This window comes from Burkholderia cepacia, assembly GCF_029962485.1.
Classification (GTDB): domain Bacteria; phylum Pseudomonadota; class Gammaproteobacteria; order Burkholderiales; family Burkholderiaceae; genus Burkholderia.
Genome location: NZ_CP073638.1, coordinates 1,025,162 through 1,140,504 on the forward strand (window position 1 = coordinate 1,025,162; position 115,343 = coordinate 1,140,504).

Annotated in this window: 95 protein-coding genes and 2 pseudogenes (1 of these 97 cut by a window edge); 49 read left to right on the forward strand and 48 right to left on the reverse strand. The window is 67.5% G+C overall.

Annotation, left to right across the window (positions count from 1 at the left end; translation table 11 throughout):
* Positions 1 to 440, forward strand: the 3' portion of a protein-coding gene (locus KEC55_RS21015; RefSeq protein ID WP_282510359.1) for an ANTAR domain-containing response regulator. 172 nt of this gene lie to the left of the window's left edge; 440 of the gene's 612 nt are visible here — the last part of the coding sequence; the start codon falls outside the window, past its left edge; it ends in the stop codon at positions 438 to 440.
* A gap of 112 nt (positions 441 to 552) precedes the next feature.
* Here the strand turns inward: KEC55_RS21015 and ggt are convergent, their stop codons facing one another.
* Positions 553 to 2,274, reverse strand: coding sequence for a gamma-glutamyltransferase (gene ggt, locus KEC55_RS21020; RefSeq protein ID WP_282510361.1), 1,722 nt, complete (start codon positions 2,272 to 2,274; stop codon positions 553 to 555).
* 428 nt (positions 2,275 to 2,702) lie between these two features.
* Here ggt and KEC55_RS21025 point away from each other — a divergent pair, with 428 nt between their 5' ends.
* From KEC55_RS21025 to KEC55_RS21035, 3 genes are all read left to right on the forward strand, one after another.
* A complete protein-coding gene (locus KEC55_RS21025; protein ID WP_282510363.1) occupies positions 2,703 to 3,227 on the forward strand; it encodes a metal-dependent hydrolase in 525 nt (174 codons plus the stop codon).
* A gap of 202 nt (positions 3,228 to 3,429) precedes the next feature.
* On the forward strand, positions 3,430 to 7,968 hold the full coding sequence (locus KEC55_RS21030) for a DEAD/DEAH box helicase (protein ID WP_282510365.1): 4,539 nt from the start codon (positions 3,430 to 3,432) through the stop codon (positions 7,966 to 7,968).
* 139 nt (positions 7,969 to 8,107) lie between these two features.
* Entirely contained in the window at positions 8,108 to 9,382 is a 1,275-nt protein-coding gene (locus KEC55_RS21035; RefSeq protein ID WP_282510367.1) for an APC family permease, read from the forward strand.
* Between the two features lie 100 nt (positions 9,383 to 9,482).
* On the opposite strand, the gene KEC55_RS21040 is transcribed toward KEC55_RS21035, so the two are convergent.
* From KEC55_RS21040 to KEC55_RS21055, 4 genes are all read right to left on the reverse strand, one after another.
* Positions 9,483 to 9,779 carry an XRE family transcriptional regulator gene (locus KEC55_RS21040; RefSeq protein ID WP_174948783.1) on the reverse strand — a complete coding sequence of 99 codons (297 nt, stop codon included), beginning with the start codon at positions 9,777 to 9,779 and terminating at the stop codon, positions 9,483 to 9,485.
* 72 nt (positions 9,780 to 9,851) lie between these two features.
* The gene (locus tag KEC55_RS21045; RefSeq protein WP_282510374.1) at positions 9,852 to 10,211 is read right to left on the reverse strand and encodes a type II toxin-antitoxin system RelE/ParE family toxin; all 360 of its coding nucleotides are present in this window, start codon (positions 10,209 to 10,211) and stop codon (positions 9,852 to 9,854) included.
* A gap of 125 nt (positions 10,212 to 10,336) precedes the next feature.
* Positions 10,337 to 11,323 (reverse strand): pca operon transcription factor PcaQ, encoded by a 987-nt coding sequence (pcaQ, locus tag KEC55_RS21050; protein ID WP_282510377.1) that lies wholly within the window; start codon positions 11,321 to 11,323, stop codon positions 10,337 to 10,339.
* A 77-nt stretch (positions 11,324 to 11,400) separates the two neighbouring features.
* Entirely contained in the window at positions 11,401 to 12,138 is a 738-nt protein-coding gene (locus tag KEC55_RS21055) for a helix-turn-helix domain-containing protein (protein ID WP_282510379.1), read from the reverse strand.
* A gap of 120 nt (positions 12,139 to 12,258) precedes the next feature.
* On the opposite strand from KEC55_RS21055, the gene KEC55_RS21060 reads away from it, so the two are divergent.
* The 3 genes from KEC55_RS21060 to pcaG all read left to right on the forward strand — a co-directional run bounded on the left by KEC55_RS21060 (position 12,259) and on the right by pcaG (position 14,407).
* Entirely contained in the window at positions 12,259 to 12,825 is a 567-nt protein-coding gene (locus KEC55_RS21060) for a YiiX/YebB-like N1pC/P60 family cysteine hydrolase (RefSeq protein ID WP_282510381.1), read from the forward strand.
* Positions 12,826 to 13,102: 277 nt separating this feature from the next.
* On the forward strand, positions 13,103 to 13,810 hold the full coding sequence (pcaH, locus tag KEC55_RS21065) for a protocatechuate 3,4-dioxygenase subunit beta (protein ID WP_282510383.1): 708 nt from the start codon (positions 13,103 to 13,105) through the stop codon (positions 13,808 to 13,810).
* Positions 13,811 to 13,813: 3 nt separating this feature from the next.
* Positions 13,814 to 14,407, forward strand: coding sequence for a protocatechuate 3,4-dioxygenase subunit alpha (gene pcaG / locus KEC55_RS21070; RefSeq protein WP_282510385.1), 594 nt, complete (start codon positions 13,814 to 13,816; stop codon positions 14,405 to 14,407).
* Positions 14,408 to 14,835: 428 nt separating this feature from the next.
* Here pcaG and KEC55_RS21075 read toward each other — a convergent pair whose 3' ends face one another.
* Entirely contained in the window at positions 14,836 to 15,615 is a 780-nt protein-coding gene (locus KEC55_RS21075) for an AraC family transcriptional regulator (RefSeq protein ID WP_282510387.1), read from the reverse strand.
* Between the two features lie 142 nt (positions 15,616 to 15,757).
* Between KEC55_RS21075 and KEC55_RS21080 the strand changes: the two genes are divergently transcribed.
* Positions 15,758 to 16,537 (forward strand): alpha/beta fold hydrolase, encoded by a 780-nt coding sequence (locus KEC55_RS21080; RefSeq protein ID WP_282511373.1) that lies wholly within the window; start codon positions 15,758 to 15,760, stop codon positions 16,535 to 16,537.
* A 35-nt stretch (positions 16,538 to 16,572) separates the two neighbouring features.
* Here KEC55_RS21080 and KEC55_RS21085 read toward each other — a convergent pair whose 3' ends face one another.
* The 8 genes from KEC55_RS21085 to KEC55_RS21120 form a co-directional block, all read right to left on the reverse strand.
* On the reverse strand, positions 16,573 to 17,400 hold the full coding sequence (locus KEC55_RS21085; protein ID WP_282510389.1) for a M55 family metallopeptidase: 828 nt from the start codon (positions 17,398 to 17,400) through the stop codon (positions 16,573 to 16,575).
* Positions 17,397 to 18,479, reverse strand: a complete 1,083-nt coding sequence (locus KEC55_RS21090; RefSeq protein WP_282510391.1) for a P1 family peptidase — start codon at positions 18,477 to 18,479, stop codon at positions 17,397 to 17,399. Before KEC55_RS21090 ends, KEC55_RS21085 begins: the two co-directional genes overlap by 4 nt.
* Positions 18,479 to 19,372, reverse strand: a complete 894-nt coding sequence (gsiD, locus tag KEC55_RS21095) for a glutathione ABC transporter permease GsiD (protein ID WP_282510393.1) — start codon at positions 19,370 to 19,372, stop codon at positions 18,479 to 18,481. The genes KEC55_RS21090 and gsiD overlap by 1 nt, the downstream gene beginning before the upstream one ends.
* Before the next feature lie 7 nt (positions 19,373 to 19,379).
* Positions 19,380 to 20,300, reverse strand: a complete 921-nt coding sequence (gene gsiC / locus KEC55_RS21100) for a glutathione ABC transporter permease GsiC (RefSeq protein WP_282510395.1) — start codon at positions 20,298 to 20,300, stop codon at positions 19,380 to 19,382.
* Positions 20,301 to 20,367: 67 nt separating this feature from the next.
* Positions 20,368 to 21,930, reverse strand: coding sequence for a glutathione ABC transporter substrate-binding protein GsiB (gene gsiB / locus KEC55_RS21105; RefSeq protein ID WP_282510397.1), 1,563 nt, complete (start codon positions 21,928 to 21,930; stop codon positions 20,368 to 20,370).
* Positions 21,931 to 22,059: 129 nt separating this feature from the next.
* Positions 22,060 to 23,967: a dipeptide ABC transporter ATP-binding protein gene (locus KEC55_RS21110; RefSeq protein WP_282510399.1), complete on the reverse strand. Its 1,908-nt coding sequence runs from the start codon at positions 23,965 to 23,967 to the stop codon at positions 22,060 to 22,062.
* A gap of 27 nt (positions 23,968 to 23,994) precedes the next feature.
* Entirely contained in the window at positions 23,995 to 24,981 is a 987-nt protein-coding gene (locus KEC55_RS21115) for an isoaspartyl peptidase/L-asparaginase family protein (RefSeq protein ID WP_282510401.1), read from the reverse strand.
* A complete protein-coding gene (locus tag KEC55_RS21120; RefSeq protein ID WP_282510403.1) occupies positions 24,978 to 25,922 on the reverse strand; it encodes a MurR/RpiR family transcriptional regulator in 945 nt (314 codons plus the stop codon). Before KEC55_RS21120 ends, KEC55_RS21115 begins: the two co-directional genes overlap by 4 nt.
* A gap of 468 nt (positions 25,923 to 26,390) precedes the next feature.
* Between KEC55_RS21120 and KEC55_RS21125 the strand changes: the two genes are divergently transcribed.
* The 5 genes from KEC55_RS21125 (at position 26,391) to KEC55_RS21145 (ending at position 34,105) form a co-directional block, all read left to right on the forward strand.
* Positions 26,391 to 27,662, forward strand: a complete 1,272-nt coding sequence (locus KEC55_RS21125) for an MFS transporter (RefSeq protein ID WP_176045163.1) — start codon at positions 26,391 to 26,393, stop codon at positions 27,660 to 27,662.
* A gap of 27 nt (positions 27,663 to 27,689) precedes the next feature.
* Positions 27,690 to 30,110, forward strand: coding sequence for a glycoside hydrolase family 31 protein (locus KEC55_RS21130; protein WP_282510404.1), 2,421 nt, complete (start codon positions 27,690 to 27,692; stop codon positions 30,108 to 30,110).
* A gap of 107 nt (positions 30,111 to 30,217) precedes the next feature.
* A complete protein-coding gene (locus tag KEC55_RS21135) occupies positions 30,218 to 31,405 on the forward strand; it encodes a porin (RefSeq protein ID WP_282510405.1) in 1,188 nt (395 codons plus the stop codon).
* Between the two features lie 308 nt (positions 31,406 to 31,713).
* Positions 31,714 to 33,735: a BCCT family transporter gene (locus KEC55_RS21140; protein ID WP_282510406.1), complete on the forward strand. Its 2,022-nt coding sequence runs from the start codon at positions 31,714 to 31,716 to the stop codon at positions 33,733 to 33,735.
* A 58-nt stretch (positions 33,736 to 33,793) separates the two neighbouring features.
* Complete coding sequence (locus KEC55_RS21145) at positions 33,794 to 34,105, forward strand: hypothetical protein (RefSeq protein WP_282510408.1); 312 nt, start codon at positions 33,794 to 33,796, stop codon at positions 34,103 to 34,105.
* A 112-nt stretch (positions 34,106 to 34,217) separates the two neighbouring features.
* On the opposite strand, the gene KEC55_RS21150 is transcribed toward KEC55_RS21145, so the two are convergent.
* Entirely contained in the window at positions 34,218 to 35,066 is an 849-nt protein-coding gene (locus tag KEC55_RS21150; RefSeq protein ID WP_282510410.1) for a class I SAM-dependent methyltransferase, read from the reverse strand.
* A gap of 187 nt (positions 35,067 to 35,253) precedes the next feature.
* On the opposite strand from KEC55_RS21150, the gene KEC55_RS21155 reads away from it, so the two are divergent.
* The 3 genes from KEC55_RS21155 (at position 35,254) to KEC55_RS21165 (ending at position 38,490) form a co-directional block, all read left to right on the forward strand.
* Complete coding sequence (locus KEC55_RS21155) at positions 35,254 to 36,717, forward strand: metallophosphoesterase family protein (protein WP_282510411.1); 1,464 nt, start codon at positions 35,254 to 35,256, stop codon at positions 36,715 to 36,717.
* Positions 36,714 to 38,117 (forward strand): cytochrome-c peroxidase, encoded by a 1,404-nt coding sequence (locus KEC55_RS21160; RefSeq protein ID WP_282510413.1) that lies wholly within the window; start codon positions 36,714 to 36,716, stop codon positions 38,115 to 38,117. The genes KEC55_RS21155 and KEC55_RS21160 overlap by 4 nt, the downstream gene beginning before the upstream one ends.
* Before the next feature lie 97 nt (positions 38,118 to 38,214).
* Complete coding sequence (locus tag KEC55_RS21165; RefSeq protein WP_034191604.1) at positions 38,215 to 38,490, forward strand: hypothetical protein; 276 nt, start codon at positions 38,215 to 38,217, stop codon at positions 38,488 to 38,490.
* Between the two features lie 84 nt (positions 38,491 to 38,574).
* Here the strand turns inward: KEC55_RS21165 and KEC55_RS21170 are convergent.
* From KEC55_RS21170 to gtdA, 9 genes and pseudogenes are all read right to left on the reverse strand, one after another.
* Positions 38,575 to 38,976: pseudogene (locus KEC55_RS21170) on the reverse strand (PLP-dependent aminotransferase family protein); the annotation flags it as partial.
* 142 nt (positions 38,977 to 39,118) lie between these two features.
* Complete coding sequence (locus KEC55_RS21175; RefSeq protein ID WP_282510419.1) at positions 39,119 to 39,541, reverse strand: DUF6691 family protein; 423 nt, start codon at positions 39,539 to 39,541, stop codon at positions 39,119 to 39,121.
* A gap of 1 nt (position 39,542) precedes the next feature.
* Positions 39,543 to 39,977, reverse strand: coding sequence for a YeeE/YedE family protein (locus tag KEC55_RS21180; RefSeq protein WP_282510421.1), 435 nt, complete (start codon positions 39,975 to 39,977; stop codon positions 39,543 to 39,545).
* The gene (locus KEC55_RS21185; RefSeq protein ID WP_282510423.1) at positions 39,967 to 40,317 is read right to left on the reverse strand and encodes an ArsR/SmtB family transcription factor; all 351 of its coding nucleotides are present in this window, start codon (positions 40,315 to 40,317) and stop codon (positions 39,967 to 39,969) included. The genes KEC55_RS21180 and KEC55_RS21185 overlap by 11 nt, the downstream gene beginning before the upstream one ends.
* A 97-nt stretch (positions 40,318 to 40,414) precedes the next feature.
* Positions 40,415 to 41,776: an MFS transporter gene (locus tag KEC55_RS21190; RefSeq protein ID WP_282510425.1), complete on the reverse strand. Its 1,362-nt coding sequence runs from the start codon at positions 41,774 to 41,776 to the stop codon at positions 40,415 to 40,417.
* 81 nt (positions 41,777 to 41,857) lie between these two features.
* Positions 41,858 to 43,066 (reverse strand): 3-hydroxybenzoate 6-monooxygenase, encoded by a 1,209-nt coding sequence (locus tag KEC55_RS21195; RefSeq protein WP_282510427.1) that lies wholly within the window; start codon positions 43,064 to 43,066, stop codon positions 41,858 to 41,860.
* A 19-nt stretch (positions 43,067 to 43,085) separates the two neighbouring features.
* Positions 43,086 to 43,727: a maleylacetoacetate isomerase gene (gene maiA, locus KEC55_RS21200; protein ID WP_282510429.1), complete on the reverse strand. Its 642-nt coding sequence runs from the start codon at positions 43,725 to 43,727 to the stop codon at positions 43,086 to 43,088.
* Between the two features lie 25 nt (positions 43,728 to 43,752).
* Positions 43,753 to 44,451: a fumarylacetoacetate hydrolase family protein gene (locus tag KEC55_RS21205; protein ID WP_282510431.1), complete on the reverse strand. Its 699-nt coding sequence runs from the start codon at positions 44,449 to 44,451 to the stop codon at positions 43,753 to 43,755.
* Positions 44,452 to 44,532: 81 nt separating this feature from the next.
* Entirely contained in the window at positions 44,533 to 45,576 is a 1,044-nt protein-coding gene (gtdA, locus tag KEC55_RS21210) for a gentisate 1,2-dioxygenase (protein WP_282510433.1), read from the reverse strand.
* A 168-nt stretch (positions 45,577 to 45,744) separates the two neighbouring features.
* On the opposite strand from gtdA, the gene KEC55_RS21215 reads away from it, so the two are divergent.
* Positions 45,745 to 46,689: a LysR substrate-binding domain-containing protein gene (locus KEC55_RS21215; RefSeq protein ID WP_282510435.1), complete on the forward strand. Its 945-nt coding sequence runs from the start codon at positions 45,745 to 45,747 to the stop codon at positions 46,687 to 46,689.
* A 74-nt stretch (positions 46,690 to 46,763) separates the two neighbouring features.
* Here KEC55_RS21215 and KEC55_RS21220 read toward each other — a convergent pair whose 3' ends face one another.
* The 4 genes from KEC55_RS21220 to KEC55_RS21235 are packed head-to-tail and all read right to left on the reverse strand — an operon-like array spanning position 46,764 to position 50,315.
* Positions 46,764 to 48,032 carry an NAD(P)/FAD-dependent oxidoreductase gene (locus KEC55_RS21220; protein ID WP_282510437.1) on the reverse strand — a complete coding sequence of 423 codons (1,269 nt, stop codon included), beginning with the start codon at positions 48,030 to 48,032 and terminating at the stop codon, positions 46,764 to 46,766.
* Positions 48,029 to 48,262 (reverse strand): 2Fe-2S iron-sulfur cluster-binding protein, encoded by a 234-nt coding sequence (locus tag KEC55_RS21225; protein ID WP_040139619.1) that lies wholly within the window; start codon positions 48,260 to 48,262, stop codon positions 48,029 to 48,031. The genes KEC55_RS21220 and KEC55_RS21225 overlap by 4 nt, the downstream gene beginning before the upstream one ends.
* Positions 48,259 to 49,386 (reverse strand): NAD(P)/FAD-dependent oxidoreductase, encoded by a 1,128-nt coding sequence (locus KEC55_RS21230; protein WP_282510442.1) that lies wholly within the window; start codon positions 49,384 to 49,386, stop codon positions 48,259 to 48,261. The genes KEC55_RS21225 and KEC55_RS21230 overlap by 4 nt, the downstream gene beginning before the upstream one ends.
* Complete coding sequence (locus tag KEC55_RS21235; RefSeq protein ID WP_282511375.1) at positions 49,383 to 50,315, reverse strand: 4-hydroxyproline epimerase; 933 nt, start codon at positions 50,313 to 50,315, stop codon at positions 49,383 to 49,385. Before KEC55_RS21235 ends, KEC55_RS21230 begins: the two co-directional genes overlap by 4 nt.
* Before the next feature lie 251 nt (positions 50,316 to 50,566).
* On the opposite strand from KEC55_RS21235, the gene KEC55_RS21240 reads away from it, so the two are divergent.
* The 5 genes from KEC55_RS21240 to ilvD all read left to right on the forward strand — a co-directional run bounded on the left by KEC55_RS21240 (position 50,567) and on the right by ilvD (position 58,165).
* Complete coding sequence (locus KEC55_RS21240) at positions 50,567 to 51,487, forward strand: dihydrodipicolinate synthase family protein (RefSeq protein ID WP_282510444.1); 921 nt, start codon at positions 50,567 to 50,569, stop codon at positions 51,485 to 51,487.
* Between the two features lie 227 nt (positions 51,488 to 51,714).
* Positions 51,715 to 53,340 (forward strand): APC family permease, encoded by a 1,626-nt coding sequence (locus KEC55_RS21245; RefSeq protein ID WP_176045141.1) that lies wholly within the window; start codon positions 51,715 to 51,717, stop codon positions 53,338 to 53,340.
* Between the two features lie 77 nt (positions 53,341 to 53,417).
* Positions 53,418 to 55,010 carry an aldehyde dehydrogenase (NADP(+)) gene (locus tag KEC55_RS21250; protein ID WP_282510447.1) on the forward strand — a complete coding sequence of 531 codons (1,593 nt, stop codon included), beginning with the start codon at positions 53,418 to 53,420 and terminating at the stop codon, positions 55,008 to 55,010.
* Positions 55,003 to 56,025 (forward strand): Ldh family oxidoreductase, encoded by a 1,023-nt coding sequence (locus KEC55_RS21255; protein ID WP_282510449.1) that lies wholly within the window; start codon positions 55,003 to 55,005, stop codon positions 56,023 to 56,025. Before KEC55_RS21250 ends, KEC55_RS21255 begins: the two co-directional genes overlap by 8 nt.
* A gap of 280 nt (positions 56,026 to 56,305) precedes the next feature.
* On the forward strand, positions 56,306 to 58,165 hold the full coding sequence (gene ilvD / locus KEC55_RS21260; RefSeq protein WP_282510451.1) for a dihydroxy-acid dehydratase: 1,860 nt from the start codon (positions 56,306 to 56,308) through the stop codon (positions 58,163 to 58,165).
* 126 nt (positions 58,166 to 58,291) lie between these two features.
* On the opposite strand, the gene KEC55_RS21265 is transcribed toward ilvD, so the two are convergent.
* Positions 58,292 to 59,107: an SH3 domain-containing protein gene (locus KEC55_RS21265; protein WP_282510453.1), complete on the reverse strand. Its 816-nt coding sequence runs from the start codon at positions 59,105 to 59,107 to the stop codon at positions 58,292 to 58,294.
* A gap of 43 nt (positions 59,108 to 59,150) precedes the next feature.
* Positions 59,151 to 59,573, reverse strand: a complete 423-nt coding sequence (locus KEC55_RS21270; RefSeq protein ID WP_282510455.1) for a hypothetical protein — start codon at positions 59,571 to 59,573, stop codon at positions 59,151 to 59,153.
* A 298-nt stretch (positions 59,574 to 59,871) separates the two neighbouring features.
* Here KEC55_RS21270 and KEC55_RS21275 point away from each other — a divergent pair, with 298 nt between their 5' ends.
* Together KEC55_RS21275 and KEC55_RS21280 are read left to right on the forward strand one after the other, a co-directional pair.
* Positions 59,872 to 61,416 (forward strand): sigma-70 family RNA polymerase sigma factor, encoded by a 1,545-nt coding sequence (locus KEC55_RS21275; RefSeq protein WP_282510460.1) that lies wholly within the window; start codon positions 59,872 to 59,874, stop codon positions 61,414 to 61,416.
* A gap of 180 nt (positions 61,417 to 61,596) precedes the next feature.
* Positions 61,597 to 62,481 (forward strand): helix-hairpin-helix domain-containing protein, encoded by an 885-nt coding sequence (locus tag KEC55_RS21280; protein WP_282510462.1) that lies wholly within the window; start codon positions 61,597 to 61,599, stop codon positions 62,479 to 62,481.
* A 1-nt stretch (position 62,482) separates the two neighbouring features.
* Here the strand turns inward: KEC55_RS21280 and KEC55_RS21285 are convergent, their stop codons facing one another.
* Both KEC55_RS21285 and KEC55_RS21290 read right to left on the reverse strand, forming a co-directional pair.
* Positions 62,483 to 63,301 carry a hypothetical protein gene (locus tag KEC55_RS21285; RefSeq protein ID WP_282510464.1) on the reverse strand — a complete coding sequence of 273 codons (819 nt, stop codon included), beginning with the start codon at positions 63,299 to 63,301 and terminating at the stop codon, positions 62,483 to 62,485.
* 86 nt (positions 63,302 to 63,387) lie between these two features.
* A complete protein-coding gene (locus KEC55_RS21290) occupies positions 63,388 to 63,813 on the reverse strand; it encodes a helix-turn-helix domain-containing protein (protein WP_282510466.1) in 426 nt (141 codons plus the stop codon).
* A gap of 155 nt (positions 63,814 to 63,968) precedes the next feature.
* Between KEC55_RS21290 and KEC55_RS21295 the strand changes: the two genes are divergently transcribed.
* The gene (locus tag KEC55_RS21295) at positions 63,969 to 64,466 is read left to right on the forward strand and encodes a DUF2938 domain-containing protein (protein ID WP_282510467.1); all 498 of its coding nucleotides are present in this window, start codon (positions 63,969 to 63,971) and stop codon (positions 64,464 to 64,466) included.
* A gap of 6 nt (positions 64,467 to 64,472) precedes the next feature.
* On the opposite strand, the gene KEC55_RS21300 is transcribed toward KEC55_RS21295, so the two are convergent.
* A complete protein-coding gene (locus KEC55_RS21300; RefSeq protein ID WP_282510468.1) occupies positions 64,473 to 65,543 on the reverse strand; it encodes a tetratricopeptide repeat protein in 1,071 nt (356 codons plus the stop codon).
* 56 nt (positions 65,544 to 65,599) lie between these two features.
* Positions 65,600 to 66,040 (reverse strand): MarR family winged helix-turn-helix transcriptional regulator, encoded by a 441-nt coding sequence (locus tag KEC55_RS21305; protein ID WP_176045129.1) that lies wholly within the window; start codon positions 66,038 to 66,040, stop codon positions 65,600 to 65,602.
* 135 nt (positions 66,041 to 66,175) lie between these two features.
* On the opposite strand from KEC55_RS21305, the gene KEC55_RS21310 reads away from it, so the two are divergent.
* Entirely contained in the window at positions 66,176 to 67,705 is a 1,530-nt protein-coding gene (locus KEC55_RS21310; protein WP_176045128.1) for a DHA2 family efflux MFS transporter permease subunit, read from the forward strand.
* 37 nt (positions 67,706 to 67,742) lie between these two features.
* On the opposite strand, the gene KEC55_RS21315 is transcribed toward KEC55_RS21310, so the two are convergent.
* Positions 67,743 to 69,257 carry an acetyl-CoA hydrolase/transferase family protein gene (locus KEC55_RS21315; protein WP_282510471.1) on the reverse strand — a complete coding sequence of 505 codons (1,515 nt, stop codon included), beginning with the start codon at positions 69,255 to 69,257 and terminating at the stop codon, positions 67,743 to 67,745.
* A gap of 665 nt (positions 69,258 to 69,922) precedes the next feature.
* On the opposite strand from KEC55_RS21315, the gene KEC55_RS21320 reads away from it, so the two are divergent.
* Genes KEC55_RS21320 through KEC55_RS21350 form a run of 7 tightly spaced genes read left to right on the forward strand, consistent with a single transcriptional unit; the run spans position 69,923 to position 77,134 of the window.
* Positions 69,923 to 70,603 (forward strand): CDP-alcohol phosphatidyltransferase family protein, encoded by a 681-nt coding sequence (locus tag KEC55_RS21320; protein ID WP_176045126.1) that lies wholly within the window; start codon positions 69,923 to 69,925, stop codon positions 70,601 to 70,603.
* Positions 70,600 to 71,409, forward strand: coding sequence for a HalD/BesD family halogenase (locus KEC55_RS21325; protein WP_282510475.1), 810 nt, complete (start codon positions 70,600 to 70,602; stop codon positions 71,407 to 71,409). The genes KEC55_RS21320 and KEC55_RS21325 overlap by 4 nt, the downstream gene beginning before the upstream one ends.
* The gene (locus KEC55_RS21330) at positions 71,406 to 72,407 is read left to right on the forward strand and encodes an HpnL family protein (RefSeq protein WP_282510476.1); all 1,002 of its coding nucleotides are present in this window, start codon (positions 71,406 to 71,408) and stop codon (positions 72,405 to 72,407) included. The genes KEC55_RS21325 and KEC55_RS21330 overlap by 4 nt, the downstream gene beginning before the upstream one ends.
* A 35-nt stretch (positions 72,408 to 72,442) precedes the next feature.
* On the forward strand, positions 72,443 to 73,210 hold the full coding sequence (locus KEC55_RS21335) for an NTP transferase domain-containing protein (RefSeq protein WP_176045124.1): 768 nt from the start codon (positions 72,443 to 72,445) through the stop codon (positions 73,208 to 73,210).
* Positions 73,207 to 74,892 (forward strand): phosphoenolpyruvate mutase, encoded by a 1,686-nt coding sequence (gene aepX / locus KEC55_RS21340; RefSeq protein ID WP_282510479.1) that lies wholly within the window; start codon positions 73,207 to 73,209, stop codon positions 74,890 to 74,892. Before KEC55_RS21335 ends, aepX begins: the two co-directional genes overlap by 4 nt.
* Positions 74,889 to 76,070, forward strand: a complete 1,182-nt coding sequence (gene aepY, locus KEC55_RS21345; protein WP_282510481.1) for a phosphonopyruvate decarboxylase — start codon at positions 74,889 to 74,891, stop codon at positions 76,068 to 76,070. The genes aepX and aepY overlap by 4 nt, the downstream gene beginning before the upstream one ends.
* Positions 76,070 to 77,134 carry a 2-aminoethylphosphonate aminotransferase gene (locus KEC55_RS21350; protein WP_282510483.1) on the forward strand — a complete coding sequence of 355 codons (1,065 nt, stop codon included), beginning with the start codon at positions 76,070 to 76,072 and terminating at the stop codon, positions 77,132 to 77,134. The genes aepY and KEC55_RS21350 overlap by 1 nt, the downstream gene beginning before the upstream one ends.
* A gap of 187 nt (positions 77,135 to 77,321) precedes the next feature.
* On the opposite strand, the gene KEC55_RS21355 is transcribed toward KEC55_RS21350, so the two are convergent.
* The gene (locus KEC55_RS21355) at positions 77,322 to 78,431 is read right to left on the reverse strand and encodes an alpha/beta fold hydrolase (protein WP_282510485.1); all 1,110 of its coding nucleotides are present in this window, start codon (positions 78,429 to 78,431) and stop codon (positions 77,322 to 77,324) included.
* Positions 78,432 to 78,692: 261 nt separating this feature from the next.
* On the opposite strand from KEC55_RS21355, the gene KEC55_RS21360 reads away from it, so the two are divergent.
* Together KEC55_RS21360 and KEC55_RS21365 are read left to right on the forward strand one after the other, a co-directional pair.
* Positions 78,693 to 79,991: an NAD(P)/FAD-dependent oxidoreductase gene (locus KEC55_RS21360; RefSeq protein WP_282510487.1), complete on the forward strand. Its 1,299-nt coding sequence runs from the start codon at positions 78,693 to 78,695 to the stop codon at positions 79,989 to 79,991.
* 340 nt (positions 79,992 to 80,331) lie between these two features.
* Positions 80,332 to 81,150 (forward strand): multidrug ABC transporter ATPase, encoded by an 819-nt coding sequence (locus KEC55_RS21365; protein ID WP_282510489.1) that lies wholly within the window; start codon positions 80,332 to 80,334, stop codon positions 81,148 to 81,150.
* 23 nt (positions 81,151 to 81,173) lie between these two features.
* On the opposite strand, the gene KEC55_RS21370 is transcribed toward KEC55_RS21365, so the two are convergent.
* Positions 81,174 to 82,325 carry an acyltransferase family protein gene (locus tag KEC55_RS21370; protein WP_282510490.1) on the reverse strand — a complete coding sequence of 384 codons (1,152 nt, stop codon included), beginning with the start codon at positions 82,323 to 82,325 and terminating at the stop codon, positions 81,174 to 81,176.
* 317 nt (positions 82,326 to 82,642) lie between these two features.
* On the opposite strand from KEC55_RS21370, the gene pip reads away from it, so the two are divergent.
* Positions 82,643 to 83,575 carry a prolyl aminopeptidase gene (pip, locus tag KEC55_RS21375; RefSeq protein WP_282510492.1) on the forward strand — a complete coding sequence of 311 codons (933 nt, stop codon included), beginning with the start codon at positions 82,643 to 82,645 and terminating at the stop codon, positions 83,573 to 83,575.
* A 61-nt stretch (positions 83,576 to 83,636) separates the two neighbouring features.
* On the opposite strand, the gene KEC55_RS21380 is transcribed toward pip, so the two are convergent.
* From KEC55_RS21380 to KEC55_RS21410, 7 genes are all read right to left on the reverse strand, one after another.
* Positions 83,637 to 83,909 carry a hypothetical protein gene (locus KEC55_RS21380; RefSeq protein WP_282510494.1) on the reverse strand — a complete coding sequence of 91 codons (273 nt, stop codon included), beginning with the start codon at positions 83,907 to 83,909 and terminating at the stop codon, positions 83,637 to 83,639.
* A gap of 178 nt (positions 83,910 to 84,087) precedes the next feature.
* Positions 84,088 to 85,131 (reverse strand): transglutaminase family protein, encoded by a 1,044-nt coding sequence (locus KEC55_RS21385; protein WP_282510496.1) that lies wholly within the window; start codon positions 85,129 to 85,131, stop codon positions 84,088 to 84,090.
* Entirely contained in the window at positions 85,125 to 87,731 is a 2,607-nt protein-coding gene (locus KEC55_RS21390; protein WP_282511377.1) for a circularly permuted type 2 ATP-grasp protein, read from the reverse strand. Before KEC55_RS21390 ends, KEC55_RS21385 begins: the two co-directional genes overlap by 7 nt.
* Before the next feature lie 202 nt (positions 87,732 to 87,933).
* Complete coding sequence (locus tag KEC55_RS21395; protein ID WP_282510498.1) at positions 87,934 to 91,377, reverse strand: DUF2126 domain-containing protein; 3,444 nt, start codon at positions 91,375 to 91,377, stop codon at positions 87,934 to 87,936.
* A 93-nt stretch (positions 91,378 to 91,470) separates the two neighbouring features.
* Positions 91,471 to 92,448 carry a transglutaminase family protein gene (locus tag KEC55_RS21400; protein ID WP_282510500.1) on the reverse strand — a complete coding sequence of 326 codons (978 nt, stop codon included), beginning with the start codon at positions 92,446 to 92,448 and terminating at the stop codon, positions 91,471 to 91,473.
* Positions 92,449 to 92,456: 8 nt separating this feature from the next.
* The gene (locus KEC55_RS21405) at positions 92,457 to 93,398 is read right to left on the reverse strand and encodes an alpha-E domain-containing protein (protein WP_176045112.1); all 942 of its coding nucleotides are present in this window, start codon (positions 93,396 to 93,398) and stop codon (positions 92,457 to 92,459) included.
* A 64-nt stretch (positions 93,399 to 93,462) separates the two neighbouring features.
* On the reverse strand, positions 93,463 to 94,878 hold the full coding sequence (locus KEC55_RS21410; RefSeq protein ID WP_176045111.1) for a circularly permuted type 2 ATP-grasp protein: 1,416 nt from the start codon (positions 94,876 to 94,878) through the stop codon (positions 93,463 to 93,465).
* A gap of 587 nt (positions 94,879 to 95,465) precedes the next feature.
* Between KEC55_RS21410 and KEC55_RS21415 the strand changes: the two genes are divergently transcribed.
* The 9 genes and pseudogenes from KEC55_RS21415 to KEC55_RS21455 all read left to right on the forward strand — a co-directional run bounded on the left by KEC55_RS21415 (position 95,466) and on the right by KEC55_RS21455 (position 108,209).
* Entirely contained in the window at positions 95,466 to 96,461 is a 996-nt protein-coding gene (locus KEC55_RS21415) for a LysR substrate-binding domain-containing protein (RefSeq protein ID WP_282510503.1), read from the forward strand.
* Between the two features lie 646 nt (positions 96,462 to 97,107).
* Positions 97,108 to 97,518 carry a hypothetical protein gene (locus KEC55_RS21420; protein WP_282510504.1) on the forward strand — a complete coding sequence of 137 codons (411 nt, stop codon included), beginning with the start codon at positions 97,108 to 97,110 and terminating at the stop codon, positions 97,516 to 97,518.
* A gap of 63 nt (positions 97,519 to 97,581) precedes the next feature.
* Complete coding sequence (locus KEC55_RS21425; protein WP_282510506.1) at positions 97,582 to 98,367, forward strand: hypothetical protein; 786 nt, start codon at positions 97,582 to 97,584, stop codon at positions 98,365 to 98,367.
* Between the two features lie 104 nt (positions 98,368 to 98,471).
* Positions 98,472 to 101,159: a poly-beta-1,6 N-acetyl-D-glucosamine export porin PgaA gene (pgaA, locus tag KEC55_RS21430; protein ID WP_282510508.1), complete on the forward strand. Its 2,688-nt coding sequence runs from the start codon at positions 98,472 to 98,474 to the stop codon at positions 101,157 to 101,159.
* A gap of 15 nt (positions 101,160 to 101,174) precedes the next feature.
* A complete protein-coding gene (gene pgaB / locus KEC55_RS21435) occupies positions 101,175 to 103,268 on the forward strand; it encodes a poly-beta-1,6-N-acetyl-D-glucosamine N-deacetylase PgaB (RefSeq protein ID WP_282510510.1) in 2,094 nt (697 codons plus the stop codon).
* On the forward strand, positions 103,265 to 104,536 hold the full coding sequence (gene pgaC / locus KEC55_RS21440; protein ID WP_282510512.1) for a poly-beta-1,6-N-acetyl-D-glucosamine synthase: 1,272 nt from the start codon (positions 103,265 to 103,267) through the stop codon (positions 104,534 to 104,536). The genes pgaB and pgaC overlap by 4 nt, the downstream gene beginning before the upstream one ends.
* Positions 104,514 to 105,002 carry a Biofilm PGA synthesis auxiliary protein PgaD gene (locus tag KEC55_RS21445; protein ID WP_282510515.1) on the forward strand — a complete coding sequence of 163 codons (489 nt, stop codon included), beginning with the start codon at positions 104,514 to 104,516 and terminating at the stop codon, positions 105,000 to 105,002. The genes pgaC and KEC55_RS21445 overlap by 23 nt, the downstream gene beginning before the upstream one ends.
* A 117-nt stretch (positions 105,003 to 105,119) precedes the next feature.
* Positions 105,120 to 106,938, forward strand: a pseudogene (glmS, locus tag KEC55_RS21450) (glutamine--fructose-6-phosphate transaminase (isomerizing)).
* Positions 106,935 to 108,209, forward strand: a complete 1,275-nt coding sequence (locus KEC55_RS21455; protein ID WP_282510517.1) for a hypothetical protein — start codon at positions 106,935 to 106,937, stop codon at positions 108,207 to 108,209. The pseudogene glmS and the gene KEC55_RS21455 overlap by 4 nt, the downstream one beginning before the upstream one ends.
* Before the next feature lie 56 nt (positions 108,210 to 108,265).
* On the opposite strand, the gene KEC55_RS21460 is transcribed toward KEC55_RS21455, so the two are convergent.
* Entirely contained in the window at positions 108,266 to 109,111 is an 846-nt protein-coding gene (locus KEC55_RS21460) for a DUF3626 domain-containing protein (RefSeq protein WP_282510520.1), read from the reverse strand.
* Between the two features lie 244 nt (positions 109,112 to 109,355).
* Between KEC55_RS21460 and KEC55_RS21465 the strand changes: the two genes are divergently transcribed.
* On the forward strand, positions 109,356 to 110,192 hold the full coding sequence (locus tag KEC55_RS21465; protein ID WP_282510522.1) for a c-type cytochrome: 837 nt from the start codon (positions 109,356 to 109,358) through the stop codon (positions 110,190 to 110,192).
* Between the two features lie 29 nt (positions 110,193 to 110,221).
* A complete protein-coding gene (locus tag KEC55_RS21470) occupies positions 110,222 to 110,704 on the forward strand; it encodes a GNAT family N-acetyltransferase (RefSeq protein WP_282510524.1) in 483 nt (160 codons plus the stop codon).
* 83 nt (positions 110,705 to 110,787) lie between these two features.
* On the opposite strand, the gene KEC55_RS21475 is transcribed toward KEC55_RS21470, so the two are convergent.
* The 3 genes from KEC55_RS21475 to KEC55_RS21485 are packed head-to-tail and all read right to left on the reverse strand — an operon-like array spanning position 110,788 to position 113,748.
* Positions 110,788 to 112,038 carry a Zn-dependent hydrolase gene (locus KEC55_RS21475; RefSeq protein WP_282510526.1) on the reverse strand — a complete coding sequence of 417 codons (1,251 nt, stop codon included), beginning with the start codon at positions 112,036 to 112,038 and terminating at the stop codon, positions 110,788 to 110,790.
* Complete coding sequence (locus tag KEC55_RS21480; protein WP_282510528.1) at positions 112,031 to 112,555, reverse strand: L-2-amino-thiazoline-4-carboxylic acid hydrolase; 525 nt, start codon at positions 112,553 to 112,555, stop codon at positions 112,031 to 112,033. Before KEC55_RS21480 ends, KEC55_RS21475 begins: the two co-directional genes overlap by 8 nt.
* A 26-nt stretch (positions 112,556 to 112,581) precedes the next feature.
* The gene (locus tag KEC55_RS21485) at positions 112,582 to 113,748 is read right to left on the reverse strand and encodes a branched-chain amino acid ABC transporter substrate-binding protein (protein ID WP_282510530.1); all 1,167 of its coding nucleotides are present in this window, start codon (positions 113,746 to 113,748) and stop codon (positions 112,582 to 112,584) included.
* A 177-nt stretch (positions 113,749 to 113,925) separates the two neighbouring features.
* On the opposite strand from KEC55_RS21485, the gene KEC55_RS21490 reads away from it, so the two are divergent.
* Together KEC55_RS21490 and KEC55_RS21495 are read left to right on the forward strand one after the other, a co-directional pair.
* On the forward strand, positions 113,926 to 114,822 hold the full coding sequence (locus tag KEC55_RS21490) for a LysR substrate-binding domain-containing protein (protein ID WP_027782765.1): 897 nt from the start codon (positions 113,926 to 113,928) through the stop codon (positions 114,820 to 114,822).
* Positions 114,823 to 114,947: 125 nt separating this feature from the next.
* Positions 114,948 to 115,157 carry a CopG family transcriptional regulator gene (locus tag KEC55_RS21495; RefSeq protein WP_282510537.1) on the forward strand — a complete coding sequence of 70 codons (210 nt, stop codon included), beginning with the start codon at positions 114,948 to 114,950 and terminating at the stop codon, positions 115,155 to 115,157.
* The last annotated feature ends 186 nt before the right edge of the window (positions 115,158 to 115,343 follow it).

Sequence of the window (115,343 nt, forward strand, 5' to 3'; positions counted from 1 at the left end):
AGAGCGTCGATCTCGTGATTCTCGCGGTCCGGCCCGACCTGCTGCACCTGTCGATCCCGTGGCTCGAGGACGACGCGCGGCCGCCGCTGATCGCCGTCACGACCTACGAAAGCCCGACGATCCTCGAACTGATGCTTCGCATCGATGCGCAGAGCGCAGTGACGACACCCGTGCGCTCGTTCGGCTTGCTGAGTGCGATGGCGCTCGCGTGCCACCAGAGCCGCCGGCACGACGAGTACCGGCGCCGCATCGCGCAGCTCGAACAGCGCGCGATGTCCGTGCGCACGCTGCAGGAAGCGAAGACGCTGCTGATGCAGCACAACGCGATCAGCGAGGAAGATGCCTACCAGCAAATCCGCTCGCAGGCGATGGAGCGGCGCATCTCGATCAACCAGCTCGCCGAGCAGATCGTGCAGGCGCATGCGCTGCTGAAGCGCTGACGCCGGCTTCATCCGGACGACCGGCTAAAAGAATTCGGCAGCCGGATCGACGCTCCCGGCTGCCGAACGACGTGCGCGCCGCTTTCGCAGGCGCGCACGGCATCGCTTCACGTCAGCGGATGATCCGCGTCACGCCGCGCCCGCGCGGATCGGCCATCGCTTCCGGCGTGTTGCCGTCGATCTTGATGACCTGGATGTCGCCGCTGAAATCCTGCCCCTTCAGCGTGTAGCCGCGCGCCTCGATCTGCTTCGCGAGTTCGCCTTCGATCGGGTGGTACGGCTCCCAGAAGATCGTGTTCGGCGGCAGCAGCTGGTGATGGAAGCGCATCGCGCCGACGGCTTCCTTCAACGGCATCTTGAAGTCGTAGATGTTGTTGATCACCTGGAAGATCGACGTGAAGATGCGCGAGCCGCCCGGTGTGCCGATCACGAGCGACACCTTGCCGTCCTTGGTCATGATCGTCGGCGACATCGACGACAGCGGGCGTTTCTTCGGTTCGATCGCGTTCGCGTCGCTGCCGACCACACCGAACATGTTCGCGACGCCCGGCTTCGCGGAGAAGTCGTCCATCTCGTCGTTCAGCACGATGCCCGTGCCGTCGGCGATCACGCCCGAGCCGAAATAGCCGTTGATCGTGTACGTGTTCGACACCGCGTTGCCCCACTTGTCGACCACCGAGAAATGCGTCGTTTCGGCCTTCTCCGGCATCGTCGTGCCGAGGCCCGGCTGCACGCTCTTCGTGTCGGCAATCTGGGTCGGGCTCACTTCGGCCGCGCGCTTCGCGATGTATGCATCGTCGGTCAGCTGCGCGATCGGCACCTTGTAGAAGTCGGGATCGCCGAGATACTGCGCGCGATCGGCGAACACGCGCTTCTCGATTTCGGCGACGAGGTGGATATATTGCGGCGAGTTGAGCTTCACGCCGTCGAAGTCCGGCTTGAGGTCGGCCTTCATCTTCAACAGTTGCACGAGGCCGATGCCGCCCGAGCTCGGAGGCGGCGCAGTGATCACGTCATAGCCGTTCCACTTCGCCTGCACCGGCTGGCGCCACACCGCGCGGTACTGCGCGAGATCCTCGGTGGTGATCAGTCCGTTGCCGTCGCCCGTCTTCATCGATGCGGCGATCAGCTCGGCCGTCTTGCCCTTGTAGAACCCTTCCGCGCCGTCGTTCGCGATTCGCGTGAGCACGTCGGCGAGATCCGGCTGCTTGAAGTTCGCGCCGGCCTTCAGCCCGGAGAAGTACTTGTCGAAGTTGGTCTTGCCGCCGAACTCCTTCGACGCGTCGACGCCGCGCTGCGCGAGCTGTTCGTCGACGACGAAGCCGTCGCGCGCATAGTGGATCGCCGGCGCGAGCACCTGCTTCCACTTCAGCTTGCCGAAGCGCTTCTGCGCTTCCCACATGCCGGCGACCGTGCCCGGCACGCCGGCCGCGCGCGGGCCGTACAGGCTCATGTCCTTGATGACGTTGCCGTCCTTGTCGAGGTACATGTCCTTCGTCGCGGCGAGCGGCGCGCGCTCGCGATAGTCGATGAAGTACGGCTTGCCATCCTTGTAGATCGTCATGAAGCCGCCACCGCCGATGTTGCCGGCCTCCGGATAGGTGACGGCGAGCGTGAACGCGATCGCGACGGCCGCGTCGATCGCGTTGCCGCCCTCCTTGAAGATCCGCTCCGCGGCATCCGCGCTGTACTTGTCGGCCACCGCCACCGCCGAGCTCGTCAGGACCGCCGGCTGCGGCCCTTTCGCATACGCGGGCGCGTTCGGCAGAAACCCGATGCCGGCCACCGTCGCGAGCACGGCAGCGGATGATTTGAAGCGATTCAGCGTAGTCATTGCATGTCCCCCATGTGGATCTTCTTCAGGCACGAAAAGCACCTGATCCGCTTATAGCCGCTGGCGCAGCGTCGGCCATATGACGGTTTCGTAGTGAATCCGGCAATTCGGCGGGAAAATGCACCGTACACTACGAATCGACCCCGATTGTGTGCGGTTGATCACGCAGCACGCCGGTCACGTATGCGCCGTCGCGTTGCGGCGCCGCGACGGACGTGAATCGGTCGACATGACATGCGGTGCGCGTCATAACCCACCGCACAAAAACCGAAAGTTGCGAACCTCGCGGCATCCCGTGCAGCACGTGCAAAAAAATCTGCAAACGCCCCTCCCGCTGCGCGAGTCGATCTGAGAAGATAGCGCCCCGCTTTCGCACGGCATCGCTGTTTCGTTCACGTGCCGCTTCACGTTTCTTCGTCTCGCTCCCTATGGCATCACACAACGCGCATCATGCGTCCGGCTTCGCGGCCGGCGTCGCCGCCGCCGTCCTCGTCGCACAAACCGGTGCAACCGGCCCGTGGCACATCGGCATGCTCGCCGCGTTCGCGGCGGGCGTCGCGGGCGGCACCGCGCCCGACTGGCTCGAAGTCGCCTGGTGGAGCCGCAAGCGCCGCCTGTGGATCACGCATCGCACCGTCACGCACTGGGGCATCGGCTGGATCGCACTGCTCGCGCTCGGGTGGCACGGGCTCATCCATCATCCGCATCCGCTGTGGGCCGCGCCGCTGTTCGGCTTCGCCTGCGGCGGCGTGATGCACCTGCTGGCCGACTGGCCGAACCCGCTCGGCGTGCCGTGGATCTGGCGGCGCCATTCGCTCAACCTGTGGAACAGCGGGCACTGCGACCTGATCGTCGTGACCGCCGCATGGGGCGGCACACTGTGGCTCGCGCAGTCGCTGTGGTCGCGCGCACCGCTGCTCGAACACTGGCTCGGCTGGCTGCATCGCGTTTAAGTTGCAATTCGTCGCAATTCGGCGCGCTATCGGTACGCCGCATTGCACGCAACTTTCGGTTTGTTGAAAGTGCGGCGCGGGCCCCCATCTGAATCGGGTTCGTCGGCCAGCATGCCCGGCACGCATACGCGACGTCTGGCACACTGACGATTCGCTTCACGCGCGGTTCGTCCGCGCACTCGCACCCCATTTCAACGCTCCGATGGACGTTACCGCTACCCGCCCTGCCGCCAGCGCGCTCGACGTGTTTCACCCGGCCGTCGCCGCGTGGTTCCGTCGCACGTTCGCCGCGCCGACCGGCGCGCAGGCGCTCGCGTGGCCGCACATCAAGGCCGGCCGCTCGACGCTCGTCGCCGCGCCGACCGGCTCCGGCAAGACGCTCACCGCGTTTCTGTGCGCGCTCGACGATCTGGTGCGCGATGCGCTGGCGCACGACGGCACGCTGCCCGACGCGACGCTGGTCGTCTACGTGTCGCCGCTGAAGGCGCTGTCGAACGACATCCACGTGAACCTCGACGCGCCGCTCGCCGGCATCGCCGAATCGCTCGCGCAACTCGGCCTGCCGGTACCGGCAATCCGCACGGCCGTGCGCACCGGCGACACCACACAAGCGGAGCGCGCCGCGCTGCGCAAGCGCGCGCCGCACATCCTCGTCACGACGCCCGAGTCGCTGTACGTGCTGCTGTCGTCCACGTCGGGGCGGCAGATGCTGTCGAACGTGCGCTCGGTCATCGTCGACGAAATCCATGCGCTCGCATCGTCCAAGCGCGGCAGCCATCTCGCGCTGTCGCTCGAACGCCTCGACGCGCTGGCCGGCCACGCATTGCCGCGCATCGGGCTGTCGGCGACGCAAAAGCCGATCGACGCGGTTGCACGCTTCCTGGTCGGCGGCCCGGCCGACGCGCCGCGCGACTGCACGATCGTCGACACCGGCCACACACGCGAGCGCGACCTTGCGCTCGAACTGCCGAACGTGCCGCTCGAACCCGTGATGGCCACCGACGTGTGGGAACAGGTGTACGACCGCATCGCGGGGCTCGCGGCCGCGCATCGCACGACGCTCGTGTTCGTCAATACGCGGCGCACCGCCGAGCGCATGGCGCGCCATCTCGCCGACCGGCTCGGCAAGGAAGCGATCGCCGCGCATCACGGCAGCCTCGCGAAGGAACACCGCTTCGACGCCGAGCAGCGCCTGAAGCGCGGCGAACTGAAGCTGCTCGTCGCCACCGCATCGCTCGAGCTCGGCATCGACATCGGCGATGTCGATCTCGTCTGCCAGGTCGGCTCGCCGCGCGGCATCGCGCCGTTCCTGCAGCGCGTCGGCCGCTCGGGGCACCATGTCGGCGGTGTGCCGAAGGGGCGCCTCTTCCCGCTCTCGCGCGACGAACTCGTCGAATGCGCGGCGCTGCTCGACTGCGTGCAACGCGGCGAGCTCGATGCGCTGCGGATTCCCGAAGCGCCGCTCGACGTGCTCGCACAGCAGATCGTCGCCGAAGTCGCATGCACGGAATGGCAGGAAGACGCGCTCTATGCGCGCTTCACGCACGCGGCGCCGTACGCGCGGCTGACACGCGAACGCTTCGACGAAGTGATGAAGATGCTCGCCGAAGGCTTCACGAGCCGGCGCGGCGTGCGCGGCGCATACCTGCATCGCGACGTGGTCGGCGGCACCGTGCGCGGGCGCCGCAACGCGATGATGACCGCAACCACCTCGGGCGGCACGATCCCCGACATGGCCGACTACGCGGTGCTGCTCGAACCGCAGGGCATCCAGGTCGGCACCGTCAACGAGGATTTCGCGATCGAGAGCCTGGCCGGCGACGTGTTCCAGCTCGGCAATCAGTCATACCGGATCATTCGCGTGGAAACGGGCCGCGTGCGCGTCGAGGATGCGCAAGGCCAGTCGCCGAACATCCCGTTCTGGCTCGGCGAGGCGCCGGGGCGCAGCGACGAGCTGTCGGCGGCGGTCGGCCGGTTGCGCGCGCGGCTCGACGGGCTGTTCGCAGACGGCGACCGGCAGGCTGGTGCTGGTGCTGGTGCTGGTGCTGGTGCTGGTGCTGGTGCTGGTGCTGGTGCTGGTGCTGGTGCTGGTGCTGGTGCTGGTGCCGGTTCCGGCGCCGGCGCCGGCGGACGCAAACGTGCGGGCGGCAAAGCAGAGGCCGAAGCGAATGCCGAAACCGGCGCCGCGCTCGCCCCAGCCGAAAGCCGCCTCGCACCCGCATTGCGCTGGCTCGTCGACGAGCTTCGCCTGTCGCCGGACGCCGCGCGCCAGATCGCCGACTACCTCGCCCGCACGCGCGCCGCGCTCGGTGCGCTGCCGACGCAGGACACGCTCGTGATGGAGCGTTTCTTCGACGAATCGGGCGGCACGCAACTCGTGATCCATTCGCCGTTCGGCAGCCGCATCAATCGCGCATGGGGGCTCGCGCTGCGCAAGCGCTTCTGCCGCAGTTTCAACTTCGAGCTGCAGGCCGCCGCGACCGACGACGCGATCATCCTGTCGCTGTCGCTCGCGCACAGCTTCGCGCTCGACGAAGTGTGGCGCTACCTGCGTTCGGGCAGCGCCGAACACGTGCTGGTCCAGGCGCTGCTCGACGCGCCGATGTTCGGCGTGCGCTGGCGCTGGAACGCGACGACCGCGCTCGCGCTGCCACGCTTCACCGGCGGCAAGCGCACCGCGCCGCAACTGCAGCGGATGAAGAGCGAGGATCTGCTCGCGACCGTGTTCCCCGATCAGGTCGCGTGCCTCGAGAACATCGTCGGCGAACGCGAGATACCGCATCACCCGCTCGTCGACCAGACGCTCGACGACTGCCTGCACGACGCGATGGATACCGACGGCTGGCTCGCGCTGCTGCGCCGGATTGAAAGCGGCGCGATCGAACTCGTCGCGCGCGACCTGCCCGCGCCGTCGCCGCTCGCGGCCGAGATCCTGAACGCGAAACCCTATGCGTTCCTCGACGATGCGCCGCTTGAAGAGCGTCGCACGCAAGCCGTGCAGTCGCGCCGCTGGAGCGACCCCGAATCGGCCGACGATCTCGGTGCGCTCGACGCCGATGCGATCGACGCCGTGCGCGACGAAGCATGGCCGCTCGTGCGCGACGCCGACGAAATGCACGACGCGTTGCTCACGCTCGCCTGCCTCTCCGACAGCGAAGCCCAGGCGCACGCAGGTTGGCCCGAGCAGCTTGCGGAACTCGCGGATCGCCGCCGCGCCACGAAACTCGTCGCGCCGGGCGGCGCCGCGCTGTGGGTGCCGGTCGAACGGCTCATTTGCCTGCGCGCGCTGCATCCCGACGCACGCGTGACACCGGCGCTCAAGGTGCCAGCCGCGTGCGCTCAGCCGTGGGAGGCGGATGCCGCGCTCGTCGACGTGATCCGCGCGCGGCTCACCGGCTTCGGGCCGCTCACGCTCGACGCGGTCGCGACGCCGCTCGGCCTGCCGCCTGCGTCGATCGTGACGGCACTCGCGGCACTGGAGCGCGAAGGCTACGTGATGCGCGGCCGCTTCACACCGGGCGCGACGACCGACGAATGGTGCGAACGCCACCTGCTCGCGCGCATTCATCGCTATACGGTGAAGCGGCTGCGCCGCGAGATCGAACCGGTCGAGCGCGCCGATTTCATGCGGTTCCTGTTCCACTGGCAGCACCTGACACCCGACACGCGCGGCACGGGCCGCGACGCACTCGCGGCCGTGGTCGAACAGCTCGAAGGCTACGAGGCCGCGGCGAGTGCATGGGAAGACGCGCTGCTGCCCGCGCGGCTCACCGACTACATGGCCGGCGGCCTCGACGAGCTGTGCCGCTCGGGCAAGCTGGTCTGGACGCGCATCGGCGCGCCTGCGCGTGCGGCCGGCACGCCCGTGAAAACGACGCCGATCGTGCTGCTGCCACGCCGCCATCTTTCCGCATGGCAAGCGCTGCGCGATCCCGATGCGCAACCGGCGCTTTCCGCGCGCGCCACGCAGGTACGCGATGCGCTCGCCGCGCACGGCGCGATGTTCTTCGATGGGCTACTCGACGACCTGCACATGCTGCCCGTCGAACTCGAGCAGGCGCTTGGCGAACTCGTGTCGGCCGGCCTCGTGAACGCGGACAGCTACGCTGGCCTGCGCGCGCTGCTGAAACCGGTCGTCAAGCGCAGCGCGACCTATGCGCCGCGCACGCGGCGCGGCGGCGCGTTGATCGGCGGGATGGACGACGCGGGCCGCTGGGCGCTCGTGCAGCGCCATGCGCCGCCAGGCGATGCGGCCGCGCCGAAACGCGGCCTGGCCACGACCGATCCCGACGCGCTCGAACACATCGCATGGACGCTGCTGCGCCGCTACGGCGTCGTGTTCTGGCGGCTGCTCGAACGCGAGGCCGACTGGCTGCCAAGCTGGCGTGAGCTCGTGCGCGTGCTGCAACGGCTCGAAGCACGTGGAGAGATTCGCGGCGGACGCTTCGTTGCCGGGCTCGCGGGCGAGCAGTTCGCACTGCCCGAGGCCATCCCGATCCTGCGCGAACTCCGGCGGCAACCGGGTGACGGACAGTATGTGTGCGTGACGGGCGCCGACCCGCTGAACCTCGCCGGCACGCTGCTGCCCGGCGACAAGGTGCCGGCGCTCGCCGGCAATCGCGTGCTGTTCCGTGACGGCGTGCCCGTCGCGTCGCTGGTGTCGGGCACATTCCACTACGCGCCGGAACTGTCGCCCGCCGCGCGCGAGGATGCGCGCCTGCGGCTCGCACGTTACTGCTGACATCGGCTGACACGCGCGGCACGCCGACTACTGATCGCCGGGCCGCGTTGCCGCGATCGTTCGGGTAGCATCGAACGATTGCACGCGCGGGCTCCCGCGCGTCATCCAGACAAAACAAAACTTCCGGAGACTGCCGCTCATGACTTCGCATGCCGACTCGCCCGCCGCTCATCATGCGGGCTCGTTGACGATTTTCCAGGGTGCCGCGTTGTATATCGGCGCGGTGCTCGGCACCGGTGTGATCGCGTTGCCTGCGCTGGCCGCCGAGGTCGCCGGCCCGGCGTCGTTGCTCGCGTGGGCTGCGCTCGTCGTGCTGTCCGGGCCGCTCGCCGCCACCTTCGCCGCACTCGGCGCACGCTATCCCGACTCGGGCGGTGTCTCGACCTACGCACGGCGCGCATTCGGTCCGAAGGCCGCCGCCATCGTCGGCTGGTGCTTTTACTTTGCCGTGCCGGCCGGTGCGCCGGCCGCCGCGATGTTCGGCGGCGCGTACGTCGCGGCCGTCACGGGCGGCGGGCACACGACGGTCATCGTCACGGCCGCCGCGCTGATTGCGACCGTGTCGGCCGCGAACGCATTCGGCGTTACGGTGTCGGGCCGCATGCAGCTCGTGTTGTCGGCGCTGCTCGTCACGCTGCTGCTCGCCGCGGTACTCACGTCAGCACCGCATGCCCGCGCCGAGAATCTGCATCCGTTCGCCCCGCATGGCTGGCTCGCGGTCGGCCAGGCCGCCGCGCTGCTCGTGTGGAGCTTTGCAGGCTGGGAAGCGATCACGCATCTCGCGGCGGAATTCCGTCGGCCTGCGCACGACATGCCGCGTTCGGCCGGTATTGCGGTCGTGGTCGTCGGGTTCCTGTATCTGTCGGTCGCCGCCGCGAGCGTGATGGTGCTCGGGCCGTCGGCCGGCGCGTCCGGTGCCCCGCTCGCCGAACTGATCGCGGGCGGCATCGGCGGCCATGCGCAGGTGCTGGCGGCTGTCGCCGCGCTGCTGCTCACGCTCGGCACGATGAACGCGTATTTCGCGGGCGCGGCCAAGCTCGGCGCGGCGCTCGGGCGCGACGGCGCGCTGCCCGCGTGGCTCGCGCAGGGCAGCCAGGTCGGCGGCGTCCCGCGCCGCAGCCTCGGCGTGATTGCCTTGCTTGCAGCCGTCGCGCTGGCCGCGACGACGCTCTCGGACGTCGGCCCGAAACCGCTCGTGCTCGTGACGTCCGGATGTTTCGTGATGGTGTATGGGCTCGGTGCGGCCGCCGCGCTGAAGTTGCTGCCGCGCGGCGGCATCGCTTACCGCTGCGCGTGGATATCGCTGGTTGCGGTTGCCGGGCTGTTCCTGACGACCGGCTGGTATTTCCTGTGCCCGCTGCTGCTCGCGGGCGGCGCGCTGCTTTATCTGCAGGTGACCGGGCCGCGCAAATGACCCGCGGTGCGCACGCGGGCTGACGCCCGCCCGCCTGAGGTGGCGCGCCGGCGAATCGCCAGCCGGATCGTTGGCCGGATTGCCGCGCGCATCGCGCCTGTCAGGCCGGTACCAGCGCGAAGCTGAGCCGCTTGCCGAGCGCGGCGGCCGCGCTCGCGAGCGTCGCCAGCGTGAGGCTCGTGTCGGTTTCGTCGAGCAGCCGGTTGAGTGCGGCGCGGCTGGTTTTCATCCGCGCGGCCATCGCGGTTTTCGTGATGTGCTGCGCCTTCATTTCCTGCCCGATCTGCCACGCGATCACGCGCTTGATCGCGGTGGCGGTGGCCGCTTCGAGATTGCCGTCCTCTTCGAGGAAGGTATCGAAGTCGCTGCCGATATGCGGGTTGTTCGTGGTCGTCATGTCGTACTCCAATGCATGGCATTGCCGGCTGCCCGGCCGTCGGAGACGGCGGGTTACGGCGCAACCGGGAATTCAAATGGCGTGCGTCAGCGCTTTCAGGCGCGCGACGGTGACGTCGAGTTCGTCCGACGGCGTGGCCCTCGATTGCTTGAAGAAGCCGTGCAGCAAGACCATCGTGTCGCCGACGACCGTGAACAGCACGCGGGCGCTCCGCCCCGGCAGCATCACGCGGATCTCCCACAGATCCTTCGCCATCTTCCGGACCAGCGGCATGCCGAGCGGCCAGCCGAGTTGAACGGTCTTGATCTCTTCGCCGATTACCCTTCGCTCCACTTGCCCGAGCGCCTTGAGCCATTCGCGCACCGGCTCGTTGCCTCGGGCCGTGCAAAAGAACCGCACGCCGAGCGTGACCTGGATCTGCTGTCTCGCCATTGTCTTGTCACCAATCGTACCAAAAACGATACGATATGCCAAGCGCCACGAGAGCGGCTACTAGCCGGATAGCCAATCGGGAAACGGAGAAAGGAACTGAGCCGCTTGCCGCGCGGCCCGGAGGATCAGCGATCGCCGCGAGCCGGTTTGCGCGTGGCGCGTGGCGGCCGGTGCGCACGCTTGTCGCCGAACCGCGACCGTGCGATGTCTCGCACGGCATCGATCAGCGTCCGTGCGACCGGCGTCGGCTGCGCATCGGTGCGCAAAATGAGCCCGACCGGCTCGTCGGTACCCGCTGACGGCAGCGGCAGGCGCGCCAGCGCACCGGCCGACAGATCGTATTCGGCCGCATAGAGCGGCACGAACCAGACCGCATCGTTCTCGAGCGCGAGCGCGCGAGCGACCGATACCGACAGCACCTCGATGAACGAATCCAGCGGCGGCGCGCCGCATGCGCCGAGCAGTTGTTCGGCCGACTGGCGAATCAGCGTGCCGAACGGCGGCAGCACGACCGGATAGCGCGCGAGCTCGGTGGCCGGCGCCGCGCTCGACAGCAACGGATGCCCGGCGCGCACGACCGCGACGAGCGGCTCGTTGTACAACTGCTCGAACGCAAGCCCGATCATCCGCTCCGGCTCCGACAGTCGCCCGATCGCGCATTCGATCGCACCGGACTTCAGCCGCTCCAACAGATCGGCGTTCGCGGCGGTCGCGATCCGCACGACGATGCGCGGCCAGCGCTCGGCCAGCGCCTTCATCAACGCGGGCGCGAGCGATGCCGCGACGGTCGGCAGCATGCCGATTTCCAGCGTCGCGGCTGCAGCGCCGCCTTCGCGCGCCAGCAGCCCGACGCCCTGCCGCAGCGCCAGCACGCACGCGTTCGCATGCGGCATGAACAACTGCGCTTCGCGGGTCGGCTGCGCACCCTGCCGGCCGCGCTCGAACAGCTTCACGCCGAGGATCGCCTCCAGTTCGGCGATCGTCTTCGACACGGCAGGCTGCGTGATCGACAGGCTTTCGGCCGCCTTCTGCACGCCGCCCAACTGCGCGACCGCAAGAAAACACTGCAGGTGCCGGAACTTGACGCGGCCGTCGGCGATACGGTTATTCATAACGGGTGGTTATGCGAATGGCAATGAAATGCCATTTTGCATAACTTTCCTGATAAGCCCAAGTACCAGGTGAAACGTCACGCGTCACGCCGCAGCGCATGGAAACCGATCGGCTCCCAGATCCGCGTCGCGATCAGCAGACCCGTGCCGTGCTTCTGCCCGAGCGGCGCGGACGAGGACTCCGCATGCAGCGCGGCCGCCTTGCTGCGCAGCCGGCGCAACTCCAGTTCGAGCTCCGCGGCGGCGGCCTCCGTCAGCATCCCTTGCGAAAACGTCATCGTCTCGCCCGCGCCGTCGAAGCGGCTGTCGAGGAAATCGCCAAGGGCGTGCGCATGGAAATAACGGCGGATCGGCCCGCCCGGCAGCCAGTCGAAATCGCGCGCGACACGTACGCGAATCCGGTCGCCCGGCAACAGCGCGACGACGTTCATCCGGTCGAGCATCAACAGGTATTTCACACATTCGGCCTTCGTCACGCGATAGGCCGACACGATGTCCTGCACGGTCCAGTAATTGATCGCGCAAACGGCGACGAGCAGCAGCTTCTCGTCCGACACGAGCAGCGCCTCCTGCTGCTCGGTCAGCATGTGCAGCCTCGGCGCCGACGCCGATGCCTCCTGCACGAGCTCGGCCAGCGTATAGCCGAGCAACTGCGCGATCTCCGCAACGCGCTCCAGCGTGAAGCGGCCGCTCGCGAACAGCCGCTTCACGCTCGTCTCGGAGACGTCAAGCGAGCGCGCGACATCGCGGTAGGTCATTCCCTGCGCCTTCAACTGGCGCTTCAGCGTTTCGATGAGTTGGGCGGTTTCGGTCATTTTAGTATCGAAAAATGATGCTCCAGGTCGGATATTAGGCTACCGGCGCGTACAGATGAACACTTTTGGATACTTGTCTGCATAATCCGATCCGTCCTGTCACTCAACGACGGAGCCGAAATGGCCACCCGCACCGAAACCGCCGCTTACGAACCGCAGCACACCGCACCGCGCGATGCACGCGACACGGATCGCACGATGCCGCTCGCCACTGTCCGCACGCTGGCCGCCAGCGCGCATGTCGGCGATCTCGTGTTCATCCGCGATCCGGCCGGCTCGCCGCGCGACGCGGCAGCCACGACGGGCGCATGGGCCAACCGCTTCGGCATCGTGGTCGATACGTCGGGCGACGAACCGGTGATCGCCGAATCCGCTGCGCTGGCATGGACGAAGCTCACGCCGCTATCGCGCTTCGTCGCTCATACCGACGGCGGACGCATCGCGCTGGCACGCCGCATCGCGGCATCGACCGCCAACGAACAGCGCCGGTTGCATGCAACGGCCGAACAGCGGATCGACGCATTGCTCGGCAACCGCTTCAACCTGCGGGTGCGGCGCGGGTTCTGCGCGCAGTACGTGAGCGACGTGATCGGTGCCGACCAGGCGCCGACGCCAGCCGCACTGCTGCGCAGCAGCACGCTTTCGGTCGAATTCGACGGGATCGTGTTCGATCCACGCTGCAAATGACAACGGGCGCGCTCAGGGAGGCCGGATAACAACAAGAACAAAAGACAAAAAATAGCGACGGGCTGGCTGGAGGGCCGTGCACGGGGTCGTCACCGACGACGCGAAGCCCGATCGCTTTCATCCGCCGGACAGGCATCCTGTCCGGCGGATTTTTCATGGGCGCGCCAAATATAACGAACGGTTATGCGTCTCGCGAAAAAAGGTCATTTTGCATAACTTTCCGGATTGGCTAAAGTCCTGCCATCCCCTACGCGAAATACCTATCAGGAGACGCCCGATGGATTCCCCCACGATCCTCACGCCGCGCGACTGGCCGTCGCATCCGGCCTATGTTCACCCCGAGTACCGCTCGTCCGTGAAGCGCGGCCCGACCCGAGCACTGATCCCGCTGAAAGAGAAGCTGCGCGACCAGTACGCGCCCGTCTACGGCGCGGAAGATCTCGGCGCGCTCGACCACGACCTGACGAAGAACGCCGTGAAGAACGGCGAGCCGCTCGGCGAGCGCATGGTCGTCACGGGCCGCGTGCTCGACGAAGGCGGCAAGCCCGTGCGCAACACGCTGGTCGAAGTGTGGCAGGCGAACGCGGCCGGCCGCTACGTGCACAAGATCGACCAGCACGACGCGCCGCTCGACCCGAACTTCCTCGGCGCGGGCCGCTGCCTGACCGACGACGAAGGCCGCTACCGCTTCCTGACGATCAAGCCCGGCGCGTATCCGTGGGGCAACCATCCGAACGCGTGGCGCCCGAATCACATCCACTTCTCGCTGTTCGGCGATTACTTCGGCTCGCGTCTCGTCACGCAGATGTACTTCCCCGGCGACCCGCTGCTCGCGTACGACCCGATCTTCCAGGGCACGCCCGAGGCCGCGCGCGATCGCCTGATCTCGCGCTTCTCGATGGACATTACCGAAGAAGGCTATGCGCTCGGCTACGAATTCGACATCGTGCTGCGCGGCCGCGACGCTACCCCGATGGAGCGCTGAACCATGACGACGCTGAAGCAAACCCCTTCGCAGACGGTCGGCCCGTACTTCGCGTACGGCCTGTGCCCGCAGCAATACGACTACGACCTGAAAAGCCTGTTCACGCCGACGATCGCCGCGGCGCACGCCGAAGGCGAGCACGTGCTGCTGGTCGGCCAGGTGTTCGACGGCGACGGCAATGTGGTCGGCGACGCGGTGCTCGAATTCACGCAGGTGGACGGCGCGGGCCGCTACCCGGCCTCGCGCGACGACATCGCGAAATCCGGCTTCACGGGCTTCGCACGGGTCGGCACAGGCACCGATGCGCAGCAGCGCTTCGTCGTCGAGACGGTGAAGCCCGGCCGCCTCGCCGCCGACGAGGCGCCGCACATCAACGTGACCGTGATGATGCGCGGGATCCTCACCCATGCGTTCACGCGCGTGTACTTCGACGACGAAGCCGCGGCGAACGCGACCGACCCCGTGCTGAATGCGGTACCGGCCGAGCGCCGCGCGACGCTCGTCGCGAAACGCGACGCGCAGCCGGGCCGCCCGGTCGTCTACCGCTTCGACATCCGCATGCAGGGGCCGGACGAAACGGTGTTCTTCGACGTTTGACGCATGCGCCGGCGCACGCCGGCTTCGCACGCAACCGCACGCCGCGTGGCGCGATACCGACAGGCATCGCACCACGCGGCGTTTTTCGTGGGCCGTCGCCATCATTCGATGATGCGTCGCATCGTGGCGAGGTGCGGCGGCGAATGCCTGTTGCCCGAGGCTTCCCGCCCCGATATCGAACGCCCGATTGAAACGCATGCTGCGATCGCACATGAAACGTCGGTCCAGCGGGATATCGTTTGCGTGTTATGCGGCGTATCCTTCGTTATCCGCAACGCTCAAACGGAATTAAATCCGCACCAGAAACAATTACGCATGTAATGCGCGACACCGCCCAGCAGGCTGTGCGCGCATTTTTTCTGACCGAGTGCCTTTAAACGCGTCCGACCGAATTTGGCGGGCGCGTATTTTTTTGCGGCTGCGACCGGCTAGCGCCGGATCTCCAGATACCGGCTCGGCGTGTCGCCCAGGATGCGGCGAAACGCCGACGTGAACGCGCTTGCGCTCGCGTACCCGAGATCGAGCGCAACGCGCGTCACCGGCTGCCCGTCGGTCAGGCGGGCAATCGCCGCGAGCATGCACACCTGCTGGCGCCACGCGGCAAAACTCACGCCCGTCTGCGCGCGGAACTGCCGCGTGAACGTCCGCCGGCTCACGCCTGCATCGGCCGCGACCTGGTCGAGATCGGCCGCGATCGACGGCGACGCGAACAGGTGCCGGCACACCTTCGCCAGCCGTGCATCGGCCGGCAGCGGCGCATGCAGCGACAGGCGCGGCATCGTCGCGATTTCCGCGACCAGCAGATCCATCAGCTTGCCCGCACGGCCGCCGACGTCGTACAGGGCCGGCAGGTCGATCGCATCGTCGATCAGTTGCCGCAGCAGCGGTGACACGCCATACACGCCGCATTGCCCGGGCAGGCCAACCGCCTGCGCGGCGTCGCCGGACACGAACGTATTGAGCATCGTGACCGGCCCGGTCATCGTCATTTCGTGCCGCACGCCGGCCGGCACCCAGCACGCGCGCTGCGGCGGCACCAGCCAGCGCCCGTGCGGCGTCGACACGCTGATCGTGCCGCGCGACGCGAACGCGAATTGCCCGCGCCCGTGCGCGTGCTCCGGAAACGTCGTGCCGGCCGCATAGTCGTTGGCGGTCACGACCACGTTCCGCGGAATGTGTTCGTAGGGATCTAGCAGCGTATTTCTCACGGCCCAAATTCCATCATCAATGACCCGATATCGAAGGCGGGTCGCCCTCGATCGATCTACGATCCGCTCCACCGTTGCGCGACCTCACGGCCGCAAGACCCGTCGGCCTGATCGGCCGGATTGCAACCTCATCGGAGCGGACATGCCGAATACGTTTCATCGCGTGGGGGACGGCCCCCACCCTGTTCTCGTGCTGCATGGCTGGTTCGGCGACGCCCGCGCGTTCGAACCCGTCGAAGCGTGGCTGTCACGCGAGCATTTCAGCTATGTATTCATGGACTACCGCGGTTACGGCCGGATGCGCGACGCACGCGGCGACTACACGATCGACGAGATCGCCGCCGACACGCTCGCGCTCGCCGACGCGCTCGGCTTTCCGACCTTCAGCCTCGTCGGCCATTCAATGGGCGGCATGGCGATCGAGAAGGTCGCCGCCCTCGCGCCCGACCGCGTGCGCGCGCTGGTGCCGATCGCGCCCGTCCCATGCGGCGGCCTGCGGTTCGACGCCGCGCGACGCGCGCTATTCGAGCGCGCCGCCGACCATCCCGCCGATCGCCGGACCATCATCGACCGCAGCACCGGCGGCCGACTGCCGGCCGCCTGGATCGAGTGGAAAGCCGCGTATTCGGCAGCCTGTTCGTCGGCGCAGGCATTCGGCGCGTACTTCCGCGCGTGGGCCGATACGGATTTCAGAGACGAGATCGCCGGTACGCACCCGGTCAAAGTGCTGATCGGCGAACACGATCCCGCGTTCGACGCGGCGTTGATGGCCCGTACCTACCTGCGGCGCTATCCGTTCGCCACCGTCGACGTGCTGCGCAATGCCGGCCACTATCCGATGAACGAGACGCCGCTCGCGCTGGTCGCGGCGATGGAAGCGTTTCTGCTCGCCGTGACAGCGCGCCCTGCCGTTGCGCATTGACCGGTCGCACGCCTGCGACATCGTTGCCGTGCGCATCACCGCAGCATGAACGACATCGCCGACAGGCTGTTCAGCGTGCGCACCACGTGCTCGACCGACGGCCCATCGAAGCGCAGCGTCACCGCATCGACACGCTCGAGCGACGGCAGCACGCAGAACAAGTCGGCCAGCGCGGCCGTCTGCACACGCAGCGTGCAAGCAGCCGGTGCGGGCCGATGAGCACCGGCACGCACGCCGGCCGACAACGCCTGCGCCACCGTATCGCGCGCGGCGGTCGCGATTCGCGCACACGACGCGGCTGGCGTGAGCGTGTCGCCGCTCGATGTGCCGCCGGCCGTCTTGACCGTCTCGAAACGTGCGTCCGGAAACAGCGGCTGCGTTTCCTCGGCGAACACGTCGTCGCCCGTCGCCAGCGCGACGTGCGCGCCATATTCCTGCGCCAGCGCGCCGTACAGCCCGGCTTCGCCGAGCTCGACGCCGTTCAGCCATACCTGCGTGAACGCGAAGCCGTTGATCGTGTGCGCGAGCACGCCGCGCGTCTGCGATTTCGCGTGATAGCCGATCATGAACACGAGATCGGGCTGCTGTTCAAGGCCCGCCATCATCCCGAGCATGCGCGGCTTGCCAAGCACGACACGCGCACGCGCATCGAGCCCGTCGGGCAGCAGGTTGCGAAAGCCGCCGTGCGAATCGTTGACCCATACGGCCTGCGCGCCACCCGCGAACGCACCTTCGATCGCCGCGTTCGCCTCGGCGGTCATCCAGCGGCGAGCCCGTTCGTACTCCGGATTACCTGCGCGCGTCTGCTCTGTGGCAAATACGCCGGCGACACCCTCGATGTCGGTCGAGATCAGGATCTTCATGACTGGGTCGAATGCCCTTCGTTATCTTCGTTGAACAACCGGTCGAGATCGGGCACCGCGTCGCGCAGCGATTGCCGCACGTGCCCGTCGCGCCCGGTGACTGTCACGGCCTGCAGCAACGCGTCGGCGATCGCGTGTTCGACGCTTTCGGCCGCGGCCATGAACAGCGGATCGAGCGCCGCATCGGCCACGAGCGCCGGCAGCGCGATCGTCGATGCATCGTGCGCGATCGTGAAAGCGGTCGAGAACGCAAGCGCGATGTCGCCGCTGCCATGCCCGTAGACGGACCCCGTGCGCGCCAGCCCCGCGCCCGCGCGGCGCGCGAGCCGCGACAACTGCCGCGCGTCGAGCGGTGCATCGGTGGCGAGCAACAGGACGATCGAGCCCTGCTCGGGCGGTGCCGCATGCGCGGCTTCGGCCGCACGCCGCTGCGCGACGATGCGCCCGAGCGGCACGCCGCCGAGCGTCAGCATCGGCAGCCGGCCGAAATTCGCGAGCACGAGCGCGCCGACCGTATAAGAGCGGCCGGCCGCGACGGCGACGCGCGATGCGGAGCCGATCCCGCCCTTCAGGTCGAAACACGACATCCCGCGCCCGGCGCCCACCGCGCCGCGTTCGATGTCGCGCGACGCGATGCGGCACGCTTCGTCGTAATGCGCAGCCGTGACCGCGAACGCCTGGATATCGTTCAGATAACCGTCGTTGCACTCGAATACGAGCGGGTTGACGGTCGACCAGTCGCGGCCGATCTGCGGATTCGCCGCGATCGCCGCGCGGATCTGCGCCTGGGCGACCGCGCCGACGCCGAACGTATTGGTCAGCGCGATCGGCGTATCGAGCGTGCCGAGCTCGTCGACCTGCACGAGCCCGACGCTCTTGCCGAAGCCGTTGATCACGGCAATGCCCGCCGGCACCTTGCTGCGGTACACGTCGCCCGCATGCGGCTTCACGACGGTCACCCCCGTCTGCACGCCGCCGGCATCGAGCGTGCAATGACCGACCGTCACGCCCGGCACGTCGGCGATCGTGCCGCGCGGGCCGGCCGGCAGCGTCGCGGCCCACATCGGAGCAACGCCCATCAGCGGCGCTCCAGCTTCGGATCGAGCGCGTCGCGCAGCCCGTCGCCGAGCAGGTTGAACGCGAGCACGGTCAGGAAGATCGCGAGGCTCGGGAAGATGGCGATGTGCGGCGCCGTCACCATGTCCGCGCGCGCCTCGTTGAGCATCGCGCCCCACTCCGGCGTGGGCGGCTGTGCGCCGAGCCCGAGGAACGACAGGCTCGCGGCCGTGATGATCGACGTGCCGATCCGCATCGTGAAGTACACGACGACCGACGACACGGTGCCCGGCAGGATGTGCCGCATGATGATCGTCCAGTCCGACGCGCCGATGCTGCGCGCGGCCTCGACGTAGGTCATGTGCTTGAGCATCAGCGTGTTGCCGCGCACGAGCCGTGCGAACGCCGGGATGCTGAAGATCGCGACCGCGCAGATCACGTTGATCATCCCGTTGCCGAGGATCGCGACCACGCCGATCGCGAGCAGGATGCCGGGGAATGCGAACAGCACGTCGGCGATGCGCATCGTGATGCGGTCCCACCAGCCTTCGTAGTAGCCGGCGAGCAGCCCGAAGAACGTGCCGATCACCGCGCCGAGCGCGACCGAGAAGAAACCGGCCGCGAGCGAGATGCGCGTGCCGACGACGATCCGGCTGAAGATGTCGCGGCCGAGCGAATCGACGCCGAACCAGTGCACGGCCGACGGCCCCGCGTTCAGCGCGTCGTAGTCGAAATAGTTCTCCGGATCGAACGGCACGATGTGCGGGCCGACGAAGGCCAGCACGACGAGCGCCAGCACGAAGCCGCCCGCGACGAGCGCGACGGTCTGCTTGCGGAACTTGCGCCAGAATTCGCGCCACGGCGTGCGGATCGCGGTCGGTGCGGCCGGCGCCGCGGTCGGGACAGTCGCGTTCATGCGCGCCTCACTTGAACCGGATGGTCGGGTTGATGACCGCGTACAGCACGTCGACGGTCAGGTTGATCAGGATGAATTCGAGCGAGAACAGCAGCACGATCGCCTGGATCACGGGATAGTCGCGCATCGTCACCGCATCGACCAGCAGGCGCCCGAGCCCCGGCCAGTTGAACACGACCTCGACGACGATCGAGCCGCCCAGCAGGAAACCGAACTGCAGCCCCATCATCGTGACGACCGGAATCATCGCGTTGCGCAGGCAATGCTTGAGCACGACCATCGGCTCGTGCACGCCCTTCGCACGCGCGGTGCGCACGAAATCCTCGTTCAGCACCTCGACGAACGATGCGCGCGTGAAGCGCGCCATCACGGCCGCCACCGCCGCGCCGAGCGTCAGCGACGGCAGCACGTAGCTCTTCCACGAGCCGTCCGGCACGACCGGCAGCCAGCCGAGCTTCACCGAGAAGACTTCCATCAGCAGCATGCCGAGCGCGAACGCGGGAAACGAGATGCCCGACACCGCGATCGTCATGCCGAGACGGTCGGGCCAGCGATTGCGCCACACCGCCGATGCGATGCCGATCGCCATGCCGAAGGCCGTCGCCCACACCATGCTGACAAGTGTCAGCAGCAGCGTCGGCATGAAGCGCTCGCCGATTTCGGTCGAAACCGGCCGCTTGCTGCGCGTCGACATGCCGAAATCGCCGTGCGCGATCTTCGTGAAGAAATTCACGAACTGCGCGGGCAGCGGCCGGTCGAGCCCGAGATCGGCACGCACGAGCGCGACCGTCGCATCGTCGGCTTCGGGCCCTGCCGCGAGCCGCGCCGGGTCGCCCGGCAGCAGGTGCACGAACAGGAACACCAGCACCGCGACGATCGCGAGCGTGGGCAGCAGGCCGAACAGGCGTTTGACGAGAAAATTCAGCATGGGGCACCGATCGAATCAGCGTGCCGGCGGCCTGCACCGCCGGCACCGCGAGGCAGGCAAGCCGCCGTCATTTCACCGAGATTTCGTCGAAGTTGAACGAGCCGTCCGGCATCACGTACATGCCGTGCAGTCGCTTGTTGCGCGCATAGACGATCTTCTCCTGCACCAGGAAAATCCACGGCGCATCGGTCCACACCTGCTTCTGCGCGTCGGCGTAAAGCGTGGCCTTCTTCGCGCGATCGGTCGTCTCAAGCGCCTTCGCGAGATCGTCGTCGACAACAGCGCTCTTGTAGTAAGCCGTGTTGTAGAGCTTCGGCGGCGCCGAAGCCGACGCGAGCAGCGGCGTCAGCGCCCAGTTCGCTTCGCCCGTCGATGCCGACCAGCCGCTGTAGTACATCCGCACCGGCGCCGTTGCCGGATCCTGGGCGCTCTCGACCTTCGCGACCCGCTCGCCGGCCTCGAGCGCCTGCACCTTCACCTTCACGCCGACCTGCGCGAGCTGCTGCTGGACGAACTGGATCAGCTTCTGCGCCGTCGAATGGTTGTACGCGGACCAGAGCGTCGATTCGAATCCGTCCGGATAACCGGCTTCCTTCAGCAGCGCACGCGCCTTCGCCGGGTCGTACGGCCAGGGCCCGAGCTTCGTCGCGTATTCGACGCCCATCGGCGCAACCCCGGTCTGCGGTGTCGCGTAACCGGCGAACACGACCTTCGCGAGCGCTTCCTTGTTGACCGCGTAGTTCAGCGCTTCACGCACCTTCGGGTTGTCGAACGGCTTTTGCTGCGTGTTCAGCGAAATGTAGCGCTGGATGATCGACGGCGACTCGATCAGTTCGACCTTCGGGTTGCTCTTGAGGTCGTTCGCCTGCTCGAACGGAATCGTGAACGCGAAATCCGCCTCGCCCGTCTTGATCAGCGCCGCGCGCGTGTTGTTGTCGACCACCGGTTTCCAGTCGATGGTGTCGACCTTCGGATAGCCCTTCTTCCAGTAGCCGGCGAACTTCTTCACCTTCATGTCGTCGGTCTGCTTCCATTCGACGAATTCGAACGGCCCGGTGCCGACCGGATGCAGCGACACGTCACGCCCCCACTTCTTCAGCGCGGCCGGCGAGATCATCACCGCCGACGGGTGCGCGAGCGTATTGATGAACGCCGAGAACGGCTCGCGCAGCGTGAACCGCACCGTGGTCGGGTCGACCACTTCGGTCTTCTCGATCACGCGGAACAGGCCGTAACGTTTCAGCTTGTTCGCGGGATCGGTCACGCGGTCGAAGTTCGCCTTCACTGCCGCCGCGTTGAAATCGGTGCCGTCGTGGAATTTCACGCCCTCGCGCAACTTGACCGTGTACACCTTCGCGTCCGGCGACGCCGTGTAGCTGGTCGCCAGGACGTTGACGAGCTTCATGCTCTTGTCGAAACCGAACAGCCCCTCGTAGAACGACTTGACGACGGCCTGCGACACCGTGTCGTTTGCGTCGTACGGGTCCATCGTCGTGAACGTCGAGTACACGGCGACCACGACGTTCTGCTGCGCGAACGCGGGCACCGCGACCGACAGCGCGAGCGCGCCGGCCCCCGCCGCAAACAGCGCGCGCGGACGGAACATCGGGAACGAATGCGGCTTGTTCATCTTGTTGGGCTCCTGTGGATGATTCGGTAACGCGTGGTGAAAATCGCGGCGTGACTGCCCCCGCTCGGGATAAAGACGCCGTTGCCTGGCGCGTGCGCAGCTGCGGTCCATATGCGCTCCGTCACGCACTCAATACGCGCCGCCGACGCGATGCGTCGCGACGTAATGATCGGGGCCGACCGCGACGAGCGGCGCGACGACCGGTTCGTCGCCGATCGCGCGGATCGGGCTCGGGATTTCGTCCGCGGCGAGCTGGCGCGGCGCATGCCGGCGCGCGGGGTCGGCCACCGGCACCGCGCTCATCAGCTTCCTCGTGTACGGATGCTGCGGCGCCTCGAACACCGCGCGGCGCGGACCGATCTCGACGATCTGGCCGAGATACATCACCGCGACGCGATGGCTGATGCGCTCGACCACGGCCATGTCGTGCGAGATGAACAGGTACGCGACGCCGAGCTCGCGCTGCAGGTCGAGCATCAGGTTGACGATCTGCGCCTGCACCGACACGTCGAGCGCCGACACCGATTCGTCGGCGATCACGACCTTCGGGTTCAGCGCGAGTGCACGCGCAATCGCGATCCGCTGGCGCTGGCCGCCCGAGAATTCATGCGGATAGCGTTGCGCTGCCTCGGGCGGCAAGCCGACCTTGTCGAGCAGCCAGTCGACGCGCGCCTGCGCTTCGCTGCCGCGCGCGACGCCGTGCACGAGCAACGGCTCCATGATCGAGAAGCCGACCGTCAGGCGCGGGTTCAGCGACGCGAACGGATCCTGGAAAATGAACTGGATGTTCCGGCGCAGCGCCTGCAGGTCATGCCCCTTCATTGCGCTGATGTCGCGGCCGTCGAATTCGATCGAGCCGCTCTGCGATTCGACGAGGCGCAGCAGCGAACGGCCGGTGGTCGACTTGCCGCAGCCCGATTCGCCGACGAGCGCAAGCGTCTCGCCCGCGCGCAGCTCGAAGCTCACGCGCTCGACCGCATGCACGTATTGCGACACGCGGCCGAACACGCCGCTTTTCACCGGAAAGCGCGTAACGAGATCGCTTACGCGCAGGATCGGCGGCGCAGCGTGATCGACGGGCGGCTGACCCTCGCCGTGCGCGGCAGAGACGGCGGCCGGAGTCGCGTTCGGCGCATTCGCGTCGTCCACTTTCAGCAGCGGGAATTTCTCGGGCGCGTCGGTGCCTTCCATCGAGCCGAGCCGCGGTACGGCCGCAAGCAGCGCGCGCGTGTAGCGATGCGCGGGCGCCGCGAAGATGCGATCCGACTCGCCCTCCTCGACCTTCTCGCCGCGATACATCACGAGCACGCGGTCGGCCACCTCGGCCACCACGCCCATGTCGTGCGTGATGAAGATCACGCCCATGTTCATTTCGTCCTGCAGCCCGCGTACGAGTTGCAGGATCTGCGCCTGGATCGTCACGTCGAGCGCGGTCGTCGGCTCGTCGGCGATCAGCAGCGCGGGGCGGCACGACAGCGCCATCGCGATCATCACGCGCTGCCGCATCCCGCCCGACAGCTGATGCGGATAGCGCGCGAACACGCGGCGCGTTTCCGGAATCCGCACGAGATCGAGCAGCCGCAGCGCTTCCGCGCGTGCTTCAGCCGCACCCTTCGACTGGTGCAGCGCGATCGCCTCGCTGATCTGGTCGCCGACCGTGAACACCGGGTTCAGCGACGTCATCGGCTCCTGGAAGATCATCGCGATGTCCGCGCCGCGGATACCGCGCATCGTCGCGGCGCTCGCCTGCGCCAGGTCGACGAGTGCGCCGCCGCGGCGCCGGAACGCGATCCGGCCGCCCGTGATCGCGCCGCCGCCATGTTCGACGAGCCGCATCAGCGCGAGCGACGTGACCGACTTGCCGGAGCCCGATTCGCCGACGATCGCGAGCGTCTCGCCGCGGTCGACGTGAAACGACACGTTGCGCACGGCGTCGAACGTCGCGCCTTCGCGGCGAAACGTGACCGACAGATCGTCGACGGCCACCACGCGCTGTTCGGGCAGCACGAGGCCGGATGGGGTTCGGCTCGAAGTCATGCGGGTCTCTCCTCGTGCGATCCGGATTCAGGCCGCATCGTCGCGGTAGATGCCGACGACCGGCGCTTCACCGACGCGTGCGTAGCCGCGGTACATCCCTTCGGTGTTGAACGGCATCGCGACATTGCCGTGCGCATCGACCGCAACGAGCCCGCCGCGGCCGGCGAGGCGCGCCAGCTTGTTCATCACGACATCGTGCGCGGCGTCGGCGAGCGACGCGCCGCGATACGCGATCTGCGCGGCGACGTCGTGCGCGGTCGCAAGGCGGATGAACATCTCGCCGGTGCCCGTCGTCGAGACCGCGCAGGTGGCGTCGTCCGCGTAGCAGCCCGCGCCGATGATCGGCGAATCGCCCACCCGCCCCGGCTGCTTGTTCGTGATGCCGCCCGTCGACGTCGCCGCCGCGATGTGGCCGTGCAGGTCGCACGCGACCGCGCCGACCGTGCCGAGCTTGCGGTCCGGATCGAGCGGCTCGGCCGGCTGCGACTTGCCGAACGCGAACGCCGCCGCATCGTGGTCGAGCATCGTGCCGGCCGCCGCGCGCGCCTTGAGCCACTGCGCATGCCGCGCGTCGGTGTCGAAGTAGCCGGGTTCCGCGAGTTCGAGCCCCTGCGCGGCCGCGAACGCATCGGCGCCCGCGCCGGCGAACAGCACGTGTTCGCTCGCCTCCATCACCCGCCGCGCGGCGAGCACGGGATTGCGCACACGCGTCGCGCAGCAGATCGCGCCGGCGCCGAGCGTCGCGCCGTCCATGACCGCCGCGTCGAGTTCGTGCTTGCCTTCGGCCGTGTAGACAGCGCCGCGCCCGGCGTTGAACAGCGGACAGTCCTCGAGCATCCGCACCGCGACGGTGACGGCGTCGAGCGCGCTGCCGCCATCGGCCAGCACCTGCTGCGCGGCCTGCAGGATCGCGGTCAGTTCGGTGCGGTACCGACGTTCGGTATCGGTATCCATCGCCTCGCGCAGGATCGTGCCTGCGCCGCCGTGAATCGCAACGATCGCGGTTGAAGTCATGATTTTTTCGGGCGTGAGGAAGAAGGGTTGGTGGCCGGCAACGCCGCCTGCGGCTGCACGAGCCACGGCAGCAGGAATTCGGTCATCTCGGCCGCGGACTTCGCGGACCGGTGCGTGCGCAGCGCGACCGCGTCGATCAGCGCCTCGATCATCGTGAGCACGGCGGCTTCCGACGTGGCCGCGAAACGCCGTTCGGCCTTGACGTACAGGTTCAGCGACGCGATCGGCGCCAGCGGCGACTGCGGGCCGTCGGAGATGCCGAGCACGCGCGCGCCGCGCGCCGCCGCCCGGCGGGCCAGCTCGATCGTGTCCTTCACGTAGCACGGAAACGCGAGCGCGATCACGAGATCGCGCGAATCGGCCGTATACAGGCGCCGCGCCGCGTGCGACGGGCCGCCGAGCAGCGCGAGCGACTGCACGTTGTCGTGGCACACCGACAGCCCGTGCTCCATCAGCCCGGTAAGGAACGCGCTCGATCCGGCGCCGAGGATCAGCACGCGCCGCGCGCCGACGATCGCCTCGACCGCGGCCTCGACATCGGCCGCATCCAGTTGCGCGCGCGTGCTCTCGATATTGGCGGCAGCCTGGTCGAATACCGCGTCGATCCAGGCGGCGCCGCGCACGCCGGGCTCCAGTTCCTGCGCGGAGCGCAGCCGCTCGACCGGCCCGAGCGTCGCCTCGAAGCCGCGCACGAGCGCCGCGCGCATCGCCGGATAGCCGTCGAAGCCAAGCGCCTTCGCGAAACGGTTCGCGGTCGCGATCGACGCATTCACGGCCTGCGCGAGTTCGTCGATCCGCATCGTCGCCGCGCGAAACGGATTGGCGAGCACGAATTCGCCCATGCGCCGGTGGATCGGCGACATCAACGGCATCGCCGACGCGATCCGCTCGGCGATCGCGGGTTCGTCGTGACTGGCGTCGTACGGAACGAGAGGCGTCATGCGAAGGGCCGTTGCAAGGATGGTGAAAATCAATTTACACAATCCGCACCCCGGAAAGAAATAAATTTTCATCAGGGTTGTCACGCTCTCTACCGGGTCCGGCCGCCGCGCAATGATCGCTCAGGCCCGCCGCACGGGCCTTTGGCACGCGACCGCCGGCGCTCGCCGCCGATACCCCATCACCCGCCCATCGGGAAAACCCCGAGCAAGTTCGTTCGAATGCAGATTCACGTTGACCGGATTCGAATTCGAACATAGGATGTTCGAAAATGATCAGTCGTCAGATAACGTAGCGATTTAATGACGGCGAAATGTTCGCTCGAACGCCGTGATTTCGATATAAACCGGGAAAACCGGCGCACATCAAGATCGGACATCGTACGAATAAAACGAAACAAGCCATCCCGATGGATGGCCCTCATGGATCGGGCAGGCGCCGCGCGCTGCCCTGCCTGACAGGAGACAGCAGTGAAGACAGTCAAGGCGTTGCGCTGGTGGATCATCGTGCTCGTGTGTCTCGGCACGATCCTCAACTACCTCGCACGGAATTCCCTCGCGGTGCTCGCGCCCGAGCTGAAGCAGGTGTTCTCCATCTCGACGCAGCAGTATTCGTACATCGTCGGCGCGTTCCAGATCGGCTACACGATCATGCAGCCGGTGTGCGGGTTCGTCGTCGACCTGATCGGGCTGCGGCTCGGGTTCGCGCTGTTCGCGATGCTGTGGTCGGTGGTCGGCGTCGCGCATGGCTTCGCGTCGGGCTGGCTGTCGCTCGGCGTCCTGCGCGGTTTTCTCGGGCTGTTCGAAGCCGCCGCGATTCCGTCGGGGATGAAGGCCGTCGCCGAATGGTTTCCCGATCGCGAGAAGTCCGTCGCGGTCGGCTACTTCAACGCGGGCACGTCGCTCGGCGCCGCAATCGCGCCGCCGCTCGTCGTGTTCCTGTCGATGCGGTTCGGCTGGCAGGCCGCGTTCATGGCCACCGGCGCACTCGGGTTCGTGTGGGCCGCGCTCTGGTACACGCAATACCGGTCGCCGGCCGATCATCCGCGCATCACGCCGCAGGAGCGCGCGCTGATCCGCGACGGCCAGGCCACGATGCCGCCCGTGTCGAAGCGCCGCATCCGCGACGTCGTCACCGCGCGGCGCTTCTGGGCCATCGCACTGCCGCGCTTCTTCGCGGAGCCCGCGTGGCAAACCTTCAGCTTCTGGATTCCGCTGTACCTCGCGACCGAGCGCCACATGCCGCTCACGCAGATCGCGATCTTCGCGTGGATGCCGTTTCTGGCGGCCGATGCCGGCGGCATCGCGGGCGGCTACCTGTCGCCGTATCTCGCGAAACGCTACAAGCTGCCGCTGGTGTGGTCGCGCGTCGCCGGCGTCGCGCTCGGCGCGGTGCTGATGCTCGGGCCCGCGATGATCGGCCTCGTGTCGTCGCCGTACACGGCCATCGCGCTGTTCTGCGTCGGCGGCTTCGCGCACCAGATGATCTCCGCGCTCGTCAACACGCTGTCGGCCGACGTGTTCGATCCCGAGGAAGTCGGCACGGCGAGCGGCTTCGCCGGGATGGCCGCGTGGATCGGCGGCCTCGGTTTCTCGCTGCTGGTCGGCGCACTCGCCGACAAGATCGGCTATGCGCCGCTGTTCGCCTGCCTCGGCCTGTTCGACATCATCGGCGTCACGCTGCTCGCGGTGCTGATCCGCGGGCAGTCGAAGCAGGAACGCCTGCTTGCACGGCATGCCTGACAACTGCCCTCACCAGGAATCGCATTCATGACTTCGCTCCTCCATCCGCCCGTGTTCCGCGTTGCCGGCATGCACGCGAACCGCGTGCTGCTCGCGTCCGATGCCGGCGCCACCATCGAGATCTTCGTGCTCGAGGACGACATCGTGCGCGTACGCGTGCTGCCCGACGCGACGGCACGCAACCCGCGCACGTGGACGATCGCGCCGGGTCTCGACGACGTGCCGCTCGACGGGCGCGACCGCCTCGATCTCGACGGCTTCGCGCTGCCCGCCTTTTCGCTCGCCGAAGACGACGACGGCCTGCACATCGAAACCGAGCAGATCCGGCTCGCCGTGCGCTGGCAAGGCGGCCATTGCACGTGGTCGATGCGCGGCGCGGACGGTACGTGGCGCGTCGCGCTCGCCGATCGCTCGACGCAGGCGTACAACTTCGGCTGGTGGGACGACCGCACGTATCACTACGTTGCCCGCGAGCGCGGCGACAAGGTGTTCGGCCTCGGCGAGCGCGCGGGCGAACTCGACCGCACGGGCGCACGCTTCGAGATGCGCAATATCGACGCGATGGGCTACAGCGCGAAACATACCGACCCGTTGTACAAGCACATCCCGTTCTACATCACGTGGTCGCCCGACACGTGCCAGGGCTTCGGGCTGTTCTACGACACGCTGTCGGACTGCGCGTTCGACATGGGCCGCGAACTCGACAACTATCACGGCCCGTATCGCTATTTCGTCGCCGAGCACGGCGATCTCGACTACTACTTCATCGCATCGCCCGACACGCCGCTCGCGGCCGCGCGGCGCTTCACGTGGCTCACCGGGCGCCCCGCGCGCACGCCGAAATGGGGGCTCGGCTATTCGGGCTCGACGATGAGCTATACCGATGCGCCGGACGCGCAGCAGCAGATGAACCGGTTCGTCGAGCAGTGCGACGCGCACGACATCCTGTGCGATTCGTTCCACCTGTCGTCTGGCTATACGTCGATCGGCGCGAAGCGCTACGTGTTCAACTGGAACCGCGACAAGTTCCCCGACGCGAAGGGCTTCGCGCGGCACTACCGCGATCACGGCATCCGCCTGTGCGCGAACATCAAACCGTGCCTGCTGCGCGATCATCCCGCGTTCGACGATGCCGCGCAGCGCGGCCTGCTGATCCGCTCGGCGTCCGGCGAACCCGCGTGGGTGCAGTTCTGGGACGAGGTCGGCGCGTACATCGACTTCACGCAGCCGGACGCGTACCGCTGGTGGCGCGAACAGGTCACGTCGGCGCTGCTCGACTACGGGATCGAGTCGACCTGGAACGACAACAACGAATACGAGATCTGGTCGCCCGACGCAATCGCACACGGCTTCGGCCAGCCGTTCCCGGCGCGCGAGGCGAAGGTGCTGCAGACGATGCTGATGATGCGCGCGTCGCGCGAAGCGCAGCGCGCGCATGCGCCGGCGCAGCGGCCGTTCCTCGTGTCGCGCTCCGGCGGCGCCGGCATGCAGCGCTACGTGCAGACCTGGTCCGGCGACAACTACACGTCGTGGGAAACGCTGCGCTACAACCTGAAGATGGGCCTCGGGCTCGCGCTGTCGGGCGTGTCGAACATCGGCCACGACATCGGCGGCTTCTCCGGCCCCGCGCCGTCGCCCGAGCTGCTGCTGCGCTGGGTGCAGTTCGGCATCTTCATGCCGCGCTTCAGCATCCATTCGTGGAACGACGACGGCACCGTCAACGAGCCGTGGATGTATCCGGAGATCACCGCGCAGATCGCGTCGCTGATCAAGCAGCGCTACCGGCTGCTGCCTTACCTCTATCACCTGCTGTGGCTGTCGACGACGCGCTACGAGCCCGTGCTGCGGCCGACCCTGGCCGATTTCCCCGGCGATGCGCGCTGCTACGACGCATGCGACGACATGATGCTCGGCGACGCGCTACTGGTCGCGCCGGTCGTCGATCCCGGCCAGGCGGCGCGCACGGTCTATCTGCCCGCGGGCGCGCGCTGGATGTGCTGCGCGAGCGCGCAGGCGTTCGACGGCGGCGCAAGCGTGACGCTGCCCGCACCGCTCGACACGCCGGTGATGCTGCTGCGCGAAGGCCGCGTGCTGCCGCTGAACGTCGCGGAACAGCATTTCGGCGCGCGCGCCGACACGCGCGGCTTCCTCGTCGCGCCGCGCATCGAGGACGGCGTCGCGTACGGCGAATGCGTCGAGGACGACGGCGAAACGGAAGCGTGGCGCGACGGCGAATACGGACTGTGGCGCATCGAAACCGGCCGCGAGGCGTCGGGCGTGCTCGGCGTATCGGTCCGCTGGGACGGCCGCCCGGGCCGCCCGGCCGAGCGCGTCGACATCCTGCTGCCCGCATCGCTGCAAGGCGCGGTCGCCGTGCGCGGCGCGCGCATCGAGCAGGACGCGCCGGACGGCGCATGGCGCCGCATCGTCGTCGCGCTCGACCACTGAAGCAAGCCCGATCGGGCGGGCCGTTCGCGCGGCCCGCCGCCCGCCACAGAGGAGGCGCCCCAGCCTCCCGCCCCCGTTGAAAAGATGAAGAGATCTGGAGATCGACAATGAAAGCACCCGTCAACCGTTATGCAATCCTGATTTTATCGGCCGCCTCGCTCGGCTCGACCGCCGCCCACGCGCAGAGCAGCGTGACGCTGTACGGCGTCGTCGACGATTCGATCGCGTACGTGAACAACCAGCAGGGCCACTCGAACATCTACATGCGCGACGGCAACCTGTATGCGTCGAAATTCGGGCTGCGCGGCGACGAGGATCTCGGCGGCGGCACGCACGCGATCTTCGACCTGCAGTCCGGCTTCAACCTGAATACCGGCGCGCAGGCCGCCGCCGGCACGATCTTCAACCGGCAGGCATTCGTCGGCCTGCGCAACGATCACTACGGCACGCTGACGGCCGGCCGCCAGTACACGCCCTACTTCCTGTTCGTCGGCCCGTATGCGTCGAGCAGCTGGCTGACCGGTGCCACTGGCGCGCATCCGGGCGACATCGACGGCCTCGACACGACGATCCGCGTGAACAACTCGGTCACCTATACGTCGCCGACCTTCGCGGGGCTGACCGCGAGCGCGATGTACGCATTCGGCGGCATCGCCGGCGCGACCGGCAAGGGCAACACGTTCAGCGCCGCGCTGCGCTACGCGAACGGGCCGATCGGGATTGCAGCCGGCTACCTGCGGATCAACAGCTCGGGCTCGTCCGCCGGCTTCCTGAACCCGGCCACCGCCTCGTCGGGCAGCTTCGCGGTATCCGTGCTGAACCAGGGCTACCTGAGCGCGAAGGCCGTCGAGCAGGTCGCGGCGGCCGGCAACTACACGCTCGGCGACCTGACGATGGGCGTCAACTACTCGAACGTGAAGTACCTGCCCGGCAACGGCTCCGCGTTCACCGATACGGCCGTGTTCAATACCTACGGCGCGCTCGCCGCGTACCGCTTCACGCCGACGTTCTCGGTGGCCGGCGCGTTCGCGTACACGCTCGCGTCGAAGGCGAACGGCGTCGCAAACGCGGCCCGCTACCAGCAGTACTCGCTGAAGGAGTCGTACAGCCTGTCGAAACGGACGACGCTCTATGCGCTGCAGGCCTACACGCATTCGAGCGGCCAGACGCTCGGCGCGCAAGGCGCCGGCCATATCGTCGACGCGGCACCGATCGTCGGCGATTCGCAGCAGCTCACGCCGTCGACCACGCACGGCCAGTTCGTCGACATGGCCGGTATCGCCGTCACGTTCTGAACCAGCCCGGCAGCGCCTTCGGCGCGCTGCCGCCGCCCCGGACGATGCGCATTCCGCAGGCGCCGTCCGGGCGCCCGGTGCACTTTCGCCGCACCGCTCTCCCCATCCCGTCCGCCTGCCGCGCGAACCGCACGGGTTTGCCCGATCGCCCCGATACCTTACAATTCGTCAGGTTGATCCCTTCTGCATGCCCCTTCTTGCAGTCCTGACACCGCGGTACACTCGACGCACGCCGTATCAGGGTCCGACGCGCGACGCGCGCGCCGGGCGGCGTTGCGCCTCGTTGCGCCTACAACTGGATGCCCGCCATGCCAGATTCCCGTCCCTCGCCCCGCACGACGTTCAAGCCGCAGGTCGTCCTGCCCGCGCTCGCCGTGATCGGCGCGCTGCTCGTCGTGTGCGCGATGCGCCCGAGCGAAGCCGGCGCGCTGTTCTCCGCCGGCCAGCAATGGGTCATCGCACGCTTCGACTGGTTCTACGTGCTCGCCGTTACCGGTTTCCTCGTGTTTCTCGTGCTGATCGCCGCCAGCGACTTCGGCAACATCCGCCTCGGCCCCGACGACGCCGAACCCGAATTCAGCTTCGTATCGTGGACGGCCATGCTGTTCGCGGCCGGCATGGGCATCGGCCTCATGTACTTCGGCGTCGGCGAGCCGATGCAGCATTTCCTGAAGCCGCCGACCGTCGACCCCGGCACGCCCGCCGCCGCGCGCGAAGCGATGCTGATGACCTTCTTCCACTGGGGCTTCCATGCGTGGGCGATCTACGGGCTGATGGGGCTCGTGCTCGCGTACTTCGGCTTTCGCTACAACCTGCCGCTGACACTGCGCTCGGGGCTCTATCCGGTGCTGCGCGAGCGCATCAACGGCTGGATCGGCCACACCGTCGACGCGTTCGCGCTGGTCGGCACGGTCGCCGGCATCGCGACGACGCTCGGCTACGGCGTGATGCAGCTGAGCGCGGGCCTGCATACGGTCGGCGGCTGGGACACCGGCAGCAACGTGTTCCGCATCGGGCTCGTCGCGGCCGTCGTGATCCTCGCGGGCGTATCGGCCGCGACCGGCCTCGACAAGGGCGTGCGCCGGCTGTCCGAGCTGAACCTGCTGCTCGCGTTCCTGCTGCTCGCCTTCGTGGTCATCGCGGGCCCGACGGCGTTCCTGCTGCGCGCACTCGGCGACAACATCGGCCAGTACCTGTCCAGCCTCGTCGACCTGTCGTTCCGCACGTACGCGTACGCGCCGCCGCGCGAGGAAGGCTGGTTCGGCGGCTGGACGATCCTCTACTGGGCGTGGTGGGTATCGTGGTCGCCGTTCGTCGGCATGTTCATCGCGCGCATTTCGCGCGGCCGCACGATCCGACAGTTCGTGATCGGCGTGCTGCTCGTGCCGACCGCGTTCAACCTCGTGTGGATGACCGTGTTCGGCAACAGCGCGATCTGGCTCGATACGCATGGCGCGGCCGGCGCGCTCGCGCAGACGGCCACCAATGTCGATGCACTGCTGTTCCGCTTCTTCGATTTCCTGCCGTTTCCGCAATTGCTGTCGATCGCCGCGATCGTGCTGATCGCCGTGTTCTTCGTGACGTCCGCCGATTCGGGCGCGTTCGTGATCGACCAGATCGCGACGCGCGGCAACGCGCACTCGCCCGTGTGGCAGCGGCTGTTCTGGGCTGCGCTGCTCGGCGTGACGGCCGCGGTGCTGCTCGTCGCCGGCGGGCTCGGCGCGCTGCAGGCGATGACGCTGATCGCCGCGCTGCCGGTCGCGATCATCATGCTCGCGCTGTGCTACGGGCTTTGGCGCGGGCTCGCGGCCGACCGCGCGCACTATTCGCAGGACGTCGCGCCCGCGGCGAGCTTCTGGACCGGCCAGCACTGGCGCCACCGCCTGACGCACATCCTGCGGCAGACGACCGAGGCCGAGGCACGCCAGTTCGTCGCGGAGACCATCGAACCGGCGCTGCGCAAGGTTGCCGACGAGCTGCGCGCGAGCGGCGTCGATGCGCTCGTGCAGCGCGACAGCGACGATGCGACGCGGCTCACCGTGCCGACCGCCGAGCATCGCGACTTCGTGTACGGCGTGCGCGTGACGGCCAAATCCGCGGCTGCGTTCCTCGTGCGCGAGGCGGCCGAGCCCGATGCGGCGCGCGAGCACGTTTACGGGATCGTCACGTTCTTCGAAGACGGCCGGCTCGGCTACGACGTCGAATACCTGCGCGGCGACGAGGTGATCGCCGACGTGCTGCGCCAGTACGAACGCTACGTGTCGCTCGCCGCCGACAAGCGGACGCATCTGCTGAGCCGTGCGCCGGGACATGCGACGGAGGCCGAATGAGCCCGCATGCCGCCTTCACTGCGTCGTGGCAAATTGCCACGCCCGACGGAGCCGTACGATGACCGGGTTCCTGCAAAGCCGCGCCTCCGACGTCATCGCGCTCGGCACGCTCGCCGTGCTCTATCTCGGCGGAGCCGGCATCGCGCTGTGGCGGATCCGCGCCGCGGCGCCGCGCGGCAAGATCTACTGGATCGTGAGCGCGGCGCTGCTCGCCGGCGGCGCCATCGCGATGGGCATCAACCTGTCGCCGATGCCGGACACGGGGGACATGCCGCCCGGGTTTGCGCTCGGCGTCGAGGCCGTCCTGCTCGGCCTCGTATTGGTCGCCGGCGGTTGCGCGTGGCTGATGCTGCGCGCGCGGCGACGCTGACACGCGTACGGCATGCGGCCCGGCCTCGTCCCGCGCGAACGGCAACGCGCGGGGCAAAGTGGCCGCCGCTTCCCTGATCCGCTTCCCTGATCCGCTTCCTTGCCGCAACGGGTTACGCGGACGGTGCTCGCGCCGTCACGAGCCAGCATGCGGCGTCGAAGCGCACGTCCGCGCCGTCGACGTAAGGCTCGAACGCGGTACGCATCGTGTCGACCACGCGCCGCCGCGTCGCCTCGTCCACCTCCAGCAGCGCAAGCCCGACCGGGCCCAGCCGGGTGATGTAGTCGTCCAGTGCGGGCGCGGGCAGCGCGCACGCCAGATCGACCGGCTCGATCGCCATGTCCGCCCAGCCACTGTCCGACAGCACCGACGCGATCCGCTGCCGGTCGCCGAACCCGAACTGCCCCGGCGCGCCGGGTCGCCGTACGGGCAGGTTCGGCAGCAACGGCGCCGCGGCCCGCTCGGCGATCGTCATGAACGGATTGTCTGCCGCGCTGCGCCATGCGACGAACCGCATCTGCGCATTCGGCCACGCCGCATGCCGCAGGTTCGCGAACGCACGAACCGGATCGTCGAAGAACATCACACCGAGGCGCGACACGATCAGGTCGACGCTCGCGGGCTCGAATACGTGCGTCTGCACGTCCGCACGCACGAAGCGGGCGTGAACGCCGCTGCGTTCGGCGCGCGCCTGCGCGGCGTCGATCATCCGGGCCGAGATATCGATGCCCGTGCATTGCGCGTGCGCACCGAGCCGCCGCGCGATCGCAACCGTGACCGCGCCCGTGCCGCAGCCGACATCGAGCACGCTGCGCGCGGACGACGTGGCCGCCGCCTCCACCAGCAACTTCTCCAACGGCTCGAACATCCGGTCGATCGGCGCCTGCGTATCGACCCAGGCGCGCCCCGACGGGCCGTTCCAAAGCGCGGATTGTTCGTCATTGGGCCGCCTGGTTTCCATCGTCGATTCCCTTTCCGGTTCATTGATCGTGCATCGCACTGTGCTGCTTCAAGTCGACTTGAAGTCAAGCCCCTCGGGCTGCGACCTGCCGCCGCCATGTCGACACCCGGGCCGCGTGCGCGCCCCGTTTTTCACATTTCTTACATTCACGCTGCGTATCGTTGACGACTTTCCTACGGTGCCTCCCATGCGACGACTCCTCACGCGCGCCCTGCTCGTGCGCTGCGCCCCCCTTGTTGCCCTCGCCGCGTTGTCCGCGTGTTCGAATCACATCGATACACCGGACGATCCGGCCAGCGCATCGGTCAACGTCCAGGCCGCCTGGGTCGAGATCGGCGATGCGAACCAGGCGATCGCCCGCGTCATCACGAACTACACGCCCGCGTCGGCCAGCGACCCGCTGTGTCCGCAGCTGACCGTCGACGGCAAGCTGTCGCGCATGGCACTGCGCGCGGGCGCCGCGACGCTGGCACAGCGGCCGACCGCCAGCGATCCGGCCGATTCGAAACCGTCGAGCTTCCCGGTCTCCGTCTGCGAAACGACGCTGCCGACGGGTGCGCAGGCCGCAAGCGTCGCAGGCCGCACGCTGCCGCTGCCAAAAGCGCAGCCGCAGCGCATCGCGATCATCGCGGACACCGGCTGCCGCATGAAGAAAGCCGACAATGCGTGGCAGGCATGCAACGACGCGACGGTCTGGCCGCTAGACACGATCGCGGCCAGCGTCGCAAAACTGTCGCCCGATCTCGTGCTGCACATCGGCGACTACCACTATCGCGAGAACGCGTGCCCGCCGGACATCGCCGGCTGCAAGGACAGCCCGTGGGGCTACGGCTGGGATACATGGCAGGCCGACCTGTTCCGCCCGGCTGCGCCGTTGCTCGCGAAGGCCCCATGGGTCGTCGTGCGCGGCAACCACGAGGAATGCGCGCGCGCAGGCCAGGGCTGGTTCCGTTTCCTCGATCCGCGCCCGTATTCGGCGGCACGCTCGTGCGACGATCCGGCCAACGACAACAACGCGAACTATTCGGAACCCTATGCGGTGTCGCTCGGCGGCGGCTCGCAGGTGATCGTGTTCGATACCGCGAAGGTCGGCCGCACCCCGCTCAAGACGACCGACGCGCAATTCGGCATCTACCAGAAGCAGTTCCAGACGGTCGCATCGCTCGCGTCGAAGGCCGGCATGACGACGACGATCTTCACGAACCATCACCCGATCCTCGCGTTCGCGCCGATCGCCGGCAGCACGCCCGCGCCCGGCAACCTCGCACTGCAGTCGGTGATGTCGAGCCTCAACGCACAGGCGTACTACCCGCCGGGCGTGCACGTTGCGCTGCATGGCCACGTACACGACTTCCAGGCGATCAATTTCTCGTCCGGGCACCCGGCGACGATCGTGTCCGGCAACGGCGGCGACAACCTCGACGTCGCGCTGCCCGACCCGTTCCCGGCCGGCCTGACGCCCGCACCGGGCGCGGTGATCGAGCGGCTGTCGCACAACAACAGCTTTGGTTTCCTGATCATGGAGCGCCGCGCAGCGCCCGCGACGGGCTGGGTATTCCATGCGTATTCGGCGGCAGGCAAGCTGCTCGCATCGTGCGACCAGTCGGGCACGACGCTCGCCTGCGACAAGACGGGGTTCATCGCGCCGTGAGTGAGGAAGTCCGATGTGACGGCCGCGTGGTGCGCGGCCGTCGAACGCTGCACACGCTTGCCGTCACCCTGCTCGCCGGCTTGACGCTCACGGCCCACGCCGCGCCGGCCGAAACGGGTCTGCTCCCCGGCGCGCCACCGTCGCGCGTCGTCGACACGATCGGCAACGGCACACCGCAAGTGACGGGCAAGATCGATGCGGCCACCGCACGCTTCGCGCCCGACCCGACGCTCGTCGCGCTCGGTCGCCGGATCTTCTTCGACCCGCGGCTGTCCGAGCCGCGCGGCATGTCGTGCGCGGGATGCCACGATCCGGGCCGAGCCTTCGCGCCGACGTTGTCGGCCGCCGCGCTCGCGGGACCCGGCGTGCCGGAAGGCAGCCGGCCCGGGCGCTTCAGCCGGCGCAACGCGCCGTCACTGCTCTATGTGCGCTACGTGCCGCGCCGCCACTTCTACCAGGACGACGATGCACCCGCACCGTCGCCGTTCGGCGGCCTGTTCAGCGACGGCCGCGCGGATACGCTCGCCGAACAGATTCGCGGGCCGCTGTTCGATCCGGACGAGATGAACAACCGGTCGCCGGCCGCACTGCTGCGCAAGGTCAACGCGACCGAACTCGCGACCGATCTCGCCGCGCGCTTCGGCGCGCCGGTGCGGCGCGATCCGGAGCAACTGGTGCGCGCGCTGGGTTCGGCCGTCGAGGCCTATCTGCAAAGCGACGAGATGGCGCCGTTCACGTCGCGCTTCGACGCGTTCCTGCGTACGCGCAAGCCGCTGGCGCCGGCCGAGATGCGCGGCCTCGCGCTGTTCCGGAACCCGGACAAGGGCAACTGCATGACCTGCCATACGCTGTCGGACACGTCGAGCCGTCCGGAGCGCTCGCTGTTCACCGATTTCGGCTACGACGCGATCGCGGTGCCGCGCAACCGCGCGCTGCCGGCGAACCGCGACCCGCGCCATTTCGACAACGGGCTGTGCGACACCGCACGTCGGCTGCGCTGGCCCGAGCCGACGCAATGGTGCGGCTACCTGCGCACGCCAGGGCTGCGCAACGTCGCGGTCAAGCAGACGTTCATGCACAACGGCGTGTTCACGACGCTGCGCGACGCGGTCGCGTTCTACAACACGCGCTCGACCGATCCCGGCTTCTGGTATCACGGCGCCAACACGTTCGACGACGTGCCGGCCGCCTATCGCGGCAACATCAACGTCAACTCGACGCCGATGAATCGCCGGCCCGGTACGCCGCCCGCGCTGACCGACGCGGAAATCGACGACATCGTCGCGTTCCTCGGCACGCTGACCGACGCGCGCTATACGGGGGTCGCAGCGCCTGCGGCGCCCGCGGCGCCCGTTACCCCCGCTTCCCGGATCACGCGAACCGCCGCGCCGATGCATTGACCCTGGCCGGACGGCCAATCGCACGCGCACTCGCTTGCGGTCGCCGCAAACACTGGTTATATTTACAGTACTGTATTTATGAACAGTGAGGTGCGAGATGGAACATCTGGTCCGTATCGTCAACGAAGCCGATCGCCAAGTGCTGGCGTGGCTTCGCGCCCAGGTCGGCGATGCCCGCGTCGAGCGCGCGGCTCGCCAGCTCGGGCATACGCGCAAGCCCTTCCCGTCCGCCGTGTGCCGGTACCTGGGCATGAGCGCGCCGGCCACGCTGCGCCAGGCCGACCGGCCGCGCGCCGCACGCGATTTCTCGGTCGGCGATCGTTACCTGTCGCTGATCCGCCAGCACCTCGCTACACATTCGGCCAGCCGATGAAATGGCGGCGGGTTGCCACTACGGCGCCTCGGCAAGCCGGAATGCTCGCGTATTCGCCTGTCCGGCCGGCCGCCGCCGCTGCGCTTACGCTGCCGCCGTGGCTTCCCGTACGAGGCGGCCGAGCGTTTCGAATGCCGCTGCGTGCGCCGCATCGAACACGCGCGTGCAGGCCCGCCGGATATAGCCGTCGAAGCGGTCGGAATTCGAGAAGATCGAACCGGGCGCGATTCTGATCCCCTGCGCCAGCGCGGCATCGAACAGCGTCGTGGAGCGCGCGCTATCCGGCAATGCGATCCACAGCCGCATTCCACCCAATGGCTGGTTCATCCGCGTGCCGGCCGGGAAATGTCGCGCGATCGCATCGATCGTCACGTCGCGCTGCACGCACCATTGCTCACGAAACCGATGCAGATGGCGGTCGAACGCACCCGAGCCGACGAATTCGGCCACCACGGCCTGCTACAGCACGGTGTTGTGCCGGCTGTGCTCGAGCATTCCCGATATCGAAACTGGCCAAATCACGACATGCCCCTGGCAGTCACCTCATCATCGCAGCGACTGACGGACGCGTTCGGCTCCAGGCATCCTCGCGACCGCCGCAACCTGCCCGGCAGGCGCGGCCGCCACATCAATGCGCGTTCCGGCGACGCTCGACCCATTCGAAAATCACCATCCCGGCCAGCATCGCGACGACGAACACGATCCCCTTTGCCGATCCGAAGCCGATCGACACGATCGCGGGCCCCGGGCAGAACCCGGCAATCCCCCAACCGATGCCGAACACGGCACTCCCGGCAACCAGGCGCACGGTGATCGCCCGCAGCGCCGGCAACTGCATCGGCAGACCGAGCCACGACCGCGTCCGGCGCTTCGCCCACGCGAACGCGAACACGGCCACCCCCGTCGCGCCCGCCATCACGAACGCGAGCGACGGATCCCAGCGGCCGGCCAGGTCGAGAAAGCCGAGCACCTTCTGCGGATTGGCCATGCCGGACACGATGAGACCGACGCCGAACAGCAGCCCGGCCAGAAACGCGAATCCTGCCTGCATGTCAGCCTCCCAGCACGTGCAACCGCACGAAAACGGTCACGAAGCCCGCGACCATGAAGGTCGCCGTCGCGACCACCGAACGCAGCGCACCGCGCGACATCCCGCACACGCCGTGGCCGCTCGTGCAGCCGCCCGCGTACCGCGTGCCGATCCCGACCAGCAGGCCGGCCGCCAGCAATTCGAGCCAGCTCGCATCGACCCGCGGCGTCAGACCGGTTCCGGCGACGCGCATCACGACCGGCGCGACGATCATCCCGCCGACGAACGCGATGCGCCAGCCGCGCTCGCCCGCACCCGCCGTCAACAGCCCGCCGACGATGCCGCTGATGCCGGCGATCCGGCCGTTGAACGCGACGAGCCACGCAGCCGCGAGCCCGATCAGCACGCCACCGGCCAGCGACAGCCACGGCGTGAAATGAAGCGCATCAAACTGCATCGCGCGTCCCCTTCGCGGCCGGGCCGCAGAACTGTTCGTACAGCACGCCCATCACCGCGATCGCGGCCGGGCTGTCGAGCGAATAGTGGATGTTCTTGCCGTCGCGACGCGTACGGACCAGCGCGTTGTCCCGCAACACGCCGAGCTGCTGCGACAGTGTCGGCTGGCGGATGTCCAGCCGCGTTTCGAGATCGCTGACGCAGCGCTCGCCCTGCGACAGTTCGCACAGCAGCAGCAGCCGGTCGGGATTCGACAACACCTTGAGGAGCGCGCAAGCCGATTCGGCGGCGGCGCGCATCTGATCGGGCTCGGGTAGCCCGGCGGGAAGAGCGTCGTTCATCGGGGCATGACATCAATTAAAGAAACAATATTATATCTATTTGTATATTATTGTTTCCCGCCACGTGTGCACTGACGCCCTTGCCGCCCGCCTTCGCTCAGGCCTGCTCGCCCGCAACCCCGTCGACACCCGACACCCGCGCCGCTTCGGCACGCACCATGCCGAGCACCAGCACCGCGATCGCCGCTATCACGCAGGGCGCCGCCACGACGGCAAACGCGGTCGACAGCGGCACGCCCATCGCCAGCATCGCGCCGCCGGCCATCGATCCGACGACCGAACCGCCTCGGCCAATTCCGTTCGCCCAGCTCACGCCAGTGGTCCGGCACGCGGTCGGATAGAACGCGGCCGACAGCGCATTCGCGCCGACCTGTGAACCCGACACGCAGAAGCCGGCCGCGAACACGGCAAGCGCGGCGCCCCACGGCGACGCGGCAAACACGCCGATCGCCGCGACGAAGATGCCGGCCGCCGCATAGCTGCAAGCCAGTACGCGATGCGGGTCGAAGCGGTCCATCAGCCAGCCGAGGACAATCGCGCCGAGCGTGCCGCCGACCTGGAACATCGCGGTCACGCGCGCGGCCGTCTGCAGCGTCGCCCCGGTCGTGCGCAACAGCGTCGGTAGCCAGCTCGACAGCAGGTAGATGACGAGCAGGCTCATGAAGAACGTCAGCCACAACAGCAGCGTGCCGCGCAGCAGGTTGGCATCGAACAGCCGTCCAAGCGGCGACCCGGCCGGCTTGCCGCCCTGCGCGACGAACGACGCGTGCGCAAGGTGCGGATCCGGCGCAATGCGGCCGAGCATCGCCGCGATCCGCGCGGAAGGCGCGTTCCGGCTGACGAGATAGCGCACCGATTCCGGCAGCCGCCACGCGAGCACCGGCAGGAGCAGCAGCGGCGCGGCGCCGCCGACCACGAGCACCGAGCGCCAGCCGTGATGCTCGATCAGCGACGCGGCGGCAAGCCCGCCGAGCGCGGAACCGATCGTGAAGCCGCAGAACATCGTCGTCACCAGCAGCGAGCGGCGGCGCGCCGGACAGTACTCGGACGTCAACGTGATCGCATTGGGCATCGCGCCGCCGAGCCCGAGCCCGGTCACGAAGCGCCACGCGATCAGCTCGGTCGGGCCGCCCGCGCTCGCCGATGCGGCGCTCGCGATGCCGAAGCACGCCACGCACGCGAGCAGCAGGCGCTTGCGGCCGAACCTGTCGCCGAACGGCCCGAACACGAGCGCGCCGGCCATCAGCCCGGCGAGCCCCGCGCCGAACACGGGCGCCAGTTGCGCGGGCGACAGGCCCCATTCCGCGCGGATGACGGGTGCGATGAAACCGATCGATGCGGTATCGAACCCGTCGATCGCGACGATCAGAAAGCACAGGACGACGATCGCGGCCTGAAACGGCGCAACGCGATGCCGGTCGATCCATTCGCTGACGTCGATGGACAGCGTATCGGCCATGATAGTGTCTCCTCCAGGAAGGCGGTCGCGCGTCGTCTGTCGTTGAAATGCGCGCCGCCGGATTCGGGCTGAACGGATGCGTTACGCGACCGTCTTCAGGCAATCCTCCGCGCGCCAGCCGTGCAGCCAGTCGAGCGCGTCGTAGAACTGCGCCTGCGTGCGACCGACCCAGAGCCCGTTGCGCACCTGCCGCTCGACGCCTTTCGCGTGATAGATCCGCCCCATTTCCCGTGCCGAATACAGCACGCGTGCAGTACGCGGAATCCGCACGCGCTCGTACAGCGCGAACGCGGCCTCGAAATCGCCGTTCGTGTGCGCAACCGCCGCGCCGAGCGTCACCGCATCCTCGAGCGCCTGGCATGCGCCCTGCGCGATGTATTGCGTCATCGGATGCGCGGCGTCGCCGAGCACCGTCGCGCGGCCCGCGCTCCAGCGTTCGACCGGATCGCGGTCGGCGGTCGCCCAGCGCTTCCACGACGTCGGCCGATCGAGCATCTGCTTCGGCAGCGGATGAATGCCGTCGAAGTACGACAGCACTTCTTCCTTGCTGCCCTCACGCACGCCCCACGTCTCCTGCTCGCGGCTGTGGAACGTGACGACGAGGTTGTACTGCCGCCCGCCGCGCAGCGGATAGTGGACGAGATGGCAATGCGGGCCGGCCCACACGACGGGCGCATTGATCTGCAAATCCTTCGGCATGTTGTCGACGTCGACCACCGCGCGATACACGACGTGGCCTGTCACGCGATGCGCATCGCCGATCAGCGCGTGACGGATCGCGGACTTCACGCCGTCGCAGCCGATCACCGCATCGGCGCGATAGCGTTCGCCATGCTGGTCGATCACGGTCACGCCGTTGCCGTCCTGCTCGAAACCGCACACCTGCGTGCTCGTCCGGAACTCGATCAGCGGGTGATCCTTGACCGCCTCGTAGATCGAAAGATGGATGTCCGCGCGATGGATCACCGCATACGGATTGCCGAAGCGCTCGCGGTACGCGGCACCCGTATCGATGCGCGCGACCTCGCGTGCATCGATCGCATCCATCAATTGCAGCCAGTCGGTGAATACTGCGCGGCCGCGTGCCGCCTCGCCGACACCCAGCGCGTCGAGCGCGTTGAATGCATTCGCCGCGAGCTGGATTCCCGCGCCGATCTCGCCGATCTGCTCGGCCTGTTCGAGCAGCTTCACGCGGATGCCCTGGCGCGCGAGCGCCAGCGCCGCCGCGAGCCCGCCGATACCGCCGCCGATCACGAGTACGCGTCGGCCGTTGTTGTGTGTCTCGCCCATCTCTGTCTCCTGCTTCTTGTTACGCGACGTAATCCGGTTGCCGCTGCGGTTGTGCGGCCTCGAAAGCCGGCTCGTGCCGCGCGTGCTCATACACCGCGAGGCTGCGCGGATACGCGCTCAGGTCGCAATCCATCCGCAACGCGTTCGCGACCTGTGGCACGAGGCACACGTCGGCCAGCGTCGGCGTATCGCCGAAACACCACGGGCCCTCGTCCGCGCGTGCGAGCAGCCGCTCGACGCCGGCCATCCCCTCCGCGACCCAGTGCCGGTACCACGCGGTCTTCTGCTGCGGCGTAACCTTCAGCTCGCTGTCGAGATAGCGCAGCACGCGCAGGTTGTTGACCGGATGGATGTCGCACGCGATCAACGCGGCCAGTTCCAGCACGCGCGCCCGGCGGCGCGACTCGATCGGAATCAGCCGCGGATCCGGATGGATCTGGTCGAGGTAATCGAGGATCGCGATCGACTGGCCGAGGCGGAAATCGCCGTCGATCAGCGCCGGCACCGCCGCCGACGGGTTCACCTGCGCGACATAAGCGGCATCGCGATGCTCGCCGGTGCGGATGTTCACGGGCAGCGTGTCGTACGGCAGCCCTTTCAGCGCGAGCGCGATGCGCACCCGGTAGGACGTCGAACTGTTGAAGAAACTATGCAGTTGCACGATGTAACCTTTCGGGGAAGATGCGTCAGACCACGCGCACGGTCAGTTCGCCGAGACGCTCGACGCCAACCTTCATCACGTCGCCCGCCACCACCGCGCCGACTCCCTCCGGCGTACCCGTGAAGATCACGTCGCCCGGTTCGAGGCGGAAGAACTTCGACAGGTCGGCCACCGTTTCCGCGACCGACCAGATCAGGTGCGACACGTCGCTCTTCTGCTTCGTCGCGCCATTGACGGTCAGCCACAGGCCGCCCTGTTCGAAATGACCGACGTCGCTTGCCGGATGCACGGGCCCGATCGGCGCGGAGCGGTCGAACGCCTTGCCGATTTCCCACGGCCTGCCCATTTCGCGCATCTTCATCTGCAGGTCGCGGCGCGTCATGTCGAGGCCGACCGCATAGCCCCACACGTGTTCGAGCGCGCGTTCGAGCGGAATGTCCGACCCGCCCTTGCCGATCACCGCGACGAGTTCGGCTTCGTAGTGATAGTTCTGCGTCTGCGACGGATACGCGAGATCGAGCGTTTCGCCGTACGCGACCGGCACGATCGAATCGGCCGGCTTGCAGAAGAAGAACGGCGGCTCGCGATCGGGATCGAAGCCCATTTCGCGCGCATGGGCCGCGTAGTTGCGGCCGACGCAATAGACGCGGCGGACCGCAAATCGGGCATCGCTGCCGGCAACGGGCAGCGCCACGGGCGCTTCGGGCGGGAAAACGAAAGTCATGAACGGCTCCAGCTTAGGCATGAATGAAGGGGCGCGCCGCCACGACGGCGCACGGAAAACAGTTCGTTGAACGCGCCGGCGTCAGTCGCGCGCTTCGCGCAGCAGATTCAGCGCGGACAGCACGGGTCGGTCGGAATAGCTGAACAGCACGCTGTCGGACGACGCCGACAGCCGCACGGGCGCCCACGACGGCGCGACGAAGATGTCGTGCGGCGCGAATTCGAATGCGTTGCCGCCGATGTGCGCGGTGCCGCTGCCCTCGACGACGCAGTAGATCGTCGCGTCGGTGCTGCGGTACGTGCGTCCGTCGAAACCGGCGGGCAGGAACTGCATGAAGGTGGCGATCGTCGGCATCGGCCAGCCGCCCGTCGCGGGGTTCACATAGCGCAGCTTCACGCCGTCCCACGCATCGAGCTCGCCGTTCCGGTAAAGCGCGTCGAGCGCCTCGCGGGTGCGGGCATACGGATAGCTGAACACCGGCGACGTCGGATCGCTCACGCGATGCCGCACCGGCACCATGTTGTGACCGAAGCGCGCGAGGCTGTCGCCTTCCGGGCGATTCACGGGCTGCACGGCTTCCGGGTAGTTCTCCGCGAAACCGGCGTCGAGATTCGCAACGAGCGGAATGTCGAGCCCGTCGAGCCACACGACCGGCTCGCCGCCCTCGTCCACCGACGGATTGCCGTGGTCGTGCCACGCCCACGAGGGCGTGATGATGAAGTCGCCCGGATGCATCGTCGTGCGCTCGCCGTTCACGGCCGTCCATGCGCCGCGCCCTTCGACGATAAAGCGCAGCGCCGACTGCGTATGCCGGTGGCTCGGCGCGATCTCACCCGGCAGGATCAGCTGCAGCCCCGCGTACAGGGTCGGCGTCATGCTCGACTTGCCGGGCAACCCCGGGTTCTCCAGCACCAGCACGCGGCGCACGGCTTCTTCCGCGCTGATCACGCTGCCGGCCTGCATCACGAGGTCGCGCACCTGCGCGTATTTCCAGATCGCGGCTTGCGCGGCCGGCTGCGGGGATTTCGGCACGAGGTTGTGCAGCGATTCCCACAGCGGCGCCAGGCGCTGCTCGGCGATCCGTGCGTAGTAGGCGGCGCGCGGCGCGTCCGGATGGGTCGTCATGATGTCTCCTTGAAGGCGGCCGATCGGCGTCGGCGCCGGGTCTGTCTGGTCGGGGACCGTGCAGCAGTCCGTGAATGAATTTATATTCGACGCAGCCATACCCGGTAAAATGGTGAAATCATCTGATCCATATAGTTATGGATATACCTTCTTGCGACGAGGCATGCGATGGACTGGACCCACCGGCTGCGACTGCGGCATCTGCAGGTACTGCTGAGCCTGGCCGGCACCGGCAATCTGAGCCAGTCAGCGGTCGCGCTCGCGACCACGCAGCCCGCGCTGTCGAAATGGCTGAAGGAGCTGGAAGAAGATGTCGGGCTGCCGCTGTTCGAACGGCATGCGCGCGGCCTGCGGCCGACGCCTTACGGCGAAGCGCTGATCGAGCACGCGCGCCGCGTGGAAGCGCAGCTCGACGTCGCGCGCGACGACATGGCCGCACTGCGTGAAGGCGGCAGCGGCCTCGTGACGATCGGCACATCGGGGGTCGCGGCGGCCGATACGGTGCCGCTCGCGGTGTCCCAACTGCTGAAGCGGATGCCGCGCGCGCAGGTGCGGCTCACCGAAAGCACGATGAACCAGCTGATGCCGCAGCTCGCGCGCAGCGAACTCGATATCGTCGTGGGCCGCTCGGGCTCGACCTCCGTCGATCCGCTGCTGCGCGCCGAAGCGCTGTATGTCGATCCGGTCGTGTTCGTCGCACGGCCCGGCCACGCGCTCGCCGGTGCGGCGTCCGTCGACTGGGACGACGTGTTCGCCTATTCGTGGATCGTGTGGCCGTCGGGCACGCCCGTACACAATGCGCTGGAGGCCGCGCTGACGGCCGCCGGCCGCGTGCGGCCGCCGCACTGCGTCGAATCGAATTCGTCGATCCTCAACCTCACGCTGCTGAACAACACCGACCTGCTCGGCGTCGCGTCGCATCGTGCCGCGCAGCGCTTTGCGCAACTGAACGCGATCCGGATCCTGCCGATGCGGCTCGAAGGCCAGGGCGCGGTGTCGATGTACTGGCACCCCGACAGCGCGAATCGCGCGGCAGTGGCCGCGACGATCGAGTGCCTGCGCGCTTGCGCGGCGCCGCAGGTCGGCGGATGGGAGAAAGTGAAGGTGGAATGAATGACGCGGCCCGGTGTCAACCGGGCCGCGTTGCTGCGTTGCCGCGTTGCCGCGTTGCCGCAACAGCGCGTGCGTCACGCGCCGTCGCAGGATGCCGTGCCGTCGAGCATCAGCGTGCCGACCCGCGCGGGCACGAGCGGTGTGCGCGGCACCGGCGGCGTCCAGCCGAACAGCGCCTGCGCAGCCGCACCGCACACGCGGCCCTGGCATGCACCCATCCCGCAACGTGACTGCAGTTTCGCGGCCGTCCAGCCCGGCTCTTGCGCGACTGCATCGAAACGCACGTCTTCGCAGCGGCATAGCAGCGTATCGGGCCGCGCAAGCCGGCGAATCGGCTCGCGGATCGCGAAACGCTCACGCACGGCATCCGCAAACGCCTGCCAGTCTGCGCGCTGCGCAATCAGCGCGGCCAGTTGCGCCGTCTGCCCGGTCGCCACATAACCGGCGATCTCGCCTTCGACCATCGCCAACTCGCTGCCGCCGACGCCCGTGCACTCGCCCGCCGCCAACACCCCTTCGCGGCTCGTACGCTGGTGCGCATCGACCGCCACCATGCCGTTGTCGATCCGGCAGCCGAGATGGCTCGGCAGCACGATGTTCGGCACGAGGCCGAAGCCGCACGCGAGCCGGTCGCAATCGACCTCGAACTCGCGGTCGCCCTGACGGATCCGAACGCGTTCGAGTCGCTTGTCGCCGAATGCCTCGACGACATGCGCATCGGGCCGGTAGGCGGCCGTGACGAGCTTCGCGGCCTGCGCGAGCTTCGACGGCCAGCGCCACAATCCCGCGGCGAAACCGGCCACGTCGCCCCATGCGGCCTGTTCAAGTACGTGCGACACGCGCGCGCCGGCCTGACGGGCCGTCGCCGCGCTCGCGAGCAGCAGCGGCCCGCTGCCGGCAATCACCGTGCGTTGCCCGCTCACGTCGAGGCCGTACTTGATCAGCGCCTGCAGGCCGCCCGCCCCGGTAACGCCCGGCAGCGTCCAGCCCGGAAACGGCAGCAGCAGCTCACGCGCGCCGCAGCAAAGAATCAGCGTCCGGAAATCGAGCAGCAGCCCGCGTTCGTCATCCTCGAGCAGCAGCGTGCCCGGCTGGGTTTCGGCGACGATGCGCGTCGCCGCGAGATGCGTGACGTTCGGCTGCCGCAGCACGGCGAGGCGTTCGGCGGCAACCGGCGCAGGCTTGACCGCCGCGCCTTGCCGCCAGATCTGCCCGCCCGCGCGCGGGTTGTCGTCGACGATCGCGACCGTCGCGCCGCCCTTCACTGCAGCCCGTGCGGCCGACAGCCCGGCCGGGCCCGCGCCGACGATCGCGACGTCGACGCTCAATCGTTCCTGTTTCATCGCGTACGCTCCACCTGCATCCCGTCGCGGCACAGCGTCTGGCATGCCAGCCGGCGCCGGCCGTCGATCGTCATCCGGCATTCCTGGCAAACGCCCATCCCGCAAAACGGCGCACGCGCCGCGCCCGTGCACGACACCCGCGTCGTGTCGTCGCCGCTCGCCGCAATGGCGGCCGCGACGGTCGCGCCGTCGGCCACCGTCAGCGCGCGGCCGTCCAGATGAATGATCATGTCAGCGCTCCGGCTACGGGGGACGCGGTCAGGAAGCGTCCCGGCAAATACGGTTCGATATCGATCGGCGGCCGCTCGCCGGTCATCAGTGCGGCGACGAGCCGCGCGCTGCCCGGCGCGGTCGTCACGCCGAGCCCTTCGTGCCCGACCGCGAGCCACACGCCCGGCCGCGCCGGGTGCTCGCCGAGCAGCGGCAGGCCGTCGGGGCTCGCGGAGCGGAATCCGGTCCATGAGCGGATGCCGTTCAGGTCGGCCAGATCCGGCAGGTAGCCCACCGCGCGGCGCAGCATGCGGGCCAGCACGGGCGGCTCGACGCGCGCATCCTCGGTGTCGAACTGGCGCGACGAGCCGATCAGCAACTGGCCGGTCGGCCGTGGCTGTACGTTGAACGCGACCGACGTGCCGTCGCTCGCATGCGCGCTCGCCGCATAACCGAGTTCGACGAGCTGGTGCGACACCTGGCCCGGATAACGATCGGTAATCAGCAGGTGGCCCTTTTTCGGGCGCAGCGGCAATTCGGGCAGCAGCGTGCGCGCTGCAACGCCATTCGCGACGACCACGCGCTCCGCGCGCAGCGTGTCGCCGGTTGCGAGCGTCACGCTCGGGCCATCGACCGCGACCGCCCGGTCGCGGCGCAACGTGATGCGCGGTGCGCGCTGCAGCAGCCAGTTCGCGGTGACGGGCGCATAGAGAATCGCGTCGCCGGGAATCTTCAGCGCGCCGCCAAGACCCGTGCGCAGCATCGGCTCCAGTTGCGCGAGCGTCGCCGCGTCGATCAGCTCGCCGGCCACGCCATGCGCGGCAAGCGTCGCCTGCTTGGCGCGCGCCAGATCCATCTCGTGCGCGTCTGCCGCGAGCCACAGCGTGCCGCAGTTGCGGTACGCGCAGCCTTCCGGCATGTCGCCACTCAACGCGCGCCACAGTTCGATCGAGTAATGGCTGAGCGCCAGCTCGGCCGCGTTGTCGTCCATCGCGACGAGGTGGCCCATCCCCGCGCCGGTCGCGCCGCCGCTCGCGTCGTCGACGACGAGCACGCGCAGCCCGCGCTGCGCGAGTTCGTGCGCGCACGCCGCGCCGACGATGCCGGCGCCGATCACGACGACGTCGGTCTTCGTTTCGCTCACGACCCGATGCCCCAGCCGAACGGATCGTCTTCCTCGATCAGCAGCGTCGCTTCCGCGCTCAGGTGCGCGCTGCCGCGGATCGTCGGCACGATGCCGCCGTCGGCCTGCTCGTAGCTCGCGTGGAACACGCTGCCGATCACGCTCGCCTGCCGCCACACGGCGCCCGGGGCAAGCTTGCCGTCGGCCGCGAGACACGCGAGCTTCGCGCTCGTGCCGGTGCCACACGGCGAACGGTCGTACGCGAGGCCCGGGCACAGCACGAAGCTGCGGCTGTCGTGTTCGGCGTCGTCGGCGAACAGCTCGATGTGGTCGATCTCGCCGCCGTTCGCACCGGTGATCCCAGCGCGTTCGAGCCCTTCGCGCACGGCCGACGCATACGCGGTGAGCGCCGCGACGTTGTCGCCGGTCACGCGCTGCCCGTGGTCGCTGATCAGGAAGAACCAGTTGCCGCCCCACGCGATATCGCCCTTCACGGGGCCGTATCCCGGCACGTCGACGGCGACGCCCTGCGCATGGCGATACGCAGGCACGTTGCGCACACTGACCGACAGGTCGTCGTGCAGCGTCGCCTCGACGGTGCCGACGGGTGTTTCGATCCGGTGCACGCCGGGTGCGATGCGGCCCATGTGATATAGCGTGCGCACGACGCCGATCGTGCCGTGCCCGCACATCCCGAGATAGCCGCTATTGTTGAAGAAGATCACGCCGGCCGCCGCGTCGGGCGATACGGGCTCGCAGAGCAGCGCGCCGACCAGCACGTCGCTGCCGCGCGGCTCGAGGATGCACGCGGTGCGGTAACGGTCGTGCTCGCGCGCGAGCACGTCGCGGCGCTCGGCCATCGTGCCGCTGCCGAGCGACGGGAAGCCGGACACGACGAGCCGAGTGGGTTCGCCGCCCGTGTGCGAATCGATGATCTGGATGCGCTTCATCATGAGCCGTCCGAAGTGGGGAAAGGAGCATAGCTTCCTCCGTCGCGCGTCCGTCCGCTTGTGGCTTTTCGATGAGGACGACGACGAAATCGGCATAGTGCGACGCGCCCGTCGCGCCCCTGCCGGCCGCTGTGCCGATTTCGTCATTTTGCTCCGCGATACGACTCAAGCGTGATGGGCATTTGCGCGGCGATACTGGTTGCCACACCGACACCCCTGTCGGCCGACCGATACGAACGTAGGAGATTTCAGTGAGCCGCAAATCCATTCAATGGACCGGGGTTTTCCCGGCCGTCAGCACCCAGTTCAAGCCGGACTTTTCCCTCGACATCGACGCCACGCACCGCGTGGTGAAGAACCTGGTGAACGACGGCGTGTCGGGCCTCGTGGTCTGCGGCACGGTCGGCGAAAACACGTCGCTGTCGACGAGCGAGAAGCTCCAGGTGATCGAGGCTGCGCGCGACGCGGCCGGCGGCAAGATTCCGGTGATCGCCGGTATCGCCGAATTCACGACCGAATTCGCGCGCAACACGGTGCGTGAAGCGCAGCGCGTCGGCGTCGACGGCGTGATGGTGATGCCCGCGCTCGTGTACTCGGCGAAGCCGCATGAAACCGCTGCGCACTTCCGCGCGGTCGCAACCAGCACCGACCTGCCGGTGATGGTCTACAACAACCCGCCGATCTACAAGAACGACGTGACGCCCGACGTGCTGATCGCGCTGCAGGATTGCGAGAACATCGTCTGCTTCAAGGATTCGTCGGGCGATACGCGCCGCTTCATCGACCTGCGCAACGCGGTCGGCGATCGTTTCGTGCTGTTCGCGGGCCTCGACGACGTCGTGGTCGAGAGCATCGCGGTCGGCGCAGAAGGCTGGGTGTCGGGCATGTCGAACGCGTTCCCGAAGGAAGGCGAGACGCTGTTCCGCCTCGCGAAGCAGAAGCGTTTCGACGAAGCGCTCGCGCTGTACCGCTGGTTCATGCCGCTGCTGCACCTCGATGCCCGCCCCGACCTCGTGCAGTGCATCAAGCTGTGCGAAGAGCTGGTCGGCCGCGGCAGCGCGATCACGCGTCCGCCGCGCCTCGCGCTGCAGGGCGACACGCTCGCGGAAGTGAAGGCGATCGTCGCGAAGGCGCTCGAAACGCGCCCGGCACTGCCCGACGTCGGTCTCTGATCGACTCCCCTGCGGCGGCGCGCAGGCTTCCCCTGCTCGCCGCCGTCTCCGGTCCGGCATTGGCCCGCGGGCCCGTTTGCACCGGCGCCAGCCCGCGCCGCGCGTGAACGGGCCGCGTCCCGCCCCGGTCATTCGAACCGGGCGACGCCGGCCGGCAGGCGTGCGCGCTGCTCCGTCGGAGCGCGCGCAGCTCACGCCTGTACCGCCATTCCCCAGGAGACAAGCCCATGCCAGGCCAAGGCAACGCTCAACCGTCTGTCCCGCTTTCCCGTTCCGCGCACCCCGACGCGGGTCACGGCAAGTTCAAGAAACAGCTGTCGCTGACCGATCTCACGTTCATCGGTCTCGGCGCCATCTTCGGTTCGGGGTGGCTGTTCGCCGCGAGTCACGTGTCGACGATCGCGGGCCCGGCCGGCATCTTCTCGTGGCTGCTCGGCGGCTTCGCGGTGCTGCTGCTCGGCATCGTCTACTGCGAACTCGGCGCCGCGCTGCCGCGCGCCGGTGGCGTCGTACGCTATCCGGTGTTCTCGCACGGCCCGCTGCTCGGCTACCTGATGGGCTTCATCACGCTGATCGCCTTTTCAAGCCTGATCGCGATCGAAGTCGTCGCCGCGCGCCAGTATGCGGCCGCGTGGTTTCCAGGCCTGACGGCCGAAGGATCGAGCGACCCGACGACGCTCGGCTGGCTCGTGCAGGCAGCACTTCTCTGCTTCTTCTTTTACCTGAACTATTCGAGCGTGAAGACGTTCGCGAAAGCGAACAACATCATCAGCATCTTCAAGTTCATCGTACCGCTCGCGGTGATCGGCGTGCTGTTCACGTTCTTCAAGCCCGCGAACCTGACCGTGCACGGCTTCGCGCCGTTCGGCATGCCGGGCATCGAGATGGCCGTGTCCGCGGGCGGCATCATCTTCGCGTATCTCGGCCTCACGCCGATCGTGTCGGTCGCGAGCGAGGTGCGCAATCCGCAGCGCACGATCCCGATCGCGCTGATCCTGTCGATCCTGCTGTCCACGCTGATCTACGTGCTGCTGCAGCTCGCGTTCATCGGCAGCATCCCGACCGCCATGCTCGCCGCCGGCTGGCACGACGTCAGCAAGGCGTTCTCGCTGCCGTACCGCGACATCGCGCTCGCGCTCGGCGTCGGCTGGCTCGCGGTGATGGTCGTCGCCGACGCGATGATCTCGCCGAGCGGCTGCGGCAACATCTACATGAACGCGACGCCACGCGTCGTCTACGGCTGGGCGAAGACGGGCACGTTCTTCAAGGTGTTCACGCGTGTCGACGAAGCGTCGGGCATCCCGCGCGCCGGCCTGTGGCTCACGTTCGGCCTCGCGATCTTCTGGACGCTGCCGTTCCCGTCGTGGGAAGCGCTGATCAACATCGTGTCGGCCGCGCTCGTGCTGAGCTATGCGGTCGCGCCGGTCTCGGTCGCCGCGCTGCGCCGCACCGCGCCCGACCTGCCGCGGCCGTTCCGTGCGGTGGCATTCGGCATCACCGGCCCCGCGTCGTTCGTGATCGCCGCGCTGATCGTCTACTGGTCGGGCTGGAGCACGGTGTCCTGGCTGCTGGGCCTGCAGATCGTGATGTTCGTCATCTATCTCGCGTGCCGCCGCTGGGTGCCGACCGCGCACCTGAGCCTCGCCGAACAGGTGCGCTCGTCCGCGTGGCTGATCGCGTTCTATGCCGCGATGATCGTGCTGTCGTATCTCGGCGGCTTCGGCGGCACGGGCCAGCTCGCACATCCGTACGACACGGTCGTCGTCGCGGCCGTCGCGCTCGCCATCTACTACTGGGGCGCCAACACCGGCGTGCGCGCCGACAAGCTGCAGCTCGACGACGACGAGGACTGACGCACTCCCGCCGTTTCCCATGATCCCTGCGGCCGGGCGCACCACGCCCGGCCCCTGCTTTTTTTCCGAGGAAAACCATGCAACTCACAGGTCAACTGCTGATCGGCCAGTCCGCCGTCGCCGGACAGAACGGCACCCTCCACGCGATCGCCGCCGCAACCGGCGAACCGATCGAACCCGCTTTCGGCGGCGCGAGCCTGCGCGACCTGGAGACGGCCTGCGCGCTCGCCGACGACGCGTTCGACCTCTATCGCGAAACGCCGCTCGAAGCGCGCGCCGCGTTTCTCGACGCGATCGGCCGCCACATCATGGCGCTCGGCGACGACCTGATCGAGCGCTGCGTCATCGAAACGGGGTTGCCGCGCGCACGCATCGAAGGCGAACGCGGCCGCACGGTCGGCCAGCTCGCGCTGTTCGCTTCGCTCGTGCGCGACGGCGGCTTTCTCGACGCACGGATCGATCCGGCGCGACCCGAGCGCAAGCCGCTGCCGCGCGTCGACCTGCGCCTGCGCAACGTCGCGGTCGGGCCCGTCGCCGTGTTCGGTGCGTCGAATTTCCCGCTCGCGTTCTCGGTCGCCGGCGGCGACACGGCATCGGCGCTGGCAGCCGGCTGCCCGGTGATCGTCAAGGCCCATTCCGCACATCCGGGCACGTCGGAACTCGTCGGCCGCGCGATCCAGCAGGCCGCGCGCGAATGCGGAATGCCGGCCGGCGTCTTCTCGCTGCTGTTCGACGCCTCGCGCGAGATCGGCCAGGCGCTCGTCGCCGATCCGCGCATCAAGGCTGTCGGCTTCACCGGGTCGCGTCGCGGCGGCGTCGCGCTGATGCATATCGCGGCCGCGCGCCCCGAGCCGATTCCCGTCTATGCGGAAATGAGCTCGATCAATCCCGTGCTGCTGTTTCCCGCCGCGCTCGATGCGCGCCATGACACCATCGCGCCGCAGTTCGTCGCATCGCTCACGCTCGGCGCCGGCCAGTTCTGCACGAACCCCGGCCTGGTGCTCGCCGTCGACGGCCCGGCGCTGCGCGCGTTCGAAGCCGCGTCGGCCGATGCGGTGCGCGCGGCGGCCGCGCAGACGATGCTGACGCCGCATATCCACGCGAGCTATGCGCAAGGCGTCGCGGCGCTACGCGGTCACGATGCGGTCGAGCTGCTGGCGGAAGGCGCGGAAGGCGGCCGCCATCAGGCCCGCGCGGCGCTGTTCGCGACCTCGGCCGACGCGTTCATCGCGCATCCGGAACTGCGCGACGAAGTATTCGGCCCCGCGTCGCTGATCGTCCGCTGCCCGGATGCCGATACGCTGCATCGCGTGCTGAAATCGCTCGAAGGCCAGTTGACGATCGCCGCGCATCTCACCGACGGCGACGCGACGCTGTTCGCCGCGCTGCGCCCAACGCTCGAACGCAAGGCCGGCCGCATTCTCGTCAACGGCTTCGGCACGGGTGTCGAGGTCGGCCACGCGATGGTGCACGGCGGCCCGTTCCCGGCGACCTCCGACACGCGCACGACGTCCGTCGGCGCACGCGCGATCGAGCGCTTCCTGCGCCCCGTGTCGTACCAGGACCTGCCGGACGCGCTGCTGCCGGACGCGATCCGCGACGGCAATCCGCTGCACGTGCCGCAACGCATCGACGGCGTGCCCGCGCCGCGCGAGGTGAACCATGACTGAGCAAACCGCCGAAGTCGTCCTGTCACTCGATGAAGTCCATGCGCTCGCGCTGCGCGTGCTGACGCACAACGGGATGTCCGACGCGCATGCGCGGGCCATTGCCAACGTCATCACGCAGGGCCAGCGCGACGAATGCCATTCGCACGGCGTGTACCGGCTGCTCGTCTGCGTGCGTTCGCTGAAGAAGGGCAAGGTCGATCCGCAAGCTGTGCCGACGCTGCGCAAGCTGTCGTCGTCGATCGTTTCCGTCGACGCGCATCGCGGCTTTTCGCTGCTGAGCTTCGAAACCGGGCTGCCCGTGCTCGTCGAGATGGCGAAGCAGCACGGCATCGCCGCGATGACGATCAATCACTGCTACCACTTCTCGGCGCTGTGGCCCGAGGTCGAGGCGATTGCCGCCGAAGGGCTGGTCGGCATCGCGATGAATCCGAGCCATAGCTGGGTCGCACCGGAAGGCGGCCGCGAACCCGTGTTCGGCACAAACCCGATCGCGTTCGCATGGCCGCGCCCCGGCAGCGAGCCATTCGTGTTCGATTTCGCGACGAGCGCGATCGCGCGCGGCGACATCGAGCTGCACGCGAAGCAAGGCAAGGCGATTCCATCGCACTGGGCGATCGACGCCGACGGCCAGCCGACCACCGACCCGAAGGCTGCGTTGCAGGGCGCGATGCGCACATTCGGCGGCCACAAGGGCTCGGCGCTCGCGGCGATGGTCGAATTGCTCGGCGGCGCGCTGATCGGCGACATGACCAGCCGCGAATCGATGGACTTCGACGAAGGCGTCGGCGCGACGCCGTGCCACGGCGAACTCGTGATCGCGTTCGATCCGAAGGTGTTCCTCGGCGACGATCTCGATGCGGGCCTCGCACGCGGCGAACGGATGTTCGAATCGATCGTCGCGCAGGGTGCGCGGCTGCCGTCGCAACGGCGCTTCGACGCCCGCGCGCGCAGCATCGCGAACGGCGTGCGGGTTCCGAAGGCGCTGTACGACGAGATCCTGACGCTGCTCGACTGACACCCGAGCGCGGGGGCGGCGCGGCTTCGTCATCGACGAGAAGACGACTCCGCCGCCTCCCGAACCGGCCGGGCCGGCCGGGCTGGCCGCTCGCAGCCGCCACGCCCGTCACGCGACCCATGCCCGTCGCCGGCCCCATGGGCGCCACGCCCGCGGCGGCTGTGGGATAATCGCCGGGTTTGCCCAGGGCGCAGCTCAAGAGGTTGTTCGCACGGGCGCGAGAGAGGCCTTTATTCCCCGTGCCTCCACCCTTTTTCGCGATCTTTCTTCAGCAATCACAATGCCCACTTACCGTTCCAAAACCTCCACCGCCGGCCGCAACATGGCAGGTGCGCGCTCGCTGTGGCGCGCCACCGGCATGAAAGACGACGATTTCTCGAAGCCGATCATCGCGGTCGTCAACTCGTTTACGCAGTTCGTGCCCGGGCACGTGCACCTGAAGGATCTCGGCCAGCTCGTCGCGCGCGAGATCGAAGCCGCCGGCGGCGTCGCGAAGGAATTCAACACGATCGCGGTCGACGACGGCATCGCGATGGGCCATGACGGCATGCTGTATTCGCTGCCGAGCCGCGACATCATCGCCGACTCGGTCGAGTACATGGTGAACGCGCACTGCGCGGACGCGATGGTCTGCATCTCGAACTGCGACAAGATCACGCCGGGGATGCTGATGGCCGCGATGCGCCTCAACATCCCGGTGATCTTCGTGTCGGGCGGCCCGATGGAAGCCGGCAAGACGCGCCTCGCGAACCCGGTCACCAAGGCCATCGAAGTGAAGAAGCTCGACCTCGTCGACGCGATGGTGATCGCGGTCGACCCGTCGTATTCCGACGCCGAAGTCGCCGAAGTCGAGCGCTCGGCCTGCCCGACCTGCGGTTCGTGCTCGGGCATGTTCACCGCGAACTCGATGAACTGCCTGACCGAAGCGCTCGGCCTGTCGCTGCCCGGCAACGGCACGGTGGTCGCCACGCACGCCGATCGCGAACAGCTGTTCAAGCGCGCCGGCCGCCGCATCGTCGAACTGACGCGCCAGCACTACGAGCAGGACGACGAACGCGTGCTGCCGCGCTCGGTCGGCTTCGCCGCGTTCGAGAACGCGATGACGCTCGACATCGCGATGGGTGGCTCGACCAACACGATCCTGCACCTGCTGGCGATCGCGCAGGAAGCCGGCATCGACTTCACGATGAAGGACATCGACCGCCTGTCGCGCTCGGTGCCGCAGCTGTGCAAGGTCGCGCCGAACACGAACAAGTACCACATCGAGGACGTACACCGCGCTGGCGGCATCATGGCGATCCTCGGTGAGCTCGAACGCGCCGGCAAGCTGCATACCGACGTGCCGACCGTCCACGCACCGACGCTGAAGGATGCGCTGGACCAGTGGGACATCGTCCGCACGCGGGACGAAGCGGTCCGCACGTTCTATATGGCCGGCCCGGCCGGCATCCCGACGCAGGTTGCATTCAGCCAGAACACGCGCTGGCCGAGCCTCGACCTCGATCGCGCCGAAGGCTGCATCCGCTCGTATGAGCATGCGTTCTCGAAGGAAGGCGGCCTCGCGGTGCTGACGGGCAACATCGCGCTCGACGGCTGCGTGGTGAAGACGGCCGGCGTCGACGAAAGCATCCTCGTGTTCGAAGGCTCGGCGCATGTGACCGAATCGCAGGACGAAGCCGTTGAAAACATCCTGAACGACAAGGTCAAGGCCGGCGACGTGGTGATCGTGCGCTACGAAGGCCCGAAGGGCGGCCCCGGCATGCAGGAAATGCTCTACCCGACCAGCTACATCAAGTCGAAGGGGCTCGGCAAGGCCTGCGCGCTGCTGACGGACGGCCGCTTCTCGGGCGGCACGTCGGGCCTGTCGATCGGCCACTGCTCGCCGGAAGCGGCGGCAGGCGGCGCGATCGGTCTCGTGCGCGACGGCGACAAGATCCGCATCGACATCCCGAACCGCACGATCGACGTGCTGGTGTCGGACGAGGAACTGGCGCGCCGCCGCGAAGAGCAGAACGCGAAGGGCTGGAAGCCGGCGCAGCCGCGTCCGCGCAAGGTGTCCGCCGCGCTGAAGGCCTACGCGAAGCTGGTCATGTCGGCCGACAAGGGCGCCGTGCGCGACCTGTCGCTGCTGGACGACTGACGCAACGGGCCATTGCCGGCAGTCGGTTGCGCGCGACGCAACCGACCGCTCGCCCGATTTAAAAGCCGCTCTCCGGAGCGGCTTTTTTTCGTCCGGCGCTTGGGGGTATCCACAGCGCCGGCGACATCAGTGACGGAAATCTTCGGGGCCGCCACCTCCCCCGCCTCCACCGCCGCCACCACCGTGGTTGCCGCCACCATTTCCGCCACCTTGCGGCCGCGCATAACCGCCGCCGCCCCCGCCCCCCTGGCGCACCGGCGGTGGCATCGGACGCGCCTCGCCACCCGGCGCGGGCGGCGGGCGCAACACGGCCGGCGGCGGGCCGGCCGGACGCGCGTTGCCCGCCCCGCCCGGCATCGGTGAAGGCGCCGGTGCTGCCGGCGGCGGCGTGCGGATCGCACCGTTCCAGCCGCCGCGTGCAGCCGACGGCCGCGCGTCGTGCACGGGCGGGCCGCCCGGTGCAACCTGCATCGGCCCGCCCGGTTGCGGACGGCCTTGTCCCGGCGGCATGCCTCCGGGGCCGAGCCTCGGTTCCGGACGATGCGCCCAGCGATCGCGGTCGTGGTACCACGGGCGGTGCCGGTAATAACGATCCCAGTACGCGGCGATCGCGAATCCCGTCACCGGGACCCCGATGATCGCGCCGTATTCGAGCAACGGCACGTAGCTGCCCTGGTACGGATACTCGAGCAACTGCGCATCGATCCAGCCGCGCACGCCCGGCAGCGCGACGTCGCACCACGAGTAGTCGCTCAGGCAGCCGAATACGTCCAGCGCGGTATCGGGCGGGATCTGCGCGACCACCGGATAATCGGGCGCCGGCCCGGCAAACAGCTCGGCCGGCGAGTTCGTGTAAGCGCTGCTCTGCGCGTCGGCAATACCCGGTGCGGCCGCAAGGCCGGCCAGGACGACGCACAGACTTCGGACAAACGTGTTCCTCATGATGCTCTCCCGCGCGGTGCCGCCGCGCGCCGGTCAATGCCGATCAGTGCCGATGGCCGCCGCCCCAGTGGCCGCCACCCCAACTCCCGCCGCCCCACGGACGATGCCAGTACCCGCCTCGCCCGCCCCAGTATCCGCCGCCCCAACGTCCCCAGAAGCCGATCGTGACGGGCGGCCCGTACCAGCCCGAGTAATACGCGGGGTAGTAATACGGATACGGCGGCGGCACATAGGCCGGTGCGACATACACCGGCGTCTGCGCCTCGACGTAGTCCGGCGTGGCAGGCGCCGTGGAAGGGGCCGGACCGGGCGCGGCCGGTGCAACCGGGACTTCGCGCTGCGTCACCGTGGCGGGCACCGGTGCGTAATAAGGTGCATAACCGTACGGGCTCGTGTAGTAGCAGCCGCCGAGCGTCAGCGCGGCCAGCGCGATGACGGCGGGCCTCGCGGCGGAAATCGGGTTCATCTCGTGCTCCGGCAGAATCCGCGCGCCGCCGCCGGGCGCGCGCCTGACTCTAGCTTACGTCCCCTGCAGATTTCCGCGCGTATGATCGGTTACTTTTTGTTTCCTGCCCCGGACGGTGCAGGCGGGCATGCGGTGTGCTCGCCCGTCCGCGGCGCCCACGTTGAAGTTGGCGCAAATGCCCTCAACTTGAACGATGTCAGGCTGACCGGCGCGGACAGGTGTTCGCGAATGACCGGCGGCCGCCCACCGGCGGACTTCGGCCCGCCCAGACAGGAACGCGGCTCGCGCCGCCATCGACATGACTACGCCACGCCCCACTCCCCGGGCGGACACACCGCTCGATCCGATCATCCAGTTGCTGGCGCTTGCCGGCGAACAGGGTTATCTGACACACGCCGACCTCGTCGACGCGCTGCCGCCTGAAAGCGACAGCCCCGATGCGCTCGACGTCGTGCGCGCCGCGCTCGCCGACATCGGCATCGCCGTGCTCGACGAGCCGGCCGTGCCTGCGCCGTTCGCCGGCACGGCGCCGGTCGACGTCGATCGCGACACGCTCGACGAGGGCCGGGCCATGCTCGGCGACCTCGCACGCGGCACGAGTGCATCGACCGATCCGCTCGCGCTCTACATGCGCCGCATCCAGGCCGTGCCGCTGCTCACGCGCGAAGGCGAAATCGTGCTTGCCCGCGAAATCGAGACGGGTCGCCATCAGGTGCTGCACGCGCTCGCCGGGTCTCCGGCGGCCGTCGACGCGCTGCTTGCGCGTCACGATGCGAAGGGTGCAACGGGTGCGACCGGCGCAACCGGCTCGGCCGATGAAGACGAAGGCGACACGCCCGCCCCCGCCCGCTACGACGATCTGCAGGCCGCTGTGGCGACGTTGCGCGACGCGTTGCACGCGCACGGCGTCCGTTCGGACGCATACCGCGACGCGCGCAACGCCGTGGCCGCCCTGCTCGGTTCGCTTGCGTGGGTTGCACCGGCCGTCGACGACGCCAGCCGCATCGTGCGCGCGCTCGCAACCGCACCGCATGACGCTGTGACGGGAGAAGCCGCCCGCTTCGACGCGGTCGCGCGGCGGGCTCTCGCGGCTGCACTGAGCGATGGCCAGCAGAAGGTGCGCGACGCGACGCGCGCGATGCTCGAGGCGAACCTTCGGCTCGTGCTGTCGATCGCGCGCAAGTACATGAACCGCGGCGTCGACCTGTCCGATCTCGTGCAGGACGGTTGCCTCGGCCTGATGCGGGCGATCGAGAAGTTCGAATACCGTCGCGGGTTCAAGTTCTCGACCTATGCGACCTGGTGGATCCGTCAGGCGATCACGCGTGCGGTTGCCGATCGCGCTCGCACGATCCGCGTGCCCGTGCACGTCGGCGACCAGTACCAGCGCGTACAGCGGCATGCGCTGCGCTTTCGCCAGCGCACGGGCCGCCGGGCGACGCCGGCCGAGCTTGCGGCAGAAATCGGCCTCGCCGAGGACAAGGTGCGCGCGGTGCTCGCGCTGCCGGCCGAGCCCCTTTCGCTCGACACGCCGCTGCCCGACGCGGACACCGGGCTCGTGGAGCTGATCGAGGATCAAACCTCGGCCAGCCCGTTCGAGCAACTGGCCGACACGCGCATGCGCGACTGTGTGCGGTCGCTGCTCCGGTCGGTCACGCCGGCCGAGGCCGACGTGCTGAGCCGGCGGTTCGGCCTCGGCGGCGCCGAGCCCGATACGTACGACGCCATCGCGCTGGACGCGGGCATGTCCCGCGAACGCGTGCGGCAGATCGAGAAACGGGCGCTCGCCGCGCTGCGCACGGCTGCCGAGGCCGAGAACGCGCAGTCGTTCCTCGACGCGTAAGCGCACACGCGACACACGGTCGTGCCCCCAACCGGCACGACCGTGCGCTTCGCGCATGTGCTACGTTTGCCATTGACGTGCATCAAGTTTTCTTCGTCGCGTGTCGCGACAATGGTGAAACGCCGACCGGCGCATCGTTCGCCGTGTCCATTCCGTTTGAGCTTCCCCAGGTCCCTTGCCATGCAGACGACCGCCAGCCAAACGTTCGAGGAAAACCGGCACATCGCGACCTGCCTGCGCGAGGCCGCGCAGCGGCTGGCCGACCAGGGCGCGAATCCTTACCGGGTCGCTGCCTACCGTGCGTCGGCCGAGACGGTCGATGCGCTCGACCGTGATCTCCGCACCGTGTTCGAATCCGGCGGCACCGACGCGCTCGGTGCGCTGCCCGAGATCGGCACGGGCGTCGCACAGGCAATCGCCGAGTTGCTGGTGACCGGCCGCTGGCGGCAGCTCGACCGGCTGTGCGGCGACGCCCAACGCACGTCCGCGTTCGAAGCCGTGCCGGGCATCGGCCACGCGCTCGCGCTGCGCATTCACGACCTGCTGCATATCGATTCGCTCGAGGAACTCGAACGCGCGGCCCGCAATGGCCAGCTCGAAACGATCTCGGGCGTCGGCCCGCGCCGCGCCGCCGGCATCCTCACCGCGCTCGACGACGTGCTGAGCCGCCGCCGGCGCTGGCAGGGTCACATGCAACATGCCGGGCCCGGCACGGAGCCGCCCGTCGAGCTGCTGCTCTACATCGACCGCCAGTACCGCAACAAGGCGGCCGCCGGCGTGCTGCCGACGCTCGCGCAACGGCGCCTGAACGCGGACAGCTATGTGCCACCGCCGGTGGTGATGCACATGACCAAAGGCGGTTGGCATTTCACGGCACTGAGCCTGCATGCCGCGATGCGCACGCCTGAAGCCGGCCGCCCGACGGACTGGGTCTCGCTCTATTTCTACGACGCCGTACAGTGCGAAAGCCAGCGCACCGTTTTCACCGAAACGTACGGATCGCTCGTCGGCAAGCGCATCGTGCGCGGACGCGAGATGGAATGCCGCGTGTATTACGCGGGATGAGTCAGTCGTCGGAGGTTTCGTCGACATCGAACGCCGCATCGAGCACGGACGCAATCTCGCGACATGCGTGGGTGAGCGCGCGTGACCTGCGGCCGGAGTGTTCCACGCCGAGATCGAACCACGCCGATTGCGTGACGTACACGCCGACCGCTCCCCGTTTCGGCACGTCGAACCGGAACGTCACCATATAGTCGCCGTTCCAGCGAACCGGCATCACCATCGTGAGTGTCAGCCCCGTGATCGCGCCGTGGCGAAACCGGAAGCTGTCGTCGCCGACGCGGAACCCCGACCATGCGCCGTCGTTCGACACGAACACGGTCAGCGTTTGGTCAGGTGGCGCGGCCGGCGAGCCATCTGCAGCGGCAAGTTCGGCCAGCGACACCATCGCCGCGCCCGAATCGTCGCGCCCGGTCTCGACGTCCACGAACGCTTCGATCGTCCGCTTCGCGTTGTCGTAGAAACGGCGCGCGACGTCGGGCCGCGCATCGCCGGCAATCAGAACCAGTTGCTTGAATCTTGCATGCTCGCCGTATCGAAGCGGCACATCGGGCGCGTCGCCAGCGTCGTCATCCGGTTCGCCGTCCGGACTATCTGCCGGTACGGCCGGCGTGGCCGGCGCGGCCGTACCGGCCTGCCCGACGCCCCCACGCCGCCGCTTCACCCATGCGGTTCCCCACGTCAGCAGGGTGGTCTGCGCCGCCAGCACGGCAGCCATCGTCGCGCACCCCGCGAGAAACCCGTAATGCGGCCCGACCTTCGATGCCGCATACGCGGCCGGAAGCACATAAAGCACCAGCAATGGCGCAAGCAATATCGACACGCGGCAACCCCGTTGTTTTTCGTTTTCGACTTCCGGCCGGGGCCGGCAGCACCGCCACCCTGCAGCACGCGCATCGCACGGGCGGTCTACGCACCGTCCGCCTTCGCGCGACGCGCCGGACGACGATGTGCGGCGATGCGCAGCAGCTTCTGGAACGACGGACATTCGAGATGGCTTGGCGCCGGGCACACGGCCGCGTGGCGCAGCATATCGCGCACTGCGCCGAGACGGCGGATCGTGCGGTCGAGTTCGTCGGCCTTGCCGTCGAGCTTCGCGCGATCGATCGCGGGCTGGCCGTCCGCGCCGACCATTGCGAGGATGTCGTCGAGCGAAAAACCGGCCTCGCGGCCGAGTGCGATCAGCGCCAGCCGCTCCAGCACCGATTCGTCGTATTGCCTCCTCAACCCGTGCCGGCCGTTGGCGACGATCAGCCCCTTTTCCTCGTAGTAGCGCAGCGTCGACGCGGGCAATCCCGAGCGCCGCGCCACGTCCGCAATGTCCAGACGGCTCATGCTTGACCTCAAGTGAACTTGAAGTTGCAAGATAGTCGCTCGACTTCACGAACACAAGCCTGAAACGCCATGAAACCGCTGAAACCGCTGAAACCGCTGAAACCAACCCGTATTGCACCAGACCGCGCAGCAGCCGTCCGCTTCGGAGGTGTGCGATGAATATGCCCGCTATCGTGCTCGACGTGCTGCTGATTGGCACGGGCGCCACGCTCTTGCTGGACCTGTGGACGCTGTTCCGGCGGCGAGCGTTCGGCACGCCGTCGCTCGACTACGCACTGGTCGGCCGCTGGCTCGGCCACATGCTGCAAGGCCGGTTCCGGCACGTGTCGATCGTCGCCGCGCCGCCCGTGCCGGGCGAGCGTCCTCTCGGCTGGATCGCACACTACGCGATCGGCATTGCGTTCGCGGCGCTGCCCGTCATGATCGCGGGCACCGCATGGATCGCCACGCCGACGCCGCTTCCTGCACTCGTCGCCGGCCTTGTCAGCGTGGTCGCCCCGTTCTTCGTGATGCAGCCGGCGTTCGGCTTCGGCATCGCCGCATCGCGCACGCCGCATCCGGGCGTCGCGCGCCGGCGCAGTCTCACCACGCATCTGTCGTATGGCGTGGGGCTCTATCTCGCGGCGTTCACGCTTGCGGCACTGGGCCGTTGACGGGCATCAGCCGTCGTCGCTTCGTTGCGCCGTTTCCTCGTAATGGTCGAGCGCGTCGAGCAGTTTTCCCGGCTGGCTCATCTCGGCCCGCAGCCGCGCGGCTTTCTCGATATCGGCCGGCGCCGTGAGCTTCGCGCCCTGATCGAGATAGGCCTGTGCGCGCGCGTCGCCGGCTGCGACAGCCAGACCGAAAAGCGCATTCGCGGCGATCGGATCGTGGTCAACGCCGCTGCCCACGTAGTACAGCATGCCCAGCCGGAACAGCGAGTTCCCGACGCCCCCCGCCGCGGCGAGCCGGTACCAGCTCGCCGCTTCGGCGTCGTCCTCGTGCACACCCTGCCCGTTTTCATACATCAGGCCGAGATTGTTCTGCGCGTTCGCGTTGCCCTGTTCCGCGGCGAGCCGATACCACTTGAACGCCTCGGTGTCGCTCTGCTTCACGCCATGCCCGGTGTCGTACAGGTAGCCGAGGCTGTTCTGCGCCTGCGGATCGCCCTGGTCCGCCGAGCGCCGGTACCATTTGGCGGCTTCCGCGAAATCCTGCGGCACGCCGGCGCCGGCGTCGTACATCATCGCCAGGTACAGCTGCCCCCTGGCCAGCCCCTGGTCGGCTGCAAGCCGGTAGAGCCGCACCGCTTCCGTACGATCCCGCGGCACGCCTTCGCCGTCCTCGTACGCGCGGCCGAGATTGCACCATGCATTCGCATTGCCCTGCGCGGCCGCGCGCCGGTACCAGCTCACGGCCTCCGAACGGCTTTGCGTCACGCCGACGCCGGTTTCGTAAAGCGTGCCGAGATTGTTCTGCGAAGATGCATCGCCGTGATCGGCGGCCCGCCTGTACCACTTCGCGGCTTCGACGGGATTCCGCTCGACGCCGTCGCCGTGCTCGTACCTGAGCCCCACGTTGAATTCGCCGTCCACGTCGCCGCGCTGCGCCTTTGCCATCGATGCGTCGAACGTCTCGGGCACATCGTCGTGCGCGAGCCAGACAACGCCGATCCCGAGGATCAGTATCAGTGCGAGCGCGATGAGGATCGCAATGCGGGTCTTCCGGCCGATTCGTCGTGCCTGGGTCATCTCTCAGTGTTCTCTTTTTTATGGTTGCAAACGGTGCGCCCGAACGGCCGCCCGCGTCACTCGCCGCCGCAGTCGATCAGGTTGTGGCGCACACGTCCGAGCAGCCGCACCAGCGTATCGCGCTCGTCGGGCGTGAAGCCGCGCAGCCCGTCGTCGGCGACGGTATCGCCCACTTCCAGCATCTGCGGAAAGATCTCGCGCGCCTTGTCGGTCAGACGGATCACGAACGCGCGTCGGTCGTCGTCGTTCGCGATGCGTTCGATCCAGCCATAGCCTTCCATCCGGTCGAGCAGGCGCGTCAGCGAGATCGGCGTGATCTCGAGCCATTCGGCCAGCCGCGCCTGGTTCATCTCGCCCTTCCACGTCAGGTACGCGAGCACGCGGCTTTGTGCCCGCGTCAGCCCGATGCGCTTCGCGCGCCGGTCGAACAGGCGTCCGTTCAGGCGGGCCACGTCGGCGATCAGGTAGCCGATCCGGTTCTCGTAGGTCTTGTCCATCAGCCGATTATAGGGTCAAGCCGCCAGCAGGCCGCGGCTCGCGCCCTGGCGATAAGCGGCTATATAATAAGCGTGCTTATAATTTGAGCCATACCGGATCGCCGCCCACGGCGACCGCCCCACGGAGACACCCGCTTGAACCCCGCCGCCGACGCCCCCGCCTCGCCCGCCCTGAACCGGCCGATGCTGACCCTGTCGATCATGCTCGCCACACTGATCCAGACCCTCGACAGCACGATCGCGAACGTCGCACTGCCCCACATGCAGGGCACGCTGTCCGCGTCGCAGGACGAAATCACGTGGGTGCTGACCTCCTATATCGTCGCCGCGGCGATCGCGACGCCGCTCACCGGCTGGCTGTCCGACCGGCTGAGCGTCAAGCGGCTGCTGATCGTGTCGATCGCGGGCTTTACGGTTGCATCGGCGCTGTGCGGGCTGTCCGAGACGCTCGTGCAGATCGTCGGCGCGCGGCTGCTGCAGGGCGTATTCGGCGCCGCGCTGGTGCCGCTGTCGCAGTCGATCCTGCTCGACATCAACCCGCGCGAGAAACAAGGCCAGGCGATGGCGATCTGGGGGATGGGCGTGATGGTCGGCCCGATCCTCGGCCCGACGCTCGGCGGCTGGCTCACCGACAGCTACAACTGGCGCTGGGTGTTCTTCATCAACGTGCCGATCGGTGCGTTCGCGCTCGCGGGCGTGATGACCTTCCTGCCGGCGCGCGCGCCGCGCCCGCACGTGAAATTCGATGCGTTCGGCTTCGCGACGCTGGCGCTCGCGATCGGCGCGTTCCAGGCGATGCTCGACCGCGGCGAACAGCTCGACTGGTTCGGGTCATACGAAATCCGCATCGAAGCACTTCTCGCAGCGCTCAGCTTCGCGTTCTTCCTCGTGCATACGGCGACCGTCGGCAAGGCGTCGTTCTTCAAGTCTGAACTGCTGCGCGACCCGAACTTCGCGACGGGCACGCTGTTCATCTTCGTCGTCGGCGCGGTGCTGTATGCGACACGCGCACTGCTGCCGCCGATGCTGCAGAACCTGATGGGCTACCCGGTCGCGACGACGGGCCTCGTCACCGCGCCGAGCGGCGCCGGCACGATGATCGCGATGCTGTTCGTCGGCAGGCTGCTGAAATACGTCGATGCGCGGATGCTGTTGCTCGCCGGGCTGTCGATTTCCGCGCTCGCGCTGTGGCAGATGATGCAGTACACGGTCGTGCTGTCCGAATCGGACATCGTGTGGCCGGGCGTGGTCCAGGGCTTCGGGCTGGGGCTCGTGTTCGTGCCGTTGAGCGCACTGTCGTTTTCGACGCTGCCGCCCGACCTGCGTGCGGACGGCACGGCCACCTACAGTCTGATGCGCAACATCGGCAGCAGTATCGGCATCTCGATCGTGCAGACGCTGATGACGCGCAATACGCAGGTCGCGCACGCCGATCTCGCGACGCACATCACGCCGTTCAACCCGGCCGTGCAGGCGATGGCCGGCAGCCGCCTCGACATCGCGCTGCTCGACCGCACGATCAACCAGCAAGCGACGATGATCGCGTACCTGAACGACTTCAAGCTGATGTTCGTCGCGACGCTGCTGATGATTCCGCTGTTGCTGCTGATCCGCCCGCCGCAGAAAGCGGCGAGCGTCGACGTCGCGCACGCGGCGATGGATTGACGACGCGACGGGCGCACGCCCGTCGCAGGCAGAAACGTCAGACCTTCATCGTGCCGGTCCGCACGTAGCGCTCGTGCCACGACAGCGCTTCGGCGAGCAGGTGCGGCGTGTGCTTGCCGAAGCTCTCGTGCGACGCGCGCTCGAAGTAGTCCTCGAGCATCGGCCGGTAGTCGGGATGCGCGCAGGTCGCGATGACCTTGCGTGCGCGCTGCTTCGGCGACAGGCCGCGCAGGTCGGCCAGGCCCTGCTCAGTGACGACCACCGCGACGTCGTGCTCGGTATGGTCGACGTGGCTCGCCATCGGCACGATCCGCGAGATCGCGCCGCCCTTCGCGGTGCTCGCCGACATGAAGCACGACAGGTAGCCGTTGCGCGCGAAGTCGCCAGAGCCGCCGATGCCGTTCTGGATCTTCGTGCCCATCACGTGCGTCGAGTTCACGTTGCCGTAGATGTCGGCCTCGATCATGCCGTTCATCGCGATGCAGCCGAGGCGGCGCACGAGCTCCGGATGGTTGCTGATCTCCTGCGGGCGCAGCACGATCTTGTCGCGGAACGTCGCGATTTCGTCGGCGAAGCGCTGCACGGCGGCCGGGCTCAGCGACAGCGCGGTGGCCGACGCAAAGCTCAGCGTCCCGTCGTCGAGCAGGTCGAGCATGGCGTCCTGGATCACTTCGGTGTAGGCCGTCAGGTTCGAGAAGCCGGCCGAGCTGAGTTCCGCAAGCACCGCGTTCGTGATGTTGCCGACGCCCGACTGCAGCGGCAGCAGGTTTTCCGGCAGGCGGCCGCGCTTCACTTCGTGGCGCAGGAAGTCGATCAGCTGCAGCGCGATCTGCTTCGACGTCTCGTCCGGCGCGGAGAACGCGTTGCTGCGATCCGGCGCGTCGGTCTCGACGATCGCGACGATCTTGTCGGCCGGGCAGCGCAGGTACGGCTCGCCGATCCGGTCGTCGCTCTTCGTCAGCGGAATCGGCTTGCGGTGCGGCGGCAGCGCGGTGCCGTAATAGATGTCGTGCATCCCGTCGAGGCCGAGCGGCTGGCGCGCATTCACTTCGAGGATCACGTGCTTCGCGCGTTCGAGCCAGGTCTTGTTGTTGCCGATCGACGCGGACGGGATCAGCAGCCCGTCCTCGCGGATGCCCGCGACTTCGACGATCGCGACGTCGAGATCGCCGTACAGCCCGAACCACGCGTACTGCGCGACGTGGCTCAGGTGGACGTCCTGGTAATCGACTTCGCCGCTGTTGATCTTGTCGCGCAGCGTCGGGTCGGACTGGTACGGCAGCCGCATGGAGATGCCGTTGGTGCGGGCGAGCGCGCCGTCGAGTTCCGGTGCGGTCGACGCGCCGGTCAGCACGTTGATCCGGAAGTCCTCGCCGCGCGCGTGCGCCGCGTCGATATGGGTGGCAAGCGCGGCCGGTACGGCCTTCGGATAGCCCGAACCGGTAAAGCCGCTCATGGCGACGGTCATGCCGGGACGGATCAGCGCGGCGGCTTCGTCGGCGGTGCGGACGAGCGAACGCAGGGCGGGAGCGAGGATGCGTGATGAAGACATGGCAGGTTTCTGACGCTTGGGTCGGTCGTTGACGTCGCGGGGGGTGTCTCCTGAGCGACATGAAGCCCTTGGGGCCGCGCGGGGCGGCCGGCACCACAGGCATGGTCGGAGTATCGCAGAGGCCATCGCCGCGAAATGTCCGCTGGATGCAAAAGATCCTTACCGAATATGCCGGGTATCGAACGACCGTTCTGTGACAGGCGATCCGCACGCCGCTGATTGCACACGAAAGGTGCACGAAAGCATCGGAACGAATGACCGGCCCCGGATCGCCAACCTTCGCGAATCAATCGGCGGATTTTCATTGCAATTTGCCGCCCAGCGATCGGTAATGGTCGATGGCCGGGCGGCGCGGCCAATTGTCGCCCGATGCGGCTTTGCCGGACCTGACGCACATCAACGTCGCATGCGCTGCGCACGGGCCGCCGCCTTGCGCGAAAATCTTCGCCGTATCGGCCTGAGAGGCCCGTCCGTCCTTGACAGCCGCGTGACGCGAACCACACTGGAAGACGGGCCCGGCCGCGCCGTTTGCCGCCCCGATCGCCCGCCCTTTCGCGCATCCGGTTTCGACCGGCCGATACGCGCAAGACGCGGTAACACTCCCGTATGTCAGGACATTGATCGAATAAAAAGCATCAAATTACAATTCCGTATATATTTCGCCGATGGACCAAAGAAAAACCGCCACACGCGCCGAGCCCCCCCTGCCACGCACCTGGGATGCGCGGCTCGCGCGCTCGCTTGTCCGACCGCTCGTCGATACGCCGGTCACCCCGAATCACCTCACTACCCTTCGTCTGCTGATCGGCCTCGCCGGCGCCTGGTGCCTTGCGCACGGCGGCTTCGGCTGGAGCAATGCGGGCGCGTTCCTGATCGTGCTGTCGAACTTCGTCGACCACACCGACGGCGAACTCGCGCGCATCAGCGGGAAGTCCAGCAAGATCGGGCATTTTTACGACCTCGCGGCCGATGCGCTCGTGACGGTCGCACTGTTCGTCAGCATGGGCCTCGGCATCGTCGCCCAGGGCGGGCAGATGGCCGCGTCGCCGGTGCTGCTCGGCGCGGTGGCCGGCGCGGCCGTCGCGCTGATCTTCTTCCTGCGCATGCGGATCGAATCGATCGCCGGCAAGGCCGGCACCAAGCAGGCGTTCGCCGGCGGCTTCGAAACCGAAGACGTGCTGTACCTGCTGCCGATCGTGACGCTCGTCGACGGCGTCGAGCCGTTCCTGCTCGCGGCGTCGATCGGCGCCCCGCTGTTCGCCGCATGGGTCGTGATCGACTGGTGGCGCATCGTCCGCCGTGGCAACACCCCGCAGAACCCTACTGAAATCCAGGCTTCCAAATGACTCCTAGCACGCGCGACGACTCCGTGCTGAGCCCGGCACGCCCCGCGCCCGTGCGCGCGGCCGCGGCCGACCCCGATCGCACCGTGGCCGACAGCGTCGACCAGCTCGACCTCGACCGCCTGCGTGGCGACTACACGCGCCAGGGCTCGTTCCTGTACCTCGACGCATTCCTGCCGGCCGACGCGCATGCGAAGCTGGCCGACGCCGCCCGCGCGATGCAGGCCGGCCTGAACCGCAATTACCTGCCCGGCCACAAGCAGGGCGGCAGCGTGAGCCGCCATGCGATCGACGAGCAGGCGCCGTACATCGCCGAACTGTATCGCTCGAAGGCACTCATCTCCTTCCTCGAGAAAGTCACGGGCGACAAGCTGATGCTGTCGCCGGACGACGATCCGCACGCTTACGCGCTGTATTACTACACGAAGCCCGGCGACCACATCGGCTGGCATTACGACACGTCGTACTACGACGGACGCCGCTATACGCTGCTGATCGGCGTAATCGACGAATCGTCGTGCCGGCTCGACTACGAGCTGCACACGCGCAATCCGGACGTGGCCGACGAACCGGGCTCGGTGCAAATCGCCGACGGCGGCATCGTGCTGTTCGACGGCGACAAGCTGCGTCACCGCATCACGCCGCTCGGCCAGAACGAGATGCGCGTGTCGCTCACTTTCGAATACGTGACGAACCCCGGCATGCGGCCGTGGAAGCGCTTCATCTCGAACATGAAGGACGCGATCGCGTATTTCGGTTTCCGCCAGGTGTTCAAGCAACTGGCCACGCGGCGCACGACCGGGTCATGACGCGCGCGGGCCTCATCCTGCTGTCCCTCGGGACGGCACTCTTCATCGCACTCCTTGCCTGGCAGGGCGTCGGCGCGGTCGCGTCCACGTTCCTCGCGGCCGGCTGGGGCCTCGCGCTCGTCGCGGCGTTCCACGTCGTGCCGCTCGTGATCGACGCAGTCGCGATCTCCGTGATGTTCCGCCGCGGCCAGCCGGGCGCCGAGCTCGGCAACGCACTGCGCGCGCGCTGGGTCGGCGAATCGGTAAACAGCCTGCTGCCCGCCGGGCAGATCGGCGGCCCCGTGCTGATGGTGCGCCACCTCGCGCAGCGCGGCACGCGGATGGCCGATGCGGCCGCCGCCGTGACCGTCAGCACGACGATGCAGGCGCTCGCGCAGATGGCGTTCGCGTTGATCGGCATCGCCGCGTTCAGCCTGTACGCGACGCACGACTCGGTCGCGCACCTGCGCACGCCCGCGCTGATCGCGACCGGCGTGCTCGGCGCGCTTGCGTTGCTGTTTTATGCGGCGCAGCGGCGCGGGCTGTTCGGCCGCGGCCTGCGCCTCGCGTCGAAGCTGCTCGGCCCGCGCGACTGGTCGTCGCTGGCGACGCGTGCCGATGCGATCGACGACGCGGTCGGCGCGCTGTACCGCGATCGCGCGAAGGTCGCGAAAACATTCGCGTTGAGCCTCGTCGGCTGGATCGTCGGCACCGCGGAAGTGTGGCTCGCGCTGCATTTCCTCGGGCACCCGGTGAGCTGGCTCGATGCGCTGCTGCTCGAGAGCGTCGGTCAGGCCATTCGTGGCGCGGCCTTCGCGATCCCGGGCTCGCTCGGTGCGCAGGAAGGCGGCTACCTGCTGCTCGCCCCGCTGGTCGGACTGCCGCCCGACGCGGCGCTCGCGCTGTCGCTCGCGAAGCGTGCGCGCGAACTCGCGCTCGGCCTGCCCGGCCTGCTCTATCTGCATTTCAGTGAAAGAAACTGGCAGCGGCGCCGTGCGCCGCAGCCGCTCGCCGACTGATCGTTCAGATCGCCGGCTTTTTGGTTGGAGAACCCATGCGAGCCATCATTCTTGCGGCAGGCCTCGGCTTGCGCCTGCAACAACCGCCCGAAGCGCAGTTCCCGAAGTGCCTGCTGCGCTTTGACGACGTTTCGCTGCTCGAGCGCCATCTGCGCGTACTCGACGCCGCGGGCGTCGACGAGATCGTGCTCGGGCTCGGCTTTCAGCACGAGACGGTCGAGCAGGAACTGAAGCGCCTCGGCCGCCAGGCCGAGATCGTGATCAACGACCGCTACGACCTCGGCAGCGTGCTGACCGTGCATACCGTCGCCGATGCGATGACACGCGGCGGCGACGTGCTGCTGATGGACGCGGACGTGCTGTACGACGAGAACATCCTGCACGCGCTGGTGGCCGATTCCGACAAGGCAGTCGACCGCCTGCTGATCGACCGCGATTTCGAGGCCGGCGACGAGCCCGTCAAGCTGTGCCTGAAGAACGGCGTGCCGGTCGAACTGCGCAAGCAGCTCGCGGTCGATCTCGACTACGACACGATCGGCGAATCGGTCGGCTTCTTCCGCTTCACCGAAGGCACCGCGCGCCGCCTCGCGACGATCGTCGCGGGTTACGTCGACAGCGGCCGCGCGAACATGCCGCACGAGGAAGCCGTGCGCGACCTGCTGCTCGAAGGCGGTCATTCGTTCGACGTGGCCGACGTCACCGGCTCGCCGTGGATCGAGATCGATTTCCCGAACGACGTCGCTCGCGCCACGCAAGAAATCCTCCCCCTGATTCAACGCACCACCGCAGGAGCCGCACGATGAACGCTCGCGAACCCAATTTCACCGAATCGCGCAGCGCACGCCTGCGCCGCATGCTTGTCAGCAGCGACCTCGAGTTCCTGATGGAAGCGCACAACGGGCTGTCCGCACGGATCGTCCGCGAAGCCGGCTTCAAGGGCATCTGGGCATCGGGCCTCGCGATCTCCGCGCAGTTCGGCGTGCGCGACAACAACGAAGCGAGCTGGACGCAGGTCGTCGACGTGCTCGAATTCATGGCCGACGCGAGCGACCTGCCGATCCTGCTCGACGGCGACACCGGCTACGGCAACTTCAACAACGTGCGCCGCCTCGTGAAGAAGCTCGAACAGCGCGGCATCGCGGGCGTCTGCATCGAGGACAAGCAGTTCCCGAAGACCAACAGCTTCATCGGCGGCGAGCGCCAGCCGCTCGCGGAAATCGACGAGTTCTGCGGCAAGATCAAGGCTGGCAAGGATTCGCAGACCGACCCCGACTTCTCGATCGTCGCGCGCGTCGAGGCGCTGATCGCGGGCTGGGGGATGGACGAGGCGCTGCGCCGCGCGAACGCGTATGCGGAAGCCGGCGCCGACGCGATCCTGATCCACAGCAAGCTGTCGCGCCCGGACGAAATCCTGCAGTTCGCACGCGAATGGAGCGGCAAGGCGCCGCTCGTGATCGTGCCGACCAAGTACTACAGCACGCCGACCGACGTGTTCCGCCAGGCCGGCATCAGCACCGTGATCTGGGCGAATCACCTGATCCGCGCGTCGGCCTCCGCGATGCAGGCGACCGCACGCGAGATCCACGAGAGCGAAACGCTGATCAACGTCGAGGACCGCGTTGCATCGGTCAACGAGATCTTCCGCCTGCAGGACGCCGACGAGTACTCGGCCGCCGAGCGTATCTACCTGTCGTCGTCGTCACGCGCGTCGAACGCCGCGATCGTGCTCGCCGCGAGCCGCGGCAAGGGCCTCGAAGCCGTGACCGAAGACAAGCCGAAGGTCATGCTGCCGGTCGCTGGCAAGCCGCTGCTGCGCTGGCTCGTCGACGGCTTCAAGACGCACGGCGTGAACGACATCACCGTGGTCGGCGGCTATCGCGCCGACGCGATCGACACGTCGGGCATCAAGCTCGTGGTCAACGAACGCCATGCGCAAACGGGCGAACTCGCGTCGCTCGCATGCGCGGCCGAACGCCTGACCGGCGACACCGTGATCTCGTACGGCGACCTGCTGTTCCGCAGCTACATCGTGCGCGACCTCGCGGAGAGCGAGGCCGAGTTCAGCGTGGTGGTCGATTCGTCGCTGACGGAAACCAACCAGAGCGTGCGCGACTTCGCGCTCTGCTCGGCTGCCGACGATCGCGGCCTGTTCGGCCAGAAGACCTACCTGCAACGCGTGTCGAGCGACGTCGCCGCAGGCACGCCGCACGGCCGCTGGATCGGCCTGCTGAACGTGCGCGGTGCCGGTGTCGAGCGCCTGAAGGCGATGCTCGCGACGCTGCAGGCGCGTGACGATTTCGACACGCTCGACATCCCTTCGCTGCTCAACGAACTGATCGCCGCCGGCGAGAAGATCGAGGTGCAGTACGTGCACGGCCACTGGCGCGGTGTGAACGATCTCGAAGACTTCCGCCGCGCGGGCGACTTCGCGCATGGCCAGACGCCGCTGTCCGAACCGGGCGCCGGCAACGGGGGCGCGCAATGATCGAAGCGGCCCAGTTCGTCGAGGCCGCGCGCGAACGCGGCTTCGACTGGTACGCGGGCGTGCCCTGCTCGTACCTGACGCCGTTCATCAACTACGTGCTGCAGGACCCGACGCTGAACTACGTGTCGGCCGCGAACGAAGGCGACGCGGTCGCGCTGATCGCGGGCGCAACGCTCGGCGGCAAGCGCGGGATCGCGATGATGCAGAACTCGGGGCTCGGCAACGCGGTGAGCCCGCTCACGTCGCTGACCTGGACGTTCCGCCTGCCGCAACTGCTGATCGTCACGTGGCGCGGCCAGCCGGGCGTCGCCGACGAGCCGCAGCATGCGCTGATGGGCCCGATCACGCCCGCGATGCTCGACACGATGGAGATCCCGTGGGAGACGTTCCCGACCGATCCCGAACAGGTCGGCCCGGCACTCGACCGCGCGATCGCGCACATGGACGCGACGGGCCGCCCGTATGCGCTCGTGATGCAGAAAGGCAGCGTCGCGCCGTATGAGCTGAAGGCCAACCCGGCCGCGCAGCCGCGCGCACACGTCGCCGCGCAAGCGTCGTCGCGTGCCGCATCGGCCGATGCGTGGCCGACCCGCCACGACGCGCTGCAGCGCGTGATCGCGCACACGCCGGTCGATTCGACCATCGTGCTCGCGTCGACCGGTTTCTGCGGCCGCGAACTCTACGCGATCGACGATCGCCCGAACCAGCTGTACATGGTCGGCTCGATGGGCTGCGTGACGCCGCTCGCGCTCGGCCTCGCGCTCGCGCGGCCCGACCTGCGCGTGGTGGCCGTCGACGGCGACGGCGCCGCGCTGATGCGCATGGGCGTGTTCGCGACGCTCGGCACCTACGGCCCGGCCAACCTCACGCACGTCCTGCTCGACAACGGCGCGCACGAATCGACGGGCGGCCAGGCAACGGTGTCGCAGCATGTGTCGTTCGCCGGTGTGGCAGCCGCATGCGGTTACGCATCGGCCGTCGAAGGCGATACGCTCGACGTGCTCGATGCGACGCTTGCCGCGTCGGGCGATGGCGCGCAGTTCGTGCGCATCGCGATCCGCACCGGCGTGCCCGACGGCCTGCCCCGCCCGACCGTTACGCCGGTCGAGGTCAAGAATCGTCTGATGCGGCACATCGGCGCCGCGCAGACCGAAGCCTACGTTGAAGGAGCCCATTGATGCTGCTGCTGAACCCCGGCCCGGTCACGCTCACGGAACGCGTGCGCCGCAGCCTGCTGCAACCCGATCTGTGCCATCGCGAAAGCGAATTCTTCGACCTGCAGGATGAAGCGCGTGCGCGCCTCGTCGCCGCGTACGAGCTCGATCCGGCGGAATGGACGGCCGTGCTGATGACGGGCTCGGGCACGGCTGCCGTCGAGAGCATGATTGCGGCACTCGTGCCGCAGGACGGCAAGCTGCTCGTGATCGAGAACGGCGTGTACGGCGAGCGGATCACGCAGATCGCGACGCAGTACGGGATCGCGCACGACGTGCTGAAACATGAGTGGATGCAGGCGCCCGATCTCGCGCTGATCGCTGCGCGTCTTGATGCGGGTGGCTACACGCACGTCGCCGTGATTCATCACGAAACGACGACGGGCCGGCTGAATGATCTCGGCGCGATTGCTGAAGTGTGCCGTTCGCGTGGCGTGAAGATGCTCGTCGACGGTGTCAGCAGTTTTGGCGCGGAAGCGATCGATTTTGCTGGCGGTGATATCGATGCGGTTGCCGCGACGGCGAACAAGTGCCTGCACGGTGTGCCGGGCGCGGCGTTCGTGATCGTGCGTCGTAGCGCGCTCGCGAAGGCTGCGAGCCGTACGTACTACCTCGATCTCGGTCGTCTTGCGAAGCTGCAGGATCAGCGGAATACGCCGTTTACGCCTTCCGTGCATGCGTATTACGCTCTCGTCGAGGCGCTGCGTGAGTTTGATGAGGCTGGCGGCTGGCGGGCGCGGCATGCGCATTACAAGGCGCTTGCGGATCAGGCGCAGGCAGGGCTCGCTGCGCGCGGGATGCCGCTGGTGCTGCCGGAAGGTGCTTCGTCGGTCGTGCTGCGCGCGTATCGGCTGCCGCAAGGTGTCACGTACGAAACGCTGCACGACGGGCTGAAGGCGCGCGGCTTCGTGATTTACGCGGGGCAAGGCGGGTTGTCGAAGGAGCTGTTCCGGATTTCGACGATGGGGGCGATTCAGGCGGCTGATGTTGATCGGTTGCTGGAGGGGTTTACGGCGTTGACGCGGTAACCGTTGGTCGTACCTTTGTCTGTGAAAGGCCCTTCTCGCAAGGGCCTTTTTTATTCTTTGCGGATTTCCTGGAAACGCTGGGCGAGGTGTCGGCATTCGTAAGGGGATACTCGATGACACCGTTCGAATCGTCGACAATCACTTCATGCGCCACAGGAAAATCCTCGTTAGCGCTTCGCCTCCCCCGCTATTGCAGAGCTTTACATTGATTGATAAAACTCGCGATTACGCTCGTAACCTCCTGTGGCCGTTCGAGCGACGGCAAATGTGCGGTTCCTGAAATCTGGTGAAACGTCCCGCGGGATACGTTAGCCGCAACGTAACGACTTCGCTCCTGAATTCCGGGAAGGTCCAGATCCCCACACATCACCAGCGTCGGTACCAATAGTTCGCGCAACCGTCCGTAAGCAACCGGTGCATCAGTGTTCGTGCCCGTCGGCGGCAAACCGAGAACAGCAACGTTCATCTCGTCAAACAGTTTGCGAGCTTCACCCGCCACACGTCCCTCAGGTTGAAACGGACCATCAAGCCAGAGCGTCGCTCGAATCGCGACGACCTCTTCAATATCTTTCCTCGCTTCTGCCGCCGCCAAACGGGTGATCAAATCTTCAACCCGCGCTGCATGAGTCATTTTCGGCGCACCTGTCACACTCGGCGCGACAAGAACGAGACCGCGAACATACGACGGATACCGAAGAGCTGCGTCGAGGGCTATGCCTCCACCTTGAGAGCAGGCAACGAGTATTGCAGGAGATCCACCCGCCACCGATTGGAGAACAGCAATCAAATCTTCAACGGCAGAGTGGTCCTCTGCCTCGGCAACTGTTTCGCCAAATCCGCGTCGATCATAGGCGATAGCTTGGTTGCCAACGCCGATTTCTCGAATCTGCTGGCCCCACATCCGGCGATCCGCGACCCGGGCGTGCAAAAATACAATCGGTTCTCCGCTTCCGAAGACTTCCGTGGCCAGCATGGCACGACCTGAAGTGATTAGAAGGCTTTTCATCGCGAACCGCCGCATATTTGAGAATGTGCATGGTACACGCTGTGCTGACTTGGAGTCTTCGCCGCTGAATGGTTGCTTTACGAGAAACCGGGTGACTGAAAAAGATCGGAGGTCGCCACTCGCATACGTCGGCCGCAGGTCGACCACGGCCGCCCGCGTCGGGCGGCAGTCGGCCAGTTGCGGACGCTGGCCGATGCTGTCACGCGGACGTTCGAACGACGACGCCGCAGCCAGCAACGGCCACTTGAGCGTCGATCCAGAACGTCTGCTTTTGCTCGCACGCGCACCCATCGCACGAACCCGCAGACTGTCCGCGATGGCAAAATGCTGCTATCCGTCACGGCCTGCGGTCGGGAAACAGTCGGACTGCTTCCAATTGCGTCGATCAGGAACAAAAATTCCTGAGTCGGGCCTCTGAATCTCCTTGCGCCCCGTCAGTGGATTTCAGGCCTCGTGCAGGCAAGCACCTCGTAACATCACGATGATCCCCAAAATCAGCCATAGCATTGTTGCTTTGGTCCACGAATACGCCCTTTTTTGGCAGCCAGCGCAATGAACTCATTGGAACGCGATTCGAACCGACCTGACGTGCTGATTATCGGCGGCGGGCCCGCCGGTGCGACGGCGGCGGCCTTCCTGGCGATGAAAGGACGCGACGTTGTGCTCGTGGAGAAGGAAGCGCATCCGCGCTTCCATATCGGCGAAAGCCTGCTACCACGTAACCTCGACATTTTCGAACGGCTCGGCGTTCTGGATCAGGTACGAGAGATCGGTGTCCATAAGCCGGGTGCAGAGTTCGTCTCGGACCGTACGGGTCGCAGCTGCGCGTTTCCGTTCGAAAACGCACTGAATCGAGACCGTACGCACGCCTGGCAAGTACCGCGTGCGGACCTTGATGCCTTGTTGTTCAGACAGGCAGTCGCGTGCGGGGCTGATTGTTTCGAGCGTACTCGTGTGACGCAGGTCAAGCTGGACGATGCCGGCGGACGTCACGTCGTGTCCGCGCAGGACGAATCGGGCGGCACCCGCGAATGGCATCCGCGCTACGTGCTCGACGCTTCGGGCCGCGATACGTTTCTCGCGTCGCGGATGAAGGTCAAGACCTCGAACAAGTACAACAACACGGCGGCCGTTTATGCGCATTTCACTGGTGTAGAGCGTCGAGAAGGCGAACTCGCGGGCTACATCAGCATTCATCTTGCGGAGGATGGCTGGTTTTGGCTGATCCCGCTACCCGGTGACACAATGAGTATTGGCTTTGTCGGCAATCAATCGGCGTGGAAAGCGCGCAAGGGAACGCCGACCGAACTGCTAACCGAGCGTATCGCTTCGAGCCCGACCGTCGCGGCTCGCGCGCAAGGCGCACAGCGCGTATCGGACGTCTACAGCACGGCCAATTACAGCTATCGCGCGCGAGAGGGCAACGGTAACGGGTTTCTGATGATCGGCGATGCCTACGGATTCGTTGATCCGATGTTCTCGACAGGCGTATTGATGGCGATGATTGGTGGAGAACTCGGCGCGGAGGCCGCCCACGTTTGGCTCGACGATCCGGCACGAGGAACAAAGCTTGCACAGGCAGCCAACCAAGAGCTGTCAGAGGCGATGGATCGGATCAGTTGGCTGATCTATCGAGTGAACGATCCCGTCATGCGTACGCTTTTCATGGCTCCGTCCAATCGCCTGTGGATGCGAGACGGCATCGTCAATCTGCTAGCAGGAAATCTTCGGGGGAGCTGGCGCGCCGCACTCCCGGTGATGTGCTTCAAGGTCGTATATCACGTGCTCTCGGCACTGCACCGCCGTGGAATCGAGATTTCGCTGCCGGAGATGCCCGCGCCTGGAGCCTGATCGGCCTGGCTACCCGGACCCGCTCGGTAGCGACCGCTTGCCGATTGCGCATCGGACATTGCCGAAGGCATTGGTGACGGACCGCAATGAGTCGGGGATGTGAGTTCGTCGATGCAGAAAGCTGACGTTCGGTTGCTCGACGCCGACGCTGTCAGCAATCCGCCACATTGCCGACGTAGAACCCAGCCCGCCCCAATGTCGGCAACAGCCGACGACCCGTCGGCCACCAATCAAAATCCGATGACCGTTGTGCGCCGGGACCCGCCGTGCGACGCGCCAGTGAAGGGCCGAGAAGGGTCGGTACTCGACATCCACGGCATCAATGAAGAACCTTTTGACTATGAGAATCCTTCGTTTCGCCCCGCTGCTGGCGCTCGCCGCCGCCTCCGCCGTTCAGGCTGCCGACAACCAGCCTTGCGGCGACGATACCGTCACGGCCATCGCCCGCTGGGCCGGCATCGCCAGCGCACGGATCGCCACACGTGACGCGGACCGGCTCGTCGTCGCGGCGGCATGCAAGGTCATGCCGAATGCGCCCGAAACGACGATCGCGGCCGTTGCATTCGACTCGCTTCCCAAAAGCAAGAACCCGGACGAAAGCAATAAGCTGCAGGTCGTCGCGCTCGTTGAAGGCGGCAAGGTCTTGGCGGCCGAAAAATCGGTAATCGAGGAAGATGCCGCGACGGAGATCGGCGAGAACAGCTATCGCATCGATACGGCGCCCTACCGGCTGTCGCCTGACGTGCGCGCATTCGGCGTCGTATTCACGAGCAGCGCACGCGGCGCGAGCTGCCCCGATGCAGACGCCAGCGAAGAGCTGACGCTGTGGGTGCGCGACGGTAACCGCATCCGTCCGGTGTTCGGCACCAATCTCTACGGATGGGTCAGTGTCGAAGGCGAAGCCTGCGGCCCCGGCGTCGGCGACGCGAGCAGTGAAGATGCACGCATGACGATCGCCGTCGAGAAAACATCGAGCCACGGCTTCGCAGACCTGTCGATCACCGCACACATCACCAAGTCGCAGCGCAAGGACCGTGAATACTCGGATACGGGTAAGCGCACCGCACGGGCGATCGTCCACTACGACGGCAAAACGTACGGGATCGATATGTTCCGGAACTTCTGGTATTCGCCTGCCGCGATGAAGCGCTTCAAGTAAAACCACGGCGGGCCGCCACCCGCCTACTCCGCCACCTTCGCCCCGATCGCCTCGCCCGACGCCGGGATCCGCCGCGCGTCCTCGCGCCCCCGCCGCATCTCACGCACCGTATACCGATCCTTCAACCGCAGGAACGGCTTCTCCACGAGGAAGTAACTAGCCGTCGCCGCCATCAGCGCCCACACGATCCCAAGCGGAAACGCGTGCGCAACCGGCAGATCCGGGTTCGCAAACGGCTGCTGCCACAGATACAGGCTGAACGAGATCGTGCCGATGAACACGACCGGCCGTGCGCGCAGCCAGCGCGCACACCAGAACTCGTCGCGGAAATTCAGCACGACTATCACGATCGCGATCAGCGCGGCTTCGAGCGTCACGCCGTACGTCGCATTCCAGAAGCCGCCGAGCCGGTGTTCGGCGAGCGGCATGCCGAGCAGCACGACGAAGACGATCGCCGTCACGATGCGCGCCTCGCCCCTCCACGAGCCGATCCACGCTTCGAGCCGTTCGCGGTTGAGCGATGCATAACAACCAATCAGGATCGGGTCGACACCGGTGTGGAGCATCATCCCGAGCTGCCCGCGCAGCGCTGGCGCAACGAAATACGTGACAGCGCGCACCAGCGGCACGATCAGGATCAGCGCGGCCAGCCAGCGCGTGCCGGCGCGCCGCATGCCGAACACGAACAGCAGCGGCCAGAACCAGTAGAACTGTTCCTCGAGCGCGAGCGACCAGAAATGGCCGAGGTACCACGCACCGTCCGGATGCAGCGTGTTGTCGGCGGTCAGCCCGAACCAGGCCGAGTAATTCCACAGGTGCAGCGCGGCATACAGCCACTGCCGGCGGTCGACGTCGAACCAGCCGGCGAACGCGACGATCGCAACGGCCGCGAGATAGACATAGCAGGCCGGCCAGATCCGCAGCGCGCGGCGCACGTAGAACGACGTCAGCGCGATCCCGCCGGTGCGCGCGAACTCGGCGCGCAGCACGTTGGTGATCAGAAAGCCGCTCAGGACGAAGAAGATCAGCACGCCGAGCCGGCCGTCGGCGATCAGCCGCAACGGCGCGTACCAGCCCGTGTAGCCGCCCGGCAGCACATGTTCAGCGTGTCCGATCACCACCATCGCGACCGCGACGGCGCGCAACCCGGTCAACTGCGTGACGCGATGGTTCATCGGCTGTTTCCCGTTGGCACGGTAAAGGAGCAGGAGATGGCCGGCGCGCCGACTGGCACGCCGATATGCCGCCGGGATTTTGTATGAAAAATATCGGAATGAAATTGCTTCAAAAATCCCCGAGCTGACAGTGGCGGTCGCGCACGCCACAGCGAGCAAACGTCGAGCGCGGCGAATGGGCATAATGACAAGCCTTGTCCGGCGGCGGCCGGTCCGATGCCCACGCAACGATTTTTGCGGCGCAGCAACACCCGACGTACCGTACCCGGCCCGCGCCTCGTCCGCCTCTCCTGTCGACCTTCACCCGGAGCCTGTCTGTGTACCCACCGATCGAACCCTACGCCCATGGCCACCTCGACACCGGCGACGGCCATCGCATCTACTGGGAGCGCTGCGGCAACCCGGCCGGCAAGCCCGCCGTGTTCCTGCACGGCGGGCCCGGCGCCGGCTGCAGCCCCGACCATCGCCGCCTGTTCGATCCCGAGCGCTACGACATCCTGCTGTTCGACCAGCGCGGCTGCGGGCGCTCGACGCCGCATGCGAGCCTCGAGAACAACACGACCTGGCATCTGGTCGCCGATATCGAACGCCTGCGCGAGATGGTCGGCGCCGAGCAATGGCTCGTATTCGGCGGATCGTGGGGCAGCGCGCTGTCGATTGCCTACGCAGAGACGCACCCCGAGCGCGTGAGCGCGTTGATCGTGCGCGGCATCTTCACGATGCGCCGCGCGGAACTGCTGTGGTACTACCAGGAAGGCGCGTCGTGGCTATTCCCCGACCTGTGGGAAGACTTCGTCGCGCCGATTCCGGAAGCCGAGCGCGGCGACCTGATGGCCGCCTACCATCGCCGGCTGACCGGCAACGACGAAGCCGCGAAGCTCGAAGCCGCGCGTGCATGGAGCATCTGGGAAGGCCGCACGATCACGCTGCTGCCCGATCCCGCGCTCGCCGCGCATTTCGCCGACGGCCACTACGCGCTCGCGTTCGCACGGATCGAAAACCACTACTTCGTGAACAAGGGTTTCGTCGAGGAAGGCCAGTTGCTGCGCGACGCCCATCGCCTCGCCGGCATTCCGGGCGTGATCGTGCAAGGCCGCTATGACATCGCGACGCCCGCACGCACGGCGTGGGAACTGTCGAAGGCGTGGCCGGATGCGACGTTCGAGATCGCGCCGGGCGCCGGGCACGCTTACAACGAGCCGGGGATCCTGGAAGCGTTGATCGCGGCAACGGACCGGTTCGCTGCGTAATCGATGCAATGCAACGCGGTGCGTGCGGCCGTGCCTGCCGGCACGCGTACGCACCGCCCGGTCAAAGTGCGGCCTCGACGATCGTCCTGTCGCTAATCGCCCGCTCGACGAGCTGCTCGTCACCGACCTTGCGGATCGCGTCATCGAGCAGCCCTTCCGGCTCTTCGGTCGCGACCTTCAGCAAGCCCGACAGCCCGCGCGCGTCGAGCACCACCAGCGTCTCCATCGAATCCGCGCGGCTCACGAGCACGCGGCGCAGCGCCGGCCCAGCGCCGAAGCTCGCGCAGAGCGCAATCGTCTCGCTGCCGAGCATGTAGTCGAAGTGCTTGATCATGGTCTGCCGCCGTTGCAAAAATGGCGACGCGCGACGGCGCGGCGCCGTGACGTCGACGCACCCGCGCGTGCCGCCGGCGCGCCGGACACTGGTCCGGACCGTTCGCCGGCATCACCATGCTAGGCGTGCAGTATTAACGAAGACTTAAACGGGAAATCGCCCGCACGGGCGGCACGCGTTACGGCACGTCGAGCGGCTCGACCGTCACGCCGACCTTCAGCTCCTGGTCCGCGCCGCCGCCGCGAATCACGCCGCGCAACGGCGTCACATCGGCATAGTCGCGACCGATCGACAGCATCACGTAGTCGTCGCCCGGCGCGCGATCGTTGGTCGGATCGAGCTGCAGCCAGCCGTTGTCCTCGGGCCATGCCGGGTCGTACACCTCGACCCACGCATGCGACGCATCGGCGCCGATCAGCCGTGGCTGACCGGGCGGCGGCTGCGTGAGCAGGTAGCCGCTCACGTAACGCGCGGCCAGCCCGAGCGAACGCAACGCGCCGATCATCACGTGCGCGAAATCCTGGCAGACGCCCTTGCGCAATCGCAGCGCATCGAGCGCCGACGTCGTGATGTCGGTGCTGTTCGGCGTGTACGCGAAGTCGGCGTGCACGCGCCGCATCAGGTCCCAGGCGGCCTGCACGAGCGGACGTTGCGGCGTGAAGCTCGCGGCCGCATACGCGGCGAGTTCGGGATCGCACGCGACGTGCGGCGACGCGAACACGAATTCGCTCGCCGCGTCGTACGGCTGCCCCGCGCGGAACCGCAAGCGGTCGCGCACGGCTTCCCATGCAGTCGCACGTTTTGCATCGGGATTCGCGATCGCAGGCGGTGACTCGCCGCGCGCGCCGAGCGACCACACGGGCGGCGTCACGCGCACCGTGCTGCGGCTGCGCACGAGCAGCGCGTCGTGCGGCTGGTTCAGCGCGAACGACGCGCGCGCATTGCCGAATGCGTCGATCTCCGTGCCGACCGATTCCGGTGCGGGCTCGATGTCGAGCGAGAACGACAGCACTTGCTGGCGCGGCGTCACGAGCGGTTGCAGGCGCGCCTGGTGCTGCGCGGATTCGACACGCGCCGCATACCGGTATTCGGTATCGTGCGTGACGCGCAGCAACCGGCCCGGTGCAACGGCCGCCGGTGCGGCCGGTGCGCTTGGTGTCGCTGCCGGTCGTGCATTGCCCGCGCCAGACGGCGCCTTTACCGCGCCTTTCGTCGTCACCATAGCGTCCTGCCCGCCTCGCGCACGTGGCTGAAATAGCGTTCGCCGATCCGGTTCGACAGCTCCCAGACCGCCTTCACGGTCGCGTCGAGCGCGGCGAGCAGCTTGTCGTGCCGGCCGCCTTCAGCGGTTTCGCAAAGCTCGTGCAGCGACCACGCGGGCACGTCCGGAATCGTCTCGGCCAGCTCGGACAGCGCATAACCTTCGCTGCGCTCGACTTTCGTCAGCCGGCCGCGCAGCGCCTGCACGACCCAGCCGAGCGAGCGCGGGTTGTCGGTATCGAGCAGCACGAGCGACAGCAACGGCGCGACGTCGAAGCCGCGCTGGAACCGCGAGCGGAACGTGATCGTGCTGTCGAACAGCTCCAGCACGAGTTCGAAACCGTCCTGCCGATGCACCGCGCCTTCGTCGAACGCGAACTTGAGCACGCTGCACAGGAAGTCTAGCCGGTCGATCTGCCGGCCGATCGACAACAGGCGCCAGCCGTCGTCGCGCGTCATGTTGTCGGTTTGCGCGCCGGTGATCGCGCCGAGCAGCAGGCCTAGACGCTCCAGCAGCAGCAGCGCTTCGTTGCCGATCTGCTCTTCGGCCTCGGGCAGACCGGCGCTGTCCGCGAACAGTTGTGTCGCGTCGTCGATCAGCCGCCATTGATCGCTCGACAGCCTTTCGCGGATCGCGGCGGCCGCGCCGCGCATCCCGAACAGGCACGACGCGATGCCTGACGTGCGATCCGCGCCGCGCGTCAGCGAGGTCGCGAGCGCATGCTGGAACGCGCGCGGCGCTTCGACGGCATTCGGCGCGTCGGCCGCGATCAGGCCCGTATCGCGGCACAGCGTGTCGATCAGCTCCAGATGCGCAGGGCTGTCGACGTCGTCCTCGCCGCGCAGCCTTTCGAGCGCGGCGCGCGCCAGTCGCATCAGGTTGGTCGCCCGCTCGGTGTAACGGCCGAGCCAGAACAGGTTCTCGGCCGCACGGCTCGCGATCGCTCGCGGCCGTTCGACGAGGTCGTCGGGGCCGAGGTGCGTCTGCAGCAGCGTCGTCGAGTCGACGATGCCTTCGGTCATCACCCACGTATCGACGGTGCTGCCGCCGCGCGGCATCGGCGCATTGAACAGCGTGTCGCGCGTGCCGACCCGCGACAGCCCGCCCGGCAGGAGCCGCCAGCGCTGCGCGCCGTCGGCGAGCGCGAAGACGCGCATCAGCAGCGGCTTCGGCACGATGCGCGCGCTGCCGTTGCCGTCGGGCGCGTCGGGCCGCGGCCAGGTCGGCGCCTGCGACAGCGGCAGGTCGGCCTGCACCGTGTAGTGTTCGGGCCGCGCGAGGATTCGTGCGCGCCATTCGGCCAGCTGCGCCTGCGTGAGCCGCGCGCCGATCACCGGCTCGAACGCGCCGCCAGCCGGCACGTCGGGTGGATAGGATGCCTTCACGATACTGCGCGCGAGATGCGGCAGCGCGTCGGCGCAGGCAGCCTCCTCGCCGCACCACCACGAATGCACGGCCGGCAGCGTCAGCGTTTCGCCGAGCAGCCCTTCGGCGAGGCGCGGCATGAAGCCGAGCATCGCCGGCGATTCGAGGAAGCCCGAGCCCGGCGCGTTCGCGAGCAGCACGTTGCCCGCGCGCACGGCCTGCAACAGCCCCGGCACGCCGAGCATCGAATCGGGCCGCAGTTCGAGCGGATCGAGCCACGCGTCGTCGACGCGGCGCAGGATGCCGTGCACCGGCTCGAGCCCGCGCAGCGTCTTCAGGAATACGCGGTTGTCGCGGGCGGTCAGGTCGCCGCCTTCGACGAGCGTGAGGCCGAGGTAGCGCGCCAGATACGCGTGCTCGAAATATGTCGCGCTGTGCGGCCCCGGCGTCAGCAGCACGATCCGTGAATTCTTGCGGGCCGGGCTGAGCGACTGCATGCTCTGCAGCAGTGCGCGGTACGCGGACGCGAGCCGCTGCACGCGCAGCCCGCGAAACCCGCGCGGAAAGAGCCGCGACACGATCAGGCGGTTTTCGAGCAGATAGCCGAGCCCGGCCGCGCCTTGCGTGTGCTGCGCGACGATCCGCCACTGGCCGTCGGGGCCGCGCGCGAGATCGAACGCGACGACATGCAGCCACGTGTCGCCCGGCACGCGTGCGCCGCGCATCGCGCGCAGATAGCCGGGATGGCCGGTGACGAGCGCGGGCGGCAACAACCCGCGCTGCAGGATCGTCTGGGGGCCGTACAGGTCGGCCAGCGTCGCGTTGAGCAACCGCACGCGCTGCAGCACGCCGCGCTCGATCGCGACCCAGTCCTCCGGCGTGACGATCAGTGGCAGCAGGTCGAGCGACCACGGGCCGGCCGCGCCGTCGCCGGCGCGCTGCTCGTGCAGTTGGTAGAACAGGCCGTTCTCGCGCATGCGCCGGTGCAGCGCGTCGGCGCGACGATCGAGGTCGGCCACACCGTCACTGCCGATCGATGTGAAGAAACTGCGCCACGCGGGCGCGAGCGCAGGCGCGTTCAGGCCGGCCGCGCTGCCGCGCAGTTCGTCGTAACGGCCAGCCGCCGCCGGCGCCGCGAGCGCGGCGGCCAGTTCGGCGGCATCCGGCTGCGCGCCGGAATCGAAAAGCGTGGGCATCGCGTCGGGGGCGGCGAGATGATCGGTGTCAATGGGCGGCACGATGTCGTTCCGTCTTCAGGGTGCAACCGCGCGTGCGCACCGCCGCACCAGCGGCAAGCTGCTGTGGCGCGCGGCCGCAATCTGCCCGCATCCTAGCATTCCGGCGAGCCCGCCGGGAGGTCGCGAGCCGCGTATCGTCATCCGCCCCGTCATCGATGGATCACGGCCGCCGCAAGTCGAGCGTGAACGGGAATTCGCGGCTCGGCGCGGCAGCCGCGACATCCATCCGCCCCGGCGTATGCCCCATCTCGACGAAGCGTGCGAGCCGGCGGCTCTCGGCTTCGTAGGCATTGACCGGGAACGTCGCGTAGTTTCGGCCACCCGGATGCGCGACGTGATAGCGGCAGCCGCCGAGCGAGCGCTGCAGCCACGTATCGACGATGTCGAACGTGAGCGGTGCATGCACGCCGATGGTCGGATGCAGCGCGGACGGCGGCGCCCACGCCTTGTAGCGCACACCCGCGACGTACTCGCCCACGGTGCCGGTCGGCTGCAGCGGCAACGCGCGGCCGTTGACGGTCACGACGTGCCGGTTGTCGTTCAGCCCCGTCACGCGCACTTCGAGCCGTTCGACCGACGAATCGACGTAACGCACCGTGCCGCCGGGCGCCCCCTCCTCGCCCATCACGTGCCACGGCTCCAGCGCGCCGCGCAGCGACAGCTGCATGCCGTTCACCGCGATCTGGCCGAACAGCGGGAAGCGGAATTCGAAGTGCGGCGCGAACCACGCCGGATCGAACGCGAAACCGGCATCGCGCAGTTCGGCCAGCACATCGTCGAAATCCATCTGAAGAAACTCGGGCAGCATGAAGCGGTCGTGCAGCGCGGTGCCCCAGCGCGTGAGCGGCGTCGTGTACGGCGCGGCCCAGAAACGCGCGACCAGCGCGCGCAGCAGCAGTTGCTGCACGATGCTCATCCGCGCATGCGGCGGCATCTCGAACGCGCGCAGTTCGAGCAGGCCGAGCCGGCCGGTCGACGAATCGGGCGAATACAGCTTGTCGATACAGAACTCGCTGCGGTGCGTGTTGCCCGTCACGTCGATCAGCAGGTTGCGCAGCACGCGGTCGACGAGCCACGGTGGCATGTCCTGCCCGAACAACAGCTTGTTGCGCTGGATCTCGGCGAACGCGATGTCGAGTTCGTAGAGCTGGTCGTTGCGCGCCTCGTCGACGCGCGGCGCCTGGCTCGTCGGCCCGATGAACAACCCGGAGAACAGGTAGGACAGCGACGGATGGTTGTGCCAATACGCAATCAGGCTCGCGAGCAGGTCCGGGCGCCGCAGGAACGGGCTGTCGGCCGGCGTCGCGCCGCCGAGCACGAAGTGGTTGCCGCCGCCCGTGCCGACGTGGCGGCCGTCGACCATGAACTTCTCGCTGCACATCCGCGACTGCCATGCGGCGTCGTACAGGAATTCGGTGTGGTCGACGAGCTCGTCGAAGCTCGCGGCCGGATGGATGTTCACTTCGATCACGCCGGGATCGGGCGTCACTTGCAGCATCTTCAGCCGCGCGTCGCGTGGCGGCGGATAGCCTTCGAGCACGAGCTTTACACCAAGTGCGTGCGCGGTCAGCTCGATCGCGCCGAGCAGTTCGAGATAATCCTCGAGCGCGGCGAGCGGCGGCATGAACAGGTACAGGATGCCTTTACGCACTTCGACGCACAGCGCGGTGCGCGTGATCCACGCGGCCGATTCGAAGCGCTCGGGCCGGCGCTGCGGATCGTGCGCCGCGGCGCGTCCGTCCGCGGACGTGCCGTCGTTGCGCCACTGCATGACCGTCTGCGCGGACGCTTCGCGATGCACGCCGGACAGGTAGCGCGGCGCATCGGCCGGGCCCGCGTAGCGCGCGCGGATCGCGGCGGCTTCCGGCAGCGCGTCGCGCGACGCGAACGGATCGCGCTCGACGAGATACGGATGGTCGGCGCGGCTGGCCCACGGCAGCGAATCGAGCGGCAGCCGATAACCCATCGGCGAATCGCCGGGCATGAGGTACATCCGCTCGTCGCGGAAGAACCACGGGCCCGTCTGCCAGCGCGGCCCGTCGAGGCCCGACCGATCGCGGCCCGGCCGATCGCGGCCCGGCTCGTCGTCCGTGCGCTTGACGGGCAGCACGTAGCCGACGACGCTGTCTAGCTGCTGATCGAACACCTTGCGCAACCGCGCGCGTTCGAGCTCGTCGTCGAGTCGCGAGTCGAACGGATCGACGTTGACGGGCAGCCGGCGCTCGCGCCACAGGTAGTACCAGACGTCCTCATAGCCGGGCCGGATGAATTCGCCGGTCAGGTTCAGCCGCGCGGCGAGCGCATCGATGAAGCGCTTCGCGTCGTCGGTCGTATACGCGGACGGCTCGCGCTCGTCGGCGAACAGCGACGGATCGTGCCACACGGGCTGGCCGTCCGCGCGCCAGAAGATCGACAGCGCCCAGCGCGGCAATTGCTCGCCCGGATACCACTTGCCCTGCCCGAAGTGCAGGAAGCCGCCGTCGCCATATTCGGCGCGCAGCCGCTGCACGAGTTCGGTCGCATAGCCGCGCTTGGTCGGGCCGAGCGCGTCGGTGTTCCACTCGGCGCCGTCGCGATCGTCGATCGACACGAAGGTCGGCTCACCGCCCTGCGTGAGCCGCACGTCGCCGGCCGCCAGCGCGCCATCGACCTGCGTACCGAGCGTCAGCACGGCGTCCCATTGCGATTCCGTATACGGTTTCGTCACGCGTGGCGATTCGTACACGCGCGTCACGGTCATCTCGTGCTCGAACGACACCTCGCACTCGTCGATCAGCCCTTCGACCGGCGCGGCGCTCGTCGGCTGCGGCGTGCACGCGAGCGGGATATGCCCTTCGCCCGCGAGCAGGCCTGATGTCGGGTCGAAGCCGATCCACCCGGCGCCCGGCAGGTAGACCTCGCACCACGCATGCAGGTCGGTGAAGTCGACCGACGTGCCGCTCGGGCCGTCGAGCGATTTCACGTCGGGTGTGAGCTGGATCAGGTAGCCCGATACAAAACGCGCGGCGATGCCGAGATGACGGCACAGCTGCACGAGCAGCCAGGCGCTGTCGCGGCACGAGCCGGACGCGAGCTCGAGCGTCTGCTCGGGCGTCTGCACGCCGGGCTCCATCCGCACGAGATAGCCGATGTCGCGCTGAAGCTGCTGGTTCAGCGCGACGAGGAAGTTCACGGTGCCGGCCGGCGTGAGATCGACGCCGTCGAGATACGTGCGGAACAGCGGCGAAGCGCTCGTCCGCGGATCGCACACGAGGTACGGCGCAAGCTCGGTCTTCAGCGCGTCGTCATAGCTGAACGGGTATTGTTCGGCGCTCGCTTCGAGGAAGAAGTCGAACGGGTTGTACACCGACATCTCGGCGACGAGATCGATCGTGATCTCGAAATGCTCGGTGCGCTCCGGAAACACGAGCCGCGCGAGATAGTTCGAGAACGGGTCCTGCTGCCAGTTGATGAAGTGCTGCGCGGGCTCGACCGTCATCGAATACGCGAGGATCGGCGTCCGGCAATGCGGCGCGGGACGCAGCCGCACGACCTGCGGGCCGAGGTTGACGAGCTGGTCGTAGCGATAGCGGGTGGTGTGATGCAGCGCGACGTGGATGGACATGGGAGCTCGGTTCGGGTTGGGCCGGCCGCGCACGCCGCGTCGCACTCGACGCGGCGGCCCGGCATGGCGGATTCGGCGAAAGCGTGCGTCGGGTCAGACGAGCTCGGGCGTCTGCACGACGCTGATCTCGACGCCGACGGCCGTCGCGCCGAGCCCCGTCACCGGCTGCGCGTCGCGATAGTCGAGGCCGACCGCGATGCGCACGTAGCGCTCGTCCGGGCAGCGGTTCATGAACGGATCGAATCCGACCCAGCCGAGCCCTTCCACATAGGCCTCGGCCCACGCATGGCCGGCCGGTTGCTGCATCAGCGCGGCGGCCAGCGGCTGCGCGCCGAGCGCCGGTTGCGGCAGCCCCTGCGACTGCGCGGCGTGCGACGCGCCGAGCACCTGCTGCATGCCCTCGCCGCTCTGCAGCGCGAGCGCCTCCTCCTCTTCGACGTCGCCCGCGTTCTGCTTCGCATCGGCGATGCGTTGCATCGCGCTGTCGGCGAGCACGTAGCCCGAGATATAGCGCGCGGGAATCTTCAGGACGCGCGCGGCCGCGATGAACGCATGCGCGTGGTCGCGGCTCGTGCCCTCGCCGCTTTGCAGCGCGGTTTCCGCATCGACGGGCGCGTCGGCGGCCAGGTTCGGCGCATACGCAATGCGGCCGTGCACTTCCGTCATCAGCCAGTGCAATGCGTCGAGGCCGTGCGGATCGATGGGCAGCGCTTCCGTGAGCTCGCGCACGGTGTCGCCAGCCTTCGTGAGCGCGGTCTCGCGCTCGAAGATCCACGGCGGCGCATAGCCCTCAGGATTCCCGAGAATGCCCGCGCGGTCCTGCGTCTCGACGACGCCGGCCGCGATGACGACGATCTCGGCCTTCGCGCCGCGGTCGTGACGCACGAGGTCGATCCGGTTGCCGAGGCCGTCGGCGTACGACAGCGACGGCTCGACGCCGTCGATCGTGACCTGCCACGCGCGCACCGTCTGCCCGGGGCCCGACTGCGGGCGCAGCCGCAGCCGTTGCAGCGCATGGGTGGCTTGATCGTCGAACCGATAACGCGAGATGTGTCGAATGGCGAGTCGCATGGCAAGTCTCAGTCGAAGTTGTAAGCCTGGGCGATTTCGATCCCGAGGCTGTTGTTGCGGCCGATGAAGTCGGTCAGGAACTCGTGCAGGCCGCTCTTGAAGATCCGCTCGACCGAGGTATCGGACAGCATCTGCAGGATCTTCGTGGCCGTGTCGTGACACGGGTGTGTCACGCCGTAATCCTTCGCGAGCAGGTTCAGGCTCGACACGACGCGCCCGTAGCAATAACGCAGCGAACGCGGCATGCGGCCGTTCAGGATCAGGTAGTCGGCGATGTTCATCGGCTTGTACTGCACGTCGTACACCCAGCGGTACGAACGGTGCGCCGCGACGCAGCGCAGGATCGTCTCCCACTGATAGTTGTCGAGGATCGTGCCGACGTGCGACACGGACGGCAGCAGCAGGTGGTACTTCACGTCGATGATCCGCGCGGTGTTGTCCGCGCGCTCGATGAATGCGCCGATCTGCGCGAAATCGAAGATCTCGTTGCGCAGCATCGTGCTGTAGAAGCTGCCGAGGATCAGCGCGGTTTCGCGCTTCACCTGGTCGAGCACGGCCGGCAGTTCGCTCTCCGGCACCGGCTCCGCAAGCGCGCGGCGCAACGAGAGCCACGCGCCGTTCACGCTCTCCCAGGCCTCGCGCGTCAGCGCAGTGCGCACCATCCGCGCGTTCGAGCGCGCGGCCTCGATGCACGCCAGCACGCTCGACGGGTTGTCGCGGTCGCGCAGCAGGTAGTCGGTCACGGTATCGGCCGCATACGCATCGTATTTCTGCCGGTAGCCGTCGTCCGTGCCCGAGCTGACGAGCACCGACGACCATTCGGCCGGCGCGTCGGACGTGCGCGTGAGCGCCATCCGCAGCCCGGCATCGACGATGCGCGCGATGTTCTCCGCGCGCTCGATATAGCGGTACATCCAGTAGAGACCGCTTGCAGTACGTCCCAGAAGCATCTCGTGTCCACTCCGTCTTCGTTCGGTTGGCGCGCCGGTTGCGGCGCGCGCGGTCGCGTCCGGCTCAGTCGGCCAGCACCCAGGTGTCCTTGGTGCCGCCGCCCTGGCTCGAGTTGACGACGAGCGATCCCTCCTTCAGCGCGACGCGCGTGAGCCCGCCCGGCGTGATGCGGATCCGGTCCGACACCAGCACGAACGGCCGCAGGTCGACGTGGCGCGGCGCGAGGCCGGCGTCGGTCAGGATCGGCGTCGTGGACAGCGCGAGCGTCGGTTGCGCGATGTAGTTCGCGGGGCGCGCGCGCAGCTTCGCGGAAAACGCCTCGAGCTCGGCCTTCGACGCGCACGGTCCGACCAGCATCCCGTAGCCGCCCGAGCCGTGCACCTCCTTCACGACCAGTTCGTCGAGATGCTCTAGCACGTACTTCAGGCTGTCGGCCTCGCCGCAGCGCCAGGTCGGCACGTTCTCCAGCAGCGCCTTGCGCCCCGTGTAGAACTCGACGATCTCCGGCATGTACGAGTAGATCGCCTTGTCGTCGGCGATGCCCGTGCCGGGCGCATTCGCGATCGTGATGTTGCCCGCGCGGTACACGTCCATGATCCCCGCCACGCCGAGCACCGAATCGGGGCGGAACGTGAGCGGGTCGAGGAACGCGTCGTCGACGCGGCGGTACAGCACGTCGATCGGGCGGAACCCTTCGGTCGTGCGCATCGCAACGCGGCCGTCGATCACCTGCAGGTCGCTGCCCTCGACGAGGTGCACGCCCATCTGGTCGGCGAGGAACGAATGTTCGTAGTACGCGGAATTGTGGATGCCGGGCGTGAGCACGGCGATGGTCGGGTTGTCGGCGTTGCCGCCCGGCGGGCACACGGCCGCGAGCGACTGGCGCAGCAACTGCGGATAGGTTTCGACCGGGCGCACCTTCACCTGCTGGAACAGCTCGGGGAAGAGCTGCATCATCGTCTCGCGGTTTTCCAGCATGTACGACACGCCGGACGGCGTACGTGCGTTGTCCTCCAGCACGTAGAACTCGTTCTCGCCGGTACGGACGATGTCGACGCCGATGATGTGCGTGTAAACGTTTCCGGGCGGCCGGAAGTCGATCATTTCCGGCACGAATGCTTCGTTGTGCGCGATCAGGTGCTTCGGCACGATGCCCGCGCGCACGATCTCCTGCCGGTGATAAATGTCGTCGAGGAAGGCGTTCAACGCCATCACGCGCTGCTCGATCCCGAGCGACAGCCGGCTCCATTCCGCGCCCGAGATGATGCGCGGGACGATATCGAACGGGATCAACCGCTCGGCGGCCTCTGCGTCGCCGTAAACGGCGAACGTGATGCCCGTCTTGCGGAACACACCTTCCGCGTCGTGGGCTTTCTGGGCGAGGCTCGCGGGATTTTGCGTGTCGAGCCACCGCTTCAGGCGCGCGTAAGGCGCCCTTACCATGTCGCCGGATTGCAGCATTTCATCGAATGGCTTCATCGATCTTTTCTCCATCGATCGTTTTCCCCGGCATTGCGCATGCCGGACCGGCGTAATCAATGCTGTGCAAGGAACGTGCCTTGTGCAATCTCCTCGATATCCCCCCGTTTTTGCGCCACGCCAGGCACGCCCGCGCGGCATTGCGCACCACAACGGTGCAGCGCCCGACGCGACGTGCGTCCGCGTGCGCCGTGAGTGCGCACGGTCGATGCTGCGCCGCGTCTTTCGAACATAGTTCCCCCGCGTGTCACGATTGTGCAATCTGCACTGCACAAAAAACGGCGCGACCGGGCACCGGGCCGCCGCCATGGAGGCGGGCCGGCACGCGCACGGCGCAACCGGCCCTGGGGGAAGTACCGTCTGCGGCGTGCCGGCAGTTCGACGCTGTGAACTGTCCGGTTAGCCGGGTCCGGCACCTCAACGCTATGTAGCCGTAATCCCGCCGACAACGCCCATGCATATTTCGACTGACACCCATCGAAAAAAAACATCGGGCCGACCCACGCGAGGCGCGGTACGCTAGAAAATTGGTGCAGCACACGGTGCCGCCGCCCTCAGGCGCCCGACTATAAAAAGCGACGATCGAAATGGAAGCAAAGTGGCTGGAAGATTTCCTGAGCCTTGCGGATACCAAGAGCTTCTCCCGGGCCGCACGTAACCGGCACCTCACGCAGTCGGCATTCAGCAGACGAATTGCCGCGCTCGAAACCTGGATGGATGCGAAGCTGGTCGACCGGAGCATCAACCCGATCACGCTGACGCCGGCCGGCCAGATGTTCCGCGGGCTCGCCGCGGACATCCTGCGCAGCATGTATGCGGCGCGCAATCTCGTGAACGGCTACGACCAGTTCGCGGCCAGCGACCAGGTCGTGCGTTTCGCCGTCGCGCATACGCTCGTCTTCACGCTGTTTCCCGAATGGCTCAAGCAGCTCAACGGCGAGGTCGGCCACGTGACCGCGCGCGTGAACGCGGTGAACGTGCCGGAAGGCGTGCAGCAACTCGTCGAAGGCGAATGCGATCTGCTGCTCGGCTATCACCATCCGCAACTGCCGATCGTGCTCGATCCGAATCACTTCCCGTTCGTCAGCCTCGGCGTCGAGCGGATCCTGCCCGTGTCGACACCCGATGCGCGCGGCAACCCCGTGTTCCAGCTGCCGGGCACGCCCGACGCCCCGCTGCCGCTGCTCGCGTATTCGTCGGGCGCGTTCCTCGGCAACATCGTCGAGATGCTGCTGCTGAACGCGACCGAGCCGTATGTGCTGCAACGCTGCTTCGAGACGCACATGTCCGAGGCATTGAAAGGCATGGTCGTCGCCGGGCACGGGATCGGCTGGCTGCCGGAGAGCTGCGTCGCGAAGGAGCTCGCGGACGGCACGCTCGTGTGCGCGGGCACCGGCGACTGGATCACCGAACTCGAAATCCGCCTGTATCGATCGGCACGCAAGCGCGGGCTCGCGGCCGAGCAGCTGTGGACCTACATCATGAACCGGCCGCGCACGGCGATCGAAGGTGCGCTCGGCGCGGAGCAGGCCGCCGCGCCGGCGATGCGCACTGCGCGTCGAATCGCCGGCGGCAGCCGCTGACCCCTGCATTCGCGCCGTGCGGGTTCACGGCGTGAATGCCCTTTCCCGAAACCGCAATCGGCAATCCCGCCGCAGTCGGTGAAATCCCGGTGCCGGGCCCGAAATCGACATCAGACGAAACGCAAACGTTTGCGTTTCAATATCGTATTTTTTACTGTTGCGCCATTAAGTCCGAATATTCAGCCTGATTTTCCGGGCAGAAATACCCTGTTACAGAACAAATTAAAAGTTTCTGTTTACCTGTAACAGTCCAAAATCACAAAAACGTCGCACCCTCTTTTCACGATGCGTAACCTGTATCCGAACCTTCATTGATTCGTCTCGAACACAGCCGCAAAAATTCCTTTTATCAGTCGTTACTGTTCGGCACAAACTTCGATACCTCCGACGTGATTCAATGCGTGCTCGATCATCGCTACCGACGAGCAATAATCATATTCGGCAATATCGACTTTCTTCTGCATTAAGCGAGTCAGACAAATCCGTCGTTATCCTATTTAAATAGGATATTTCGCCTCGTGCCATTCCAGCCACATGCGGTTGTTGGTTCAAAAACCATCGTGTATCAATAGCGTGTCGCAAAAAGAACGCTGGCAAATCAGACTCGGAATAAATACCTGTGATTGATTCCGGACGGGAGGTTGCAATGTCTTCCTCGTATCGACAGCATGCTCGCCCTTTCCTGAGCGTCTTCATCTCCGCGCTCTGCATGAACGCGATGGCCCAGGCCCCCGCGTCCGGTCCCGGCGCGAATCGCTACGTGATTTCGTATATCTGCGGCGACGCACGGATCGACGGGACCGCACCGCTTCCCCCGGACGGACGGCCCTACAACTTGGGCGTGTCGTTTGCTTCCGCCAGTACCGGGCAGCCGCTTGCCAACGTGCAGGTACGCCTGCGGCGACATGGCCGTGTGCTCGTCGAATTCAACGCATCGGGGTCACGCTGCCTGTTCAGCGTGCCGGATGCCAGCTACCGGGTCGAAGGGACCTATCAAGGCGCCACACAGTTCGCGATCGTCGAAACGGGCACGCTCACCACGCAGTTGCGATGGTGAACGCCGCCTGAATCCGCCCCGATCACGACATTCACCGCAGCGTATCGAATCGAGGAGCATTGAATGACTCGTGCAGAACGACCGGACGACTCACCCGCCAGCCAGCCGAAGCCCACGTGGGGCCCTGGAAAGAACGCGGCACTCAGCTTCGTCGCGTTCGCCGCGATCTTCGGCCTCTTCGCGTATGCCGAACGAGACACGGTGGTCGGCCACGCGAGCATGGCGCACGACATCTCCCGTGTGATCACGACCGCCGTCGGGAGATACCGCAAGGCGATCGTCGCCGCGACTTCCCGCGCAACCGGTGCTTCCGGCACGACGGTCGCGGCCGTGGTCGCACCCGCATCGACGATTGCACAACAGGTCACGCCGCCGTCCGCCTCGACGGTGCGCGAGACGTCGACCGTGCCGCCCGTCTCGGTCGCGCTCGAACCGGAAGCCGCGCCGCGGACCACGCCAGGCACCGGTACAACACGCCGGCAGCCGTCCCATGCCGCGCTTATGACACTGGCAGCCAATACACATGCCGCGCCAGCCTCCGGCCGCGCCGTCGCACGGCACGGCGCCGTGCATCACCCGCCGCGAATCGAAACGCTGGCTGGCACCAGAAAGCGTTTGGACTACGCGCCGAAGCCGCGCTCGTACGGCGCCGACACGGCGCGCATGCAGACGGCAAGCGTCACGCACGCAGAACTGGAAGGTGCGCGTGCGCTGGCAAAGGCGCGCTCGTGCGCGCAGATCGACGAGTGGAACTGTGTGGAGCAAAACGCGAGCCGTGCGCTCGCGATCGACCCGAAGAACAGCGAATCGCGTGCGCTGCTTGGGCAAGCGGTCCGCAAACGCCTGTGAACCGGTCGGACGCCGCCGGGCCTCGCCGCCCGGCGGTGCGGCGGCCAGCGACGAGCGTCGTCGGGCGAGCAACCGATGTGATCGTTTTAGAGTGAGGGCTCACCGTGGACAACAACCGGAAACAACAATGCACCACCGTCGCTCCGTCCAACCGGCGGATCCTCCTGCATGCGCCGCTGGTATTGCTGCTCGTCGCGTCGGGCCCCTGTTTCTCCGCCGAAGGCGACGCGGAACCGCGTGGCGCGAGCGAAATCGCCGGATCCGCACCGGGTGCGCTTGCGCCCGCCCGGCAAGCGAGCGTGACGTCGATACAGATCGCCGAGGATTCGGGCACGCTGCCCCCTCATGCGCCGACACCGATCGCACAGGCATCGGATGCGTCGATGCAGATCGCGCAGGCACCGAAACCGGCCATGCCGACCACGGTCGTGGTGGACCCGGACGCCCCGCCGCCGAGTACAACATCGCCGAATACGCCGGCCCCGGTCGCGCAGACGTCGCACGCGCCGATGCAGCTTGCACAGGCATTCGACGCCGCACCTCCGATTACGTCGGCATCGCGCGCGCTCACGTCGAATGCCCCGATGCAGCTTGCGCAGGCATCCGGTACCGCGCAGCCGAATACGCCAGCACCGGTCCCGCACACGTCGGGCACGCCGCCGCAAGCCGCACCGCCGGCGACCACCGCACCACCCGCCACAACGACGCTGACCGCACAGGCATCTGGCACCCCGATGCCGAACTCGCCCGCCCCCGTCACGCAGACACCCGGCTCGCAACCGCCGTCGCCCCAGGTGCCGAATTCGCAGACGCCTGGCACCCAGCTCCCCGGCGAACCGATCCAGCGATCGCAAGGACCCGACGTCGAAACGCTGAATCCGCAGGCGCCGAATCTCCGTACCGCCGATGTCGCGACGGTGCGCAACGACGTGTTCGGCCTCGCGGCGAGCGGCGGCGCGATCAAGGCGCTCGACGAAGCGAAGGCCCGGCCCGACGCATTCTCGGCGGTCGACATCGCGCAACTGGAAGAGTTGTCGATTCGCCAGCAAGTGCGCGGCGGACGCGACAAGTCGCGTTCAATGACGAGTTCGGACCGCTTCGACGGTCTCGACACCGCGCTACGCGCGGCCGACGACCTCGACAAGCGGATGCCGGCCACGCCGGAGTACACGCCGGTCAGGACGGCGCTCGCGGGCGACCGCACGGTCGCCTACGCGGCACGCGGCGACATGAAGCAGGCCGTCGCGACGTTCGAGACGATTCCCTCCAACGCGGAAATCTCGATCGACGCGCTCGCGGCCGTCGGCGATGCCTACCTGTACCTGAGCGAACCGGTGAAGGCAAACGCCGTGTACCAGCGCGCGCTGCAGCAGGCCACCGCATCGCCGACCGACCGTGCGACTCGCGGCTTCCAGTACCGCGCCCGCACGCGTCCGATCGAACTGCGCGAGGGGCTGTTCTGGTCGTACGTCGACCAGGGGCGCGCGGCGGACGCGAAGCAGGTGCTCGACGAGATGGGCAAGTCGCTGCCGCCCGCCAAACAGGTGACGAGCGTCGGCCCGGAAGAAAGCGACTACCTGCGCTACTACCGGCTACGCGCGCAATACCTGATCTTCACGGGTCGCGTCGACGAAGGGATCGCCGCGCTCGAACAGCTCGAGCAACAGGTGCCGTTCAACGCGGAGATCCGTGCCGCGCACGCCGACGCGGTATCGGGCCAGTCGCATCCGCGCCAGGCCATCGCGATGTATCGTGCGTCGCTGACCGATCACCCGGACAGCGTCGAAATGCTTGCGGGCCTCGGCCGCGCGTCGCTCACGGCGGACGACTACGCGTCCGCGAAGACCGTCGACCAGACCCTCGACAACACGTTCCCGGACAGCGGCGCCGTGCGCGGCTTCAAGCGCGACTACAACGCGTACCGCAGCCCCGTATTCACGACCGACCTGAGCTTCGAGCACGGCAACAGCGCGCTGGCGGACAACAGCTTCTCGTCCGACAGCTATGTGTATTCGCAACCGTTCGGCGACAACTGGCGGGTCTTCTCGCATACGTTCTTCGGCTACGCGCAAACCGACGGCGGCAACGTCAGCCGCACGCGCACGGGCGTGGGCGGCGACTACCGGCACGGCCCGCTCACCGTGCAGGGCGAAGTCACGCGCTCGTTCGGCACGGACGGCCGAACCGGCGGCCGCGGGTCGATCGCTTACGCGCTGAACGACTACTGGACGGTCAGCGCCGGGCTCGACACCAACGACAACTCGCTGCCGTGGAAGGCCTATGCCGCCCACGTCTGGGGACGCTCCGCGAACGTCGCGATCGTGTATCGCCAGAACGATCGCCGCGAGGTCAAGTTGAGCTACGGCGTGAGCCGCTACAGCGATTCGAACCTGCACCAGGAGATCGCGGCGAGCGCCACGCAGCGCGTGTACACATCCGCCAACCAGCTCGTCAACGTGTCGCTGGATCTCGGCACCGACAGCAACACGCGCCAGGACGCGCCCTACTTCAGCCCCGGTCGCGACTATGCGGCCGCGGCAACCGTGATGCACCAGCTGACGTTATGGAAGAAGGGCGACATGTCACTGCAGCAGCGCCTGTCGGCGTCCGGCGGCGTGTACAACGAGCGCGGCTTCGGCACCAGCCCGCTGTGGAGCGCGCGCCTCGAACACGCGTGGACGTTCAAGCACGACATCACGCTGACCTACGGCGTCGAAGTCAGCAGCCACGCGTACGACGGCCAGCGCGAGCGCTCCGAAACCGGCTTCCTGTCGGTCAACCTGCCGTTCTAGCAAGGAGATCGCGCAATGCAAACCAGACGGACCTTCATGTGCGGATGCCTGGGCACGTTTGCCGCCTGTTCGTTGTTCCCGGGTGTGACGAACGCCAAGATGATCGACCTGCTGCCGCCGTCCGATCCGGCCGACGGCAAGACGTTCCGCGTGATCTGCATGCACGACGTGCGCGACAACCTGATGGCGTCGTTTTCGTCACCGTCGGCAATGATCGATCCGTTCGCGGTCGATACCGGTACGCTGACCGCGATCTTCTCGTGGCTGCAGACCAACAACTACCACACCATCACGGTCAAGCAGATCGAGGAGTCGCGGCACGGCGGCAAGCCGCTGCCGCCGCGCGCGGTGCTGCTCACGTTCGACGACGGCTTTCGCAGTCACTACACGAAGGTGCTGCCGTTGCTCGAGCGCTTCAAGTATCCGGCCGTGATGGGCATCGTCACCGCGTGGATCGATACGCCGGCGGATACGCCGATCCGCATCAGCGACAAGGTCCAGGTGCCGCGCGACTACTTCATGTCGTGGGACGAAGTAAAACAGCTCGGCCAGTCTCACCTCGTCGAGCTCGGCTGCCACACCCACAACCTCCATCATGGCGCGATTGCGAATCCGCAAGGCAACGAGTTGCCGGCGACCACGTCGCACCTCTACCTGCAGGACCAGAAACGCTATGAAACCGACGCCGAATTCGCGGCGCGCGTGCACGACGACCTGCAGACATGCGTGCGGCAGATCCGCGAACACACCGGCATCGTCGCCCGCTCGATGGTGTGGCCATACGGCGCGGAAAACCAGCCCGTGCGCCAGATATCGACGTCGCTCGGCATGGACATCCAGTTCAGCCTCGACGCCGGCCCGAATACGCCGGAAGTGCCGCTGGACCGGCTGAGACGGATCCTGATGATGTACGACGTCGATATCGGCGGGTTCGAGCGCTCGATGCGCGAGCCGGCGTCCAACCGCGGCGACGTCGACGTGCCCGAGCGCACCGTGCAGGTCGATCTCGACCAGGTCTACGATCCCGATCCCGCCCGACAAGAGGCGAATCTCGGCAAGCTGATCGAGCGCATCTACCGGATGCAGCCGAAATCTGTCTATCTGCAGGCCTTTGCGGATCCGAAGGGCACCGGCGTGGCCGAATCCGTGTACTTCCCGAACCGGCACCTGCCGATGCGCGCCGACCTGTTCTCGCGTGCCGCGTGGCAGCTCAACACGCGCTCCAACGTGCAGGTGTACGCATGGATGCCGGTGCTCGCGTTCCGGCCACCGGCCGACAAGCAGCGTGGGCTCGAGGCCGTCAGCGCATACGGCGGCGCGCCGGCCCGCGAGAACGGCACGCGCCTGTTCCGGCTGAGCCCGTTCGATCCGGATGCGCGGCTGATGATCCAGCAGATCTACGAGGACCTCAGCAAGCACGCGTCGTTCAGCGGCATCCTGTTCAGCGACGACGCCGTGCTCGACGACTACGAGGATGCGGGCCGGCATGCGCTCAGCACCTATGCGCAGTGGGGGCTGCCGGCCGACGTCGGCAAGATCCGCGAGAACCCCGATCTGATGAAGCGCTGGACCCGCCAGAAGTCGCGCTACCTGATCGACCTGACCCGGCAGCTCGAGCAGATCGTGCTGGCCCACCAGAACGTCGGCGACGTGCTGACCGTGCGCAACATCTTCGCGCTGCCGGTGCTCAAGCCCGAGTCGGAAGCGTGGTATGCGCAGAACTACGACGATTTCCTCGCCGCCTACGACTACGTCGCACTGATGGCGATGCCGTACATGGAGCAGGCGAAGGACCCCGAAGGCTGGCTGGACCAGCTCGTGCGGGCCGTGCGCGCGAAGCAGCTCGGGCTGCAGCGCACCGTGTTCGAACTGCAATCGTACGACTGGCGCGCGCACAAGGACGTGCCGGCCAGCACGCTGCTCACCCAGATGCGGCGGCTACGCAGCGAAGGCGCCGTGAATTTCGGCTACTACCCGGACAACTTCCTGAACGGCCAGCCAGAGCTCGACGCGATGCGCGACGTGATGTCGCTGAAGTCGCGCCTCGATCCGACCTCGATCAACGCGCTGATGCAGATGCAACAATCGAAGGGGGTGAAGACGCCATGACCACCCACAGCCTCATCACGCGCCTGCAGGATTTCGTCTTCTACTACCCCTTCTTCATGTCGTATCTGTGGATGATCGGCGGTGTCGTGCACTACTTCCTGCTCGAAGAAGGTCGCGAGCTGTCGACACGGACGATCGCGTCGAGCGGCATCCCGAAGATCTCGATCATCGTGCCCTGCTTCAACGAAGCCGCGAACGCGCGCAGCGTGATCGGCCACCTGAACAGGATGCAGTATCCGAACTACGACATCATCGCGGTCAACGACGGCAGCCAGGATCGCACCGGCGAGATCCTCAACGAACTGGCCGTCGAGATCCCGCGGCTGCTCGTGATCCATCACGCGCGCAACGAAGGCAAGGCGGTCGGGCTCACCACCGCGGCAGCGGTATCCAACGCCGAGTATCTGCTTTGCATCGACGGCGATTCGCTGCTCGCGCACGACGCGATCGGCTGGATGCTCGAGCACTTCCTGACCGATCCGGGTGTCGGCGCCGTCACCGGCAACCCGCGCATCCGCACGCGCACGTCGCTGCTCGGCCGCATGCAGGTCGGCGAATTCTCGTCGATCGTCGGGCTGATCAAGCGCACGCAGCAGGTGTACGGCCGCATCTTCACGGTGTCGGGCGTCGTCACGATGTTCCGCAAGACCGCGCTCGCCGACGTCGGCTACTGGAGCTCGGACATGCTGACCGAGGACATCGACATCAGCTGGAAGCTGCAATGCCGCGACTGGCGCGTCGTGTACGAGCCGCACGCGCTGAGCTGGATCCTGATGCCCGAGACGCTGAAGGGGCTCTACCGGCAGCGGCTGCGCTGGTCGAAAGGCGGCATCCAGGTGCTGATGAAATATGCGGGCACGCTCGCGCGGCCGACGCAGCTGATGATGTGGCCGCTGTTCGTCGAGTACCTGATCGGCATCGCGTGGGCCTATTCGATGTCGTTCATTCTGCTGCTCGCACTGGTGGACGTCGTCTATCCGCTGCCGCCGAGCTGGCACGTATCGGTCGTGCCGCACTGGCACGGGATGTTGCTGGTTGCGACCTGCATCCTGCAGCTGATCATCGGCAGCATGATCGATCGTCAGTATGACGAAAAACTCCTGATGTATTTCCTGGACACCATCTGGTACCCCGTTGCTTTCTGGCTGATCAGCATGATCACCACCGTCGTCGCCCTGCCGGCCGTCGTGCTGCGGGGCCGCGGCAAGCGGGCCGTATGGGTCAGCCCCGACCGAGGCATTCAACATGAAGAACGCGCCGATTATTGACCTTTCCCTGCGCACCCCGCGCGAAATGATCGCCGAACGCGGCCGCATCGTCGGCTCCGTGCAGGTCGTCTGGTTCCGCCTCGTGCGGCCCGCGCTGGTCGGCGCCGTATGGGCATCGATCTGCATCTATACGTACCGCTACCTGCTGCCGTTCAACCAGGCCGAGATGCCGATCGAGCAGATGGTGTTCTACGCGACCTCGATCGTAACCATCGCGGGCACGATCGTCACGTGGCTGATCGCCGGGCGCGTCGTGCATCCGCTCGCCTACCGGCTGCGCGTCTCGAAGATGCTGCGGCGCTCCGCCAGCGCGAAGGTCCGCGCGGTGCCGACCACCGCGCTGGCCGGCGCCCGCCGGCGCGGCGCGCAGCGCACGACACGCATTCTCGTCGCGTCGCACGACGCGAACGGATCGATATCCGGTATCGAATGGGTAGCCCACGCGGGGCCGCAGCCCCGCGAGTAAGTCGGCGGAGACGCGCCGCCGCGCACGGACGCCATCCGCGCCGCGCGGCGCCGCTCCTGACGCCGCCCCGCCACGCATCGCCGGCAGGCCGGCAACTTCTTCTGGACGAGGTGAATCATGTGCGGAATCGTCGGAGCAAGCGGCCTGAACAATCAGGTGCCGCAACTGGTCAATGCGTTGAGCCGGCTCGAGTATCGCGGCTACGATTCGTGCGGCATCGCCGTGCAGGACGACGGGCGCCTGCGCAGCGAACGCACGTTGCGGCGCGTGACGGACCTGCAGGCGCGCGTGCTGACGCTCGGCCTGGAAGCGCAGACCTGCATCGCGCATACACGCTGGGCGACACACGGCGCGCCGTCGGAAATGAACGCGCATCCGATCATGTCCGGCGACACGATCGCGGTCGTGCACAACGGGATCATCGAGAACCACGACGCGCTGCGCGTGGAGCTGCGCGAGCACGGCTACACGTTTCGCGGCCAGACCGACACCGAGGTGATCGCGCACCTGATCCACAGCGTCTATCGCGACGACCTGTTCGACGCGGTCGTGCGCGCCGTCAAGCGGCTGCACGGCGCGTATGCAATCGCGGTGCTGAGCGCGCGCGAGCCGTCTCGTCGCCGCGCGCGCCGGCTCGCCGCTCGTGATCGGCATCGGCGCCGAGCAGAACTACCTGGCGTCGGACTGCGCGGCGCTCGGCGACCTCACCGACCGCTTCGTCTACCTGGAAGACGGCGATGTCGCGCTGATCACGCCGGAACGCATCGCCGTGGTCGACGCGGGCGGACACGAGGCCCGGCGCCCACTGTGCGAAGTGAAGGCGCGCGAAGGCGACGCCGCGCTCGGCCCGTATCAGCACTTCATGCAGAAGGAGATTTTCGAGCAGCCGAAGGCGATCGACAGCACGCTCGACGGCATCGACACGATCTCGCCGGCGCTGTTCGATGCGACCGACGGCACGCGCGCGCTGCTGTCGAAAGTCAGGAGCGTGTTGCTGCTCGGCTGCGGCACCAGCTACTACGCGGGCCTGACCGCGAAATACTGGCTGGAGAGCATCGCCGGCATTCCCGCGCAGGTCGAGATCGCCAGCGAATTCCGCTACCGCGACACGGTGGCCGATCCGCGCACACTCGTCGTCGGCATCTCGCAGTCGGGCGAAACCGCCGACACGATCGGCGCGATCGAGCAGGCGCGCGCAATGGGCCAGGAGCTGTCGATGGCGATCTGCAACGTCGCGACCAGCACGATCGCGCGCAACGCGCCGCTGCGATTCCTCACGCGGGCCGGCATCGAGCTCGGCGTCGCGTCGACCAAGGCGTTCACGACGCAGCTCGTCGCGCTGTTCGTGCTGACGCTGACGCTCGCGCAACTGCGCGGCCGGCTCGATGCGGCGCACGTCGCGATGCACCTGAAGCAATTGCGCGCGCTGTCCGGCCGCATCAGCCACGCGCTCGCGCTGGAAACGCAGATCATGGGCTGGGCCGCGAAATTCGCGCGCACCGAGAACGCGCTGTTCCTCGGGCGCGGCATCCACTTCCCGATCGCGCTGGAAGGCGCGCTGAAGCTCAAGGAAGTGTCGTACATCCACGCGGAAGGTTATGCGGCCGGCGAGCTGAAGCACGGCCCGCTCGCACTCGTCACGAGCGCGATGCCGGTCGTCACGATCGCGCCGGACGACCGCCTGTTCCAGAAGCTGAAGTCCAACATGGCCGAGGTGCGCGCGCGTGGCGGCCGGCTCTACGTGCTCGCCGGCAGCCAGCTTGACATCGACGCCGACCGTGACACGCACCTGATCCGGGTGCGCGAGTCGGGCGACCTGCTGTCGCCGATCGTCAACGTGATCCCGCTGCAACTGCTCGCGTATCACGTCGGCTGCGCGCGCGGCGCCGACGTCGACAAGCCGCGCAACCTCGCGAAATCGGTGACCGTCGAATGAGGCGGCGAACCCGCCCGGCGCAGACGGCCGCGTGGCGCGCCGCAGCCACGGCCGTGCTCTGCGGCGCGTGCTGCGTCGGCGCGGTGTCGCTGCGCGCCCTCGCCGTCGTGCCGGCCGTGCATACGGTCACCGTTCCGGCCCCGGCATCGCCGCAGGACAACGGCGACCCGCGACGCTTCATGCACGGCATCGGCGTGGCCGACGCCGGCAACGGCAAACGCTGGGTGTTCTTCAGCAGCTCGGGCATCGTGCCGCGCGGCGCACTGCGCAACGGCAACTGGCCGCATGACGTGTACGTCGGCGAATGGCTGCCCGGCAAGCCGCGCCTGCTGCACATTCGTACATTCATCAGCCGTCCCGAAGCGCAGGAACCTGTATCGATTGCACAGAACGCGCGCGGCGACATCTTCGTCACGTTCGAGGACGGCTGGAACGCGCCGCAGGAAGTCAGCCAGCGTTACGGCATCTACCGCCGCGACCTGAAGCCGATCAAGCCCTACCCGAACGACGTCGAGTCGGGCGGCCACTCCGGGCACGTCGCGACAGTCGGCGAACACTTCGTCGTGTTCTATTCGGCCGACTGGGTCGACGGCGGCGGCGTCGACAATCTCGGCACCGGCAACGGCGTCTACCTGAAAACCTACGACGCAACCGGACACGTGCTGAACCACGTCGCGGTCGCGCCGCATCGCCGCGAGTGGTGGCCCGTGATCGCGGGCTCGCCGCGCACCGCCCTGCTCGTCTGGCAGAAATTCATCGAAGGCAGCACCGACGCGACGCTCGAATACGCGACGTTCGATCCCGTCACCGCGAAGCTGGACCTGCTCGGGACGCTGACCGACAGGATCCGGTACTACGTGTACGCGTCGGCCTATGTGCCCGAGATCGACCGTTTCATCGTCGTCACGACGACAGCAGACGATCGCGGCGTCGCGATGCTGATCGCCCCGGACGGCCGCCGCACGGCGACGCTCGACTGCCTGCCCGCGTCGGTACGCGAGTCGGGCATCGGGGTTGCCGGCACGCATGCGTACGTGCCGACCCGCGACGGGCGGCTGCTGACGCTCGCGCTCGGGGCGTCGGACATTTCAGTGAGCGGCGCGCAGCGGTCGCCGATTCCATGGGGTTCGACCGGTATCGCCGGATTCCCGGCCGGCGGCACGGCGATGCATTTCGTGTCGCTGACGCCGTCAGGCACGCGCGAAGCCGATTTCGAACCGGAGCGCGACACGCCGATGCCGAAGCGTGACGTGCCCTGTTCGAGTCATTGACGGCGCTGCACGGCCCGACGCGCGCAACGTGGCATGGCCCGCCCGGTTGACCCCGTTCAGCCGGCGAGGCCGTTACCCTCGCCGAACCGCGCCACGCAATGCCACACCCACTTCGCCGTCTGATAATCGAGCACGCCGTCGCGCGCACGGCCGAGCACGGCCGGCGTCACGACGCGGTCAACGGCAATCCGCGCAATGGCATCGGCCGCCGCCGGCCCGCGGAATTGCTCGCACTCGGCCAGCCGATCCAGCGACAGCCTGAAACCGCCGTGCCACTCGACCCGGCAGCCCGAGCGCCCCGCCGCCGCCTCGACCGGTGTATCGCGATAGCTCGGATCGAGCACGATCGCGTCGACATCGTCGCCAAGACTCACCACACCGTGAACCTGCGCCTCGATGTAGTTGTCGAGCAGCGCATCGAGCCCGTCGCGGTTTTCAGCCGCGAGCGAGATCAGCGCCGTGCAGTCCTGAATCGCGAAATGCGCGGGCTGGTAATGGCTATCCGGATAGCAGAAGGTCGTTCGCCGATGCACATCGTTGCGCAGACGCAAATGACACGATCCAAAGCGTCTCGATCCGCCAACGGGATCGAGACGGTGATTCAGTGCACCGTACTTCGGCCGCAGCGCGGGATCGGCATCGTCGTACGCCTGCCCGAACATCCTGCTTTCCCACAGCCAGCGGTCGCCACCGGGGTACGCGGTCATGCCGCCATTGCTCGTCGCCGTTTCGAACTGGGACCGATACAGGCCGTCGCCGACGATCCGCTCGAGCGTGCCGATGCCGGCAGTCAGCGTGTCGGGATGGAAGTTGAGCGTAACGGGGAAGGCAGCGCCTCGCCGCTCAGGCGGCGGCCAGGATTGTCGGATATGGGCGAGCGCCCGGTCTGCGGCAGTGTCCATGCGGGTTGTCCGGTAGCGTCGAACGTTGCCGACGGTATCGTGGCGTGCGCGGCCCGGCACCGGATGTGGATGGCCGCACCGGGTATGGGTCGACGCACGATACTACCGTGCGCTTGCTCCGATCGCACCTCCCTCGCCGGATTCGCCAGCGCCGCGCGTACCGGATAGACTGTCGCCCGATTCCTTCCATCGGCCGCGGTGCCCGCCTCCTGCCGCCGCCGGAACGCCCCTTCCCGGAGAACGAATGCTGAAGCGCCAGTGGTTTTCGCTCGTGCTGCTGACGGTGTGCCTGCTCGGACAACGCGCGTCGGCGCAGTCCACACTCGAACTCGACACCGACGGCACGGCCCGCGCCCTCACCCGGCAGACGCTGCTCGCGCGCCCCGATGCGACGGACATCCACGTACCGCGCGACATCGCATACGGCCGGCCGATGACGTTCCGCGCGGTGCCGTTCACCGCTCTGCTCGGCGACACGCCGCTGCCGGCCGACGGCGTGCTCGAAACGCGCGCGGCCGACGGCTTCGCCGCGCAACTGCCGATGGATCTCGTGCGCCGCCATGCACCGGCCCGCGCCGTCCCGTGGCTCGCGATCGAGGATCCGGCCCATCCGTGGCCGAAGCTGCCCGGCAAGCAGGTCAGCGCCGGGCCGTTTTACCTCGTCTGGCTCGGTCCCGACGCGTCGTCGGTGCGCGGCGAGCAGTGGCCGTACCAGATCGTGCGCGTCACGATCGAATCGTCGCCGCTCGCGCGCTGGCCTTCGCTCGCCGTCGATGCGGCGTTGCCCGCCGACGATCCGGCCCGCACGGGCCAGCGGCTGTTCGTCACGCAATGCCTCGCCTGCCACCGGCTCGACGGTGCGGGCAGCAGCCATGCCGGCCCCGACCTGAACACGCCGATGAATCCGGTCGACTACTTCCAGCCGGCCGCGCTGCGCCGCTATATCCGCAACCCGGCGTCGGTACGCGACTGGCCGGGCCGCAGCATGCCGGCGTTTCCGCCCGACCAGTTGAGCGACTGCGAACTCGACCAGATCGTCGCGTATCTCGCGTACATGGCAAAACGCAAGGCCGGCAAGTAACGGGCAGCCGGACCATCCTGGGAACGTTGATGACGCCACACGACACGCGGTTCACCATCGCACCGATCGACGCCGTGCAAACGCACCCGCTCAGGGCGACGATCCTGCTGAACGGCGATCTGAACGCGTGCGAACTGGCCGGCGACCATGCGCCGACGACGCTGCACGTCGGCGTGCGCGACGGCCGGTCGAGCCTCGTGGCGATCGCCTCGCTCTGCGAGGAGCCGCGCGACGACGACCCTGCCCGGCCGGCGTGGCGGCTTCGCGGAATGGCCGTCGACCCTGCCGTGCGCGGCATGGGATTCGGGCGCGTGCTGGTGCAGGTCTGCGTGCGGCACGCGGAAGCACGCGGAGCTGCACTCGTGTGGTGTACGGCGCGTGAAGCAGCGTATCGGTTCTATGAAAAACTCGGATTTGTGGCCGATGGCGCGCCGATGACGATGCCCGGTCGCGCCGATACGGCGTTCTACGTGATGCGCCGATATATCGATCGGCATTCACCGCCGGCCTGACGCGCATTGCACGCGCTCGCCGCGCCAGAGAAAAGCAAGCCCGGCCCGGCGAGCACCTTCCCGCCGGGCCGGACGCATCGCGCTCAGGCTTCCTGCGCGCTCCGCAGCACCGCGCGCAACAGCACGTCGGCGCCCGCCGCCGCCCATTCGGGCGTAATCGCTTCGGCCTCGTTGTGGCTCAGCCCGTCGACGCACGGCACGAAGATCATCCCGGTCGGCGCGACACGCGCGACATAACATGCGTCGTGGCCCGCCCCGGACACGATATCCATGTGCGACAACCCGAGCGCCTTGGCCGCGTCGCGCACCGTGTCGATGCAGCGTGGCGCGAACGGGATCGGCGCATACGTGAAGATCTGCTCGATCTGCGCGCCGAGGCCGGATTCGTCCGCCACGCGCGCGAGTTCCGCGCGCAGCACCGCGTCCAGTTCGTCGAGCACCGCATCGTCGGGGTGACGGAATTCGACTGTGAAGAAACAACCGCCCGGCACCGTGTTGCGCGAGTTCGGCCGCGCCTCGATCATCCCGACCGTCGCGCGCGCGTACGGCGCATAACGTCGGCCAAGCACTTCGATGAACGCGATCATCCGTGCGGCGCCGACCAGCGCATCGCGGCGGACCTCCATCGGCGTCGTGCCCGCGTGCGCGTCGACGCCGGTGAGTGTCACTTCGTACCAGCGCTGCCCCTGCCCGGCCGTCACGACGCCGATCGTCTTGCCGGCCCGTTCGAGAATCGGGCCCTGCTCGATATGCAGTTCATACGCCGCGTGCACCGGATAGCCGCCGACTGGTTCGGCGCCCGCGTAGCCGATGCGCCCGAGTTCCTCGCCGATCGTCCTGCCTGCGCTGTCGGTACGCGAGAGCCCGTATTCGAGCGTATAGACGCCCGAGAACACGCCGGCCGACACCATCGCCGGCGCGAAGCGCGAGCCTTCCTCGTTGGTCCAGATCACGACATCGACCGGACGCTCGGTCTCGATGCCCGCGTCGTTCAGCGCGCGCACGACCTCGAGCCCGCCAAGCACGCCGTAGATGCCGTCGTAGCGGCCGCCGGTCGGCTGCGAATCGGCGTGCGAGCCCGTCATCACCGGCGCGGCGTCGGGATTGCGGCCCGCGCGGCGTGCGAACACGTTGCCCATCTGGTCCACGCGCACCGTGCAGCCGGCGTCGCGCGCCCACTGCACGAACAGGTCGCGCGACTCGCGATCGAGATCGGTCAGCGCGAGGCGGCAGACGCCGCCCTTCGGTGTCGCGCCGATCTGCGCCATTCGCTCGAGCGACGCCCACAGGCGATCGCCGTCGACGCGCGGCACGTTCACGGTGTCGTCACGCATCGCCGTGCTCCGGCGCGCGCTGCAGGGCGTAGCGGAAATCGCAGCGCTTACCGCCCTGCATGATCGTGCTCGTACGCGTGAGCGCGACGTCCGGTGCATAGCCCTGGATGAAATAGCTGTCGCGTGCGCAGCTCAGCAGGTGCCCGATCTCGCCGAGCCCCATCGCGTGATACATCTCCGCGTAACTGCAGCGATGCACGTCGTAGTCGTAGTGCGCGTCGTCCGCGCGCCGCACCTCGACGTCGAGCGCATCGTCCTTCTCCCACAGCACCTGCAGCGCGATGAACGACTTCACGCTCGCACCGTCCGGCTCCTGCGCGGCGAACGTGCGGCCTGCGTCGACGGCCGCGCCGCGCACGGCTTCCGCGATCACGGCCTGCGCACGCTCGGTGCCGAACTCGCGCTTCATGATCTCGTAGATCGGCTTGATGATTTCCGCTTCGATGCGGCGCCGCGCGAGGATCCCGAGGCGCGTGTCCTCGGGTGCGTCGGCGGATGTCGGGTTCGCTTCTGTCATGGGGATCGTCTTGGTTGTCTTGTTACTTACTTGGCTGCGGTGCGCGCGCCGCCGAGCACGTCGACGACGGTCCACTTGCCGCCGCGCACCTGGTAGATCGTGAAGGCCGGGTCCTTCAGGTTGCCTTCGGCGTCGAATGCGACGCGCCCCGTCACGCCCGGCCGGTCGATCGCGCGCACCGCCGCGACGAGCTTCGCCGGCTGCGTTGTGCCGGCCTTCTGCGCGGCCGCGATCAGCGTGGCGGCCGCGTCGTACGCGAACGGCGCATGCAGTTCGATCGGTGCACGGAAGCGTGCCTGGTATTGCGTGTCGAACGCCTTGCCGCCCGGCATCCGGTCGAGCGGCAGGCCCGGTTCGAGCGCCGTCACGCCGTCGCCGTCCTTGCCCGCGAGCGACAGGAAGGTCTGGCTCACGAAACCGCCCGCGCCAAGCAGCGGCGCGTTCACGCCGAGCTGGCGCATCCGGCGGGAGATCGGCGCAGCCTGCGCATCGAGGCCGCCGAAGAACACGAGATCCGCGCGCTTGCCCTTGATCGCCGTCAGCACGCCGCTGAAGTCGGTCGTCTTGTCGTTCACGTACTGGCGATCGACGATCGCGCCGCCGTTCGCCTGCACGCCCTTAATGAACTGGTCGGCCAGCCCCGCGCCGAACGACGTGCGATCGTCGATCACCGCGATGCGCTTCGCCTTCAGCGTCTTCACCGCATACGCGCCGGTGAAATTGCCGCCCGCATCGTCGTGACCCATGATGCGGAACGCCGTCGCGTAGCCCTGCTGCGTGTATTGATGGCCGGTGGATGCCGGCGCGATCTGCGGGATGCCCGCATCGCGGTACACGCGCGATGCGGGCACGCTGCAGCCCGTGTTCCAGTGGCCGACGACGCCGATCACGTGCTGGTCGACGAGCTGCTGCGCAACCGCGACGGCCGTGCGCGGATCGGACTGGTCGTCGGCGGCGACGAGCTTGTAGACGACCGGCTTGCCGCCGATGGTCGGATGCTTCGCGTTCGCGTCGTCGATCGCGAGTTGCGCGCCGTTCTGCAGATCCTTGCCGATCCGCGCGGACGGGCCGGTCAGCGGCGCGGCGAGACCGATCAGGATCGTCTGCGGCGCGGATTGTGCGGACGCGGGAACGGAGGCGACCAGGGCGGCGGCCGAGAATGCGAGGCTGGCGTGGAGAAATGCGATTTTCATGTGCGGGGATCGGTGAATCGGATCAAAACATGAAAAATATTAAATATTCAGCACCCAAACCCCAAATACCCAATTGTTGGATGCTTATGCCGTTCTCGGCACATTAACGTATAGCCCAGTAAACAAAGGATATTTTCATGTTGTCGCTTACCCTGACTTTTCGATAAAATTCGACACATGAAAAATATCGAACAATTGCCGCACGATCCGCCGCTGCGTGCGGTGCGTGCATTCGAAGCGTTTGCGCGTCTCGGGTCGGTCACCGCGGCGGCAGGCGAGCTCGACATCACGCCGTCGGCCGTCAGCCATCAGCTGCAACTGCTCGAAGCGTTCATCCAGACGCCGCTGACGGTGCGCGAGGGCCGGCTGCTCGCGCTCACCGACGAAGGGCGCGACTACTACCGCTCGATCAGCGCCGCGTTCTCGGTGCTGCGCAGCGCGACGCGCTTCGTGCGCGACCGCTCGTCGCTGCGGCAGATCACCGTCAGCCTGATCCCGCTGCTCGGCATCGGCTGGTTCATTCCGCGGCTGCACGCGTTCCTCGCCGACAACACGGACGTCGACGTCACGGTGCTGTACGCGCATCACCGCAATTACCGGAGCGACGCGTCGGACCTGTCGATCCGCTTCGGCACCGGCGACTGGCCAGGCTACCGCTGCGAGCGGCTGCTGCCGGGCGCGATGGTGCCGATGTGCAGCCCGTCGTTCCTGAAGCGCCACGGGCCGTTCCGCACGCCCGCCGATCTCGCGCGCGCACCGCTCGTGCACGACGAGGATCGCAGCACGTGGGTCAACTGGCTGCAGGGCGCCGGCGTGCGGCATGTGTCGCATGCGGTGGGGCCGATGTTCGAGGATGGGCAACTGACGCTGAGCGCCGCGCGCGCGGATCTCGGCGCGGCGCTGCTGCGCGCGCCGCTGGTCGAGCGCGAGCTGGCGAACGGCGAGCTCGTGAAGCTGTTCGATCACGTACTCGACGACGGGCGCGACTACTACCTGTGCACGCGCGAGGACGCGGACATGCCGGATGGGGCACGGCGGCTCGCGGCGTGGTTGAGGAAGATGGCGGGGATTTGAGCGGGGCGGGCCGGCGTTGGGACTTCAGCCCGCCTCCGGAAGCAGCAATCGCATCGGCCAAGCCACGACGTTGCGTATCCCCGGCCGGATCTCCATGATGCCCATTCCTTGTAATGGAGATTGCCATGAGCAGAGTTCCCGTCGATCTATCGGATGACCAGCACGCCGCGCTGACCTTCATCGCAGCGCTCAAGAACAGCTCCTGCGCCGACGTCATCCGCGACGCAATCGATGCCTATGTCGCTCGGCACGCGACAACTTTTGCTGACAATGTGTTCGGTCTCTGGAAAGGCCGCACGGTCACCCGCCACGAGGATTTGCAGTCGGAGTGGTAAACGCGCGCCCCGGCACGGACTACCCGATCGGGCGTCTGCGCGACCTGGAGTCGATCCCCCATGGCTTTCGCGTACTGACGCCCCTCCCCCGCACCGGGTGCCCGGCGCTCACGCCGACAAATCAAGGGCCGGAAGCAGATAGAAAATCCCGATGCCCCGGATTGAAACAAGCAATTTCACAAACTC

Bases quoted from the DNA above. Each gene is read 5' to 3' on its own strand.
- ggt (WP_282510361.1), bottom strand. From the start codon at position 2,274: ATGACTACGCTGAATCGCTTCAAATCATCCGCTGCCGTGCTCGCGACG.
- KEC55_RS21025 (WP_282510363.1), top strand. From the start codon at position 2,703: ATGGCATCACACAACGCGCATCATGCGTCCGGCTTCGCGGCCGGCGTC.
- KEC55_RS21030 (WP_282510365.1), top strand. From the start codon at position 3,430: ATGGACGTTACCGCTACCCGCCCTGCCGCCAGCGCGCTCGACGTGTTT.
- KEC55_RS21035 (WP_282510367.1), top strand. From the start codon at position 8,108: ATGACTTCGCATGCCGACTCGCCCGCCGCTCATCATGCGGGCTCGTTG.
- KEC55_RS21040 (WP_174948783.1), bottom strand. From the start codon at position 9,779: ATGACGACCACGAACAACCCGCATATCGGCAGCGACTTCGATACCTTC.
- KEC55_RS21045 (WP_282510374.1), bottom strand. From the start codon at position 10,211: ATGGCGAGACAGCAGATCCAGGTCACGCTCGGCGTGCGGTTCTTTTGC.
- pcaQ (WP_282510377.1), bottom strand. From the start codon at position 11,323: ATGAATAACCGTATCGCCGACGGCCGCGTCAAGTTCCGGCACCTGCAG.
- KEC55_RS21055 (WP_282510379.1), bottom strand. From the start codon at position 12,138: ATGACCGAAACCGCCCAACTCATCGAAACGCTGAAGCGCCAGTTGAAG.
- KEC55_RS21060 (WP_282510381.1), top strand. From the start codon at position 12,259: ATGGCCACCCGCACCGAAACCGCCGCTTACGAACCGCAGCACACCGCA.
- pcaH (WP_282510383.1), top strand. From the start codon at position 13,103: ATGGATTCCCCCACGATCCTCACGCCGCGCGACTGGCCGTCGCATCCG.
- pcaG (WP_282510385.1), top strand. From the start codon at position 13,814: ATGACGACGCTGAAGCAAACCCCTTCGCAGACGGTCGGCCCGTACTTC.
- KEC55_RS21080 (WP_282511373.1), top strand. From the start codon at position 15,758: ATGCCGAATACGTTTCATCGCGTGGGGGACGGCCCCCACCCTGTTCTC.
- KEC55_RS21085 (WP_282510389.1), bottom strand. From the start codon at position 17,400: ATGAAGATCCTGATCTCGACCGACATCGAGGGTGTCGCCGGCGTATTT.
- KEC55_RS21090 (WP_282510391.1), bottom strand. From the start codon at position 18,479: ATGGGCGTTGCTCCGATGTGGGCCGCGACGCTGCCGGCCGGCCCGCGC.
- gsiD (WP_282510393.1), bottom strand. From the start codon at position 19,372: ATGAACGCGACTGTCCCGACCGCGGCGCCGGCCGCACCGACCGCGATC.
- gsiC (WP_282510395.1), bottom strand. From the start codon at position 20,300: ATGCTGAATTTTCTCGTCAAACGCCTGTTCGGCCTGCTGCCCACGCTC.
- gsiB (WP_282510397.1), bottom strand. From the start codon at position 21,930: ATGAACAAGCCGCATTCGTTCCCGATGTTCCGTCCGCGCGCGCTGTTT.
- KEC55_RS21110 (WP_282510399.1), bottom strand. From the start codon at position 23,967: ATGACTTCGAGCCGAACCCCATCCGGCCTCGTGCTGCCCGAACAGCGC.
- KEC55_RS21115 (WP_282510401.1), bottom strand. From the start codon at position 24,981: ATGACTTCAACCGCGATCGTTGCGATTCACGGCGGCGCAGGCACGATC.
- KEC55_RS21120 (WP_282510403.1), bottom strand. From the start codon at position 25,922: ATGACGCCTCTCGTTCCGTACGACGCCAGTCACGACGAACCCGCGATC.
- KEC55_RS21130 (WP_282510404.1), top strand. From the start codon at position 27,690: ATGACTTCGCTCCTCCATCCGCCCGTGTTCCGCGTTGCCGGCATGCAC.
- KEC55_RS21135 (WP_282510405.1), top strand. From the start codon at position 30,218: ATGAAAGCACCCGTCAACCGTTATGCAATCCTGATTTTATCGGCCGCC.
- KEC55_RS21140 (WP_282510406.1), top strand. From the start codon at position 31,714: ATGCCAGATTCCCGTCCCTCGCCCCGCACGACGTTCAAGCCGCAGGTC.
- KEC55_RS21145 (WP_282510408.1), top strand. From the start codon at position 33,794: ATGACCGGGTTCCTGCAAAGCCGCGCCTCCGACGTCATCGCGCTCGGC.
- KEC55_RS21150 (WP_282510410.1), bottom strand. From the start codon at position 35,066: ATGGAAACCAGGCGGCCCAATGACGAACAATCCGCGCTTTGGAACGGC.
- KEC55_RS21155 (WP_282510411.1), top strand. From the start codon at position 35,254: ATGCGACGACTCCTCACGCGCGCCCTGCTCGTGCGCTGCGCCCCCCTT.
- KEC55_RS21165 (WP_034191604.1), top strand. From the start codon at position 38,215: ATGGAACATCTGGTCCGTATCGTCAACGAAGCCGATCGCCAAGTGCTG.
- KEC55_RS21175 (WP_282510419.1), bottom strand. From the start codon at position 39,541: ATGCAGGCAGGATTCGCGTTTCTGGCCGGGCTGCTGTTCGGCGTCGGT.
- KEC55_RS21180 (WP_282510421.1), bottom strand. From the start codon at position 39,977: ATGCAGTTTGATGCGCTTCATTTCACGCCGTGGCTGTCGCTGGCCGGT.
- KEC55_RS21185 (WP_282510423.1), bottom strand. From the start codon at position 40,317: ATGAACGACGCTCTTCCCGCCGGGCTACCCGAGCCCGATCAGATGCGC.
- KEC55_RS21190 (WP_282510425.1), bottom strand. From the start codon at position 41,776: ATGGCCGATACGCTGTCCATCGACGTCAGCGAATGGATCGACCGGCAT.
- KEC55_RS21195 (WP_282510427.1), bottom strand. From the start codon at position 43,066: ATGGGCGAGACACACAACAACGGCCGACGCGTACTCGTGATCGGCGGC.
- KEC55_RS21205 (WP_282510431.1), bottom strand. From the start codon at position 44,451: ATGACTTTCGTTTTCCCGCCCGAAGCGCCCGTGGCGCTGCCCGTTGCC.
- gtdA (WP_282510433.1), bottom strand. From the start codon at position 45,576: ATGACGACCCATCCGGACGCGCCGCGCGCCGCCTACTACGCACGGATC.
- KEC55_RS21215 (WP_282510435.1), top strand. From the start codon at position 45,745: ATGGACTGGACCCACCGGCTGCGACTGCGGCATCTGCAGGTACTGCTG.
- KEC55_RS21220 (WP_282510437.1), bottom strand. From the start codon at position 48,032: ATGAAACAGGAACGATTGAGCGTCGACGTCGCGATCGTCGGCGCGGGC.
- KEC55_RS21225 (WP_040139619.1), bottom strand. From the start codon at position 48,262: ATGATCATTCATCTGGACGGCCGCGCGCTGACGGTGGCCGACGGCGCG.
- KEC55_RS21235 (WP_282511375.1), bottom strand. From the start codon at position 50,315: ATGAAGCGCATCCAGATCATCGATTCGCACACGGGCGGCGAACCCACT.
- KEC55_RS21245 (WP_176045141.1), top strand. From the start codon at position 51,715: ATGCCAGGCCAAGGCAACGCTCAACCGTCTGTCCCGCTTTCCCGTTCC.
- KEC55_RS21250 (WP_282510447.1), top strand. From the start codon at position 53,418: ATGCAACTCACAGGTCAACTGCTGATCGGCCAGTCCGCCGTCGCCGGA.
- KEC55_RS21255 (WP_282510449.1), top strand. From the start codon at position 55,003: ATGACTGAGCAAACCGCCGAAGTCGTCCTGTCACTCGATGAAGTCCAT.
- ilvD (WP_282510451.1), top strand. From the start codon at position 56,306: ATGCCCACTTACCGTTCCAAAACCTCCACCGCCGGCCGCAACATGGCA.
- KEC55_RS21265 (WP_282510453.1), bottom strand. From the start codon at position 59,107: ATGAGGAACACGTTTGTCCGAAGTCTGTGCGTCGTCCTGGCCGGCCTT.
- KEC55_RS21270 (WP_282510455.1), bottom strand. From the start codon at position 59,573: ATGAACCCGATTTCCGCCGCGAGGCCCGCCGTCATCGCGCTGGCCGCG.
- KEC55_RS21275 (WP_282510460.1), top strand. From the start codon at position 59,872: ATGACTACGCCACGCCCCACTCCCCGGGCGGACACACCGCTCGATCCG.
- KEC55_RS21280 (WP_282510462.1), top strand. From the start codon at position 61,597: ATGCAGACGACCGCCAGCCAAACGTTCGAGGAAAACCGGCACATCGCG.
- KEC55_RS21290 (WP_282510466.1), bottom strand. From the start codon at position 63,813: ATGAGCCGTCTGGACATTGCGGACGTGGCGCGGCGCTCGGGATTGCCC.
- KEC55_RS21295 (WP_282510467.1), top strand. From the start codon at position 63,969: ATGAATATGCCCGCTATCGTGCTCGACGTGCTGCTGATTGGCACGGGC.
- KEC55_RS21300 (WP_282510468.1), bottom strand. From the start codon at position 65,543: ATGACCCAGGCACGACGAATCGGCCGGAAGACCCGCATTGCGATCCTC.
- KEC55_RS21305 (WP_176045129.1), bottom strand. From the start codon at position 66,040: ATGGACAAGACCTACGAGAACCGGATCGGCTACCTGATCGCCGACGTG.
- KEC55_RS21315 (WP_282510471.1), bottom strand. From the start codon at position 69,257: ATGTCTTCATCACGCATCCTCGCTCCCGCCCTGCGTTCGCTCGTCCGC.
- KEC55_RS21320 (WP_176045126.1), top strand. From the start codon at position 69,923: ATGGACCAAAGAAAAACCGCCACACGCGCCGAGCCCCCCCTGCCACGC.
- KEC55_RS21325 (WP_282510475.1), top strand. From the start codon at position 70,600: ATGACTCCTAGCACGCGCGACGACTCCGTGCTGAGCCCGGCACGCCCC.
- KEC55_RS21330 (WP_282510476.1), top strand. From the start codon at position 71,406: ATGACGCGCGCGGGCCTCATCCTGCTGTCCCTCGGGACGGCACTCTTC.
- KEC55_RS21335 (WP_176045124.1), top strand. From the start codon at position 72,443: ATGCGAGCCATCATTCTTGCGGCAGGCCTCGGCTTGCGCCTGCAACAA.
- aepX (WP_282510479.1), top strand. From the start codon at position 73,207: ATGAACGCTCGCGAACCCAATTTCACCGAATCGCGCAGCGCACGCCTG.
- aepY (WP_282510481.1), top strand. From the start codon at position 74,889: ATGATCGAAGCGGCCCAGTTCGTCGAGGCCGCGCGCGAACGCGGCTTC.
- KEC55_RS21350 (WP_282510483.1), top strand. From the start codon at position 76,070: ATGCTGCTGCTGAACCCCGGCCCGGTCACGCTCACGGAACGCGTGCGC.
- KEC55_RS21355 (WP_282510485.1), bottom strand. From the start codon at position 78,431: ATGGGTGCGCGTGCGAGCAAAAGCAGACGTTCTGGATCGACGCTCAAG.
- KEC55_RS21360 (WP_282510487.1), top strand. From the start codon at position 78,693: ATGAACTCATTGGAACGCGATTCGAACCGACCTGACGTGCTGATTATC.
- KEC55_RS21365 (WP_282510489.1), top strand. From the start codon at position 80,332: ATGAGAATCCTTCGTTTCGCCCCGCTGCTGGCGCTCGCCGCCGCCTCC.
- KEC55_RS21370 (WP_282510490.1), bottom strand. From the start codon at position 82,325: ATGAACCATCGCGTCACGCAGTTGACCGGGTTGCGCGCCGTCGCGGTC.
- KEC55_RS21380 (WP_282510494.1), bottom strand. From the start codon at position 83,909: ATGATCAAGCACTTCGACTACATGCTCGGCAGCGAGACGATTGCGCTC.
- KEC55_RS21385 (WP_282510496.1), bottom strand. From the start codon at position 85,131: ATGGTGACGACGAAAGGCGCGGTAAAGGCGCCGTCTGGCGCGGGCAAT.
- KEC55_RS21390 (WP_282511377.1), bottom strand. From the start codon at position 87,731: ATGCCCACGCTTTTCGATTCCGGCGCGCAGCCGGATGCCGCCGAACTG.
- KEC55_RS21395 (WP_282510498.1), bottom strand. From the start codon at position 91,377: ATGTCCATCCACGTCGCGCTGCATCACACCACCCGCTATCGCTACGAC.
- KEC55_RS21400 (WP_282510500.1), bottom strand. From the start codon at position 92,448: ATGCGACTCGCCATTCGACACATCTCGCGTTATCGGTTCGACGATCAA.
- KEC55_RS21405 (WP_176045112.1), bottom strand. From the start codon at position 93,398: ATGCTTCTGGGACGTACTGCAAGCGGTCTCTACTGGATGTACCGCTAT.
- KEC55_RS21410 (WP_176045111.1), bottom strand. From the start codon at position 94,878: ATGAAGCCATTCGATGAAATGCTGCAATCCGGCGACATGGTAAGGGCG.
- KEC55_RS21415 (WP_282510503.1), top strand. From the start codon at position 95,466: ATGGAAGCAAAGTGGCTGGAAGATTTCCTGAGCCTTGCGGATACCAAG.
- KEC55_RS21420 (WP_282510504.1), top strand. From the start codon at position 97,108: ATGTCTTCCTCGTATCGACAGCATGCTCGCCCTTTCCTGAGCGTCTTC.
- KEC55_RS21425 (WP_282510506.1), top strand. From the start codon at position 97,582: ATGACTCGTGCAGAACGACCGGACGACTCACCCGCCAGCCAGCCGAAG.
- pgaB (WP_282510510.1), top strand. From the start codon at position 101,175: ATGCAAACCAGACGGACCTTCATGTGCGGATGCCTGGGCACGTTTGCC.
- pgaC (WP_282510512.1), top strand. From the start codon at position 103,265: ATGACCACCCACAGCCTCATCACGCGCCTGCAGGATTTCGTCTTCTAC.
- KEC55_RS21445 (WP_282510515.1), top strand. From the start codon at position 104,514: ATGAAGAACGCGCCGATTATTGACCTTTCCCTGCGCACCCCGCGCGAA.
- KEC55_RS21455 (WP_282510517.1), top strand. From the start codon at position 106,935: ATGAGGCGGCGAACCCGCCCGGCGCAGACGGCCGCGTGGCGCGCCGCA.
- KEC55_RS21460 (WP_282510520.1), bottom strand. From the start codon at position 109,111: ATGGACACTGCCGCAGACCGGGCGCTCGCCCATATCCGACAATCCTGG.
- KEC55_RS21465 (WP_282510522.1), top strand. From the start codon at position 109,356: ATGCTGAAGCGCCAGTGGTTTTCGCTCGTGCTGCTGACGGTGTGCCTG.
- KEC55_RS21470 (WP_282510524.1), top strand. From the start codon at position 110,222: ATGACGCCACACGACACGCGGTTCACCATCGCACCGATCGACGCCGTG.
- KEC55_RS21475 (WP_282510526.1), bottom strand. From the start codon at position 112,038: ATGCGTGACGACACCGTGAACGTGCCGCGCGTCGACGGCGATCGCCTG.
- KEC55_RS21480 (WP_282510528.1), bottom strand. From the start codon at position 112,555: ATGACAGAAGCGAACCCGACATCCGCCGACGCACCCGAGGACACGCGC.
- KEC55_RS21485 (WP_282510530.1), bottom strand. From the start codon at position 113,748: ATGAAAATCGCATTTCTCCACGCCAGCCTCGCATTCTCGGCCGCCGCC.
- KEC55_RS21490 (WP_027782765.1), top strand. From the start codon at position 113,926: ATGAAAAATATCGAACAATTGCCGCACGATCCGCCGCTGCGTGCGGTG.
- KEC55_RS21495 (WP_282510537.1), top strand. From the start codon at position 114,948: ATGAGCAGAGTTCCCGTCGATCTATCGGATGACCAGCACGCCGCGCTG.